Origin of the sequence: uncultured Bacteroides sp., from assembly GCF_905207245.1 — a bacterium.
Lineage (GTDB): Bacteria > Bacteroidota > Bacteroidia > Bacteroidales > Bacteroidaceae > Bacteroides.
This window is the reverse complement of the sequence record NZ_CAJLKP010000004.1, coordinates 57,672-158,145: the sequence shown is the minus strand read 5'-3', so window position 1 is coordinate 158,145 and position 100,474 is coordinate 57,672. Positions and strand designations below refer to the sequence as shown.

The following is a 100,474-nucleotide window of genomic DNA, read 5'->3' as shown; positions in this document are numbered from 1 at the left end:
ATTTCCATAGACAAGGAAACGGCAGCTTTGGTAGAGAAGATATGCAAACGATATTCACTGAAAAAGAGTGAAGTTGTAAAACTAGCGTTCGGATATATAGATAAGGCACATATCAACCCATCCGAAGCTCCTGAATCAGTAAAATCAGAACTGGCGAAAATAAATAAGAGGCAGGATGATATTATCCGGTTCATCCGTCACTATGAGGAAGAACAACTGAATCCGATGATACGAGCAACAAATTCTATCGCTTTGCGTTTCGATGCAATCGGCAAAACTTTAGAAACTCTTATTCTCTCTCAACTGGAAGCCAGTCAGGAGAGACTAGCAGTCGTGCTTAAAAAGTTAAGTGAACAATTCTGCAATCATGCTGATGTGATAAACAACCAATCGAAACAGATTAACGCAATCTATCAAATACACCAACGAGATTATAAAAAGTTGCTTCACCTAATACAACTCTATTCGGAACTTTCTTCTTGTGGTGTGATGGATATCAAAAGGAAAGAGAATCTGAAAGCTGAAATCAGCAATCTGATAAATGCATAGGTTTATGCACATAGATTTTGCCCCGCCATCAAACGGAACATATAATAATTCCGGGAGTTGCCGACAGCTAGCTAATTATTTAGAGCATGAAGATTTGGAACGTATGGAAAAAGGTATCTATACCGAAGGCTTTTTCAATCTGACAGATGATAACATTTATAAATCAGAGATCATAAAAGATATAGATAATAATATCGGGCAACTCCTCAAAACAGATGCTAAGTTTTACGCTATTCACGTCAGCCCATCGGAAAGCGAACTTAGGGCGATGGGGAACACCGAACAGGAGAAAGCTGAAGCGATGAAAAGATATATCAGGGAAATATTCATTCCTAAATATGCCAATAACTTCAACAAAGAACTATCTAGTTCGGATATCAAGTTTTATGGGAAGATTCATTTTGGTCGTAGCCGGTCTGATAATGAAATGAATATGCACTGCCATTTGATTGTGAGTCGGAAAGATCAATTTAACAGGAAAAAGCTATCTCCGCTTACCAATCACAAGAACACCCAAAACGAAGTAATCAAAGGAGGCTTCGACCGTGTAAATCTGTTCCAACAAGCGGAACAAGGTTTTGATAAACTGTTTGAATACGACCGCCAACAAATAGAATCTTTTGACTATCACAATACGATGAAGAACGGTTCTATACTTGAACAACTTGAATCACAGGAACAACAATTTACTAGCAAAAAGAGAAAAGAGGTTCAGCAATCTGGTGAAAAAGAAAACATAATTTCTTGCAATCTTGATAGAAAGGCAGATAATAAACATCGTTACAATCAGCAAAATAACGGTAGTGCTAATTCTCTGTTATCTATCTTCTCATTGGGAGATGATAATAATTGCGATGGAATATCAGCAGAGGAATTACAAACACAGAAATACAAAAAGAAGAAAGGGATTAGACGATAATTGAATATGAAGAACTAAGAGCCGATATAAACCGCTATCTGATGGAGTGTTTTTAAGTATTGTAAATCGCCTGTCAACCTAATGATAGAAATACTACCCGAAGAAACAGTCGTACAGACCTGTATTTGTGTATCAGAAAGTTTGAAAGTTTATTTCCACCTAATTGTCTTATCATTGCCCGATTGAGATTCAGCAAAGAACGAATAGGACACGGTATGCGCTTTCTTCGTTTTTTGATCGAAGTAACCCGAAAATACGGTTTTAATCATATCGACATTGAATGTACCAATGCCAAAAGCGGTGCTTTTGCCAAGAAATTAGGTTTTCGCCCTACAGATGGAGAGAATTTCACAATAGTGGCTAACGACTTAATAAATTATTTTTCAATTGAATAATTTAACAATTCCTTTTTTCTCTGAACACAAAGGTCTATTCCAAGAATAAAAAAAGAGAAAAGTATCGGAAATAAGTTTTTTTTCGTTACTTTTGTAATATATCTATTTAAATGTCAGAAATATGGAAGAATTAGCTGAAATAACAAATAAGGATAAGGTTGCAGAACAAGAAAAAAAGGTTTTATCATCCAAAAGCAACAAAAAGGCAACACCTCGCACTTCTAAAGAAAAAAAGGTTGTAAGTCCAAAGAGAAAAAGCAAAACTACAACTAGTAGTAATAAAGGTGCAAAATTAATTTATCCCAAACAGCCTATATCTAAGATTTTAAGACTACCTCAAGCGATAATCGACCAAAATGCAGGCAAGGAATGTACACCCAAAGAAGCTGCACAGTATTTAGGTATTGGCTTAAACGGTCCATTTCATGTTGAAATTAGTTCAGCTAAAAAATATGGTTTACTCGAAAGCACTGGAACATCTAAAATTAAACCTACTGAATTAGCAAAAAAGATTCTTCGTCCCCAATCTCACGATGACGAGCTAAATGGCATACGTGAAGCAGTAATAAATGCACCTGTAATAGGGGATGTTTATAAGCATTATAGAGGGGAAAATCTACCTGATCATAAATTTTTTGAAAATACTCTAATTGACACATTTAGTATTCCCAAAGATAAAGTTGATGAGTTTTCAAATGTTTTCACAGAGTCCCTTACGTATGCAAAACTTTTCGAAAAAATAGGAGATAAGATCCGTGTCTTAGATGTTTCTTCCCCTAATTTGAATGATATTTCTTCAGAAGGAAAAACAGACATAAAAAAAGGTAGTAGCAAAACTTCGACTGTAAGCACAGGGGACTCATGCTTCGTCATGATGCCCTTTGCCCCTCCTTTAGGAGATTATTATAGTCAAATATTTGAACCTGCAATAAATAAGGCTGGTTTGACTGCAATAAGAGCAGATAATGATATTTTTGGAACAGGAAAGATTATAGATCAGATTTGGTTAGGTATAAACAAAGCAAAAGTGCTTATAGCAGAATTAACCCAAAGGAATCCTAATGTATATTATGAATTAGGGATTGCACATGCCTTGAAGAAACCAGTCGTTCTAGTTTGTTCTAACGAAGAAGATGTACCTTTCGACCTCAAGCACATAAGAGTTATTTATTATAATATCTATGATCCTTTTTGGGGAACAAAACTTATAGATAAAGTAGCCGAAAATATTATCTCCGCAATAAAAAATCCAGACGAAACAATATTATTTAAATAAGCGTTCTTATAGCGAGCAAAATGATAAAACATAATCGTGTGCTAGATTGAGTAGATTTGCAAACAAGCACTAACATTGTGCCTATATACACTTTGGGGCAATCCGTATTGGTTATGTGTAAAATTTAATCAAGTAATCGATAAATGAAATACTGAATGGTTATACCTGAAAACTTACAAACAATACTCGAAAAAGATAAAGTATTATTCTCTTTGGTGCTACAAGTTGAAACATATTTTGAACCTCTTTTAAGAAATAACAAATTGTTCTTTTTTGAAGAATACACAGAGCATGGAATTGACCATGTTGAGACGGTATTGAAAGCCGCAGAATTCTTAATTCCGAAAGAGTCATTTCAATACATACAACCTAAAGAAGTTGCAATACTTATTCTTGCTGTTATGTTGCACGATATTGGTATGCACACAGAATTTTCTACATTTAATGCCATGTTAGACGGGAAATATGACAATATAAGAGTTGATATTTTAGACAAAAAGACATGGAAAGAGTTATGGAAAGAGTATTTATCGGAAGTTCAACATTTTAGCAGTAAAAAGAAAGAAGATATTTTTGGGAATCCAAATGAAATAATTAAAGAACCTGATTTATCAAATAAAGATAAATTGAATGGTACAGACAAAAAGCTAATCGGTGAATTTATAAGGAGACACCATGCAAGAGTAGCGCATGAAATCGCATTAAATGGTTTCATCGGGAATGAAACTATACCATTTGGAAATGAAAGTTTATGTGAACAAGATAAGCAATTTGCTGGTATAGTGGCAAGAAGTCACGGGATGAATATTCGTGATACTTTTATTTATTTGAAAGATATAGCCTATGATGATTGGAAGAATCCTGCAGATATAAATATTATTTACTTAATGGTTCTTTTGCGAATTGCCGACTATTTGCAAATAGATAAAACTCGCACAAATAAAACGTTATTAAAAGTAAAGACATTCAACAGCCCCATATCTTTAAAAGAACACAAGACTCATTTAGCAATTTCATATTTAACTTTTCAAAAAGAAGATCCTGAATTAATCTCTGTTGCTGCCGAACCCCAAAATGCTCAAATGTATGTCAAAATACAAAATCTAATCAACGATATACAACATGAATTTGATTTGTCGTGGGCTATTTTAGGTGAAACTTATGGGTTCTTGCCCGAGAAAAAGCCCCAAATAAAATTTAGACGAATTACCTCAAACCTTGAACATCCTACTTTTTTAAAGAAAATAAATTACGTTCCTCAAAAAATTTCATTCCGCGTAAATAATGAATTGTCGAAATTATTGATAGCTCCTTTGTACGGGAATGATCCGACCTATGGTGTTCGAGAATTGGTTCAGAATGCAACTGACGCGTGCAAAGAAAGGATTAAAATAGAACAAGACAAAGGAAATGTTAGTTATGAGCCATTAATTACTGTTTCAATTGATAAAGTTAATGAAGAAAGCTATCTATTTAAAATAAGAGATAATGGGAAGGGGATGACTTTAGACGAAATACTAAATTACTTTTTATCTGTAGGATCTTCATTTAGAAATAGTTTGCAATGGAAAAAAGAGTTTACGTCGAAAGATGGGGAAAACTTAGTAAGTCGCAATGGAAAGTTTGGGATAGGCGTGTTAGCTGCATTTTTACTAGGTGATGAAATTACAGTAAAAACAAAGAATTACAACTATGATTCTCATGCATATACTTTTACAGCAAATATAAGTAGCGACTTTATTGATGTAAAAACGATGTCGGACTTCAAAGAAGGGACAGATATAGAAATTATTATGTCTAAAAAAACATTTGCTCAATTAGAAAAAAGCGAACATAAAAAAATATCATGGAAAGATTGGTATATTGGATATATACCCAAAGTTCAATATCTCATTAATAACGAAACTAAAAAGCGAAAAATATTTTTTCAACCGACTAAAGAAAGGAAGATTTACTCCAGTGGTTATGGTAAAATTCAGTGGAACTACACAAAAGAAATAAGAAATAATTATGATATGTTTGTTGCCTGTAATGACATTATAATAACACAATCTGGTTATAGCGGCTTTGTATTTAATAATCAAATTATAACATACAAACCTCATTTGTTAATAGAAGATCCGCAAGGAAATCTGCCCTTAAATTTGAATAGGAACAGTTTAGATTCAGTTCTACTTCCATTTGAAGAAGAATTATATGAAGACGTTTCCAAAGACTTCATTGCACAAATACTTGTTGCACCAATATCCCCGAATGTGATAAAAAAACACTCTATTCATCCTCACAATATAGAATTCTTGTATTTTGTAGATGGTTTCTGTTTACTTTCTGACTACTTTATAGATAAAATTCAAAATAAAACTATACTGAGGATTTTGACAAGGAGTGACACCATAATTAAAGATACTTCTCTAATCTTGAATAAATCGGCCAATCTAATACTATATCCTCTATTTGGGCAATTATATAATTTGCGAGGGCAAAAAGATAAAGTAGTGCCAGATACAGAAGCACATATTCTACTTCTAAAGCAACGTTATGAGAATTATTTTGATTATGATCTTCGAATACCCAAATGGCTAAAAAATAGACATGAAATACAGTGGAAAAATGATAAATTTATCTCTTACTCAATGAATGGTTTTAAAAGTCAAACAAGTCTTTTTTTCGAGAATGAATTTGATACCATAATTGATCAAATTGACAGTAATATACAATCAATACAAGAAATACCAACTATATATTTAAATATAAAGAAAGGAGGGACTGTTCTAAATCGATTATTTGAAAAATACATTGGAGATAATGTGGTTATTCCATATGATTTCGAAGAACGTAAAAAAGCCTATCCATTAGCTTTTCAAGAACTTAAAGACTATATAAAAGACTATGAAAATTTACTACCTAAATAGATTATAAAACTAAGGAGTAAGATTGAGAAACAGAGTCTTATATACAGATGTTTGTAAAGGAAAGTAATGCTATGATATAGAAAGTTGAAATTTGATTAGCGCACTCTTATTATTTAGCTAAAAAGTATTGTACATCAAAACATGGTCCCTGTACCGTCACAACAGCCATGTCAGTAAAAAGAGCAATTTCTTCTTGTCTTGTATAAAACAAGAAACACACCATTTAAATTTTGTAAATCAGAAGAAAAGCTTTATCTTTGTTTTCAGTATTCTCCATGAGCAAACTACCGCAAAAGCACGTAGCAAATTAGTGGGATAATTCATGGGATATGCTTGAAGCAAAAAATATAAAGTTTTAAATATCAGCGTGGTAACTCTCTTAGGAGAATCCCAGGCGGATCACTCAAAAACAAAAGAAAGATCAAGCAAATCACTGATAATCAGACATTATCAGTTTTTTTTCTGACAGGTGGCAGAAAATAGCCGTTTCAAGGATTCATCATTCCTATCCCACAAGCATTTGCCTTACAAATAGCATGAGCATAAAGAATGTAGTTCAGATGTTAGGTCATACGGATACGAGCGTAACAAAACATTATACACGGGTACTGAATCAGAATATTTTCAAAAAAATGCAAAGAGTGAATAGCTGTCTTTCAGAATTTGGCTATATAATAAAAGGTAGTAGCTAATATAGAAAAAGGATTGGGAAGAATGAATTTCATTTTCTTAATCCCTTTCTTTTATTGTAAGTTTTTCAAAATTCAATATGAAGCATTGACAAAGTTAAGTTCTGAGAAACAATATTTTCGGGGCTGGAAATGCAGGAAACGTCTTCCATTTGAATAGCGTTTAAACAAGTTTCTCATACAGTTTGAACCAATCCAGCCCATAGTTGCCAAAACCTAAATCTACGGTATCAATGTATTCAAAACCACATTTCTCATAGAGGGAGATTGCCGGATGATTATTTTCGTACACATCCAAACGGATAGATTTTATGCCTGATTGTTGAGCCAGTTCAAACGAATAGTCCATCAAAGCACGACCGATACCCGTTTTCAAGAATAAGGGATGCACTACAAAAGTGCGTATCACAAAAATATGACTGTAGTCAGCTTCTATTTTCCACCTTACATTATTATAGGCTTCATCAGGATGATGGTCTAAGATGATAGAGCCAGTTATCTTTCCGTCATGCCTGACAACAAAAAGAGTATTATTTTCTATGCCAGCAACCGCATCTTCCCTGATAGGATAAATGCCTTTTATCCATCCGGGATAATTGGTAGTAGCTGATAGATAATCATTCAGATCATTATACAACTTTTCTAACTCGTCAATATCGGCTGTCGTACCGGATTCTATTACAAACTTCATAATTTCAACTGTTTGGGATACAAAGGTATAATTTCCACCTTAATAAAAGAGGTTTCCTTATAAGATAGTGGAAATCATACTCTTTTAGATAGTTATTCTTTCCAGCTTTCAAAGTAGTGCTTTTGGAGCAGTTTATCAATATCACTTTGGCGATAGATGATTTTACCTTTTATCTGAATAAAGGGGATTAGGCTTGTATCTCGCCATTCTTGCAGGGTTCACAGACTGACATTCAGTTTCTTGGAAACTTCATGATTAGAAAGAAAACGTTCCCCATTCAGGTGGGGCTTGTAGTGCTTGACAATAGATTCAATGCCATTCAGCATCGAGTCGAGCGAAGAAATAAATTCTTTGACTTGCGGGGTATCTTTATTTATTAGTTCCATGATTGAAAGATTGTTTTATTGAAATATTGATTTCAAGATGGCTAGATAGCTAGTTAGTTACGCAGATAGCCACCCAATGATGAAATGCCAAGTACATCTTTTGCCGAATCATAATCTAAATAGAGCCGTTTGGATGCAGTAGCAATAAAAGACTGATAACCACCTTCTCTCTGTATCTCATAAGTCGCAGGTGAAGCCTGTTTGGTAGTTTCCGATACATATATTTTAGTTCTTTTCATAAGGCATGATTTGTTTAGGTGATTGATTTTGTGTTTCACTGTCCGCAATAACTCTTTCAATATCGGAAGACCTATAATAAATCTTGCTCCCGATTTGGGAATAAGCTAGCCATCCACTACTTCGGTAATATTGTAGCGTTCGCTTGCTAAAGCCCAACAACAGGCACACTTCCTGACTATCCAGCCAGTTTTCTACTTTCTGGGTATGAGTGCTGCACAAACGTTCTATCCGTTTGGTAAACTCAGTGAACCGTTCGCATACATACGAAAAGGTTCTCTTTTCAATGGTTACTACTTCCATACTTTTAATTTTAAATGGTTCATAAAACGTGTTGATTCTATTTTCATTGGCAAATGAAAGAAGAATCAAGAGACGTTTTAAAAACTGTCTGGAAGTGGTAGAATGTGACTATATCTAGCTTCTTCCAAAAATTTAAAAGCCAGATATATAATTGAAATATGCTTTGTTATTAGGAAATACTAGATTAATATCAAAAGCAGAATTTTAAATCTCCACACCTGTGCTATGCTTCGGGTTATATTCTAGTTTAAGACTTGCACAAGCTGGATAACTGATAGAGTTAATGTTATTAATCCGTCTTAGAAAAAATATTTTATTGAATCGAGCTGTTTAATAAACCCAACCTTTGAGCAATATTAACAGCTTCGATAGAATTGTTTGCTTTCAATTTTAATAGTATGTTTTGTCTATGAGTGTTTATTGTATTGATACTGACATTTAAAGAGTGTGCAATTTCTTTGCTTAATAAGCCTTGTTTCATTAATTGTAAAACTCTCAACTCCCTATTGGTCAATGATTCTTCTAAGGTATCTGACAAATCAATAAATATCTGTTCTCCTGTTTCAAAATTATATAGGTGGCTTTTGGCTATTTCTGATTCATGACTTGCATCAACATCTATAACCGAAAGCATAAGCCAAATATTACCAGATTTATCCAATTCTATTGCTTGCTCCTGTTCAATAATACGGATATATTCACCACGTACATTTTTTACTCGCATCTCATGTACCATCTTGTGCTTCATTTTTTCTTCTGCGGAAAGACTACTTAATAAAGAGTAGATTTTCTTTCTAACAAGTAAGCCATAATGTATATCACCCGGATGAATAATTTCTAAGACAGGTTCATGCCCGTTGATAAATAACCTTTCAGAGTCAATTCCGTATAACTGAGGAATATTATTTGATACAAAAACGAATTTTTTAGTACAGCAATCAAAGACCAGCACAATACTATGCGCTAGTTCCGACAATTTGAGCCAATCTGCTTTTTTTCGTTCTATAACAGAGTAATCCAACTCGTTGATAAAAGCACTTGATGTTGGCAGAATATTTTCGACTGCTTTTTCTATTTTATCTATTGATTCATTTTTCATACCTCACATTTTCAGTCCATTAAGTCTTTCCTCATTATAAATGACTATTGTAACAGTTAAGGCTTGCCTATAACTTTGCACAAAGTTAATAAATTAATAATGAATAACATGTGTAGGGTTACATATAGTTATTCATGTCAATAATAAATAATTAAAAACTATCAATTATGATTCAGAAAGTTAAGTTAATAACACGTGAAGGTAAAAAAGTTATGGGCTACCGAGTTACTGTTACTTCGGATTTTCATTCTAATATAGAGAATATATGGGATAAAATTCAAGATATTGATACTTTGAGAGAAATTTGTAAAACTAAAGCTAGTTTTATTGCTTGTGATGATTCTCCTATACAGTGGAAAGAAGGCAAAACTTTTGTTTTCAAAATGTACTTGCATGGCTTTTTGCCAGTAGGTAGGCATACAATTAATGTTGTCAAGATGGATAAAACGTCACGAGAAATAGATACAAAAGAATATGATAATACTGTAGTCATTTGGAATCATTATATTAAGATGGAGGAAATAAGCCAACAGGTAACCCGATATACTGACACTGTGGATTTATATGCAGGTTGTTTAACGTCTATTGCCGCATGGTGGACTTTGAAATTCTATAAGCATAGACAACGTAAATGGCAAAAGATAGCTAAGAGTTTATAAACTCATATAGAGCGTTCACTAGTGGGCACTTTAAATTAAACATCGTTCTTTGAAGTCTTTGATAATCGCATATTTATGTATCTTTTTGGAACGTGACGATTTGAATTGAAAAGTTGTTTTAGCTTTGCCCAAAAGCTCACAACAATGAATCAAGGCAAATATATCTTCGCTCAACTTACAGATTTTCTTCCCCATCGTGTCTTTGACCGTTTGGTAGAAAAGTATTCCAGGAATAAGAAAATCAGCTGGGACTAAGTGCCCAGCAGTGAAAAATTCAAGAAAAACATTGTTCAATGCAAAGAACAACCTATCTTTGTATTTAACCAATGAGATTCTAAGCCTCAAAAGAAATATTCACTGAATATGGCTTAAAGGTATGCCAAACAAAATATTCACTTATAGAATTTAGAAAACATGAGTAAAACTATATACACAATAGATTCGAGAGATAATACCATGCTCGAAGTTATGAAACAATACTTTAAGTTATCTGACTTACAGATGAGTAAAGAGATTAACAATATGCACGATATCTTAGTAGAACAATTAGAGGAAAAAGGCATATCATATTCAGCACTAAAGTCTGTTTTAGTCCCTCAAAAGAAACGTCATGAGATTCTTCTCGTATTTGACACTTCACAGATAGAAAACGGATGGTATGGGATAGCATGCCATAATGCTGTAATCAGGCTCTTAGATAAATCTGAGTCACATAGTTTCTTGTGCGGAGATTATATTTCTAAAATCAATACCTCACAGCAAAATGCGAACGATCTGTTATATCGAAATTTATCAGAGCATATTGATTTATCCAAAATCAAGTATAAATCAAGCGAACAGCTATTCTTTATTTACATTAATAACGTCTCCGACAGATTTATAGACAGGCTCAAAAACGGTTTATTAAAATTCCAAGGATTTGTAGGAGTAGTTGATATGACATTATCTTCTGCACTGAAAATTTACACATCTTCCATTCTCACAAATGGTTTCATTCAGTATCATGACCTTATATTGCAACCTTCATCCGAACATGATGATTCTTTCAATGTTGAAGACAATAATGAACTTGGTTATGACTTTGCTACCAATGGATTTAAAGTTCGTTGCATATATGCAGATTTGTTTGGCCTGTTTTTAACCTACAAAATAGAGCGGTTGTATTTTAATATTGTGGATACTTCTGACCAAGCCATGGCTATCAATTCCATAACCCCTGTTTTTCAACGTCTAAATACGTCCCATATTATTGTTACTCCTGAAAAATTAGAATATCTCAAACAAAGCAAAGGTGATACAATGAAGAGAATAGGTCTTAGCGACATCACTCCTGAATATTTAGCCCTAAAGATAAAGGAGAATATAAATTCTAATTACCTTTTCTGTATGGAGTTTAACGATATATATCAAATTGCCAAGTTCAATATAATCCTTGAAATCAATTCTTACAAGATACAATTGGGACTAAAATATGATTATGCAAATAATACACTATCGCTAATTACTATGTATTAACGATATTCATCAATCCGGCATTTTCTCTATTATCTCAGCTTGAATTTTGCCATCTTTTTTGTGACACATTTCTCAGTCAATTCTTCTATTATCTGAGCCGCATATTGTTTTGATAGTCCTATTTCAGCGGCCAGCGCAATAACATCAGCAAGTGTAGGTTCTCCTTTGCCGTTTATAGTCGTGGTATGGTAACCATTAAAGCCATTACTTGGCAAAAGGGCATAAGCTGGCGAAAGTTTCCACACTCCATTAATCCATTGGAAAGATAAGTTTTGACATAATCATCTCTATTTGAAATCAATACATTGAACACCATCAATCGGAACATATCTGCCACTTGCTCCATATCTTTGGTAAGATTCACTGTTAGTTTAAGTAATATAGAGTAATCAAGACTTAGAATCCGATAATTAGCGTGAAGTAATCCTGCTGCACTTATCGTATCATATTCAAAGCCACATAATCCTTCAGGAGTAAGAGCCATTCGTCCTATACGCCTGCCAGATATAAAAACCTCTATTAGTGAAATATTATCCATTTCTATTCCCCCGTTTTCGTTGTTTCACTTGCCCAGTTTTTAGTATGTCATCAATACTTTGATAGGTCTTACTACTGAAAAGAGTTTCAAATTCATCTGTCATATCCAATGCAAAAGCAAGCATCACAAGTGAACGCAAGGATATTTCTCCTAACGATTCAAAACGCCTATAAGAAGCCAAAGAAACTCCTGATTTCGTGGCAAGCATATTTTGCGTCCATCCTTTTTCCAGCCGCCTCATCTTTACACGTTCAGCAATGCCCAGCATCAGTGAATCCGGAGTTTTACTTATAAGTGACAATATATTATCCTTTCCATACAATAATTACTATTATATGAGCACTTATAAAGCTAATCAAAGTATCTCTATTATCAAACTAATAAGATGAAAATAGTCACTTTAAAATAGTTGGAAGGCTTTTATCCACCTTATTTCATCTTCCCCAAAATCTTAGGAAACTGCCAAAAGAACAATAGCGTACAGCAAATTGCAGCCGTAGCATCAGATATAGCCTCAGCCGCATATACTCCGGTCACTCCCATATAATGCGGCAGTATCAGTGCTAACGGAATCAACAGAATGGCCTTGCGGAGCAAAGCGATAAAAATGGATATCCTGGCCTGCCCCAATGCAACAAACATATTCTGACAGGCACGTTGCAAACCGAAAATGGTCATACCACCCAAAAAGACAGGCATAGTCCAACGGACCGTTTCTATCAACTTTTCATCACTTGTAAAAGCAGATGCAACCGTTGACGGGAACAGGATCATAAGTAACATCAGAATCAGATTAAAAGAGAACATGGTGATCAGTGCAATACGGAAACAATCCTTCACACGCTGTTTATCACCATGCCCATAATTGTAACTTACAACCGGAATAAAGCCTTGCGCAAACCCCGTCAGCGGCACACTGGCAAACTGCATCGAAGTCTGTAATATCGTCAACGCACTAACGTAAATATCTCCAAAATCTTTCAAGCTACTATTCAGCACAAAGCCCACCAAACTCTCTGTACTGGCCATAATGAACGGAGATACTCCCAGCCCCAGCATCGCAATAACAATCCCCCGGTTTAACTTCATATAGCGCCTCTCCAAAGGCAGAGAAGCCTTCCGGGAGAATAGGAAAGACAGTACCCATGCGGCACTGCAAGCCTGAGAAATCACCGTAGCCAAAGCAGCACCTTTCACACCCATATCAAACCAGAAGATAAAAATAGGATCAAGAATGATATTTAATAAAGCTCCGATTAAGACAGAGTACATGGCAATGGCAGGACGCCCCTGCGCATTGATAAAGGAATTGAGTCCGGTGGAAATCTCTACAAAAACAGTTCCCAGCAAATAAATGGAAAGATAATCGACCGCATAGCCCAATGTATGTTCCGAAGCACCTGTAAAGAGCAGGATAGGCTCCATGAAAGTATAGGCAATGAAGGAAGTAATTAAAGTAAATAGAATCAGCAGGGTGAAGCCATTCCCCAATATCTTTCCGGCACGCTGGCGGTCCCCCTGCCCGAGGGCTATGGCAGCCAACGGTGCACCACCACCGCCCACTATTGCTGAAAAAGAAGAAATCAATACCACGAGAGAAATTGTTACCCCTACGCCTGCCAATGCATCCGTCCCGATGCCCGGTATGTGTCCGATATAGATACGGTCGACAATGCTATAAAGCAAATTGACGAATTGTGCCGCTACTGCCGGAAGCGCCATCTTGAAAACCAGTGGCAACATACGCTCGGTTCCCAGACGTTCTTCATATTTATTGATCATCGTGATTCTTCTTTTCTAAAAACGGGTGCAAAGGTACGAGAATTTCCACTCGACCCAAAGGTAATGCGTGCGGCTTTTCCAAGAAACGGAAATAAATCATTTCCGTGTTTATTATTCATAAATCAAATATTCCCAGTCGAACTGTTTTCATGCTCTCATGTTCTTGTACAAATATAAAAGCATAACAATGAATATAGATTCTCTTTTTGATCTAAGCGGAAAAGTAGCCATAGTGACCGGTGGTGGAGATGGCATTGGAAAAGGAAGTTGCGAAACACTCGCGCACTTCGGAGCTTCCATAGTGGTAAGTGATCTGGTACTTGAAAAAGCCCAGGCTGTTGCAAATGAAATCGTTACGAATGGAGGTAAAGCGATTGCTGTAGCCTGCAATGTGCTTAATGACGCAGACTTAGTAAACCTGGTTGATAAAGCTGTCGCAGAGTATGGAACGGTCAACATCCTGGTCAACAATGCCGGTGGAGGAGGTGGCGGACGGGAGAATCCCTTCCAGATAGATATTGCTTACTTCAAGAGGATATTCAACCTCAATTTATTCAGTGCATGGCGTTTATGCCAGCTTGTTGTACCTCACATGGCTGAATCGGGCTATGGAAGCATCATCAACATCACATCGATGGGCAGTATTAATAAAAGTCCGAATATGAGTGCTTATGCCTCTTCCAAAGCAGCCCTGAACCACATGGCAGGTAATCTTGCATTCGACTTCGGTCCGATGGGAGTACGTATCAACAACGTAGGTCCCGGAGCTACCAGAACCCACGCCTTATCTACAGTGCTGACTCCTGAAATAGAAGCAAAGATGCTGGAACATACTCCCATAAAACGTCTGGGTGAGGTAAGTGACATTACCGGAGCAGTACTCTATTTTGCCGCACCCGTCTCGCAATGGGTTAGCGGACAAACGCTGTTTGTAAACGGAGGGGGTATTCAGACACTCGATTGATATTTACAGATAATTCAAATCATAATTGGACATATAAAACAGTGCAGCTATTCCACTAAAAGAATACTGCACTGCCTAAATAGAGATTAGCGATCCGATTTAAGTTTCTTCACCTCCTCCACGAGTTTTGAAAAGGATTTATCCCTTTTACGCTTTTCATGTTCGGAAGTGGAGAAATGCCACGCTTCCCGTCGAAGTTTCTGATAACTCTCATAAACCTTACGGTCCAATATACCACTACTTACCGCCTCTAAAACGGCACATCCAGGTTCGCTGATGTGCTTGCAATCCTTGAAGCGGCACGATGCGGCATAATCGGAAATCTCCAACACCTCTGCAAGAGAATCAGGATCGTCAATGGCCAAGCCAAATTCCCGGACACCCGGAGTATCGATTAATACCCCTGAACCATCCATCAGTACCATCTCCCGACGAGTGGAAGTATGTCTTCCTTTTCCCGTGGACAGGCTGATATCAGACGTTAACAATACCGATTCCCCACAAAGCGCATTCACCAGAGAACTTTTCCCTACCCCCGAAGAACCGACAAACACAACCGTTTCGCCTGCCGATATAGACTCCCGCAATTGGAGAATCGTCTGAGGTTGATGGATACTTGTAAAAAACACCGGTATCTGACGGGCAATGTGCCTGATCTGTTTTTCGACTTTCTGCCTATCAAACCCCAAATCAGCCTTGTTAAACACCAATACAGGACTGATATTCTCTTCCTGCATCTGAATCATGAAACGCTCGGCTCTGCGAACATTGAAATTATCATCAAGACTTTGCACGATAAATGCCTTGTCAACATACGAGGCAATGGCCTGTTTATCAGCAACCGTTCCGTTTTTCTTGCGATATAGCGTCCGTTCACGAGGCAGCATATCCACTATAATCCCTTTATGTTCGTCGAAAGGTTGAAAAAGTACCCAGTCACCGGTACAAGGGAGTTCAAAGTCTGATTTTCCATACATCATATTCCCCGTCAGTTCACACTGAAACAGACCGTTTTCTGAAACAACCTCGTAGCATGTACGGTGTACGATGGATATACGTCCATGTGTGAGGGAATTGTATGTAGACTCTTGTTTTAGTTGGTGTAACTTGTCATTCCAACCGTAATTATTCAAATAAATCATTGTTCTATCTTTTTTGCGATGAAAAATGTATAGCCGTAGAAGGCTTTATACTTGCTGTACAGTTCTTCTTCATCAAACTGAAGCGAACTGAATTCTTCAGCAATCTTATTTCCCGCATATTTATGAAGGAAGATTTTCTGAGCTTCAATCTTTGCAGCAAAGTAATGCTCTGTCCAGCAATTCTCCGGCAAAATAAATGTAGCGACGGGAAGATAACCAGCTTTGTGTATCTTGGCCACTTGATTGGGAATCGTATCTATTTCAGGATACGCATTCACCCAGAAGTCATTGATTTCCGCAGGACGTTCGTCAGTAAACCACGAACTTTCAGAAACGGCAATATATCCTCCCGGCTTCAAATACTTACGCCACTCATTTAATCCCCGTTCAAAACCAATATTATAAATAGCACCTTCCGACCAGATCAGGTCTAATTCCTCATTCTGAAAAGGAAGGTTATCCATAGAACCGACAATGCCTTTCACCCTGTCCTGCAAGCCTGATTGCTTTGCATTACGATTGAGGATATCAATAAAGTCAGGGAAAAGGTCGAGTCCGGTGATCCGCCCGGAAATATGTCCGGCCAATACCATTGTCTGTCCTCCTGTTCCACAGCCGATGTCGGCGATAAGGGATTTGTCGGTGAGGTTATCTATAAAGCTCAGTGCTTTCAGTGTTACATCAGGACTTCCGGGTCCTTGGCGTTCCATATTGGAGAAGAAGTCACAGATTAATTGAAGTTCGAAATCGTGAATTGTTTTATTTTCGTTACTCATTTTCTTAATGTATTTTGCATACAAGGAAAGCATAACAATGCCTTCATCATTGTACGCAGATTAAACTTGAATTATAATAATAGAAAACTACTCTCGAAAGGAGTTATCCGAGAGTAAACGAAGGGACAATCTGTATCAGAAACACAGATTGTTTATTAAACCAAATCCGATTTGAATGTCTTTGTCATGGCGCAAAGATAAATAATATTTTGATTTACAGCAAATTTCATGCATCCTTTCTTTTCACCCCTTCTTCACATAAACCCTGTGTGCACCACGTCCGGCAGTGTCAATGCCGGAATCCGGGAGGGCCGCCCATTCTTTCAGTTCATTCGTAGCAGTGGTGCGCAACAACCCGGTTAATTGCTGATATTCGCTGACAGTAAGAAAAGAATGTGACTCCAGATACTTCACCGCCAGTGCCAAGCGCTGCTCCGGAGCATACTTTTGCGAAGAACGACGGGCTTTCCAAGGTGCCCGCTCCAACAGACAGCGACCGTTAATGCGATATACCAGATTCATGTCTACACGGAAATTGACTTTGCCCACCACGATGCTCTGTGCATTGCGATGCTTCGCTTTTTCACCCGCTTCTTCCCGTTCCTTGCCTGTGCGCAGCATCAAAGCCGGAGTGAAAGTTCCGATGTCATCCAGTTTAACGGAACGTCCCTCTGCCATCTGATGCGACATTTCGATAGCAAGTTGCTTCACGATTCCTATTATATCACCCACATTGAAGCCACTGCTTTCCGACACGTTGCGTGCCAGTTGTTCTGTGGAAACCTGGTCTATCATTGCAAAGCGTGGATAGAGAACACGCTCGCCCGTCTTGTGAATGTCGGGCATTTCTTCCATTACATAGTATGCCATATCCTTTGTTTATCAGACATTAATAAAAAAGTTGTTCGCCATTAAAAGAAAACTTGCTTTACATTGGGAGAAAAGTTGCTTAACTCATACAGCAAACTTTAATCAGAAGTTACGGTTTTATAATCAGAACTTTCGGTTATACAATCAGAAGGTACAGTTTTACAATCAGAAGTTTCGGTTATAGTTTTCTCTACGACAAAGGTAACTTTTACTTTAATGTAAAGCAAGTTTTTGACAGGGATAAAGGAAGTTTATTATTAACGTCCAATACGCGGCACACTATGTTCTGGCTATTTCTCCGGCTTTCCTTTTATGGCAGGAGGAGGCGAGAAAGTCTTTAGCGAACATTATTCTCAGAATCCCATGGCTTCTTTCACTAAAGTCATCTCGCGGAAAGAGGTCAGCTTTTCCAGCAGCAGAAGGGCCACGCCATACGATGTTTGAGGGCAAATTGAAAGAACCCACAACTTTACTGTTCAAACCACAGATAACGGTTTCTATATCACAGTCAAAGTCGGTCTTCGCCCAACCCATAACATCAATAAAAGCACTGAACTCAATGGTTTCAAATCCTTTAGCAAGAAATACCAATAATCCATAATCTTTATAGTTTCATATTGAACGAATGATTAACGTCGCAAAGATAGGCATTAGTTTCAGAAGCAAGCGGGATATTAGCAAGAATGGACAATCGTATCTGATTATTTGGTGCTACTTTTGCTATTCAAATCATATGGCATGAATATACAAGAAAAGAGTAAAATAGAGTATCGTTCCAGAATTAACCGGGTGATGGATTACATAGATATGCACCTCAGCCAGCCACTCGAACTAAAGGGCATTGCCGAAATAGCCAACTTCTCACCTTTTCATTTCCACAGGATATTCACATTCCTGATAGGAGAAACTCCCATCGACTATATACAACGCCTCCGGGTGGAAAAAGCGGCATGGAAATTACAGAACGAACCGTCATTGCCTGTCACGGAAATCGCATATAGCTGTGGTTTCGGAAGCATATCCTTATTCAGCAGGACTTTCAAGAAGTATTTCGGCATCACTCCCACGCAATTCGGTAAAGAGGAAAAGCCTATCTATGCACATCATGGGATGCTGTTTAGCAAGAATGGGCAAATGCTCCGCAAGAATTTGACAAGCAAGACGGATTATGATTCCGACCTTTGCGAAGTAGAACTAAATAACATTTATTTTATGAAAGCAAACATCGAAATCAAAGAAATGCCGGAAATGCAAGCGATTTATTGTCGGCACATCGGCCCGTTCCACCTGGTTGTTCAGGCTTATGAGAAAGTAATTAAATGGGCTGAACCAAGAGGACTGTACACCCAGAATGTAACCAAAACGGCTACGGTGACTCATGATGATCCATCTGTCACGGAGTTGGACAAGATCAGACAAAGTGCCTGTATCATTATGAACGAAGACGTGAAAGTGGAGGGTGAAATCGGAAAAATGGTCATTCCCGGTGGTAAGTATGTGGTGGGACACTTTGAGATTGGAACCGATGAGTTCCAGAAATCATGGAACACTATGTGCAAGTGGTTTACCGAAAGCGGGTATCAACAAGCTGACGGATGTACGTACGAGCTATATCACAATAGTCACCGGACACATCCTGAGAATAAGCACATTGTGGATATCTGCATACCGATAAAGCCTTTGTAAAGAAAGCAGGGAGTGGTAAGTTTCGACATTCCCACTCCCTATTTTTAAAAAGTTCGTCGCAGCCAGGACTCATTTCGTCATAAGCAGTATGAAGTTCGTCTAATAACTCTTTATAGAAGGATATTTTGCTTTACCTTTACCTCCGTAACCGGGCATTTTCAGACAGACTAAGCAGACTAAATTAAACTAAGTAATAGAAAAAACATAAATTACCGCCATGCAAGATAGTATTTTAATTTTCCGAACCTCCATCGCTAAGGAGCAAGACATAACAAGAATAGGGATACTGTTTACACAATATCCCCAGATTCATAAATGGAATGTAGACTTTGAAGATTGGGAAAAAGTATTAAGGATAGAATGTCGGGGAATCACTCCGGCTGATGTTTCGAATGCACTAAAGATAATCAATATTCACGCAACGGAGTTAGAGTAAAACTGTGCAAAAAGGAGTAAAAGTGATTAGCGTTTAGTGATTAGCAGTACTATCCGTCATCCTGAGCGTAGTCGAAGGATCTACTCTCTTGGCATAAGGCTGCGCTATACAGTAGGGGAAGAGATTCTTCGACTACGCTCAGAATGACAGATACTCAGTATATCATTTCATTCAAATCCCTACAGAAATAAACAATAGCAGAAAAATAGTTAGTCTCTAATTCACTCTATTTCGTCATCAAAAACAGGGAGGTTGGTCTACAAACTCCCGATGGCAAACTAATTCAGCTTATCTTCGTTGCCGGAATTAAAAGAGTGAAAATAAAAAGATTAATAACGAAGAAAAACAAAAGGATGAAGAAAATTTTAGTATTCATACTATGCGCACTAGCTTATAGTACATTATCCGCCCAAACAGACGAGAACAAGAAGTCGGCCTTTCAGTTAAGCTTTGTGCCACCTCTGAGCACCAACGGAATGTATGCATCGGAGTATACCAATCAAGTCTCCCTCAATTTATTGATAGGTGTTTCCAAAAACGAGGAATTGCTCACTTGGGGAGGACTCTCGAACATCATTCTCAATGATGCAAAAGGCCTTCAATGGGCAGGACTGTCAAATTATGTAGGGAATGACGGACAAGGATTGCAGGTTGCAGGATTAATCAATATAAATAAGAACAGCTTTAGTGGTTTCCAACTGGGAGGGTTGGCAAATACCGCTTCGGAGATGAAAGGCTTCCAGTTTGCCGGGCTGACTAATATTGCCAAAGATGTGACCGGTGTTCAAATAGCAGGATTAGTCAATATTGCAAAGAACGTAAGAGGGGTTCAGTTCTCAGGGTTGGTGAATATAGCTGAGAATAGTGACTGCCCTATCGGACTGATCAATATCATTAAGAATGGTGAAATGGGAGTTGCCGTTACTTATGATGCCATAGGAAGCACGGTGGCATCATTCCGCTCGGGTGGTAAATATACTTATGGCATCATAGGTGTCGGGTATAATCACAAAACAATCAATAACTCACTGGTAGCCGAAGGCGGTTTCGGTGCACATATTCCGGTTACTTCCTGGTTCAGAATCAATAATGAGCTTAAATTCTCAACTATTGGCAATGATTCGGACGAGCCGGTATTGAATGGAGGCTATTCGTTGATTCCAGCTTTCAGAATCGGAAAACACATTGAGTTATTTGCGGGAGTAGGTATTAATTATATGGAAACAAAGGATATCAATAACCACAAAATATTCCCTAATCATTCATTATGGAAGAAGACGGGCTCCACAAGATTACAACAAATATATGTAGGATACCAATTCGGGGTTCAATATATATTCTGATAGATCACGGCACTTCTCAGATATAAAGTCAGGCAAGGAAAGAAAGAGCAAAAATTAAGAGGTCTGTGATAATAATATATAAAGAAAAGATTTACCTTTGCTCCCCCTAAAAAAGAAAACCAGAACTAAGAAATAATTTAGTGTTTATGAATACGAAGGTCAAAGGATATATATTGGGAGCTGTTGCTGCCGCCACTTATGGTATGAATCCCCTCTTTACCCTTCCGCTATATAAGGAAGGTATGAATCCGGATTCCGTTCTTTTCTTCAGATACCTGTTTGCCATTCCCATCTTGGGGATTATGCTCAAAGCGAGAGGCAGAAGTTTCAGTCTGAAACGGAAAGAAATATTGCCGTTAGTCATACTGGGATGGTTGGTCGCCATATCTTCTCTTACCCTGTTTCAAAGCTACAACTATATGGAAGCCGGTATTGCCTCAACGATACTGTTTGTCTATCCGATTTTGGTAGCACTGATTATGGCTGTCGCCTTCAAGGAGAAAGTCACATTACAAACAGTCTTATGTATCTTTCTGGCTTTAAGTGGTATTGGGTTACTATATAAAGGAGGAGACGGTACAACGCTGAGTTTGGTTGGCGTTGGGTTAGTCATGGCATCGGCCCTCTCCTACGCTATCTATATTGTGGGGGTAAACCGGCCGATATTAAAAGACGTGGCAACACTTAAAGTTACTTTTTATGTATTGCTTTTCGGCCTGTCGCTTTTTTTAGTCCGTGTAGATTTCGGGCAAAGCCTGCATGTTGTCGACAAATGGTATTTATGGGGGAACCTGATTGCATTGGCAATCTTCCCTACAGCCATATCCTTCCTCTGTACGACACAGGCCGTGCAATATATAGGTTCCACTCCTACAGCTATCCTTGGAGCTTTGGAACCTGTAACGGCCGTATTCTTCGGAGTAACGATCTTCGGGGAAAGTCTGACACCGAGATTGTGTTGCGGAATTGTATTGATTATCCTGGCTGTGACGTTTATTATAGCCGGAAGCAATATTACGACACATTTGGTACGGTTCAGGAAGTTGTTCCCACGATTACCGCTGAAGCACCAAAAAAAATAGACAAGACAAGCTATCTGTTAGAATATCCCTCTGAATCTACATTTTGACTGTAGATTCAGAGGATATATAAAAAAAAGAACTATATTTGCCCCGAATTCTAAAAGCAAATATTTTGGGCACAATTCTTAAATTTGTTATCGCTTAATATTAGCCTCATAAACCACAGGCTAATTTCTTTCGTTTGAATAATTCATATTCAGACAGGTTTTTCATTTTATCATTTTTAGTATTAACTACATTGTCTCCGCAAGGCAATTGTAATTTGCTATTCAGACTTTTAGCAGGTTTCGCAACAACCGTCTGAAAGTTATGGATGCGCTGAATGCGAATGGAGAATTTCGTAAAGAACATTAAGCAAGACATAGAAGTAGAAATCCAAAGAATTGAGCAACAAGATATTGATATCCTTGATAAGATAAAACAAATAGTCGGCTTCATACAGACTTCACTCGCCCGGCTAAAAGCAACCATTGAGGACTATCAGTTCATTAATCCCGAGGAAGAGGTTCTTTTCTTTAAAGTCCGGAAACCACAGATATCCGGTCTACTGATATTTTATATCCGCCTGTATCAGATTGAAAAGAATCGGATTGGGAAATCACCGTCAGCTCAATATAAGTATCTGAAGGAGGAATACGAAAGTCTGAAGAACGTCTCTTCGGACAAGAATTTCTATAACTATTATCAAGCCGGTAAAACTGACTCTGATCATCTGTATTTCATGAGAAAGCATTATGATATCCTTGCTGATGTCCACTGCCACTCGTTGGATAGAGATACTTCCTTTTCCACTTTGCATGATTCCAGCGTAGCAGAGATCTTAGCAAATAAGCAACTCACTCATTATCTCTCCACAGAGATTGATGCATTATCGGAAAAACTACATCTTAAGTTTACCTCCATCATAGAAAGCAAACTATTGCAATGGACTGAAAGTAAGGTTTCATTGGTAGAATTCATTTATGCACTATATGCCGGGAAGTGCTTTAACAATGGTAATACGAGCCTGAAAGACATCGCTTTCTGTTGCGAAACTCTCTTTGATATTGAGATTGGTGATTTCTACCGGATATTTCTTGAAATCAGGAACAGGAAGAAGAGCAGGACACAATTTCTGGATAAACTGAAAGAGAAAATAACCCGAATGATGGACGAACTTGACAGGTAAACAAAGAATATTTCACAGCGTCTTGTGACATCTTGTGAATTATGCAAATGGCTAATATCCAACTTTGCCGGAAAATTACTTAACCCGCAAAGAAAGATAATAGCTTATTTATGGAGACAACAATTACATGGGAAGTAAAGGTGAAGAATACCCCTTTATTAATTAAGAAGTGCAGCCACTGCGATAGTGACCGATTTTATTGTAGCGACAAGTTCAGGATGAACGCTCAAAAGAAGAACATAGATGTATGGTTGATTTACAGATGCGTGAAGTGTGACAACACCTGTAACCTCACTTTGTTATCACGCAGTAAACCGGATTTGATTGACAAGACATTATTCCTGAGTTTTTCAATGAATGATAAAGATACGGCTTGGAAGTATGCATTTTCTACTGAAATGGAGAGAAAGAATAATCTGAGACTGGATTATGGTAGCGTAGAATATGAAGTCATTCCTGATACCTCATTGGAAGATTTACTGAATCTATCCAATGAGGTTATCAAAATCTACATCAAGTGCGAGTTTGAGTTTGATCTCAAATTATCATCATTAATCAGAAGATGCTTCTCACTCTCTGCCAATCAGGCGAAACGTATGTTCGAAGATGGTATAATTACGATTTCAGGAAACAAACCACCTCAGAAGCATAAAGTGAAAGATGGAGATATGATTCTGATACAAAGAGAGGGATTAAGTAAGCCTATCAACCATTCTATTCATGATATAGGGTAAAGACTGACGTATCTTCTCAACAGGCCAGTTCCACCATTGTATCTGTTGCAGTCCGGCGATTGTCTCTTCCTCAAATCGCATCCGTATTTTCCTGGCAGGTGTTCCTCCTACTATGGTGTAGGGAGGAACATCTTTAGTTACCACTGCCCGGGCTGCGATGACAGCTCCATCTCCTATATGCACGCCTGCCATAATTACGGCTTCATAACCTATCCAGACGTCATTGCCTATAATGATATCCCCTTTATTATCCCATGCTGAGGCTACATTTTTCTTATCCAATCCCCATTCTTCAAAGAACAAGGGAAATGTGTAGCTGGACAGGGATTTCAATGTATGGTTGGCACTGTTAAAAAGAAACTTTGCCCCACAGGCAATGGAACAGAATTTTCCGATAATCAAGCGGTCTTGATTGATAGGATAATGATAGAGGACATTATTCTTCTCAAATTGAACCGGGTCATTTACAAAATCATTGTATATGGTATAATCACCAACTATAATATTCGGATTGTTGATAATGGTATTCAGATAGATAGTCTGATAATCATTGGTACGTGGAAATGTTTTCGTATTCATTGTAATTACTTCTTTTTGTATGTTTAGTATCTTAATATCTTGTGACGGAAACGGTCACAATTAAATTGGGCAACAGACTTAACTATTGCCCTATCATACTAAACGAAGCTATTTACAAAGTTGCCATTTCATTGTGATTAAAGACTATGGTTTATATCGCACAACAAAGATACGAATTATTTCACTTCAAACTTTCCTTGTAATCTGATATCTTGTGAAGAACTTCCCACCATTACAGCAAACGTACCCGGCTCTACTACGAAGTGATTATCCTTATTCCATAATCCCAACTCTTGCGGGGTGAGTACGAAATCAATCACTTTTTCTTCGCCCGGTTCCAGATGGATACGCTCGAAGCCACGCAGTACTTTTACATATGTAGTTACAGAACTCATCTCATCATGCAGATAAAGCTGAACTATTTCATCTCCGGCTACTTTTCCCGTATTCTTCACTTTACAACTTAGCTTCACACTACCTTGTACACCTATGACCGGATTCTCTATCTTTAAATCACTATAAGCAAAAGTAGTATAACTCAAACCATATCCGAAGGGATAAAGCGTACCGGTAACACGTACAAAACCCTTCGAATCGGAACCCGGTTTAAACGGAAAAGCAAAAGGTATCTGCCCTACCGAACGGGGAAAGGTTACCGCCAATTTACCACCCGGATTGTAATCACCGAAAAGAACCTGTGCTACGGCATCCCCCATAAATTCTCCCGGAAACCAAGCATGTACAATACCCGGAATATAACGTTCAGCCCAGTTGATGGTGGCGGCACGTCCGTCTACCAGTAACAGGATTACAGGTTTGCCCGTTGCGTACACAGCCTGCAACAGTTTCTCCTGGCGTCCGCACAGATCCAGATTGGTACGGGAATATTCCTCACGCACCGTCTTCTCATTTCCTCCCAGCACCATGATGGCTACGTCCGATTCCTTTGCCAAGGCTACAGCCTCATCCATCATAGCCTGTTCTTCCTGATCCAATGGTACTTCGTAAAGCTCACTCTCTGGAAAATATTTATCAATAATGTCTGTTCCTTTTGCATAGCGAACCTCTGTATCAGGCAAATATACTTTTATCCCCTGATATACCGTCTTTATCGGAGCATTAGCCGGACCATAGCGGCAAATCAGATTTTGCACTTCATTCGCATTGGGACCAATCACGGCTACTTTCTTCAAATCTTTGGAGAGTGGCAGGATATTATTCTCATTCTTCAATAAAACGATGGATTCTAATGCAGCCCTCATGGATACTGCCTGATGTTCCTTGCTATGCACCACCTTTTCAGGATGTTTTGCATCTCCTTTATAAGGATTATCAAACAGCCCCATCCCAAACTTCACCCGCAACACATCTGCCACACGGCTATCAATCGTCTGCATGGAAACCTTTCCCTCGCTGATAGCCTGCCGAAGCGGACGAATGAAGTTCTCGGGCAAAGTAAAGTTAGTACGCACATTCAATCCTGCATTTACTACCTGGGCAGCTCCATCTACAGCATCGGCAGCTACGTTATGCTTGGAATAGAGAAACTCCACCGCTTCACTATCAGACACTACATAACCTTTGAAGCCCCATTCATGGCGAAGTATTTCAGTAAGGAAATGATAACTGCCCGTAATCGGTTCGCCGTCATAATCATTATAAGAACTCATCACTCCCAATGCCCCGGCTTCGCAAAAAGCCTTGCGGAAGGGTTCTATATAAAGAGTCCTCATCTCACGCGGAGCTACGTGCGGGTCGGTACGGGTACCGGCATCACGTCCTCCAACAGGAATACTATATACGGCAAAATGCTTGGGAGTGGCAACCAGCCCTTCTTGCTGAAGTCCTTTAATCATCCGCTTTCCAAGTTCTCCCACCAGGAAAGGGTCTTCGCCGTAACACTCCACTACGCGTCCCCAACGGGGATCTTGTGCAATATCCAGAATAGGGGAATAGATATTGGTATAGCCCAGCGCTTTTGCCTCTTCGGCTGTCACCTTGGCTATTTCACTGATCAGTTCTTTATTCCAGGTAGCTCCCTGTCCGCACTGTGCCGGAAACATGGTAGCCCGGTCATGGCAAAGCCCACGAATACCTTCATTGGTAAAGTCAACAGGTATCCCAAGGCGGGTTTGTTCTACGAACCAGCGTTGGATAGCCTGTCGGTTCTCTACACTATTCACATAAGGATAGGACAAAGAAGAACCGAATTTCCCCAAGCCATTGGCCTGTTCGTCTATATTCGCGATACCGTCTTTCCAGATTTCATTTTTCCATTGTTCTGTGGGCAGGGAGTCTTTCAGTACACGGCCTGAGCCATACAACGTAGCCATCTGGCAAGTCTTTTCCTCCATTGTCATCTGCGACAACAAATCCTTGACTCTTGCCTCCAAGGGTGCCGAAGGGTCTTCATAGACATCCATCACCCCGTTCTTATTAAAATCAATCCAGCCTTTCTTATATATACCGGGATTATTGCCCGCATACACACCCGCACAAAGCGATACAGCAATACATAAAGCGATTCTTCTTTTCATAGCATTTCTATTTTTCCATTTCTAATACAAGTTCACCACCTTCCATCAGGTCGAAATGAGAAAATCTCGGTTCCCTCAATTCTTCACCGTTCAGTTTCATGGAGCGAATATACTTATTTTCTACACTATTATTCTTAGTACGGATCACAAAATCTTTTCCGCTACTCAAATGAATGATTACCTTATCAAACAAAGGACGGCCAATTTCATAGACCGGACGTCCCGGACAGAACGAATAGAAGCCCATAGAACTGAGTGCATACCAAGCCGACATTTGCCCTACATCTTCATTTCCGGAGAGTCCGTTAGGATCGTTATGATAAAGGGTACGAAGAATATGGTCTACCAAAGCTTGCGTCTTGCGAGGTGCACCGGCATAATTATAAAGATAAGGAATATGATGGCTCGGTTCGTTGCCATGTGCATATTGCCCGATCATCCCGGTCACATCGGCAGCCGCATTCGGATCACCGGTCAGTTCGGAACTTGTGGTAAACAGCGTATCCAGATGTGCTTCAAATGCCTCTTTGCCGCCTACCAGTTCCATCAGTCCTTCTACGTCCTGTGGCACAAACCATGCCCATTGCCAGGCATTTCCCTCTACATAATTACTGGGACGTTGCACAGAAGAAGGATCAAAAGGAGTAATCCAGCTCCCATCACTCAACTTACCACGCATCAGCTTCGTTTCCGGATCAAAATAAGCACGGTAGGCTTTAGATAAATTCATGTATTTATCATACATGTCTTTACGGTTATATTCCTTCATCATTTGTGCAATCAGCCAGTCATTATAAGCAAACTCCAGACCTTGTGAAACGGAACCGCCCACTTTATCACAAGGAATATATCCCAATTCGTTTTTATACTTAATTGAAATCGGCATAACTTTTCCGTTCAGTATCTGACGATCCATCATAGGCGTAATGCCGGTAGTGTCATATACCGAAGAACGTATGCAGGCTTCCAATGCTTTCTTTACATCAAAATCGCATTGTTTCTTCATCATGGCGTCTGCAATAACAGAAACAGCATGATAACCAATCATCGTTCCGGTTTCATTGGAAGCCAATTCCCACTTAGGCAGAATACCTGACTCATCATATTTGCGAAGCAACGAACGGATAAATGCCTGATTCTGTTCCGGCGTTACAATCGTGTAAAGCGGATGAGCCGCACGGAAAGTATCCCATAGTGAGAACACCGTATAATTGATATAAGAAGTATCTTGCTTTATCTCATGCCCCATGGTACGATAACGACCGTCTACATCCGATGCCAGACTCGGCTGTATGAATGCATGATACAAAGAAGTATAGAAAACAGTACAGTTGTCATTGTCCGAAGTTTCAATATCAATCTTGCCTAAGGCTTCATTCCAGGCAGTATTCGCCTGATGCGCTATTCTTTCAAAATTCCAATCCGGAACTTCCGCTTCCATATTCCGCTTCGCACCTTCTTCATCCACACTCGAAATGCCGACTTTAGCCAACACACGTCCATCCGCAGCAAGATTTCTGAAAGTCATCACTACTTTTGCCGTATTGACGGTGACAGAGATACTATCCGGCTGGTATTCGGTTCCTGAATACAACTTATAGTCAAAGGGCTTTGAAAATACGGCATAGAAATACACATAATGATGTTTAGCCCAGCCTTTCGTATATTTCATTCCGGCTACAGTAGAGTCGTTCACCACACGAATTTGAGTAACGGGGTGCTGATGTCCGTGAATGGTGGGTTCCATGTCAAGAATCAGGCGGGCATCACTTGACTTGGGATAGGTATACCGATGCAGTCCGGCACGCAAAGTAGCCGTTAGTTCCACATTGATGGAATCATCCTGCAACAAAACCTGATAATATCCCGGACGGGCACTCTCTCGTTCATGCGAGAAACGGGAACGATAACCTTCGTCCGGATTTTCTGCCGTTCCGGCAATCAATGGTTTCTCTCCTACTATCGGCATAAAAAGTATATCGCCATAATCGCCGATACCGGTTCCGCTAAGGTGGGTATGACTGAACCCCATGATAGAAGTGTCGTCATAATAATAGCCCGAACAAGCATCCCAGCCAAAGAGACGGGTATCCGGACTTAACTGTACCATTCCATGAGGTAAAGTAGCACCGGGAAAAGTATGTCCATGTCCTCCGGTTCCTATAAATACATTTACGCTATCGGTATATTCTTCCGGAAGTTCCTTTTCTGTACAAGAAAACAATCCGATCCCCGTAGCCAGTAACAGCATGCAGAGTTTGTTCTTCATAAAATTATAAGTTTATATTTTATACGATTCTATTAGTGTATAAGATTCCAATCAGCCTCTACCTTCATCGTCTTACCTTTTGTACGGATAATCAACGGATAGCAAGGCTTTACCGCTACATCTCCTGCCCCCGGTCCGTCTTTTACGGTCGGGTTTGCGGGTATTCCCGAGGCTTCCCCCAACACCACTTCCATTACTTCTCCCTCAGATACATTCAGGCGGACAGTAGCCGACGGAGTCCGGCAAGTGAATCCCGGTTGATAAGGATAAGAATAAGTATTATGAATCCGTTCATGCACTTCACTGCCCGTGAGTGTTGTTGCCACCGGCTGCCCCTCTAAAACAGGTTTTTCATTGAAAAGAATCACATACTCATACAGATGAGAAGAATCGGAAATACAAGTATATACATCTTGCAACTGAGTTCCTTTCAAATCCAGGCTACGCTTCATATCAACTCCCGGATAAGCGGTAACCGTTTCAGCTTCGGCATATCCACCGTCAGGACGAGGTGTGAATTTCAACAGTTTGCCCACACTTCTCTTCTGATCTTTTGCATCCACCGTCACCGTATTATGCGACAGACTGCGTTTATACCATTTCAGATAATCAGGAACTCCATAACCGGAAGTTCCAAAGTCGGAAACCAGTTCATTCTTGCCATCATGAATTGTGATGGAAAGCTTGTCAGGATGTCCATGCCCGATGCCTTCACCACCGAATTTCAGAACTACCGTGCGTGCATCACTGCGCAACAGGCAGAATCCTGATGCATCAAATGAGTAACTTTGCTGAATCATTTCTTCATCTGATGCATTTATAGTCTGGTTGTTCAACAGAGCCTCCGGATCAAGACGTTTCTTCTGTGCATAGGTCAGTTCCAACACCCGTTTCAGCAACGGGTCATTATAACGGGCATCAGCAATCTCGTACAGTGCCGACTGAGAAAGTAGATTAGCTCCATACCATCCGTCGCTATGTGCCGGAAAAGACAAATCGGGATAAGTACCCTTTACCGGTTCCACAAACATATCGTGCAAATCCTTATCAAACAGTTTTATCCCCCGGCATTTTACTGCATTAGCCGTGAACAGCAAAGCTTCCAACGGATAATAATGATAATGGGGAGAACCCTCATTTATCCAGCCATCACTATTCTTATGTTTTCCAATCAGATAATGGTAGCCATACTTATCCTTATTGATTGCTACATCGACAATAGAGTCATTTTCCAAAGCAATGCCTAAGGCAGCCAATCCACTATTATGCCACATCTGCCAGTTAGCCCCCGCCGGACGATGCAACAATAAAGTAGCCGCAGGTTGCAGATATCCTTCTTCTATCGCTTTGACCTCCTCTTTCGACAAAACTGGTTTAATAGCCATATAGGCCATTGCCACTTTAGTAGCCCAGTTGGCTTCATCCAGACTCTGAGCAAATGCTTTTCCACTATGTTGATCCGTAGCTTTCCTGCCGGAATTATGCTCGAACCAACCGGCATACTTACCTGCATAATCCAATAACATGGTACGGATATAATCAGCATATTGTCGTTTTCCGGTGGCCAGATAAAGGTACATACACTGATACATATAATCCCTGTTCAGCATGTGTACTTCATAAATCCACGCCCAGTCATAACGATTGTTTCCAATCCACTCTTTATCGCAAGCCGAGCAATATTGTGCCAAAGGCTTATCCCAACGGAAAGTAAATTGCAGATTATGTACCGGACAGAAGTAATCATGAAAATGTCCTCCTTCTTCTTTAGGTACTTCCAACGGATGCTTGCGCCTTTCTTTCACTTTCTGTTCCAAATCGGCTATGATTTTCTTCCCCCACTGTGTTTTTGCTGATGAGCGAATAGCAACAACGTCTTCATCAGAGAAGAAATAAAAACCTTCGTTGCCTTTCTTGGCTATAATTGACCAATCACCGGAATAATAAGCCTGATTCAACAAACGAAGTTTCGCCGCATCTCCCTGCCGGACAAACAGATTCTCCAAATCCTTATATAAATAGAATTGCAACCAGTAACCACGGTTATATTTCTCGCGAGTAGTGGAGGCTTGCATCCATTTAGCATACCAAAGAGGCTCTACTCCATATTGGCGTGCCACCTGAACGGCTTGTCCGGCATTCTTCCAGATACCTTCCGACATCCGTTTACCTAACGCTACATAATCATTATAGGTAAATTTTGAAATATCAATCACCTCACAGGTGTCGTCAATACCCAGTTCTTTAAAGTCAATCACGGTCTCCATCTTTGTATCACCATCGAGGTCATATTCTATATGATCGAAGAAACCATTGTTGTCACGGTCACTATAAAGTACAGTAGCAAAGCGCTTCGGGTCGCGGAAGTCCATCCACATACGGTCCCATCCCTGGAAGTATTCCGCATTCTGATCAATACGCCAAACTCCGGTTTCCGCCCCATATAGGTGCAGGCGACCGTCAAAACGACTGATATAGAGTTGAGCATTACCCGAATTATCCATGTCCCACTCACCTCGGTCACCGGCAGCATCACTCTGTTTATTATTGTCTATTCCACCTTTATTCCATCCTACTTTAAACGGATCCTTAGGATCATAGAACTCTACACGTTCCCAACGGTTGCAATCGTCATCTTCATCATATACAAAGTTTATACGGTTCCATTTGCCACGCTGGAAGATGAGTTCCTGTGCACTGTCGTGGTCGGGATAAATCAGTTCCGTCAACTGGCGATAGCGGGGGTCCATAAAGAACTTATCAGCCTCCGGCATTCCACGCAGGTTTTTAATGGGGTGAACCTGATCCATATAATCGAATCCTTCCCCCTGGAAACCAATAGTGAAATCAAAGTCAAACTCATTACCGGTAGTATTATCGTTATCAATGTCTACAGCAAGCGAAACCCAGTCTACGCGACCTTCCACCTGACGGTTCACATAACTGTTAGAGGGGGCATTCGGATCATGAATTTTCGGAGAATCCAATAAACGGATAGCCATTTCTGTCCTATTATCCTTATCCGGATCATAGAACAGGAAAGGGTTCTCCCAATTCAAGCGCAAATCCTTCATATCATACGTGGAAGTATGTATCTTCATGAAAGCCGTACGGCCACTGTAATCCTCATAGAAATCGGACAAACCACTGCGATCCCAGCACTGAAGGGTAAAATTATTCCAGTTGATATAATTGAAGACATTGTCATGATCCAAATCGAGCATAATCATGTAATGCCCGTTGGGCCATACTTCTCCCGTACGTTCTTTCGGATACTCTACAACAATCTGCATGTCCGCCTTCCCGTCTCCATCCGTATCCACCCAGTCGATAATCAAGTCGCCCTGACCTCCATAAATGCCATCTTTGTTGCGGTCAATCAACAGGCAATCATTCACCATATCACCTTCCAGGTCCCCTTCTTTCATATTGCCGTCATCATCCAGCCACAAGATGGGTATATCGTTGTGGGTGACAGACTTAATAGCATCCGGTTTCCCGTCTCCATTCAAGTCCAGATACTCCGGTTTATAGCCGGGTGGCGGAGGTGGCAAGCGTAAAGGCATCAATTGAGTACGCAGATTCCAATAACTTTTCTTTGTCTCTTGTGCCCAGCTTTTCCCGGCTACTCCTACCCAAAGGAACAGAACGGCACAAGCTATTTTAAATAAATCGCTTCTGTTTTTCATGATATTCCCTTATTACCAGTTATCTGTTCTGAATGAAGATGCCGGAAGGCCGGACATATTATAAAGGCAACCCTTTACATAATCCTTAAAGGCATAGCGCACCGCGACAGGTTGTTCCACTTCCGGGCTTGAGACAATAACCGTTTGCGCATCTTTACCAAAACGTGCATGGGCGGGATGAAATACTCTATCCTCGCCGGCTACTTCAAAGCCATTCAAGGGTTGCCGATAAGTAGTCAGTCCCTTGCCCATTTCATCAAACGACAAGATAATCTTGTTACCCTCCGTCTGCATAGATTTATACAACGGTCCCGTTACCGGAAAGCCCTTCTTACCATAAGTACGCCCCAAGGCCAGATAAGCAAACCGATTGCCCACCATTTCTTTCTCCATAGGGTGGATAGTGCGGTCATCGCCAACATCCGTCAGCACAACCATACCCGAAGAAGGAATAAGATGAAGGCATTTCATTTGCGCTTCACGCAGGTAAGCCGAATTCTTGCCTTTCCCCTCTCCTTTATTATAATTGAACGGAGCAATCTGGGCATAGTAGAAGGGAAATTCCCCTATTCCCCATTGTTGACGCCAGTCGCTCACCAATGAGGGAAACAACTGCGTATATAAATCAGGTGCATCCACATTTGCTTCCCCCTGATACCATAAACATCCCCGAATGCCATATCCGACCACAGGACTCAACATCCCATTATAGAGAATGGAAGCATTATGCACATCCGGCAAGTCTTTGTAAGGCGCTACACCTTCTTTACTCATCCAGGCTTCCACCCGTGAACCTCCATAACTGGCATGAATAATGCCCACGGGAATACCCAATACCTGATTCAGTTTACGTGCAAAAAAGTATCCCGCAGCCGAAAACTCGGGAACAGTCTCCGATGAGGCTTCCTGCCACTCACCTTTACAATCAGTCAACGGTTCGGAGGTCATTTTGCTTGCTACTGTAAACATACGTATTCCGGGATTTCCTGAAGTCACAATCGCATCCAACGCCCCCATCACCGGATCGCTGTAACGCCCCCCTACACGCATATCCATATTAGACTGACCGGAACAGAGCCAGACCTCACCAATCAATACATCATTAATTCGTACCGTCTCGCCGTCACTCATCTCAATATGGTAGGGACCACCATATACCGGTGTTTCTACTTTTACTTTCCAGCTACCCGATTCATCCGTCGTTACTGTGTATTTTTTGTTATTCCACGAAGTCTTTACAGTAACCTTTTGCTGTTTCCGGTCACTGTTTCCCCAAATAGCAACCGAACTTTGTTGTTGCAACACCATCCCATCCGAGAAAAAGGACGGTAATGTTATTCGTGCCTGTACCCCGCCCGCCCAAAGCAAGAAAGATACAAACAGGACTATTATAAAGCAAGATCGTTTCATTAGTTATTCTCTTACGGGCATCTTAAACGTCAGTGGAATCTCTTTCCTGAGCATGCGGGCAGCCTCGCCTGTCAGCCACAGATAATGGTCGGAAGGCTGTCCGTCCATATCAATAAACTTGGCCACATCACTAACCGGATGGTCTCCCGTACATTTAAAGATGGCGGTTCCCTCGTCCACTTCATCAAACATGGCCACATAAATCATCTCGGCGCCCGCCAACATTGCAGTAGAAAGCTGTTGCCAATAGAAACGTCCTCCCTGACGGGGAATACTGCCAACAGGCTTCACGTCATCCGGGAATTCCAGTTTGCTAAGATTGTGCCAACTGAATCCGGGAGTTACGGCAGGAACATAATCTACGCCATTCTCCTTACACCAACGGATATCTTCAATCACCAAGTCACGGAAGCGGTCCATGTCGTTATGCAACAAAGGAGAAAAACGCTGGACAGTCCATGGCAGAACTATATCCGCTTTCTTAATCACTGTATGCAGATAGGGATCATTGATACAATCAGCCTCCAGATTACGCCAGAAAGTAGGAACACCCAACATCACCGTGCAACCACCATAAACAGGGTCATTCTGCAAGAAGTCAATCAAACGGTCTAAACCGATGTTCCTGATATTATAAGGGCGGTCGGGAAAACCAACTCCCCATATAGCTACCACGGGCTTTCCATTATGATGCAGATAAGTCTTTTTCCCAGCCTGATTCGTTACCTTCTGATTGTCTACCAGCTTTTTCCAGTCTTCCATAATCAGGGAGCAATCTTCACCTGACTTTTTCAACCCGGACAAATCATACATGACAGCTATGGCGCGGTCATACTTTGAAGCCGCTTCCAAGGCATTCGCTAAAATACGGTTCGGTACCGAGTTTTGCTGGTCTCCACGAGTGTAGCTAAAAAAGCGTTGCACAAATACCCCATCTACGCCATACTCCTTCATCCACTTGAAGTGCAGGTCGACAGTAGACTTGTCCGCTGAACTGAATACACGTGCCTTTCTTCCGTCGGCATGCCGGAAAGGCGTCTCATAGGTCTTTTCATATTCACTCACATCGGGCCATGCATCAATAGTGCAATGTTTCTCGTCAAATTGCTTTCCGGTGCCATAATGGCCATAGCCTTGATTGGTTCCATCCTGCGGGCCGCGAAACCAACCTTGGTATCCTGCCATAATCAATCCTTTGTAACTTGGATAAGAAGTCTCCTGAGAGTGTTTGGGACCGGCATAAGCCAACATGCTCATGCCGAGGATGCCCAAAGTAACGAATAACTTATTCTTCATAATGCATTATCTTTATATCTGTTATTAAAAACTTGCTACCTATTCCACCTGATAATCTTTGCTGCAAAAGTAAAATCCAGAGATTAAGCAATCAGCTATATTACGCTTATCTGAGAATTAATTTTCAATTAAAATGAAACATTAATCGCCTTTTTATCAATCCGTAGGACCATCCATCAGCAAATCATGCTAAGGAAGCGTAATCGAAGAATCTACTCTCCTATTATTAGTGCACCTTTGTGCCAAGGGAGTAGATCCTTCGACTACGCTCAGGATGACATTCGATAGTTTACTGATTATCAACAGATAGCATTTACATTCCATTTGCTTCACAATGTAAAAGCATTTACCGCAGGATGTAACGACCTTTACCTCCTATTGTAACGCTCTTTACTTCGGTATGTAACGGCCTTTACCTCGGCATGTAAATGAAGTTACCATTTGGAGTAAACAGAATTTCCACGAAAGGAAACGACCATGTATTCATAAGGCCAAACGCTACAATACCTACTTCTTGTCAGAACCATAAATCAGCCCTTCTCCCGATTTATTGAACTGCAATCCAGAGAGATAATAGTTATTAGTGAGTTCTATTGATTTACCTTGTCCTCCCAGCCTTGCATATCCGCCGTCTCCGGCGGTGGGGCCTGCCACTTTCTGAGCGAAATAAGAAGTGTACACATGCGCTTTGCCACCTCTGACATCTACCCCCTGTGTACCGGAACGCGAGAAATTGGCCTGTTGGAATGACACAACGCCATTATTTATAATCGCCCCGAAAACCGGACTTCCCCAGAATGCACTGTTATACAGGATAAGTTTGGCGTCAGGATGAACCTTACCGGTGTTAACTTCATCTCCCATAAGGACATACGACCTCACCGGCTCATTGGGAATCTTAGTATTAACCAACTCTGAATTAACCGCGACAATCTTCGTATTCTTATCCGCATCTTCCACAAATAAAGAATAGGTGCATCCGTCAGAGCCATGTCCTATAACGGTCATCTTGCCCGGATACTTACCGGTTATCGCATCTTTCAGGAAATGTATTCCATATACCGAACCATAAACGAAATTGTTGAAAATAGTCTGGTTCTTGACATCCGCAAACTTAAGCGCGCTGCAATTAGATTGTACAAACCGCATCATAAATACCTCCGGATAGCCCTGTCCTCCCTTCGGAAGTCTCGACCCATAGTGAGGATTAAACTGCATATTGCGGATGAATCCACCTTCGGCTCCACCGCCAACCCAGATGCCCGCCCTTAAAGGCACACCACCCAGATAATCGACATAGTGGCCACTGGTGTCATATGAAGCCAGATCTATACCTTTGTCGCCTACCGCTATGGTTACATTGATTATATACACCTTGGGGCCTTGTCCCTGTATCAAGAACGGAGTCTTTCGCGGGTTTGATACGCTGTAGCCATCAGAAGCGATATTGAGCTGTGCCAGTGTAATGCCTCTGATGCCGGCACCCGCTTCAAGTTGTATAAGCGAAGCACCTTTTTCTCCGGCAGCTCCGCCATCATAGTTGGTAAATATGGCAGTACCACCACTTTGCGTGTGATGTTGCACATCCCACGAGCCCCTCAATTCAACTCCCGAAGGAACTTTAACAGGATTGTCCACCAGATACCTTCCGGCAGGCAAGTAGAGCGTACCGCCACCGGCAGCTTTCACCGCATCAAGGGCAGATTGCAGTTCAGCCGACACATCTTCTGCAGGACGGTTATTATTAAAGCCCGTTGCCCGTGCCAGGTCCGCTTTCAAGACATTGTCCGATGCCGGCCTCGGGTGTACGTCTATATTTGTTTTTACGTTCTTAGGTATGGGGTCAAAAGAGTACTTCTTCTCCGCAACCACTTCCACTTTAGCCGAAGCGCTGTGATTATCAACTTCCAGATTGCATTTATAGCCCGAATTAACCGACTTCAGCGTATGCATATCAGCACCCAGATATACATGTCCGGCATTCTTCTTGAAATCGCATTGAGACAGCAATACATTGCCGCTGTTTATCTTGAGGGCATAATCTCCGTATTCACTAAATGTGCAGCTTTCAAACGACACTACTCCATCGCTGCCATCGCTTACAACAGGTCCGTTGAAATCCACGCCGTTGAATTGCACCGAAGTGCTGAAATCCTTGTAAAAGTATACTGCATTGCCATCTTTGGCGGCTCCAAAAGAAGAATTGGATATAAGTATGCCATACGGATTCACATCTTCCACATACAATCCATTCCCGCAATTATCTACATGCACCTCATACAACTGAGCGTTCGGGGCATCGGCAAAGCCGGGCTCACGCCCAATCCATACGCCTGTCTTGTAACCTGACACACGCAGGTAAGAAACATATTCCCAGTCCGAACGGTGCATCTGGTATCCCGTGCCGTTCGCTTTCGTATAGGCTGTCACGTCGGCAAGGGAAGGCGATCCCGGAAGACCGGATTCAGCCCAGTACTCAGGGCTTATCCTGACATTCTCAATACGCCCGATATCGGTACATACGTGCACTTCGACCCCCTTGTTTAGTGCTGTGATATAACTATCCAGCACATAGTGCAGCTCACTCGGCGCAGAATTGAAGCCGTTGTAAGAGTTGACGAGAGTGACGTGTTCTATCGTAGCGCAATCTCCCTGGGTCTGGAACAATGTCCACGGATAGGGTTTCACATCATTGATGTCCTGCTCAGGATACCAGATGGAGAGATTGGTAACTCCGGTGCCCGCATTCATCTCGATGAACCTGTCAGCTATGCTTGTATAGGTCGTGCGGAGTGCATTGCCCGCCTGTCCGTCGTTCCACCAGCTCTCCACATTTCCATCATAATTCGGTGCATCCTCGCCTACGCGCACTTCAAGAATGGTTCCGAGGACTTTTCCATTATTGACCTCCGGATTGGCCCAGTCGCCACGGAGTTGCACTCCGGGATGGAGGCGCAAAACATATTCAAAGTGGAAATCTTTCTTGCTTTCCGAGCGGCCTTGGCGAACTCTGACATTCTTAGTGCCGAGTTGTGTACTACGGAATTCATAATTTCCGGCAGGTATATACACTACCCCGCCGCCGCTTTTATAAGCAGCGTCAATAGCCGCCTGGAAAGCAGCCCTGTTGTCAAATCCCGGTTCGGCTTTAGCGCCGAAAGCAGGGTCGGTCACAACAAAGTCGGATATGACCCAGTCCTTTGTCGGATAAGTGGTCTTGATACTCTGCTGGAGCGCTTGCTCTTTTTGTGCCTGCGAACAGGCAATGTTCAGAGGAAGCAACGCCAGCAGCATCAGTATAGTCGCCACTCCCGATTTAGAAATTCTTTTCATGGAAAGAGTATTTGATATAGTTACACAATATTTTCTTGGCCACTTCAGCAGGACCCGACGAATTATCCAGATTGTCTGCAATATCCAGTGAAGAGAAAATAACCTTCCCTTTCCCACAAGGAATGATTCCTACAGCTGTGCCCAACTCAAACGGAGTGCTCCGATAAGAGCCGGCTACCAATTCTTCTCCTTGCATACGGAAGCCAAACCTCTGGTCGCCATTCCTCACCACCGACTGGTAAGGCCAGTCCAAGGCACCGTCCACCGGAAGCCCTGCAAACAAAGGATGATCCCTCACAAAATGGATTCCGCCAATCCAGTTCTTCCCGACGTTGTAATAGCCGTTATATACCGTATTCGTATATTCCGCCACAGCCTTCATCCAAGTTTCGGTAGAGCCAAGCAAGATTAAAGTGGTGCCATCATTCTTCACCCGCTCGAATAACTTTTGCGGGGCAATGGCGGCTGCGCTCGGCCGAGACCATTTTAATTGTATCTGACCGGACTGGCGTGTCTGGCTATATACCACCCGCACCCTCACCGGTTTTCCGGCCTCCATAACCACAGGCCTGTCCTGCTTCATAGGAGAAGAATTATTATACTCATCAATCAACTGCCTGTCGTCAACGTACATACGCACGCCGCAATTGGTTTCAACACCCAGCAGATACTGTCCGGACTCAGGCGGACATATATCCCCTTCCCATATCACCGAGAAAGGCTGATTGGCAGGAACAGACTCATCAGGCTGTGCCCCGCCTACAAAAGTCCGGTTAAGTTCCGTATCCGGCTTAATGGAAGCTACAACATTCATAGCCGGATCACTATACCAAGTGGCCTTCAAAGTAGAATTTCCATTCTTATCCTTGAAAAAGTCTGATGGTATGACAACAGGTTCATCCAACGATGAACGGTTCACAACAAGCCAGTCCAGTTTGCCGGTTTCGGAAGTAAAGGCCGGAAGTTCTTTCCCGGTAGCCTCCTTATAGAAAGCGGCTACTTTATCATTCTCACTCCCATAATAAGCCCCATTGCCGGCCAGGTCATTTGCCTGCCAGCCTACGGCCACAACTTCATCGTGCCCCTGGGCGCATATCTGCTGATTATCAGCTTTTATATCAGCCAGTATGCGATAAGTTCCTTCCTTGCTGTTTACAGGAATCTCCACATTCTCCAACAAAAGCTGGCCGAACGTTTCACCACCTTCTATGTTGACCTTTTCAGTCCGGGTATAAACCACTTTTCCATCGGGGGCAACCACTTTTATCTCCAGAGCATGGTTGCCTTTCAGGTTCTTCTCATTCACAATATAGAAATCTACGATTGCACTGCCCGGAAGTTTTACAACTTGATTGCGCGAAGCAACGGCTACATACAGCGGTTGGTTATAGTACGCCAATATAGAAGCATCCCCTTTGGGATTGCGGTAGATGTCTACAATGCCGGAATGGTTATCATAAGGCATTGCTTCCCAGCCGTTCACCATGTAGGCATCACCCAGATTCTGCATTCTCATCCCCTCAATGCGCCTGCCCTGATGTTCGAATGACACATTAGCCATAGAACGTGTCAGGTCATCAAGAGTGCCGAAGTGGGACGCCAGCCCTTTCTTCTGAAAATAATCAGTGAAAGCCTTATACTGGCTCTTCCAGAAAAGACCATCCCAGCCGGTTTTACCGGTGCGTTCCACTTCGTCATTTATCAACCGGATGCGGGGAGGAGTAGATATCGCTCCTTCTTCACCTCGCAGAAAGACTTCCGTGCGGTTGCCGGTATACATGAGATTATCCTTCGGCCCTTTATAGTATTTTTCCACCCAAGTCTCCGGTCCTCCGGCACGGTGGTTATCGTGCCATCCCTTGCGGTATAACGTCGTGTCAAACGGCATCATGTGTGCTTTGGAATCCTCTTCTTTATCTTCACTGCCTGCCCAACCGGACGTAAACGTCATAATTCTGCTGGGGTCTACGGCATGTGCCTCACGCATATCATTCATACGCTTAGCAACAAGCTCCTTGTCCTGTGACAACCGACCGCCAAATTCATTAATCAGATTAAAGATTACGAGGCTCGGATGACTGCGGTCACGATGAACCATGCGTTTCAGTTTCTCATTCACAATCGTACGGATAAACGGATCATGGTTGGCAGAATGGAATGAACCCGGTTCTTCATAATAGAGTAATCCCAACTCATCTGCTTTTTCAAGAACCACCGGACTACCTATGCAGCGATGAAAATTCAACATGTTCAAGCCTAACTTCTTAGCTGTAAGAACCTGCTTTTCGGCCATCTCGGTCGTTGCTATCAATCCCGTAACCGGGAAGTATCCCCAACTGATTGCGCTTTTCAGCATCACACGGCGACCGTTCAGACGCAGCACCGCGTCCTTTCCCACACCATCTGCAGCGAACCAACGGAAGCCGAAATTCTTCTTATCCTGATCGAGTATCTTTTTCCCCTTCTTTATCTGAATATTGCAGGTATACAACTCTGGAGTAGAGAGGTCCCATAGCTTGGCATCAGGAACATTTACAGGTATTGTCACCTCATGATTTCCCGAAGGAAAAGAAACCTTTTTCAACGTCTGCCGGAACACAACTTTATCCGGATTAGCCTTTTCACTCACTGTAAGTTCAATATCCCGCTCCGCATCAGAAGACGTTTCGTTAGCGAAAGAAACAATGGCATTCACCTTAGTCAACTCAGGAGTATTCTGCATATAGATATCAGAAATAAACACAGGATTCACACTCTCCAGCCTGACCCTGCCGATAATTCCGCTGAAACTTCTTGCAGGGGGGATATTATACTCTCCCCATTTCAGTATATCGAAGTCCTGCCAGTGGAAATTACCTCCGGGATTGGTGACACGTACTGCCAGTAATTGTTCTGTCCCCGGCTTGGCCTCATCGGTAATGTCTACACGAAAAGGAGTCTCACCAATCAGGTCGTAAGCCACAAGTTTACCGTCAAGATAAACTTCTGCACGCATCCTGACTGATTCAAAGTAAATAATAAAGCGTTTATTCTTCTGGTCAGCAGGAATCTTAATCTTACGATACCACCAACTTACTCCCCGGAAATCTTCCGGACGGGGATTATCAGAAACGGTGAGATATTCTTCTACCGTGCCCGGTACTTCAACAGACACAGCCTTAGGGTTGTCATCCAGAACTTGCCAACCACCTGTAGGCTGATTCTCAGGCAGCAAAGACAGGTCAGTTATCTCGTGCGGAAGATAAAGGCGGTCATTCTGCCAGCTCGCTTCCTTATCGAGCCATAGTGACCAGCCACTTCCCGTCAATGGGAGGGTATATCTTCCTTCTCCGGCATTAGCAGAAAAGACAAAAAGGAAAGAGAACATAAAAAGGAAATACTTCTTCATAAATATTAGTGTTAAAAAGTTTACTCTATTACAAATCGTGCGGGATAAGTGATGAAACTACCTATAAGTAGTTACCCAATTACCTATAGGTAGTTTGCCAACTACCACGTAGTAGTCAGTAGATTACCTATAGGTAGTTAAAGATTGTTCAAACAGCGTTTAAGTATCATTACAAAATATCGCGTTTCAGTTCTTCAACGTAACTATTAGTCTCCGTAGCACTTTCTCATCCGAAGTTCCGCCATAGAGCAGTTCATACTTACCGGGAAGAACCTCCATCCGGTTGGTTGCCGGATTAAAGCATTCGAACGTTGAGGCGGGCAATTCAAACAGAACATCTTCCGCCTGACCGGCTTCCAGAGAAATCCTGCGGAAAGCTCTCAATGTTTTAATCGGCCCATTCTTATCACCGGGATTACACAGGTAGACTTGCACTACTTCATCTCCTGACAGTTTACCGATGTTCTTCAATGGTATGGTTAATGTCAGCCCCTCACCTGCCCGAAGTATTGTCTTATCCGCCTTAGCCTTACCATAGTCAAAAGTGGTATAGCTCAATCCATGTCCAAAAGGAAACAGAGGTTTCCCCTTGAAATAGCGGTATGTACGATTACTCATATCGTAGTCCTCAAAATCGGGCAGATCACTGCTCGATGCATAGAAAGTAAGCGGCAAGCGTCCGGCAGGATTATAATCACCAAACAGGACATCTGCAACGGCTGTTCCTCCCTGCTGACCGGGATACCATGCTTCAAGCATTGCATCCAGATTCTCAGCCTCCCAAGGTAATGCCAGCGCACTGCCGGAACACAGTACAAAAACAACCGGTTTACCTGTTTTTTTCAAAGCTTTCAGCATCTCTTCCTGCACCTGAGGCAGATCGATATTGGTGCGGTCACCTTTTCTAAACCCGGGAAGGTCCACCGGCATTTCCTCACCTTCCAGTGAAGAAGAAAGCCCTCCAACAAAGATAATCACGTCAGCTTCAGCCGCTTTATCGGCCACTTCCTTATAATTTATTTCTTTCTTAATACCTATATCAAATTTCAATGAAGCTTCTCCGCCAGCCTGGAAATACTCTAATACAACCTTATAGGCTTTGCCCTTCACTGCATTCAGATTATACATTTTCTCTCTTGTAGCTCCATTATGCCACTCAGAGTAAACCTCTTCCCCATCAATGAACAGCCGGGAACCATCATCCGCAGAAATAATGAAAGAGACTTCGCCGGACTCCTTCGGGGTATATACCGACTCAAAGCGTGCCGAGAAATCGTGCAGATTTACTCCCGGCATAAATACAGTGTTACCCCCATTGCCAAAGTTCAGCGGCTCACTAAAATGACCGACTGCCACCGCTTCACCCTCCAATTCCTTATTATTCCAGAAGGTTGCCTTAAAGCCTTTCTTCCCATCATACGAGCAACAGTCGAAGTAGCTAAAAACAGTCTGTGTATTTACAAAATCACAACCTTTCTCATAATATACAGTTCCTTCGGGAAGTTTACTTTTAATGCCCTCAAGGATGGTGACAGACTTAGTTGGGAAACCATTATAGTTTGCCCAAAGCATCACGGAGTCATTGGCATTAGGCCCCAGCACAGCAACTTTACGAACAGATTTACTCAACGGCAAGATATTATTCTTGTTAGTCAGCAATACCATACTCTTACGTGCCATCTCCAAAGCCTTGGCTACATGTTCTTTCGACTCTACAACCGAATATGGTATTTCAGACCACGAAACAAGTGTATTATCATCAAACATGCCTAACTGGAAACGAGCGCGCAATAAACGGAAAACCGATTCATTGATTTTTTCTTCTGATATCAGTCCTTTCCGTACCGCCTCATTTAAAGAAAAATAACTGCCGCCACATTCCAGGTCTGTCCCTGAAACCACAGCGTCAGCCGAGGCAGCAGCAGCCGTAGGGTGGGTTTCATGGTGATTAGGATAGTAGAAATCTCCGATAGCTCCACAATCTGAAACCACAATATCATCATATCCCCAGTCCTCGCGCAAGATACGAATCAACAATTGCTTGTTAGAGCAACACGGTTCTCCTTCATAGCGGTTATAAGCACACATCACCTCTTTTACTTTCCCTTCCGTCACCAAGGTTTTAAAAGCGGGCAGGTAGGTTTCCCATAAATCGCGCTGGGAAATATTCTTGGCATCAAAGCTATGCCTGTTCCATTCCGGACCACTGTGCACGGCATAGTGCTTGGCGCAAGCATGTGTCTTATCATATTTTCCGGTGCCATCACCCTGCAAGCCTTTCACTACGGCCAATCCCATCAGAGAGGTCAGATACGGGTCTTCTCCATAAGTTTCCATACCTCGTCCCCAACGCGGATCACGGTATATATTGATATTCGGAGTCCAAAACGTTAATCCTTTGTAACCATCCCGTTCACCCTTACGTTGAAAATCATGGTATTTGGCACGGGCTTCATCCGATACGATGCTGAAGGTTTCATGAACCGCCTGATTATCAAAAGTGGCGGCAAGTCCTATCGCCTGAGGAAAAACAGTTGCTTTTCCGGCGCGCGCTACTCCGTGCAGTGCTTCATTCCACCAGTCATATGCCGGTATTCCAAGGCGCTCAATGGCTGGCGAGCCATTTTTCATCTGGCTGATTTTCTCTTCCAGAGTCATACGTTTCAACAAGTCCCATGCCCGTTCGGAAGGTGTCAAATCCGGGTTTTTGTAGGGTTCATTTTGTGCTGTAGCCACCAGGGCTACAGCACTCAAACAAAAGGATATCAGAATTTTCTTGACCATAGTATTTTGATTGTATCAGTAAAATCAGAATCGTATCAAACTATTCGTTGCTTGCTATTTCAATAATTCATTTATCATGTTCACTAACAGCTTTCCAGCTATCGGGTCGGTATCAGCTTTTTCCGTACACATGGTAGAAACTGTAGCCAATCCCTTTCCATCCTTTATCTGCAATAAGGTTAACCCCCGCATCGAATCGATTTTACGAATACGATCTTCCGGCTTTCCACCGTCGATATAAGCATGAATCTTCATCTGCCCTGCCAATTCTATCAGGTTTTCATTCCGGTTTACTTTCAGGGTAGCATTGCAAGCCAAAGGAATTTCTCTCTTATTATTATTGAAATAACGCAGTTCCAATACGTCGATACCATCAAACACCGGTGCATCATTGCATTCCATATTGACGATATCACCCTCTGTCGGGATAATCCAACTTGTGATATGTTCCGGATAAATGGTCTTCGCAACTTCTTTACTATTCAGTAAAAGCAACTTTCCTCCCTTTGACTGATAAGAGCGGAGCATTTCTTTTTCTTCGTCCGTACACTCGGTCAATCCGGAAATAATGCAAAGGTCAGCTTTCTGTTTCGGATTCATCATTTCTTTTATAGTAGAAACCGCCTGATAGTTTATATGAAGGAAATCAAATTTGTTTTTCATACCCTCTTTATCCAGAAGAAGCACTTTTTTACCTTCCGCTACTTGGTTTCTGTTCCAATCTTTACGGGCTAACAGCAGGTTATATTCATTTTCCGATACCGGTAAGCCATTCTCAGTCAACTTCAATACCAATTTAGCTTTCACCTTGTCGGCCGGCAAGTTAACCGGTAATTGGATATTCGGTTCAATATAGTAGCGTCCATAATGCTTCACAGCCGGGAGTTCCTCACTGCCCCAAACCAGTTTCTTTCCGGTTTCATCCTGTACTTCCCAACGCAATAAAGTAGGTTTCAGGGCTGTACCATCCTCGCGGTCATTCACTACATAAATACGTGTCGGCAGCTTATCTCCACCATAAAGATTACGTCCCCACAACTCGGCACTTACCAATACAGGTTGCAAAGCACGCTTCAAAGCGTAATACGTAGGATATGGCTCAATCTTCTGATAATCATAAACCTGACGGAACCAGGTGAGTAGGGCAAAATGCATGATACCCGATGCCTGATCGTTGGAACGGCGGAGCGCTTCAGCCAATTCGCCGGTTATGAACGCCTGCACGTTAAGGAATGACTTAGGATCTGAGAAGTCATAACATTCATAGCCTATCAGGGATTGAGGGTTCTGATGAATCAACTGGTAAGAACGGGTCGGATGTCCGGTTTCATTATTCGGGTATCCGGTTGACATCTCCTGGCTGATAAGCGGACGTTCGGGCATCTTAAACCTCTGCTGGAATTCTCCGTTGAAGAACCGGAAGAGTGAGAAATCATACCAGTTATAATACGCATGCATATCATCGATGTCGCCATCATCTATGCTATTCATAAAGTCAGCACCATACTTTTCTTTTTTACCCTTTGCCTGATAGTTGGAGTCGAAGCAAATGGGGCGTGTAGGATCAATGCGACGCATTTCTTTTACCACATCCGAAATCACACGGTATTTCTCCTTAGCACGTTCCAGGTCATTATCATTATCGTAGAACTTCATTTCATTATTCACCGTCCAGAAAAGCAGTGAAGGATGGTTACGATACTTTTTCAGCAAGGTGAGGAATTCTTCCTTCCACATTTCAATCAGTTTTGCATCAGGAAGCGGGGTGGAATGAATCATCAGCCAAGGCCAAGTGCCTTCAAAGCTAACGCCGATACCATTTTTGTCAGCAGCTCCCATCCAAAGTTTATTCCACGGAGTGGTGTGGGTACGGGTAACATCTATGTTGCCGGCCTTCATCAGTTGCATGAAAGTATTAGCCAGATTCAAGTCGTTTGGAGCAAGGGCAAACGGAATGTGATTGCCACCACGCAGCCAGTAGCGATTACCGTTCAGGAAGAATAAGCCGTCCTTCACTTCAAAAGTACGGAATCCGGAAGTCTCTGACAGACAGTCTAATTCAACACCTTTGGCAGTAACCAGCCTAAAACGGAAATCGTATAGATTAGGATGATGAGGTGTCCAGAGACGAGGTTTTAGTCCATTCACACTGTAAGTGAACATCTTTTCTTCATTAGCATTCAGCACCAGTTTTTGCAAAGAAAGATTACTGTAAAGCACAGAGCCGGTCTCTTTGTCCACGATGTCGGTATAAAGATCAAACTGATTCTTCTTACCGCTATGATTCTTTACCGTCAGGTCAAAAGTAGCTCCCTCCAGAGTAGGTTTAATAAAGACATCTTCCACCTTCACCGGGTTAGTGATAGTAAGTTTTACCGGCTGCCAGATACCTGCAGGCTCATCACCATAAAATCCATGTGCTATATCTTTCAGGATGTTGTTCTTTACAGCAACCTTTCCGCCTTCTTTTTCACTTTCGCGAACAGAAGAATAGAAGAAATCAATAGCAGCGCTACTGTTTTCAGAAGCACTTCCATCCGCCTTACGGGTCACTTTCACTACTACCAAATTTTTGCCGGGCTTCAGTAACTTACTTCCATCAACCTGTATTTCACCATACATGCCAATATGTGAACCTGCCAGCTCTCCATTAATATAAATCTCCGCTACTTTTGAAACAGCATCAAAAGTCAGAGCCATATTTTTGCCTTCAACATCAGCCGGTAGCTCTATCCACTGACGATACCAGGCAGCATTCGTTTTTCTATAATCAAATGTATAACCCTCGCAACGATCGGTTTCCTGCTGGTAATAGGTATCTGAAACACCTTTGGGCTGAGGTCCCGTAGGTGAAGGCATGGTTTCCCCATGTAGCCAGATACGAATCGGGTTCCAGAAATTAGGCACAGACATTACATGCCAATTCTTATCGTCCGTAGCCGTGGATACCGCTTTCTCCTTATCGTCCAACTGATATCCGGGCATAAAGAGCCAATTACCATCCAGTGAAATATCCGTGCGTCCTTCCTCCAGTCTATTCACTTTCACAGGCGCATAATTTGCTCTTTCAAGCTGGCGCTTGCTTTCTTTCTCTTGCGGTGTTGCCACCTTGCGATATTCTGCAACTTTCACATTTTTCAATGCATCTTCTTCCAACGGAGTAACAACGAGGTCGTCAAACTCTGTTTCAATCCAACCGCCTCCCAAAGTCACAGGACCGGAAGGTGCCAAGTTGCTGTTTTTATCTGTGATATCCATCCGTGGTTCCTTCTCATCATTCAAGAAAACGCGAATACGGCTACCACAGACTTCTACCTTTAACTGATACCATTGACCCGGTACCGGATGAAATCCTAACGGACGAACGCCCATAAATTCATCCGTACCCATATATCCCATGCGCATCAGGTATAAATCATCTTGCAATCCGCCTTTTATACCAACTACATAACGATCAAAACGATTATTGGCACGAAATCCTGCCCAGATTTGAACTTGTTCCGCTTCTTGGGGAGCACGAGCTTTAAAGGACATAGTATAGTTCTTCCACGCAGGATCACCGAAACAAGCATAAGAGCCTTTTGAACGGAACACCCCGTCTGCAATGCTACATTCACCCCGTCCCACTGTTTTCAGTATTTCTCCCTGATCGGAGAAATTATTTTTCCATTCAGATTGCGCATATCCGGATAATGAAATCAAAAGGCATGCGACAGTCCAAAAGGCTATATAGAAATTCTTCATGATATTAAAATATAATATTATTTTCTGCAAATGTAGCTTCGACTCATTAACAGAAAGTGAAATAAATAATTAATTAGACATTAAAAAGCAATTAATCGTAGCTGGTACCATTACAAACCATCCAATAAACTTTTAAATTATGTTATGTTGCCATGATAATCAGCTTCGATATAAGATGCATCCCTTAATCAGATTTGTAACCGACAAATAGAACAAAATGAGCCGCTTCGTATCATGTATATCCCCTCCTTGTACTTGCTTCGTACCTGCTTCGCTATTTTTAGTTGCGTATAGAAGCGAAGAAAGTACGAACTGGGTATATCACAAAAGAGCTTCTGACCAAAAGCAGTATTAAAATTTTGTTCAAAAAAGAAGGAGAGCACTTATTACGGAAACAAATACCCTCCTTACTTACCTACCTACTTATTTAATCAATTCAATTTCAGATCGATTTTCTTGATATCAGTAAAGTTATACTTCTTGTAAGTGTCGTTACAGCACGCACCTACTCTTACCCAATAGGTATTGGAATATTTAATAGCAGCTTTAGAAGTTAACTCGATAGTTGTGCCCTCCTGATCATTAGTTATTTTCACAGAACCGGGAGTATAATTTCCGTCAGATTCTGTTCCACAATACTGCGTATGCGAAATATACAATTGTATGTTGTTTACATCAGGCATAGCAATTCCTTCTTTTGCTATTCTCTTAAATTTCACTGCACATTTCAAAAAATTATCAGAAGTCAAGTAAGGTTCTGTAACCCATTCTACTTCCAGATAAGGAGTAACAGTAAAGTTACGTTCTGCCATTTTCCCGTTCTTCAGTTCCACCGTTTCTCCTTCTGCATCATAAGGATAAAATGCGCCTTCCAACGGAATCATACGGTAAGTACCTGCAAACAGTTTAGAATTGGAATATGAACCGTCCTGCCTCATATTGAGGTTCTGATTCGTCACAACAATCGATTCATCACCACCCGCATAACTCAATTCCGTAATCTGTATCTTCATACTTCCCTGTCCCATAGCTGTTTGCAGAGGTTTACCATTATGGTCTACGACCTGCCCGAAGACACCTGCTTCCGGTGCATCATAATTATCCTTTTCACACGATGAAAAGCCTAAAACTAATGCAGTAACTAACAGCAAATTAAATATCTTTTTCATACTATTTTCCTTTTTCTAATTAATACTGATTATTTTGCTCAAGTAACGGATTTACCTTACGTTCACCATCAGGAATCTTATCATAGTAATTTTTAGTAGCAAATGTCAATGAGTTATTAGCTCTTTCACAAACACGGGTGTCAAAAATATACTTACCCACCGGATTGCCAGCTTCATTTACTGTTGCTCCTTTGGCAAACAAGAATGGAGACAGCATTCTGCGGCGATATTGATAAATCTGTGAATCGAAAGTAAACCAACGACGCAGATCCCAATAAATTTTATGCTCGAAAGCCAATTCTTTATAACGTTCTACACGAATGATATGCATACCTTCATTCGGAGCAAATACAAACGAACGGATACCTTGTCCACGTTCAATACCATCACGTGATACATTGGATAATTCTGCAGGGCTGGTCAGCAACTCAGCACCAGCTCTTGAGCGTATCTTATTGATACATTCGTAAGCATCCTGTTGCAGATCTTTTTCATCGATACTAGTAACACCATTCTGGTAAAGTTCCAATGCAGCTTCGGCACGATTCAATAATATTTCGGCATAACGAATATCAATCCAAGATTGTGTGGAACTATGCAACTGTGTTTCGGCAATAGTCCAGTTCAAATTCAACCATTTAGCCCCATGAAAGCCTGTCAATGTATTACTCGTTCCACCATTAGCCGGACCATCCATTCCACTCTTATTAAGTTTCGCACCTGTAGAAGTCTCATAAGGCTTTTGTTCTTTTATATTCTCGGCTGTTGTCAAAACGTTATTCTTGAACCAATCATTACTTGTATAATTGGCGGTAGTCTGTCCATCATCCTTTATAAACTTGGCAATAGGTGTAGACGGATCAATTTCCTCCTTTATTATACCAAAACGAATATCCAGTTCAACTCCTTTATAAGTATGTCCAGGTAATAAGATAGAGCCCCTTAAACGAGGTTCTGCATTGTCTAATAAGTCTTTAACATCATTGTAAACAATATAATTACCATCGTCATCCGTTGTTTTCAAGTATCCTGTTGCAGGATCAATAGGCAGACCATCAAACAGTTCTACCCAATCCAATGTTACATTATAACGGTCACCATAAGTTGCTGTCATACGAGGCGGACAATATACAGCATCAAAACTATGAACAAAGTCATTTTTACTATACTGACGGATAAGAATAGATTCATCACTCTTATCAGCATTCGCAAATATCTCACGGAAGTTGGCTTCTTTATCAGAGTTACCTTCATATAATTTATAACCACCTTCTTCTACAATCTTGGATGCTTTATAAGCCTGCATAAAATAATCATTGGCTCTCCCTGCAGGAATACCAGTAAGCATTTTGCCACTTTCACTTCCTGAATAATTAAATGTTTGTCCATAACGGGCAACAGAGCCAGCATACAAAGCAACACGCGACTTGAAAGCTGCTGCTACATAAGTATTATTTGCACGGCCTGCCACTTTGGTTTTACCTAAATTCTCAATGGCATAATCTAAATCTGAAAGAATAAAGTCTATACACTCTTCATGACTACTACGCGCTACCCACAATGCCTTCTCATCATCAGTCATTTCCTGTGGTGTTTCCAAAATAGGTACACCGCCATAGCGTTTTACCATCGCAAAATAAACATAAGCCCGAATAAACTTTGCTTCAGCAATCCATGATTCAGCACCTTTCAGCTTTCCCACATATGCAGGCAGATTAGCAATCAGATCATTAGCCTGGCGAATCGTTTTGTAACCCATACTCCAATATCCCTTTTGGGGAATATAAATACCTGTATTGTTACGATTTACAGTTTCACCCGTGCTGAGCATATCCCAAATAATGCAATTCCAGTTATAAAAACCATTGTAATCACCATCATTTGACATATTAAAATCTTCCATCGGCAACTGACTATACAAACCTGCCATATAGGCTGTAATACCACCTTCATTATATATATCTTCTCCCGACAGAATATTCTTAGGAGGAATATCCAAATCCTGGCATCCTACAAACAGACCTCCTATAGCAACACACATCAATATATTTCTTAGCTTTTTCATACGATAATCTCCTTTTACTTAAAATGTAACACTTGCACCAAAGTTATATGTTCTATTCAACGGATACATATATCCATAGAGTTCAGCCGGTCTTTCCGGATCGACACCTTTCACACCTGTTATAGTGAACAAGTTATATCCATTCATATAAATTCTCAAATTCTTTATACCTACGAATGACAAACAATTCTTTGGTAAAGTGTAACCTATTTCAGCCGTCTTCAAACGCAAATAAGTACCTTTCTGAATAGAGAATTCAGAATTAACATCCGGAGTTGTACCACCATATGAATAATATCCTGAAATCCATTGGCAAGAAGGATCGTAGGGATCTTGCTTTGTATCAACTGGACGCCATCTGTCCAAGAACATATCCAAAGCATTACCATTAAATTGCAAGGGGGCTGACAACTGTTCACCATAAGATACATAGGACATTGCAGCACCTTGGAAAGTCATATTAACATCAAAACCTTTCCATTGAGCAGAAAGAGTTAAACCAAAGTTCATCAACGGATAATTTTTCTTATCCTGGAAATTAGCAGCAGTAGAATTAGTAGTTGTAGCAATAGGATATCTATCCATATCATCAATTGTACCATCACCATTCCAGTCTTCATAAATATAATCACCAGGAAGAGTTGCATTACCAGCAAATATATGAGAGTTAGCAATTTGTTCCCATGAGGTATAGCGACCGTCTGCCCCATAACCAAACCAAATGTCATTATAACGATTAGTTAAGTTATTTCTCCAGTTATCATATGAGTTACCTGACGGGGTGCGTTCTTTGTAACGCCACATGGAACGAGTAATAGCAATGTTTCCAGAAACACTATAATTAACCTGCCCCACACGATTGCGATGTCTTAGTTCAACTTCAAAACCTTTTGTACGGTCACTCTCCAAATTCTCTTTAGGCATTGCAGCACCGAATGTTCCTGGAATAGTAGCAATACGATTAGCCATCAGGTTATCACGGTCACGCTGAAATAAATCAAAAGAAACACCTAATAGGCCATTCCACAAATCAGCATCAATTCCCACATTCAGAGTCTTAACAGTGTACCACGTAATATTAGGATTGGCTACCGCACGGAAACCTAATGAATTCATGAATGAGCCATTGAAAAAATATCCTTTCGGAGTTTTATTAAATTTATCACCACTGGTATTCGGGTAATCATATCCGGAAATAAATTGATAATCAGCAACAGAATCATCACCCATCTTACCATAAGAACCGCGAAGTTTCAGGTTGTTAACAAACGGCAATTTATCTTTTATGAAAGTTTCTTCACTCATACGCCACCCCACAGAAGCACTGGGGAAAAAGCCCCAACGGCTATGTGACGGGAATTTGGAAGAACCGTCATAACGAAAGGCGAATTCTAACAAATAACGTCCTTTATAATCATAATTAAATCTACCAACCAACGCCTGAGAAGCACTTTCTGTCAATCCATTTGCATTAGCTGTACCAACTTGATTAGCTGAATTACCTGCAAATAAATAAGGCAAAGGAATAGAGAAATCACGAGCTGCACGAATGTTATCACCTACACTGTGTGCTTCTTCAAACAGCAACAATCCAGATACATTATGATTTGATGCAAAAGTATTCTCATAGCTTACAGAAGCTTGCCACAAAGTAGTCCATGAATTACCATAATAGCGTTCCAGATTAGTCGGTGACTGCATAGCATAAGCAGTATACGTATTAGTTGCTTCACTATAAGTATACTCATTATACTCTTTCTTATATATGGTATTATCAGCTATAGAAGTATCATAGCTGAACATGCCTTTCACCTTCAGACCTTTTACAAATGGCACAGCATATTCAAGTTCCATCGTAGACTGGAAGATTTTATTTGTTGTCTTATTATAACCGGAAACATCAGGATCTGTTGCTGCCAGAAGATTCAACTGGTCGGATGACATCTTTTGGAAATATTCCGGATTATCATTAGCATACAATTTCTCATTAGGACTTGCACGCCACAAAGCTTTATAAACCTCCCAAGTTGATAAGTACTGACGTTGTTTACTATCAATTATACCATTTATTTTAATTGAAGCCTTCAAATTCTTAGCTACTTCTGCATTCAAATTTGCACGAAGATTATAACGATTATAATCCATTGCTTTTGACTTGAAGAAACCTTCCTGATCTGTATAACCGAAGTTTACATAATAATCAGTTTTTTCACTTCCACCACTCAATGAAACATTGTGTTGCTGCTGGGGAGCTGAATTACGAATTACCGCATCATACCAATCAGTAGATTTCAATGTTCTATTCAGATACTCTTCAATCTGCTCATCTGAATAAGTAAGCTGCGGATTTGTCAGATTACGCATTGACTTTTCATTAAATAGTCTCATACGGTCTACAGCACCTACAGGCTCCAACATTTCTGCCGGAGTTTGAATACCATAATACATATTGTATTCAATCTTTGGCTTATTCTTTTCACCTTTCTTTGTAGTAATCAAGACAACGCCATTAGCCGCACGTACACCATATATAGCAGCCGAAGCATCTTTCAAAACAGAAATTGATTCAATTTCATTCGGGTCCATACGTTGTAAATTGCCACGAGGAACACCATCAACTACGATTAGTGGAGAACCAAAACCACGGATATCAAACTGGTTAGTAAATTCACCCGGTTCAGATGTTTTTTGAATTACACGAACGCCAGGAACCTTACCAGTCAACATATTCTGAGCATTTTGACTTTTGGTAGCAACTAACTCTTCATTAGTAATAGCAGACACAGCACCCGTCAAATTCACTTTCTTCTGAGTACCATATCCTACTACCACTACTTCATCCAATTGTTCAGAGTCTTCCTTTAAAGTAATTTTATAGCTGGTTTTGTTATCCACTGCCACTTTTTTATTCACATAACCAATATAAGAAACTTCCAATGTTGTTCCTTGAGGAACCGTTAGAGTAAAATTTCCATCAATATCAGTTATAGTACCTAATGACTTATTTCCAACTACAGTCACATTAGCACCAATAATTGCTTCACCCAATTCGTCAACAACCTGCCCGGATATACTTCGGGAAGTTTGTGCACGCATCGGAGTAAGCACCATCAAGAACATCATTAGCACACACCAATAAGTGTATTTGCTAACTTTCACAAAATTAGATTTGTTTTTCATGTGTTTCATAATCTCACTTTTAAAATTGTTTTTCATAAAAAATAACGTATCCTTTAGATCAAATAAGTAGGAAGGATGTGTCTTTGGTTAACTTGTATCTTTCATATGCATTTCTTTTAAAGTTATGTATTCTTTCAATTTACTTATCTTTTTTAAATTGTTATCCTAAATACAATCTTGTATTTTATTCTTAAAAAAAGAACTTATTATCGAACCTATTATTATCGTTTTGATATGGCAAAATTACATGCCTAAGATTAAAAATTGAGTGATATCACGCTTATCTGGTGCTTAATTTTGAATTAAATTAAAAGATTAATCGCTTCTTTGTTAATACATAGAACGATTGGGGAACAAACTTATGATCCAACTTTATCCATTGGAGGAATTTATTCATTTTGGAGCGATTTTGAATTCAACATCTTCAGAACTCTACTCCTGCATCTTAAAGCAATCTTTACATCATTCAACCAGTCATATTGACCGACAGGATATGTATTCACCAATAAATTCATATCCTCCGAAACTTGTTCTATTTTTTTTAGTGATAAAAAAATACGTTCCTTCAAACCTGCAGGATGAAATTGCTTAGCTCTGACATATATTCTGGAACCATAATACGCCGTACATACAGCTTCATGCAAACATGCAGTCAAATAAGTACGATAAAATAGTTGGTATAAATCATTATATGCCGCAGAATCTAATAAAGGCTTTACCTTTTCTATTTCAGATACTGCTGCGGAAGCAAGTTTAACTCCATACTGTTTTTCAGTTAGAATATAATTATAATATACACTATCCATTTTTTCATCAGGTTCTATCCATTGATTATCAAAAACGGTCTTCACTTCAACAGCTAACGGAGATGATAATGACTTAAAGTGTACAGGAGCAATATGATTTATAATATCTTTCCAATAATGAAATGTTTTATTTATATCATGCTTAACAAGAACCATAGGCGGATCAATCCATCTTCCAGACACATGCCTGCTATATCCCCATTTATTGTTTTCATAATTTAGAGAAGAATGATCTGTTAGATTTGTTCCTAAGGTATAAAAAACAGATGTGACTATATCATATGCATTTTGAAACGCTTTTCTAATGGGCAACAAAGCATCCTCACCATACCTCGACGTAATAAATTCATTATAGATTTGCATTGGAGATACAGTTTGTTCTTCCGTCATCCGCTTCAGTGCATACAACTGAATTTCATTAGCTGTTCCTACTATGCTGGTATCTCCATAACGATCCGTCCTTGCAACATATCCGGTAACATTGGGACAGTTAATATAACTACCCCATCTTTTCATTGTATATTCAGGCCATGTGTTAGCAACAACACCTTGCCCACTGTATTCATTACCAGAATCAAACTCTACAATTGTAGGTCTATTCATCTTTCTGATATAGGAGTTATCCGGATGTGTCAGAAAGAAATCATGAGGGGTTTCTTTCATCATTAAAATGACCTTATCACTCTTTATATGCTCTATACATCCAACAGTACTCTTATACTCTTCTTCCGAATAAGCAAAAGTACGAATACAGAGTTTCTTTCCTCTTTCACCAATAACAACATCGGAAATAGCATTTACAACAGCTGCCAGTTTTTCCTCAGGGGTTTTCATATTCATTGAGTACTGCTTTTCCGCATAAGCTCCAGTTTCAATAAATGTTAGCACAAGTCCATCTGCTTCAGGAGCCCTGTTGAGCATCCGGCGATAGTCATCTTTAAACCATTCCCAGAATTTAGGATTATCCAGATTTATTGTACCATTAGGTCCTGTTCTAAAACACGATGGATAATAATCCAGAGAATATAAGCTATGATCCCAAAGCAACACTTCATCAATACCTTCTAAATGTGCAAGACGAATGAGTTTATTAACCTGTTCACATACCTTTTCTTCTTTAATGGCCTTTAAATCATGGATGATCTCATGGGACAACTGAAGCTGATTGATATTATACTCTTTTGCTGTTTTTATTGTCCGGATAGCACGTTCCATATTGTCAGACAGAATAATCCACCCCCTAACACTTCCATCCGCAAAAAGATTTGCAAAGAAAGATAAGAAAAAGAAACTAACTATTATAAATTTCCTAAAGCTCATTTCAATATAACTTTTATTTCTTTACCACTATATTTTATCCTCTTTATCACATCTTTACCTTTGAGTTTAATAATAAGGTCCCTGTCCTTTACAGCATAATCGCCAGTGCGTTCTCCAACTATAAATTCCTTTGTACGATCATTCCACTTAAACGGAATAGTACTATAATTGCCATTTTTATATTTCAACGTCTCACCATCATCTTCGTATAAATTGAAACTTGCGTTTTCCCCACCAAAGACATGAATCTCAAGCGGAACATCAACATTAATATTTTTCTCAACAGAAGTATAATAGGGGATGATAGAACCAGACTTCACAAACAAAGGCATTTTATCCAGAGGTGCTTCTGCAGTAATTGTAGTTCCTCCTTGGTAGATTGCACCGGTCCAGAAATCTACCCAGGTACATCCTTGTGGCAGATATACAGAGCGGGAAGTTGCTCCTGCCTCCAAAACGGGGCAAACCAGGAGAGCAGGTCCATACATAAACTGATCTTTACAGTCTAATACATTTTGATCATAAGCAAAATCAAAAGCCAGTAAGCGCATTGGTGTATAATGCTCGTGAGTAACTTTACCTGATAGGGTATAAATATAAGGCAAAAGCCGGTATCGCAACTTTATAAGGTCAGTACAGATACGTTGTACTTCTGGTCCGTATGCCCATAACTCATTCGGTGCTTTCGTATCTCCCGGATAACGACGTCCATGGCAGCGAAAAACGGGACAGAATGTTCCATACTGAAACCAACGTACAAACAATTCCTGATAATCTTTTTTAGAAGGGTCTCCTCCTGAATAACCACCAATATCTGTAGTCCAGTAGGGGATTCCCGTTGCTGTAAAGTTTAATCCTGCTGCGACCTGCGTTTGTAATTCGGCAAATGTCGTTGGAATATCACCAGACCACACAGCCGTTCCCCACTTTTGTTGGGAAGCCCACGCGCAACGGGTCAACATATAAGGACGGATACCGGGACGAGCTTTGGTTATTCCTTCATAAAAATGTGATGCATGAACCAAAGGGTATACATTTCGCACCTTCTGAGCTGGTCCGGCATAAGTATTAAGTGGCAAGTATGAGGCTACATGGTCAGGTTCCGGTCCATCTAAAAACCAGCCATCGATATTCAAGTCCACTAAAGAAGATACCTTATCCCAATACATTTTGGCTGCATTCGGATTAAAAGTATCATATATATAGCCGTCAATAGCTTTGGCTCCTTCCAATATATACCCTTTTTGTGACATTTCATTATAATTAGGGATACCCGGTTTGAAGCAGGGCCACATTGTCAAAACTACCTTCATATCATAAATGTTATGGAGACTGTCCAACATTGAAGGAACATCAGGGAATAAAGTTTCATCAAACCTATGTGAACCTGTTCCGTACTTACCCCAATAATGATAATCTATAAAGATAGTACTTGCAGGAATATCCTCTTCCTTCATCTTTTTAGCTATCTCCATCACCTCTTTTTGCGTAGCATAACGGTTACGGCTTTGGTGATAACCTAAAGCCCAATCGGGCAACATCGGAGCCCCTCCCGTCAAAGAACGATATGCAGCTACCAAATTATCCATTTTATCACCTACAAAAAGATAATAGTTAACGATCTTACCGTAATCAGAAGCCAAACTCATACCGGTACTATTGTCTGTATAAATAGTCCGGGAAGGATTATCCCAAAACAATCCCCAACCACCAGTAGAATAAATAACCGGTACCGCAGCTTGCGTATTAAACTGAACCAGTTCCCGTTTGGCATTCCGCAAGTTCATTAAGTTATCTCTGAACTGCCCCAAACCATATAAAGCTTCTTCATCTCGTAACTGGAACTTACAATATGCATTGACAGAATCTCCACACATATTCATTCTCGCTTTTTCCGGAAACTCTTTCAGTAAAATTTTTCCAGACTCATCAAGTAGACTGATATACCCTTTATTCTTATTCACAGTAACAACTAAACGGGAAGAACGTAATACAATATCTTCCTGAGTATCCTCCACTTTAAACTCTGCCACTTTTGCCTGTTGCGTTACGGCAAAACTCTTATATTCTTTTATTTCATTCTCAGAGCCGAACATCACATGTACACTTCCTATATTATAAGGTTGCAAATACAAAGTTCCACCTGAAGTATGAATCCACAAAGCCTGCTGTTTCTTTTCCCAGGAAAGAACTGTTTGTGGTTGTCCTTCCTTCGCTACAACTTGTAAGACATTAGGATGTACTACATCCTGATAATTCTCACCCAAAGAGACATCGCTAAAAATCCCTTTGCTCCCTTTTTCTGCTATGATTCTAATGCGGTCAAAATCAAATTTACCCGATAAAGTATACTCGGCATTTTCCAAATCAGGAACAGAAGCTGCGGTAGGGCTATAAAAAACATATGCCTTATCAGCCTTTTCAGAAAAATCGATACGTACTACAACCAACTGAGGCTCCTGCGTCTGTTTGACTTCAACAAATAGTTTTTCACTATTACCTTTCTCAAATGAAAAGCCCAAACGCGAGTTTCCTTTTTCTTTCAACGCCAGAAAACTACACCAAACAGTTCTATTCACATCGTTCAATTGCACATTTCTATACATACTCACCTTTTTAGAAAAAGCATCTAAATGCCAACATATTTCGGGTACAGCAACAGATGCTATCTTCAACCTTCCTTTCTCTTGTTTTACAGAGGTCATATCCCCTTTCCAGGAATCCTTTAAAAAAGGCTGTTTCTGGGCATATACAATAGAAACTGTACAAAACAAAAAACTGATAATCAAAATTATATTTTTCATGATCGATTATTATTAATTACATTTACTTACAACTCCATTCTCTATAAGAGCGATATATCCCAGCAATGCCCCCCAATGATAGAACTTATCGCTTCGCACAACATCATCGCCTTCACCAGTGAGAGCATTGTAATTCTCAAAGACATATCCATGTGATAACCAGGATTTCAATAATAATTTTTGGGATTTTTCGGCAAAGGCATGTCTCACTTCCGGAAATTCATAGTTATTCAATCCTAAGTATACCAGAAAATTCAATGGAGCCCAAATGCGTCCCCGCCAATATTCATTATCTTTAAATGCAGGATCATTTTTAGGTACAGAAGGAATTACGTACTCCCCCCAGAATTCATCAGTGTTCAGCAAATGCTCTTTTATCATCCTCTCAGCCTGATTCTTTGTAGGTACTTTTGCCAGCAGTGGATAAAAGCAAGTGGGTGAAGTACGGTAATTAAATTTCAGATCTCTGGTAGAACGATTATAGTAAAATCCAGTCTTATCATCCCACAACCCTGCCAAATTATTGCGATAATATTCCGCGCGTTTTCTAAGTTCGGTTACATCTTTTTTATAGCCAAGTTCTTCCGCTATTAAAGCCAGATAATCACAATCCATGATATATAAAGAAGACATACCTACATCATGCTGCTCCAGCAAATGTTTTTGTTTATTAAAAGGTACTCCATCATACATTGGAGAATTATCCAATCCTGATTCCAAAACAGCGCCATAGTGACAATCCGTATCAAACTCAGACCTGAAATAAGTAACCTTTTCATAAGGATTACTACCTAAGCATAATAACCCTCCATCCTCCCTATTCTGGCTCCACCAGCGATTCCAGGTTAGTAATTCTTTATATAATAACTCCAAGAACCATTTTTCTTGATATTGCTTATATATTGTCCAGACAGCCAAAGAACCAACAGGTGGCTGAGAACGATCTCTTGACTTAAAATTATTGCTATAAAAACAGTTGGGTACAAATCCACGCTCTGTTATCGCTTTAGTTATCTCTACAGCATTTGCATAAGCCAATTCTTTATTGCCAACAGCAAGCATCATCGATGCAAAATAAGTATCCCAACAGAACAGTGTAAAACCACCAAAATCTTCACTGGCAAACCATTCAGAACTCCAAATCCGACTTACAGGAGTAATCACCCTCCTAATGCCAGGATCATATATATTATCCCAAGCCAAAACACTTTGCATGGCATTATAGCAATCATAATTTTCACCAAATTGTTTCTGATTAGAATTAATAAAATCCCGGGCACGATCATTAATGAAAGCAATTGCATCATCCAATTCCATATTTTCTCCGCAACAGATAGCAACCGGAGTATCTAAAGACAGAATAAACTCCTTTCCTTTTTTTTCCAGAAGTTCACCCTCTATATAAGTTTTGATTTCAACAACTTTATCACGTGATGCCAATGTAAATCCTAAACTATCCACGCTAAGTGTATTGCCCCGTTTCCAAAGACTTTCAGGGATAACCACCAATCGTCCTCCTTTCTTCGTCTCAGCCAGTGGTCTGATTAGAATTACGTTTTTAAGTCCCATAGCAGCACTTTCTACCTGCAACTTATATCCTCTCCAATCTATGGTCATTTTGGTATAAGCTCCATCAAATGAATGAGGTCCCGGCTGCAATAATGGCGCTCCTTTAGCCCTATCTCCGATTCTGAATTTCCTTACACGACTTCCATCTGCATCCATCATATTCAGGTCGACAGCAAAACCATAAGGAAGAAATACATGAGTCAGCACACTACGGGTATCCCAGGTATTCCAACCGGAAGCCAACCGTTTTTGCAAACTCTCATATAATTCTTCAGGAGTGTTACCTGAAATGGCCTTAATAGGATAGATAAACAAACCTAATAAAAACAATCCGATCAACAAGTACTTTTTCATAGTTTAAAGACTAAATTAGACATCAGTTTAACTTTTCATTGGAAGATTTTAAGAATACTTCCACGAATGCAAAATAAAAGCCTTAGTCTTAAAAAACAGAGCCATCCTTTATTAATTGGACATTAAAAAAGCGCTTAATTGTTATGATTAAGCGCTTTTTCTTATTCTTATAAATTATCATTTATATAAATTACATAAGGGGACCTTATATTCCTCTCCTAATGAATCTTTATACTCCTTGCAGAAACGGTCATATACACTCTTTGCAATACCCTTTTTACCTTGTATAAAAAGAATAGAGCATTTAGCAGCCAAAGCTTCTTCATTCAGAGGATCATGCAAGAACAGGATATCAGCAATACGCAGTACTGTATCATAATTATTGCGCTGTACATCCAACAAATTCCTCAGCAAATCAATAGAAAGACTGGAATAAGAATCTTTAAATTCATCCAACCAATCAACAATGGTATTTGACAGCAACGGACCATATAATAAGATTTCCAATATCTGATTCAGGAGCTTGTCATCTCCATGATCACCATTTTCCTTAAATTGACGAATACAATCCAACGCCATCCGATAATCACAAAATACTCCCTCATGCCATCTGATACACAGAAATCCCGCATCACTGACAACTTCCACATCACCTACTTTTTCTAACAATATACGCAACTTACGCAAAGTCACATTACGGTTATTGCGAGCAGATTCTTCTTCTTTGTCTGACCACAGAATATCTGTAGCTTTTTTAGTCAAGATGCCTTGCTTGCTTTTTTCCGTATAAAGCACCAACAATATAAGCAAGCTTTTCAATCGTGGTGTAAAAGCTCCTGTTATGTCATTACCGTCTTTATCACGAACATTAAATGTGCCCAACAAAGAGATTGCCGAACGACTGCGATCAAAATACTTTTCTGCCGCTGCAACCTCCTCTACCGTTTCATTAACAGGAAGAACCTCCACCTGAGTATTATCTTCTTTTGTATCTTCAAATTCAACTTTCTTTCTGCTGCATTTTATCCGGTATAAAAGGAATACTGCTCCTCCCAACAACAGGATACCACATGACCACCATAACCACACCGAAGCAAAGTCCTTATTCACCGCCTGCGCAATTTCATTATCATTCAGTAAAGGAGTATTGATAGAATAAATAGCCACATCATGTGTACGGTCACTCAAAATCTTATCCATCACCAGATACAGTTTATGATAGGCAGGCGACGAATAAAAACTAAAATCGCAATCCTGATGAACCAAATCATTACGAATAGGCTTCGATATCTCTACCCAAGCAGAATCATTCATGAAAACCTTCCAAAGGCTGCCTCCGTCTTTCAAACTAACAGCATAAAAAGAACTGTCCGAAGGTTCAAAGTACATGGAAGATGCCATCAACAACATATCTGTAGATTGTTTTTTCTTCCATACACTACGAGACTTTCCCGTTTTCAGATTAATGGCACACAACTCATAATAAAAATGAGCATTGAATTCTTGCTTTCCCTGTTTATTTCCACGACCACCAAAAATATACAGTTCATCGCCTACTATAGCTGCTGCAGATGAGTAACGAGGAGAAATAACAGGGGTATATGCAACTTCTTCAACCTGTTTCATACCCACTTTCAACCGATATAGGTTATTCCTATATTGGTAGAATCCATATCCTCCCCAAAAATAAAATGAAGAATCAGACGGACTAAACGTACGTGCATGGTTGTAGTAACGAGGCTCATCCAAATGTCTTTCATTCAGACTCCATTTCCCTTCGTCGACAGACAAAGCTGAAACCAACTTTTCGTGTAAAGAATAAGACAATAACTGATTAGTCAGTGTATCATAAACCATGTGATCTGTGTACTCCATAGCCGGATACCCCTCCACAATAGAGACCTCGTTCTGGTTACCGGAAATACCATTTAATATTTCTATTTTATTTTGTCGCACAAGATAAAACAAGGCATCACGGGCATTAAAAGCGACATCCAAACGACCTGATGTTTTCTCTGTATATATTTTCCGCCATTCAATATGATTATCAATGAGCCATGAAGGATAAGAAGCTAATGCCACAGCCCCTTCAACTTCATCAAGACAAACATCGCCATTATGCTTCCACAACTTCCAATATCTTATCAGTTCCCCATCCCGGGTAATTTTTATATCCCTAATATTCATAGGAACTACATCTGCCGAGAAATATGGAGATTTTCCAAACGAAACTGTAATATCTTTGGTACCACGCAATGGCACTACCATCGTAGTGTCCCTACTATCATATTTCAAATCAATTTGATTCTCCTTTATATTAAGGTGTAAAGACACAGGAACCCATTTACCTTTTTCAATATTGGTATTAATAGCAAACATTCCCTCATTGAAAACGAGAGCTGGAAAATTCCTGTTATTATCACCTGCAGCAAAAACAAAATGAAGAAATTGATTTTCATTCGTACATAAATGAAGAATAGCCCCGAAATCAGGCTCATTACGAACCCACATTTGAAAATCAATAATAAACTCCTTCTCCACATGAAAAGGAGAGTTCTCATCAAGAGACAAAGAGGTGCGTTCATTGCCTGGCACAGAATGAGATTTGAAATGAAGGCCATAATCTGTAGAAGCCAACACCTTCAAATTTCCCAATGAGAAGAAACATAATATCCAAATTAGCAATTTACTTTTCATAGTATCTCGTTAAAGAACACTCTGCAAAGGTATAAAAAAATCCCCCATAACAAATAAAGGACACGAGAATTTGGAATCTGAATTCAATTAAACCGATATTATGCGCAAATTAATAACAAATTAATCAGAGAAGTAATATCTCTGGTTTACTTTTGTTGCAAAGGACAAAAAACTTGTTCTATCATCAAATTGAAACAGTATTATGGAAAAACTTTTTTTTAGTCACATGAAAGTAAAATCGTTGATTACTTTTTTACTATTAACACACTTTTTATCTGTCTCCACATTCGTAGAAGCCAAAGTACAATTACCCTCCGTACTTAGTAGCAACATGGTATTGCAACAACAAGCAAATGTAAAGCTATGGGGAAAAGCCAAAGAAAACTCGTCTGTTACCATAAAAACATCATGGGATAACAGAACCTATAAAACAACTGCAGACAAGCAAGGAAAATGGTTATTAAATGTCTCCACACCAACAGCCGGAGGCCCCTATGAAATTACATTCAGCGATGGAGAGGCTTTAACATTGAAAAATATATTAATAGGCGAAGTCTGGTTCTGCTCCGGACAATCGAACATGGAAATGCCCATGAGTGGTTTCGACCGCCAACCCACTCAGGGCACAAACGATATCATAGCCAAAGCGAAAGCCTCTACCCCAATCCGCATCTACAACACCGATTCTAAAGATGGAAGATGGGTACGGCAATATAGCAAAACCCCACAGGAAGATTGTAAAGGTGAGTGGTTAGAGAATACTCCAGTCAACGTATCCCACACAAGTGCAGCAGCCTACTTTTTCGCCCGATATATTCAGGAAGTACTGGAAGTACCAGTCGGTATTATTGTATCTTCTCTTGGAGGATCAAAAGTAGAAGCATGGATGAGCCGGGAAGCCATAAGCCCATTTAAAAGTATTGATTTAGCCATACTCGACAATGATGAACCTGTAAAAAACATCACAGCTACTCCATGTGTACTCTATAATGGGAAAATAGCTCCTTTCACGAATTTCACCATTAAAGGCTTCCTTTGGTATCAAGGCGAAAGTAATCGTGACAATGCTGATTTATACCAAAGTCTGATGCCTGCTTTTGTCAAAGACTTACGCAGTAAATGGAATATAGGAGAATTCCCTTTTTACTTCGTAGAGATTGCCCCCTTCAATTATGAAGGGGCCGATGGCACCTCAGCCGCCCGCATGCGTGAAGTCCAACAACAAAATATGAAGGATATTCCTAATAGTGGAATGGTTACCACTCTGGATGTAGGTCATCCGGTCTTTATCCATCCTACAGATAAAGAAACGGTAGGTAATCGCCTGGCTCTTTGGGCACTTGCCCAAACTTATGGACGAAAAGGATTCGGTTACGCCACTCCTGTTTATAAATCCATGGAAATATCAGGTAACAAAATATACATCAATGTGGACAACGCACAACGTGGTCTTTGTCCTATGTGGACCCCGCTCGAAGGATTTGAAATTGCCGGTGAAGACAAAGTTTTCTACCCGGCCCATGCTGAAATAGAAACCAAAACTACCCGTCTTGCCGTATCATGCGATAAAGTACAGCATCCGGTAGCCGTCCGATATGCTTATAAGAATTATACCCAAGCAAGCGTATTCAACATCTATGGTATCCCCGTAGCTCCCTTCAGAACAGACAATTGGTAGAACACTGATTAACAAAACAAAAGGAATGGACATGAGAAAAAGAATACTCTTATTAATATGCATACTGTGTACCTTAGTACACAGTATAGCAGCCCAACCGGAAAAGAGCTCTAACCCAGAGTTTCTAACCAAGGCTTTCGTGCATCCGGGCATGGCTCAAAACAAACAGGACCTTGACTATATGCGCGAAATGGTAGTAAAAGGCATACAACCCTGGAAAACCGCTTTTGAGAATTTAAAGAAAAACACTTCTTTAGATTTTATCCCCAAACCATTTGCTGAAATATCAGTAGGTCCCTATGGAGCAAACAGCATAGGCGGACGTGAGTTTTCCGAAAGTGCAGAAACAGCCTATAACCATGCATTAATGTGGTATATAACCAAAGACAAAGCCTATGCGCGTAAAGCCATTGAAATCCTGAATGCGTGGAGTTATGTTCTCCGGGGATTCGATGCAAACAATGCCAAGCTGAATGTAGGTTTATTCGGATATTACTACCTCAATGTTGCTGAAATTCTGAAACATACTGATTCCGGCTGGGCACCCAAAGACCTGCAACAATTCACGCAAATGGTCCTTACAGTCCTTTATCCCACTATTAAAGACTTCTTTACCGAAGCTAACGGTAACTGGGATGCATCCATGATTAGTACCATCATGTGTATCGGTGTTTTTACTGATAATCACGAAATTTTCAACCGGGCAGTAGAAAGATTCTACCGGGGAGAAGGTAACTCCGGCATCACCCGCTATCTCTATCCGGGTGGACAATGCCAAGAGACAACTCGCGACTGGGGACATGTACAATTAGGTATAGGTGAATTTGCCAAAGCTGCACAAACCGCCGACACGCAGGGATTAGATTTTTATAGTGTAGCTGATGACAGACTGGCACAAGGTTTCGAATATACAGCACGTTTCATGTTAGGAGAACATATTGATTTATTCGGAGTCTTTACAGACAGAGATAACGACAAATTCAGAGATATCTATGAATCCATATACCAGCATTACAAAAATACCAAAGGCCTATTACTGCCATATACCGAGAAAGCAATACAACAACATACACGCCCGAAGTCATCAGTAGGTTTTCTGACGGCTGCCAAAGCTCCGCTTCCCAATGCTCCGGCAAAAACATCTCTTTATACAGGTTTCGATAAATTCCTGAAACCAACAGTAATCGGAGCTTTAAAAGGCAAACCAAAAAAACTTCCTGCCAACAGTATTTTTGTAAAACCGGGAGAGTCCATACAAGAAGCCATAGACTCCAATCAAAAGAGTGGCAAATGGATTATTTTGGAAGCAGGAATACATACATTGAAAGCTCCTCTAAAGATATATAGTGGCACCCTCCTTGCTGGTCAGGGACGCGAAACTATAATCTTTCCGGCTCCACAAACAGAAACTGCAATCATTAATGGAGAAGATATTCTCTCTGACGTCACTATTCGCGATCTTCTGATAGAAGGTGCCACTAAAGTAATCGAAAATGCCGATCCTAATCACGACCGTCGTAGCCGCTCATATATGAACGCTCCCAGCCGGGAAGGCGTCATTTTCAAATCAAAAGAGAAAGATGGCATACAGAACATTACATTTGAAAATATTACCATACAGAATTTCACCAAAAACGGTGTAGCCATAGTTGGTGGAAAGAATATTCGTATTAACCAATGTGATTTCAGTGATAATGGTGCCAGCGTAGTGCCAGGTGCCGGTTTCCATCATAATCTTCATTTGTCATACATCACAAATTGTGATATAACAAATAGTCGTTTCGATACCTCCCCCTACGGAAACGGCATAAATGCTACTTTCTGCCAGAATGTGAAAGTTATCAACTCAGAGATGGCCCGTAACGGACTCTCAGGCATACGATGTGCAGAAAGTAACCGGATAAGCATCAACAATAGTCTTGCTGAAGGTAACAATGAGCACGGAATATTCATCGAGAAGCAAATGAACCCTTGTAAAGACATTACAATCCATCAGAACACCGTACAAAATAACAGATATCGCGGTATTGATGCCCAAACAGCCATCCAACTAAATACCAAAGATAACAGAGGTCTCCATAACGGTAGAGAATAGAAAATAGTGAATAAAAAAACAATCCAGTGTCACGCCAATAATACGCATGCACTGGATTGTAACACTGAACTTATCGAAAAAGAACCTATTTAAAACTATACTTTATCCCCAATCTATTTACCTATCATTTTCTATTTTACTTCAGGATTCACAAACAACACTTTCAACGAAGGAAGGAATTCATTTCTGTTATCACATCTGAAGTGGCCACTGAATTCATTCTTATCTCTTTCTCCGATTTTGATGCTTACCTTATTCCAACCTTGTAATAAAGGCAATTCTTTATAAGTAGCCTCGTGTCTGTTTTGTCCGGCAGCAGCATATGTCTTATCATTAATGGCAAGCTGGCATTCTTTGGCTTTCACTACCAAAGTCAGTTTAGGCATGTTAGGCTCAATCAACAAGTCATCCAGTGGGCGAGGACTAAACACATAGATATCTAATGCCCATCCGTCAGTCGTTTTCACCAACTTATCTTTTACAGCAGCCGGGAATACCAGTTGATTATCACGCAAGAAGAATACTTCATTGGATTTTACTTCAATCTCCCGGCAGTCAATTCCGGCATTCTTCAAGATTACTCCCAATGTATTATATCCCTTTTCAGAATTAGTAAACTCCTTCAACGTACTGATATAGAAGCAGGAAACACTATTCTGATATTTCACAAATACGGGAGTAGCGGCTGTACATTCGTATTCGCTTCGTACCGTACCGGCAGTCTTAATTTCTTCCGGACGCTTGTTCCAAGCTCTCCAATCAGTCTTACAAGCATTCAATAATATATCTCCTTCTTCCACTAAAACACCCTTCAAAGAATATTCCGACGCATCTGCCCGCTGAAGTTCACAGAAATAGAAATCAGAGTTATTCAATCCACGAATCCATGACTTCTGAACCGGCAGGTAAGAAGAACGTTTCAGGTTATCCAGTGCCACCGGAAGAGGCAGTATCTCATTATATGCATTTACAGTTTCAGGAGTCAAGCCCCATATCCATACGTCAGCACCTTTGGCAATGTTAGCCAGCATACTCTTCTTTTCAGCAGCAGACAAAGTGTAAGTACCGTCCACGATATAAATCATCCGTGCAGGAGCAGTCACTTTAGTAGCAAACTTCACGCCCTGTGCATCCATTATGCTCTTCAACTTACTATCCTCTCCTCCTATGAAAACGACTTCCTTATATTTTTCAGCAGGAGCCGCCTCAGGAGCTTCATATTGCTTTTTGTCGACCTCAGCATAAGCCGACCAAGCCGGATGTCCCGGTGCATTAGCCGCACGCATGGCATCATACATAGGCCACGGATCATACAAAGGCAGGTTAGGATCATATCCCGGGTTGAACGTAGTGCAATAAGGACCTACACGTTCCGGCTGTACGCCCGGTACACCTTCTTTATATTCTGTGAAGAAAATACCATCCTTGTTGATATCCGGCTCTGTAGTCAAATCTTTCTTACCTAACGGCAAAGGTTTCAGAGAATACCATGCCATATTGAAGACCGTACTGTAAGAAGCATTCATAGAACGCTGGTTGGCAAGCAGATGATAACATTCATTTGCCAATCCTTCCATACGGCCCAGTTGTGATTCATAAGCTCTTTCACCATTATATTTGGCTACTTGCTCCGGGGTACCATAGTAAGCCATACTATGTTCGCCAATACCCCAAGGTTTGCCGATTTCCACCCAATGCTTCATTGAGCCCATATCACCATAGTGACCTACCGTAACCGGCAAAATGCCGTCTCCATCATCTTCGCCATCAGCAGATATCCAAGGACGGGTAGGGTCGTTGGCACGAACAATATCCCTCCAATCTTCCCAAGCCTTTTTCTGAAGAGGCATCAATTCCGGTCTGTTATATACATGCAATATTACAGGCTTATTTTCATTACTGATGCTCCAGCCGAATACAGAAGCATGATTGCGGTCTCTGAGCACAAAGCGTCTCAGATGTTCTTTGGATGCTTCCCAGAAAAGGTCAGAGTCCAGTTTCGGACCACCGTCACTTGCCCAGTTGGCAGTTTCATTCAGCACGCAAATACCCATTTCGTCAGCTACATCCAGATAAAAACGGGGGTAGATTTGTGCATGAGGACGAACTGCATTTCCATTCATACCCTTAATGGCAGTAAACCAAGCCCATGCATATCTGCGCGTCATCTGCGGAATTCCCATGAAGTGCCAGGAGTCGCCTCTCAACTGATAAGGTTTGCCGTTCAGATATTGTGTAGTACCTTGCAAAGTCCATTCACGCCATCCGAAACGTTCATATTTAACATCCAGCGTTTGTTTCTTTGCCTGCAATGAAAGCAATACGGCATAAAGATTAGGTTGTTCGGGTGTCCAGAAGTTCAATTCACCGGATACCGGAATCTGCAATACTACCTTCGTTGAAGCATTGGCAGGGACAGTTACTTTCACAGGAGCCACTTTCAGCACTTCCTGTCCCAGTTCCCAGGCAGGCACCGGAGCAGAATTTACGTCTGTTCCCGCTAAATTCAGCCATTCATTAATATTACCCTGAATCTGCAAGTCAGTCTTCTTCTCCGTATTATTCTGTACGGTAACTTCCAGTTCGAGCATATTCTTCGAAACAAGCGGTTTCACATATACATCTTCCACATATACTTTGGGCAAAGCCAGCATATATACATCCTGCCAGATACCAACAATGTGATATCCCCACATAGAGCCTGCGGGAATAATGCGGCGACCGATAGTAGAATTATTCTCAAATAGCGACTGGCTACGAACACCCACCCATACTTCGGCAGTTTCACCGGCAGCCACCTTATCCGTAATGTCTACGCTAAACGGAAGGAAGATATCAAAATTCTCACCTACTTTCTCTTTATTCACATATACTTCCGTATATCCGGATACAGCTTCAAAATAAAGTTTTATCTGTTGTCCGTCCCAATCAGCAGGAACGGTTATCTTCTTCTTCATCCATGCCATTTTCACTTGTTCCCATTCTTTCGGGTAAGATGGATAGTTACGATGGTCGGGACCTTCCAGGTCTCTGTTAGCAAAAGAGTTGATATTCCATGGAGAAGGAATTTTAATGCGCGTTTGGCTCCATGCATTTTCTTGTGGAAGCGGCAATTCCGGTGCAACACCTTTACCTTGCACATATCCCTGCGGCAAAGCCACAGGTTGGAAATCCCAGAACCCATTCAGGCAAATCTCTTTCCTATACTCTTTTTCTGTCCTATTCACAAGGCCCTCACTTGGTGCAAATGCGAAATCATACACCAATTTTCCGTCGCTTGACGCACTCTGCCCCACCACCTTTCCGGGTAGTGTAAACAGGGCCGACAGCAAGCATACTAAAATTGCATTTCGTTTCATTAAGAATACTATTAATTAGGTATTAGACATATTAATGTTCTATCTGCAAAGTAAACGGCAGGACATTAAAAAGGTGGTCGAAACAGAATTAATATAGACTTAAAAACACATTAATCATCCATATTTCAGGTAATTTACACGATAAGATGTTTTTTTCTTTGAATTTCGTACCTTTGTCCTATGTACTAACAACCATGAGCGCGGACAAATTTAATATAAATCTTCAAGCATATGGCAACTTACACACATTTCGGAAAGCAGGCAGATGTATTCAAACATTTGATATTTTGTGAGGTTCTTCAAAACGAAAAACCTTCAGTCTATGTGGAGACAAATTCAGCCTCCGCCATTTACCGGATGGAACATACACCGGAACAACAATACGGTATTTATCACTTTTTGGACAATGTAGCTAGAGAAGAATTACTAAAGAATTCCACTTATTATAAATTAGAAAGCCCGGAGATGGCAAAAGGGAATTATTTAGGCTCTCCTGCTTTAGCCATGAACATATTAGGAGAGCAAACCCGACAATATCAATTCTTTGATATAGAAAAGGAGGCTTTAGAAAACGTGAGTCGCTATGCTGATAGAATGAAGCTAAATACTGCTGTCCAGACCTGCAATTCTGATTCACTGACAGGAGTAATGGAGCTCTTACCCTCACTCCCTGCATCTTCTTTCGTCCACATCGACCCTTATGAGATTGATAGAAAAGGAATGTCCGGAACAACGTATCTCGATATATTAGTAAAAGCTACACAAGCAGGCATGAGGTGCCTGTTGTGGTATGGTTTTATGACCGGAGATGACAAAACTCATCTAAATCAATATATCGCCGGCAAACTGAAAGAGGCAGGCATCCATAAATACACTTGCGTGGAACTGACAATGAATTTGCTCAGAAAAGATACAATAATCTGTAATCCGGGTATAGTAGGCAGTGGCATTTTAGCTACCAATTTATCACAGAAATCAAATACATTGATTCTTGAATCTAGCAAAAAATTAGTCAATCTCTACCAACATGCCGAATATAAAAGTTATGATGGAAGTTTATATAGAGAAGTATTGCGGGAAGTCTAAACATAGTAGCAAAAAAAAAAGGCTATCTATCCCAGACAGCCAATCTTTGTTAACCTTAAATCTAATACTATGAAAAACACATTGCAAAGATACGGACTTTAGGGATATCTCCAAATTTTCAGGGTCAAACGGAGAGTTTTATAACATGGTTTAATAGAATTAAGGAAGTCGTTAACTACCCAATACTCTAATGTTAACAATTAACATAACATAGGCTACATATTTAAGAAATATACCAGCTTCATTCATCTTTCTCACTTTCTATCTCTAACTCCTTAATTTCTTTATTCAGGAAGACAGAGAGAATCGTTCTCAAAACAACTATCCCTCCTAAAATGCCCAATTCGTTCAGAGTAGGTTCCAATACAGTCTTTAGTATATCCGATGCTATGAGGAATTCAAGTCCCAACAATAAGTAAGTCCCGAAGGTAGCACGCAACCTCCGGATATTGGTCGTTGAATATTTACCTGTAAATCTCTTGAATTCATTGCTAAGAAAGGATATGATACCGATTAGTGCTCCATAGGTGACAATGAGAACAGTCTTCCCCTTCAAAAGAATAAAAACACCCAATTCGCAAATTTATTTCCTGTTTTACTTGTATGTTTCCAACCGGTAACATACCTTTGTTCCCGATTAGTAACATACAATTATATGACAGCAAAGAACACCACTTCGGAAAGGGACAGAGAAACAACAGAAAGGCGCATACTGGACACCATCGGCCAAATGATAAGCGAAAACGGATTTGAGAAAATAGGAATCAATGCCGTTGCCACCCAGTCCGGTGTATCCAAGATATTGATATACCGCTATTTTGGTTCGGTAGAAGGGCTTATGGCTACCTATATCCGCCAGCATGATTTCTGGATTAACTTTCCGCAAGAACTCCCGGAACGCGACAAACTGCCGGAGTACCTGAAGCAGATGTTCAGAAGCCAGATAGAGCAACTACGCAGTAACCCCACGCTGCGGAGGCTGCACCGTTGGGAACTCTCTTCCGACAACGAAATAATCGTGAAGCTAAGGGAGCAACGCGAAAATGCCGGCATGCAGCGTATAAAAAGAATCAGCGAACTGACAAGCTATCCATTAAAAGAACTCGAAGTGCTGGCCTCCGTCCTAACAGCATCCATCACCTACCTTGTGATGCTGGAAGAATTCTGTCCGGTTTACAACGGAATCTCCCTGAACAATAACTCAGGATGGGAACAAATCACCCAAGGAATAGACTCGCTTATCGATAAGGTTTTCCAAGTGTAATGCATAAAAGGCAAATATAAGTATCCGGATCACTTATGCCCAGCATGTTCCCACTTGGTAACAAACTCATTTTATAGTAACAATCAAATGAATTAAAGATGAAGAAAATGATTATGACCTGGATTTATTTATCGCTTTTCTCTCTCTGTTCCTGTCAGAAAGAGCTGATTGAATATGAAGCAGGAGATGTAAAAATATGCATCGAAGAAGGTGAAGAATGGCTGCACGACTTCCCGCTATTCCTGGGAATCAAGAAAAAGAATCCGCCCCAGATTGCCATCTGGATGGAAGATATGAAAGGGAATTACCTGTCCACCATCTATGCCAGCCATAAAATAGCAACCCAGTCCTGGCAAAGTTCAGGAGGCAACAGAAGAAAAGAGGCCCTGCCCCACTGGTGCCATGCACGGGGCATACAGTATAAGGACGGACTTTACCTGCCAACCAAAGAGGAGCCGCTCACGGATGGGATTTCCGGGGCAACTCCCCGTGGTAGTTTCGACGTAAAGCTACATCCATCCGACAAGCTGAAACTGTTCAGGATTAAAGTGGAAATCAACCATTCGACGGATTTCAATGACTACTATACCAAGGCAGCCAAAGAGGGCGAACCGGGTTATTCGGGTGGTAAAGAAGGGAGCGGACAGCCGGCGATGGTTTATTCTGCAGATGTGGACTTATTCTCCGGTCAGAAAGCATTTGAAGCCGTTCTGCTCGGGCATAGCAGTCCCGACGGTAGTTCCGGTGACTTGGAAACCGATACCTCCGCACTGACCACGGCTCTCCATATTGTGAAACGCATAACTGTAAATGTACAATGAAAAAAATAATCTTTATACTCTTATTATTTCTGGCAAATCCCATTGTGAAGGGCCAGATTGCAGACCGTTTCACCTGCATGACCACCATCGGAACGGGAATTTCTATGAATACTCCTTCTACCACTCCATTCGCCTGGCAAGTGACAGGGCACTACAAGCTATCGGAACGCTTCTCTGCGGGCATCGGCACCGGATTATCTGTCTATGAGAAAGCACTGATACCCCTCTTCGCCGACGCCAGATTTCAACTGACTAAACCAAGAAGAGTTGTCCCCTATCTGCAATGCGGCATCGGATATGCTTTCGCCCCCGATGAAGACGCTAATGGTGGTTTTTTCTTTCATCCATCCGCAGGTGTACAGTATAAAATGCATGGTAAAACGACGCTTCTGTTAAGCATAGGATATGAAATCCAAAACCTGGAACGGTTGAAAAAATACGAGAGCAGTCACTATGCAGCAGAATTCCGGGAGAAGCTACACCACAACCTGATTTCAATCAAATTAGGGGTTATGCTTTAGAAAAGTTCTCCCTATGGGACAAAAAGACATCAATCTGAATAATATTCCATTCGGAGAAAGTAAGATTTCGCCTACTTTTGCACAAAACATAGCATAAAGTAATAGGAAAATGAATAGACACACATTTTGCAGCTACTTGATTTTGGGAGTTGCATTCGCATTCTGTCTGCCGATGCAAGCCCAAAACAAGGTGGCTGCACCCATGAAGGACGTCAACCAGGTAATTGACAATACACTGGATAGTTTAAACAAAGCACGGACAGCACGTCCAATAGCCGGTTCCAGCCGCAAAGGCAATAATCCGGTTTTGTTTTTAGTAGGCAATTCCACCATGCGCACCGGTACCCTGGGCAACGGTAATAATGGTCAATGGGGTTGGGGATATTACGCCGGAGACCACTTTGACCAGAGCCGGATAACGGTAGAAAACCATGCATTAGGCGGAACAAGCAGCCGCACATTCTACAAGCATCTATGGCCGGATGTCATCAAAGGAGTGCGCCCGGGCGACTGGGTGATTATCGAATTGGGACACAACGACAATGGTCCTTACGATAGCGGACGTGCACGCGCCTCCATTCCCGGAATTGGCAAAGACAGCCTGAACATAACCATCCAGGAAACCGGAGTAAAAGAAACGGTATACAGCTATGGCGAATACATGCGCCGTTTTGTACAGGAAGTGAAAGCGAAAGGCGCCCATCCCATCCTGTTCTCACTGACGCCCCGCAATGCCTGGAAAGATAAAGACAGCACGATTGTGACACGTGTCAACAAGACATTCGGGCTATGGGCAAAGCAAATAGCCGAAGAACAACAGGTGCCCTTTATCGACTTGAACGACATCACCGCCCGTAAGTTCGAGAAATTCGGCAAAGAGAAAGTGAAATATATGTTCTATCTGGACCGCATTCACACCAGTGCTTTCGGAGCTAAAGTGAACGCAGCTTCTGCCGCCGAAGGCATTCGGGAGTGCACAGGTCTGGAACTGGCAAACTATCTGAAACCGGTGGAGAAAGACACGGTTACCGGTGCCAGCCGGAAAGAAGGTTGCCCGGTGGTGTTCACTATCGGAGACAGCACGGTGAAGAATAAAGATAATGATAAAGACGGCATGTGGGGCTGGGGCAGCGTGATAGCCGATGAGTTCAACCTGAAAAAGGTGACTGTTGAGAACCATGCCATGGCAGGACGCAGTGCACGCACATTCTTGGACGAAGGCCGTTGGGACAAAGTTTATGACGCCCTGCAACCGGGTGATTTTGTACTTATCCAGTTTGGGCATAACGACGGAGGAGACATCAACGTAGGCAAAGCGCGCGGCGAACTGCACGGTTCGGGAAATGAAAGCAAAGTTTTCCTGATGGAAAAGACTGGAAAATATCAGGTGGTTTACAGCTTCGGTTGGTATCTGCGCAAGTTCATTATGGATGCACAGGAAAAAGGTGCCATCCCCATCGTACTGAGCCACACCCCTCGCAACAAGTGGAAAGACGGGGAAATTGAACGCAATACGAACAGTTATGGCAAGTGGACGCGTGAGGCAGCAGAAATGACCGGTGCTTACTTCATTGATTTGAATAAACTATCGGCAGATAAGCTACAGAAGATGGGGCCCAAGAAGACACCCGCTTTCTACAATACCGACCACACGCACACCTCGTTAAAAGGTGCACGCATGAATGCCCGGAGTATTGCAGAAGGCATAAAGGCTATTGATTGCCCGTTGAAGAAGTACTTGAAGTAAGCAAGGCCTCCACCACCGAGGCGTCGACCTTGAAAGCCGTTCCATGACGTGTTCCCTTCGGGAAAGAAACCCGGTCGGACACGTCTTCCCACGTCTTCCCATTATCTAATGAACGGACCGCCCCGTAACGATGGTCGCGATATTTATCGAAGTAAACGTAAAGCGCATCATCCACATAGAGCGGAGCGGGGCCTTCCGCCCAGTAATCACCGGTGATGGGAGCAGATACTTCAACCGGAAAACCATCCCTGATATTCTTCGTACGCGTAATCCGCAGGTTCTTCTCCGGCGGATTGGAGTTTTCATTCTTCACTACCATAATCAACTCGTCGCTCTTGGGCACCTTCACAATAGCAGCGTCGATGACGCTGAAATCAGGGTCAAAGAACATCTTAGTTTCGGAGAAAGTACGGAAATCTTTTGTTGTCACATAGTACATGCGATGATTCAAGCCCTTCTCGCTCTCACTGGTAGCCACTTCTTTGTGGCGGCCGGGGATGGTGGTGGCCCAAAAGATATAATAGGTTTGCGACGGTTCATCGTAGAAAAGTTCGGGTGCCCAGCAATTATGTGCCGTAGGCTCATGCATCATGACGGGAATGGCTTGTTGCTCACTCCAGTGAATCAGGTCGCGGGAGGAGGCGTAGCCGATGATGCGGTCCGTCCAACTGGAAGTCCACACCATGTGGAAGGTTCCGTCGGGAGACTGGCAGATGCTGGGGTCGCGCATCAGTTTGTCTTTCCCCACTGCGGGAGTCAGGAAAGAGCGTCCTTCGTTCAGTGGCGTCCAGGTCAGGCCGTCATAACTATAAGCCAGATGCAGGCCGTCTTCACTGTTACCGATAAAGTAGGAAAAAAGATAAGCGGGTTTTCCGGCAAAGGCGGATAGCACCAGGCAAAGAGTCAGTGCCAGACAGGTGATTATTCTTTTCATGGGTTCATCAAGATTAAAAAGTTTACTTTGCAAATATACCATATCTTCGGGACATACCCAAGCCCCGGAGAAATGCTAAAATAGAAAGGACATGGTTAATAATTCGAAAAGGGGGACTTCATAAGATAAATAATCACTTCTTTTGTTCCCACCAAAAATAAAAACAGCCCCCTACATGAGTAATAAGATAGATATGAAAACGCTTGAAGCCTTGCAACAGGGATGTCACGAGGCATTTGAGGTTGTTTTCCTGGCTTCTTACGGTAAAGTAAAGGCGTTTATATACGGATACGTCAAGTCCGAACCGGATGCCGAGGAGTTGGCAGAAGATTTATTTGTAAATCTTTGGGTGAAACACCGGGATATAGACAATGCCAAATCGTTCGATGCTTTTCTGCATACGATGGCAAGGAATTCGGCAATCAACTTTTTGAAGCGTAAATATGTGCAGGAGGCTTATCTGAGTACAGTTCAGGGGCAGGAATACGGTTCTACTTCCGAGGAGGAACTGATAGCGAAAGAGCTGGGGTTACTGATTGACGAGACAGTGGAAAACATGCCGGAGCAACGACGGAAGATTTATGCATTGAGCCGGAACGAGGGATTGAGCAATGAAGAAATAGCCGAACGGCTGCACACTACCAAAAGAAATGTGGAAAGCCAGTTGAGCCTTGCCCTGAAGGAGATACGGAAAACAATCTCGTGTTTCTTTGTCGTATTTTTATAAATTCCTGACAGTATTCCATTCGAGAACGGATGCAAGTAGGACATTGATAGGGTATGTCCGGAACAGAGACGAGGTGAGTGTAGGAGTGAGTATAGAATCAATGCCAATGATGGGTACAATCAATGCCAATGATTCCTACCATCAATGCCAATGATGATAGGCATCAATGGCATTGATGATAGGTTCAGTTCTAATGACATCATAGATGACAGTCAGACATTGTATAGCTGAGTTCATTATCATGTACTTATGAACAAAACCTTCATGAATAACCTCTCTTGAAAAAAATATCAGTTTTCTTATTGAGTTTTCCCCATCTCAACTGTATATATACCAAAAGGCAGTAAAAATGGAAGCAAACTCTATTGTTAGAATCATACGAAAATATTTGTCGGGACGTTTCTCGCCCGAAACAGAGGAAAAGGTTCAGAGATGGATTATCAAAGACAAGTACCCGGAGGAAAAAGAGAAAGCCTCACTCGCTTATTGGAATGAAGTAGAAGCGAAATCCGATACGGACACTTACCTCGCCTTGGAACGGGTAAATAAAAGAATCGGTCATCAGAAGATGCGCCCCCTCCCCTTGCGTCAAAAAATCGGCCGCATCGCAGCGGTACTCATCCCGCTATTTATCATAGCAGGAGGCTATCTTTACCATACCTCCACCCGGAATCATCTGATTGAGATTTCAGCAGCATATGGAGAAAAGAAACACATCCTACTACCCGACAGCTCCGAAATATGGCTGAATGCCGGAACCGTTATCAAATACCCCAAACGGTTTTCAGGCTCCCAACGCACCGTGCACCTCAACGGCGAAGCCTACTTCTCTGTCAAAAAAGATGCCGCCCATCCATTCATCGTAAAGACTCCGCAACTCTCCGTCAAAGTATTGGGAACCAAATTCAACGTAAAGGCTTATGCGGACGACAAGTCAGTAACCACCACCCTGACAAGCGGCAAGGTAGAAGTCACCTCCCCCGCCCAGACTTCCCGGATATTGAAGCCCAACGAACAACTGACCTATGACAAGCGCACCTCCGGCATCAGCATTACGGAAATACCCGCCAATGACACCGATAGCTGGCTCACCGGAAAGCTAATATTCACCAACGCATCTTTCACCGAAATCATCCGGACACTGGAAAGGCGGTACAACGTAACGTTCACCACCTCCGTCAATATCCCCGCCTCCAAGCGCTACACCGTCAGATTCCTAAAAAACGAGACTCTGGATGAAATACTAACCGTACTGAAAGAAATGATTGGCTTCCGCTACCGGCAGGAGGGCAACGAAATAGAATTAAGTAATAACCCATAAAACCCAGCAGCCTATGAAGAAAAAAGGAACCGGATTGTAGCTTGAGACCCTCAACCCGGTTCTGAGATGTTAATCCTTCATCAATTATCAAACTTAAAATAAAGTATTAACCATACAAAGATAATGCAAATTGAATGCAGAACTTTCATGCTTGCATGAAAAAGTTATACCGAAATGCAGCTTATCTTATAAAAATGTACAATAATGAATCGAAGAACCATTAATAAGCAAATAAATAAAAACATTATTTTCCTGCTCTTCACCCTTCTCTCCCTTACCGCCAGCGCACAGGATGAAGGGAAGAAAATCACCATACAGAATAAAAACTGTTCGCTGAAAGAAGCCTTTGCCCAGATAGAACTGCAAACCGGCTACAGCGTAGCTTACGAACTATCCGCCTTAGATGTAAAAAAACAACTCTCCCTTTCTTTCAAGAACCTGAACATAGACAAAGCATTATCCCAAATCCTGAAAGGTACCCGCTATACCTACAAAATAACAGGCTACCACATCGTCATCACCCCGGCGGATGGACAACAACCGTCCGCCAAAGAAAAGACACAGAAGCTAACCCAAACCATAAGAGGCGTTGTCATCGACTCCAAAACCAACATGCCGATAGAATTTGTCACCGTAAGAATCATGGGTAACGGTTCGCTGGGAACCACCACCGATAGTTTAGGCAGATTCCGGATAGACCATGTCCCGGTGGGACGCTGCAACCTGCAAGCCTCTTTTGTGGGCTACAACGCAAGCATCCTCAACGAAATCCCCGTGACTTCCTCCAAAGAAGTCTACCTTGAAATCCCACTCGACGAGAATGTTCACTCACTGGACGAGGTCGTCATACACCCGGAAGTACGGAAAGACAAGCCCCTGAACACCATGGCCATCACCGGCGGACGCATGATTAGCATGGAAGAAGCCGGCAGGTTTGCCAACGGCTTCGACGACCCCGCCCGACTGACCACTGCATTTGCAGGCGTGGCAGGCAGCATCGGGACAAACGCGATAGCCATCAGAGGAAACTCCCCCCAGTTCACGCAGTGGAGGCTGGAAGGTGTAGAAATACCCAATCCCACCCACTTTGCCGATGTCTCCGGTCTGGGCGGCGGCTTCCTGTCCGCCCTGAGCACACAGGTCGTGGGCAACTCCGATTTCTACAACGGCGCTTTTCCTGCCGAATACAGCAATGCCTTATCGGGCGTTTTCGACATGCACATCCGCAACGGAAACAATCAGAAGTATGAGCATACCTTCCAGTTAGGAATTATGGGTATCGACCTTGCATCCGAAGGTCCCCTCAGCAAGAAGCAAGGCAGTTCCTACATCTTCAATTACCGCTTCTCCACCACTTCCTTAGCCACCGGAAACGATATAAACATGAAATACCAGGACCTTGCCTTCAAGCTGAATTTCCCGACCAAGAGAGCCGGCACTTTCTCCCTATGGGGAATCGGTCTGATAGACCGCAACAAGCCCGAAGCCGAGAAACGGGAGGAATGGGAAACACAAGCCGACCGCCAGTCGGGCGAAACCAATCTGGACAAAGCCGCCGCAGGCATGACTCACAAATATCTCATCAATGAAGATACTTATATCCGTTCGTCACTTGCCGCCACCTATTCACAAGACCACACGATAGCCAATCAGCAGACGGAAGATGACCGGATAATCCCCGTAGGAGACATCCGGAATTCCAAATGGGACGTTGTTTTCAACTCTTATCTGAACAAGAAATTCAGTCCCAACCACGTGAACAGGACGGGCATCACCCTCACAGGACTGAAATATGACTTGGACTATAAAGTCAGCCCCAACTTCGGGCTCGACATCCCCATGGAACAAATTTCAAAAGGCAACGGAGAAAGTGCCGTACTCTCGGCATACAGCAGTTCCGTCATCAACTTAAGCAATCATCTCACCGCCAGTCTGGGCCTCACTGCCCAATACTTCACCCTCAACAAGAACTGGTCCGTAGAGCCCCGGGCAGCCATCAAATGGTCTTTCCTTCCGAAGCACTCCCTGGCAGCAGCCTACGGACTGCACAGCCGCCGGGAGAAACTGGATTATTACTTCGTGGAACGCACCGTCAACAGCAAAACCGAATCCAACAAATATCTGAACTTTGCCAAGGCCCATCACTTAGGGCTCACATATGACTGGAACATCAACCCGTACATGCACCTGAAGATAGAGCCCTATTATCAATATCTGTTTCGCATCCCCGTCGAAGAGAACTCTTCCTTTTCCATCATCAACCACCAGGACTTCTATCTGGAAAGGATACTCAAGAACAAAGGTTCCGGCAGAAACTATGGCATCGACATCACCCTGGAGCAATACATGAAAAACGGCTTCTATTATATGATAACAGCTTCCCTATTCAAATCCCGCTATAAAGGCGGAGACAACATCTGGCGCAATACGCGGCTGGACAAGAATTACCTGCTGAACGTCCTTGCCGGAAAAGAATGGATGATGGGCCGACTGAAACAAAATGTACTCAGCCTCAACGGACGCATCTACTTCCAGGGAGGTGACCGCTATACCCCGGTGGACAGAAAACAAAGCATGATAGAGCATGACATCGTATTCGACGAAACGAAGGCATACAGCGAAAAGTTCTCCCCAACCATCAACGGGGATATTTCTTTCAGCTACCGGATTAACAAGAAAAAGGTGTCGCACGAGTTTGCCATCAAGCTGCTGAACGTGGGCATGCGCACCGGAATGCATTTCTATGAATATAATGAGAAGACCAACAAAATCAAGAAAGTTGACGGCACAGGTTTAATCCCCAATATAAGTTATAAAATATATTTTTAATGTATGAACTAACCGTCACAGCAAATGTTATATCAATAAGAACTTTAAAACACAACTATCATGGAAAAGTATCTGATTCATAGTAACGAATTGCATTTCATTAATAAGGAACGCATTCACCAGGCGGTAGAAAAAATGGTAGAGTCACTGGATATGGCGGCAGGTTCCACCCGAGGCTTTGACTTGTACACTGTAGTAGAAAGCTACTTCACCGATCTTGAGAAACGAAGGGAAATCAACCATTTACTACATATTGAGAAGAATGAATGTGAAGAAATAGAAGAAGAACTCGGAGTATATGAGATGTAAAAGAAATGCCAATAGACAATAAATGAGAAGGAGCATTACATTAGTTGTAATGCTCCTTCTCATTATATAGCAATCAGTCCTTCGCCTGATGTACCGTCAGTTGTGGGAAAGGGAAGCCGATGCCCTCCTTATTAAATACGGAGTAAATGTTTTTGTTCATATCAAAATAAACTCCCCAGTAGTCCTCACTCTTCACCCACGCACGGATGATGACATTCACACTGCTTGCATCGAGTGCATGAAGGGCAACAAAAGGTGCAGGGTCACCAAGTATCCGTTTATCCTCAGCAATGATGCGGCGGGTGGTTTCTTCTACTTTATCAAAGTTTTCGCCATACTCTACGCCAATCACCCACTCTACGCGACGGGTATTTTCACGGCTGTAGTTGGTCACTGTACCACTGCTTAATGCACCGTTCGGGATATAAATGACTTTGTTGTCGCCGGTAAGCAGAATAGTGTGGAATATCTGGATTTCGCGTACTGTGCCCGTCACGCCTTGGCTTTCAATCAAGTCACCCACTTTATAAGGACGGAGCAACAAAACGATCAGACCGCCTGCAAAGTTCTGCAAGTTTCCGGACAATGCCATACCGATAGCCACACCGGCAGATGCCAGCAGGGCAGCAAACGAAGTTGTTTCCACTCCTAACTTACCGATAACAGCAATAATCAACAGGATAGTCAGCATAATATTCACCAGACTCTTCACAAAGCTCTGGATACTGGCGTCCACATGACGTTTAGCCAACACTCTGGCCAACATTTTATTAAGGAAGGAAATCAGGAAACGCCCTACAATAAAGATTAATACGGCACCGATAATATGGCCGCCTGCGTTCACTCCCCAATCTATCAGTTGCTGAAGGAAGATTTGTAATTTACTGAAACTGTCTTCCACCACAGTTTCGGCGGCAGGAGCCGCTGCTTGTAATAATAATAACATAATAGTGTTCGTTTGATGTTAATAAATACATTTTCCCAGCAAAGCTATCAGATGCTTGCTCAGTTACAAAATTAACAAATATCTCCGATTATCGTTCACTCCATTTGCTGGTTTCAATGAAAACGGCTACTTTTGCCCCCGATTTCAACTAAGGGGTGCCCTAATACGACGGGCTGAGATCACACCCACTGACCTGATCCGGGTAATGCCGGCGGAGGGAAAAAGAAGAAAAGTTCCCCTTTTCTGTATTAATCTTTAATAGTTAAAATTGTAATGAGAAAACATGCTATGGCGGCCTGCCTGTTGACGGCGACGCTGAGTGTCTGTGCGCAGACGCATGAAAAGGACAGCTTGCGGGTGATAAGCCTGCAGGAAGTAGAAATTATCTCCACCCGTGCCACGGGAACCACTCCGGTGGCATTTACCAATGTAAGTAAAGAACAACTTAAGAAGCAGAACTTCGGGCAAGACATTCCCTATCTGTTGTCGTTCACGCCGTCTGTACTGACAACGAGTGATGCAGGTGCAGGTATCGGCTACACCAGTATCCGGGTGCGCGGAACAGATGCTACACGCATTAACGTAACCACCAACGGCATACCGATGAACGATGCGGAAAGCCATTCCATATTTTGGGTAAATACTCCCGACCTTGCTTCCTCACTTCAGGACTTGCAGATTCAACGCGGTGCAGGAACTTCCACAAATGGCGCAGGAGCATTCGGAGCCAGCATCAATATGAAGACACAAGGCATTCTGCCCACACCGTATGCAGAGTTCTCAGGCTCTTACGGGTCATTCAACACCCATAAGGAAACGGTAAAGGTAGGCACTGGCCTCATCAATGGGCGATGGGGGTTCGATGCACGCTTGTCCAATATCCACAGTGACGGCTACCGTGACCGTGCCAGTGCCGACCTGAAATCTTATTTCGTGCAAGGCGGATATTATGGCGACAAAACTACCGTCAAATTCATCACCTTCGGCGGAAAAGAAGAAACATATCATGCCTGGGATGGTCTGGATAAAAAGACACTGGAAAACGACCGTAAGTACAATCCCAACGGCACCATAGAAGATGCCCAAGGAAATGTAACCGGATTCTATGACAATCAGATAGATTACTACCGCCAGACGCATTACCAATTATTACTAAACCAGATATTGTCTTCTTCATGGAAACTGAACATAGCATTGCACTATACTGACGGTTACGGTTATTATGAGGAATATAAAAATCGGCGTACACTGGTGGAGTATGGATTGACACCATTTGAAACAAACGGCACCACTATAGAGAAGTCGGACCTTGTACGTCGCAAGCTGGTAGACAGTGGTTTCGGTGGCGGTATATTCTCTTTCGATTATAAAGGAGACAAGTTAGATGCCTCCATCGGTGGCGGACTGAATTATTATAAGAATACCCATAACGGCAAAGTGGTATGGGTGAAGAATTATCTGGGTGAACTTGCCCCCGATCATGAATATTACCGCAACATCGGCCGAAAAACAGATGGCAACATTTACGCAAAGATAAATTATGAGCTACTGGATGGAGTTAGTTTATACGCCGATATGCAATATCGCTACCTGCGCTACAAAATAAACGGCAATAATGACAAGTGGGATTGGACAGCCAATCCGGCACACCTGCAACCATTAAATATTGATGAAGATTTCAGTTTCTTCAATCCTAAAGCCGGTATCTTCTGGAAAATAAATCCCTATAACAATCTTTATGCCTCCTTCAGCGTGGCAAACAAAGAGCCGACACGTAACAACTACACCGACAACCTGTTTGCCGCACAACCCAAATCAGAACGGATGTTCGACTATGAACTGGGCTACACCTTCCGCAAAGATTGGTTTAATGCAGGTGTCAACCTGTACTATATGGATTATAAGAATCAATTGGTGCTGAACGGACAATTGAACGAAATCGGAGAACCCGTAGCAGAAAACGTGAAGGACAGTTATCGCATGGGTATCGAGTTGATGGCAGGCGCCCGCATCACCAACTGGCTGCGCTGGGATGTCAATGCAACCTGGAGCCGCAACCGCATCAAGAATTACACTGAATATCTGAGTGATGTGAATGAAGACTGGGAAGATATGTATAGCGAAAGCTGGGGCATCTCGCAGACCACCCGCTATATCGGAACCACTCCCATCTCTTTCTCACCGGACTTCATGGCAAACAGCCTCATCTCTTTGGATTATAAAGGTTTTAATGCATCTTTGCAGACGCAATACGTCAGCAAGCAATATCTAAATAATGCCCATCAGGAAGATTGTACGCTGGATGCCTACTGTGTAAGCAACCTAAACCTCGGATATACTTTCAAACTGAAAGGGCTGAAATCTGTTAATGTAGGTGTGACAGTCTACAACCTGTTTGACGAAACCTACGAAAGTAACGGATATGCATCAGGAAGTGCTGTGTACGAAGGTCACGGTAAGAATCAGATAAAGGATAAAGACAGCAAATTTCTCCACACCTCCAATTATGCAGCCTATTATCCCAATGCAGGTATTAACGCGCTGGCACATATTACGCTGAGTTTTTAGTATATGGAGCAAACTCTTGAAATAATCGGAACAATCGTCGGGCTTGTCTACCTTTGGCTGGAATACCGGGCGAGTATCTATCTTTGGATAGCGGGTATCATCATGCCCGCTATCTACATCTTCGTTTATTACGATGCCGGGCTATATGCCGATTTCGGAATAAACATCTACTATCTCGGTGCGGCAGTGTATGGCTGGATGATGTGGAAATACGGCAGCTTTGTCAGAAGAAAACTACATCTCCGCACGGAAGAAGGTAAGCAAGAACTCCCCATCACCCGTATGCCCTTGCGCTATTATCTTCCCCTCGGCATTGTATTTGCTGTTACCTTCATCGGTATTGCCTGGATACTGATAGAATTTACCAACAGTAATGTTCCCTGGCTGGATTCATTCACCACCGCCCTCAGCATCGTCGGCATGTGGATGTTGGCACGCAAATACGTGGAACAATGGTGGGCGTGGATTGTAGTAGACGTCGTCAGCGCCGGACTCTATGTTTATAAAGAACTTGATTTTACCGCCGGGCTATATGCCCTTTATACAATAATCGCTATCTTTGGCTACTTCAAATGGAAGAAGATGATGGAAGAAGTGATTAATGATTAGTGATAAGTGATTAACAATGAAAGAAGACAATGATAAGAATCCGGCCCTCTGTGTCCTCTGTGGTGAACCGGAAGCAGTGATCCTTGCAAATGGCGATTACCCTACCCACCCCATCCCTTCGCAAATATTAGCGAACGCTCCCTATGTGGTTTGTTGTGATGGTGGTGCGGATGCTTATATAGCACAAGGTCATGTGCCGGACGTAATTATCGGTGACGGCGACTCACTGAGCGAAGAAAACCGCCGGAAGCACAGTCACATCCTTCATCATATCTCCGACCAGGAAACAAACGACCAAACGAAAGCCGTCAACTTCCTCATGGAGCAGGGAAAGAAAAACATTATCATCGTTGGAGCCACCGGCAAGCGGGAAGATCATACATTAGGAAATATCAGCCTCCTCATCAACTATATGCGTGCCGGAGCCAACATCCGCACATTTACTGACTACAGCGTTTTTATCCCTTGCCGCCATACACATACCTTTTCCTGCCAGCCAGGAAAGCAAGTCTCCATCATCAACTTCGGTGCCCATGGCCTGCGCGGTGAAGGTCTTGCCTATCCCCTCAGCGACTTCACCAACTGGTGGCAAGGCACATTGAACGAATGTACAGGAACGGAATTCACTGTTTATGCAGAAGGAGAGTATTTGGTAATTATTAATTATTAATTGCCATGCGGCATGACAGCACAGCAATTAATATTTAATAATTAATAGTTACTACTTAGCTTTCCTCTCCGCCACCTCTACAAAATACACACTCAAGCATATCATTCCGATAGCCACTCCCTGTTCCCAAGTGAAGCGGTCTTGTCCGGCAATATAAGAAACGACGCTGGTCACAATCAGTATCAGATAGCCGTACATAGCTACTACGGTTGTTTTCAGATATTTCAGCCCGATAGGCATCAGCCAGTAGCTGAGATAGGTGGGAAAAATGAGGATGAAGGTCAATATCAACCACGGCATCCAGTGCCATGTGCCATGAGTAGCGTCGGTGAACAACGGCGCGTCCCATCCGAAGATAGTAGATATCACCAGACCGGACAGCGCCGCGCCCCCAAACACATATTTCATTACGGTCACCAAACCAATCTCTTCCAGCAACTTTTTACTCAGTATCAGGTAAATGGCAAAAACAAACGAACTGAGCAAGCAAAGCATATTACCCGTCAGTGCATCGTGTGCCAGGTCATCGCTTCCCTGCGTCAATATACAGAGCAGCGCACCGCCAAAGCCGAGGGAGATACCAATGATTTTCATCAGCGTAGCCCGCTCGTGCAGGAAGAAAACAGAGATAAGAAACACCCAGATAGGTTGCAGGGAATTGAAGATGGCACTACTGACAGGTGTCGTCTTACTGATGCCCAGCAGATAGCAAAACATAAAACCATACATGCCGAATGCCCCCAGGCAAAGTAGCCCGATACGCTGCCGCCGTGTGATGGGCGCTTCTTTCACAAACCAGCCTGTCACCCAGAACGCCACGGCAGCAAAAGTACAACGCACCGTAACGCCCGTCAACGCGCCCATCCACACAGGCAGCAGGTATTTCAGGGCGTTCATATTCAATCCCGCCAATATACGCGAGCCTACTAAGCTTAAGTTAGCTTCCAGTTTCTTATCTTTCATTCGGATATCGCAATTTTGGTTTCAAGGACAGAGAACGCAGGGAGAAGAAAAATGTTCAGACCGCATGGATATTCCGAAACTATTCGTATCTTTAGGGTGTTCTATGAAAAACAAAGGAGGATAACCCTATGACAAACAATGAAGAAAAATTGACACCGCGTACTCAAACGCCGGATGAACCCCAGAGCAAAGAACAAGTGCTCGTATTCTCGCATCAACTGCGTCGGGACATTGAAGCAGCCTGCCGCCAGTTGGATAACAATGAAGGACAGGATAATCTAACAATCATCAAGGAGATAAAAGAATGGACAAAGAAGTGATATGGTCGCCACTCGCCAAAAAAGAGTTGAAAGAAGCATTCCGCATTCTTAATCTGAAAAAGGAGGACAGACCAAAGAGCAAAGCATTCTACATACAGTTGCAGAACACTTTGTACCGTATCAGTCTCAACCCGTTCTTCGGACAACCTACGGAAGTAGCAAACATACGCTACATTATTCCCCACCCCAGTTATACACTTTTCTACAGGCATAGCATGAAGAAGATAGAAATACTCGTGCTATGGGATAACAATCAGAAGCTGGGAGAACTGAAAGTGATACAGCGAAAAAAATAAAGACGGGAATATGTCTGCCCCATTCAGATGGTCTGTTTTCCTGATTTCAGGATTGATTATCCCTGATAGTATGCTCTATTTGAGCCAACTTGCCGTATATGCACAAAAAAAGAGGAGAAGCGCTTGCTTCTCCCCTCAGCCGAAGTCAGGCATCCGGGCATTTATCTTTCAACTTTCTAAAAGAAAACTACCGTTTACAACGACATCAGATATTTCTTAAAGTCTTCAAACTCCTTCGTCAGTGGCAGACTTTTCTTTTCTCCTTGCATAAATGCTTGCAGCTTTGCCGGAATTTCCACCGTCTCACCGATAATACCCTCTACGGTATCCAGGAATTTTGCCGGATGTGCCGTTTCCAGGAAGACACCCGTTTCACCGGGTTTCAATCCCTCTTTCAAAGCACGGAAACCGCAGGCACCATGCGGATCGAGCAGGTAATGACACTCTTTCCACGTCTCACGCATCGTCTCGGCAATCTGTTCATTGGTATAAGTGGTACCGCTGATCTCGGCAGTGATGGCTTTGTGGTTACCCCCGTAAAGATCGAGTACACGGGCAAAGTTACTCGGATCGCCCACATCCATAGCATTGGCAATGGTGGCGATAGAGGGGCGTGGACTATAAACACCGGTCTGTAAGTATTGATAGAAGATATCATTGCGGTTATTGGCAGCAATGAAACGCTTCACAGGTAGCCCCATGCGTTTACCGAACAAGCCGGCAGTAATGTTTCCGAAGTTACCACTAGGCACACAGATAACTGGTGACAAGCTACCAGCTACCGGTGACGAGTGAGCTGCACTGCCAATCTGCATAGCACTTGTAGCCCGTAGCTTGTCACTCGCAGCTTTCTTCAATTGCGCATAAGCATAGAAGTAATAGAAAGCCTGTGGTAGAAAACGGGCCACATTGATAGAATTGGCACTTGTCAGTTGCAGGTGTTCATTCAGTTCTTTGTCCATGAAAGCGAATTTTACCAATGCCTGACAATCGTCAAAAGTGCCGTCTACTTCAAGGGCAGTGATGTTCTGTCCAAGGGTAGTGAATTGCTTTTCCTGTATTTCACTGACCTTTCCTTTAGGATAAAGCACATATACATGAATACCTTCCACACCGAGGAAACCATTTGCAACGGCACTTCCCGTATCACCGGAAGTAGCTACAAGTACATTCACCTGTTTCTTACCTTCTTTCTTAATGAAATATCCCAAAAGACGGGCCATGAAGCGTCCGCCTACATCTTTAAAGGCAAGCGTCGGGCCGTGGAAAAGTTCGAGGGAGTAAATATTTTCCGTCACTTTCACCAGAGGAACATCAAAATTCAATGTATCATATACGATTTGCTTCAACGTATCGGCCGGAACATCTTCTCCGAAGAAAGCATCGGCTACGCGATAGGCAATCTCCTGAAAAGAAAGGGTATCAATGCTATCATAAAAATCCTGCGGCAAAGGCTTGATGGTATAGGGCATGAATAATCCCTTGTCGGCTGCAAGTCCGCGCACTACGGCTTCTTCCAAAGTTGCGTCGGAGGCTTGTTTATTGGTGCTATAATATTTCATATTAAATTAAAAATTAAAGAATTAAAAATTAAAGGCAACACAATGATTATGATGAAATCCGAGTTATTTTGTGGGGGGATTCATAAATTCATTAATAAACTCATCTTCTTTCAATAACCCGTAGCTTCCTTCGCAGACTGATGCCTCATCGAAAGCCTGCACGCTATCCGGCTCAATACCCGGATACCAGATGAGGAAAGGAACCGGTTCATTGGTATGCGTACGAAGTTCGCATGGAGTAGGGTGATCGGGCAATACGGCAATAGCTACCGGCTCGTCCCAATCTTTCACTGCTTCGTAAATAGGACCTACGGCACGGCTATCCAGATTCTCGATAGTCAGAAGTTTCAATTCCACATTTCCTTCATGTCCCGCCTCATCACTAGCTTCGATATGCAGATAGACAAAATCGTCCGTCTTCAGGGCTTCCAGTGCGGCAGCCACTTTGTTCTCATAATTGGTATCGTACAATCCGGTAGCACCTTCCACTGTCAAGCGACGCAAGTCCGCATAATATCCGATACCATTGATCAAGTCTACAGCAGAAATTACTGCCCCCCGTTTCACTTGTGGGAACTTATCAGACAAACGTTCCATTTTAGGACGATAGCCGGGACTCCAGGGCCAAATACTATTAGCCGGATCTTTCCCTTCCACCATTCGCTTCTGATTCAACGGATGATTTTTCAAAAGCTCCTGCGAACGCAGGATAAGGTCATTAATCAAATCAGCAGTTTGTTGCGGAGTCAGTTCTGCACCGCCTTCGGGAACTGTTATATTCTCCGTACCCGGCATCGGTTTCACCAGTAACGGTCGGAAAGGTTTCAACGGCACATCGTGCGGTGGCGTACAATCGATACGCTTATCTCCACCTTTGATCACCAATAAATGACGATATTGCACGCCTGTATAGAAACACACCCGCTCATTGCCCAGATGTTCCTGCAAGTACTTCACCAATACATCGGCTTCTTCCGTTGTGATGTGTCCGGCAGAATGGTTTTTAATATGATCACCTTCAATGCAAATGATGTTACAACGCATTGCCATCTCGCCCGGCTTCAAATCTACACCGATGCTGGCAGCTTCCAAAGGTCCTCGTCCTTCATAAACTTTCGGCAGGTCGTAGCCCAGAACGGACATATTCGCCACCTCACTACCGGGATGGAAACCATCGGCAACAGTCTTCAACCGTCCCGTACGCCCCATGCTCGCCAGTTTATCCATATAAGGCGTCTTGGCATATTGCATCAGCGTCTTACCGCCCAATGACTCCACAGGCCAATCCGCCATTCCATCGCCTAATATGATTATATGTTTCATTTTATTAAACATTTGCAATACTCATGATATCCGCAAATACACCTGCCGCCGTTACTCCGGCACCGGCACCGTATCCCTGTATCATCATTGGATATTCTTTATAACGTTCTGTAGTCAGCAGAATAATATTGTTACTACCTTCCAGACCATAGAACGGATGATTTACACCCACTTCCTGCAAACCGACAGATGCCTTACCATTTTCCAGTTTGGCAACGAAACGCCAATGTTTGTTCTCTGCTTCCAACACCTTACGGCGGGCTTCGAAATCAGCATCCAGACTCGGCACTTTCTTCCAAAAGTCATCCAGCGTACCTTCAAAGAAATCATCGGGCACAAACAGGTTCTTTTCCACATCCGACTGTTCCAGTCTGTAACCCGCCTCACGTGCCAGAATCACCAGTTTGCGAATCACGTCTTTGCCACTAAGGTCGATACGCGGGTCCGGTTCGGAATAGCGTTCTTCCTGCGCCATCTTGATGGTCTTGCTGAAAGGAATATCCGCACTGATCTTGTTGAAGATATAGTTCAGCGTACCGCTCAGCACAGCTTCAATCTTCAATATCTTGTCACCACTATGAATAAGGTCATTGATTGTATTGATAATAGGAAGTCCTGCGCCTACGTTCGTCTCAAAGAGATACTTCACACCACGCTGGCGGGCAATCTGTTTCAACTCACGATAATTCTCGTATTCAGAAGAAGCGGCAATCTTGTTGGCAGCCACTACGGAAACGTTGTGCAACAACAGGTCTTTGTATAAAGAAGCCACTGCCGCGCTTGCCGTACAATCCACAAATACGGAGTTGAAGATATTCATACCGATAATCTCGTCGCGCAAAGTTTCCAGCGTACTCGGTTTTCCCTTTTCTGCCAGTTCCTTACGGAAGTCAGTCAGATCAAAACCTTCGCGGCTGAACATGGCACGATCCGCATCAGCAATCCCTACAATGTGCAACTTCAATCCGTTCTCTACCATTAGCTTCTGTTGCTGGCAACGAATTTGCTCTACCAGGCTACCGCCTACCGTACCTACACCACAGATAAACAGATTCAGTACCTGATATTCCGACAGGAAGAACGAGTCGTGGATAACGTTCAGTGACTTGCGCAATGATTTAGAATCCACAACGAATGAGATATTCGTCTCCGAAGCACCCTGCGCACAAGCAATCACATTGATACCGTTACGTCCCAGCGTGCCAAACAACTTTCCGGCAATACCCGGCGTATGCTTCATATTCTCACCCACGATAGCCACCGTAGCCAGGTTCTTTTCCGCCTGTATCGGAGAAATTTCTCCCATCTCGATTTCCTTGGCAAACTCTTCATTCAACACTTCACAAGCCAGGTCGGCATCCGCATTGCGCACACCGATAGACGTAGAGTTCTCCGAAGATGCCTGAGACACAAGGAACACGCTGATGCCATTCTTCGCCAACGCCTTGAAGATGCGGTAGTTCACACCAATCACACCTACCATACCAAGCCCCTGCACAGTAATCAAGCTCGTGTCGTTAATAGAAGAAATACCCTTAATCGCTTTGGTTTGCGGGTCGGAAACTTCTTGTTTGATAATCGTTCCCGTTCCTTCGGGATTGAATGTATTCTTTATTAATATGGGAATATTCTTGTGACAAACCGGGTAAATAGTCGGCGGATATACCACCTTGGCACCGAAATTACAAAGCTCCGTTGCCTCCACATAACTCAGTTCGTTGATAGTGTAAGCCGTAGAAATCACACGCGGGTCGGCAGTCATGAAGCCATCCACATCCGTCCAGATTTCCAGTTGGTCGGCATCCAGTGCAGCCGCAATCACCGCAGCCGTATAATCGGAACCACCACGACCCAGGTTCGTTACGTCTCCCGTCACCTTATCGGTAGAGATGAACCCCGGCACTAATGAACGTTTCGGCAGTTCGCTGAACGTTTCACGGATCAGGTCATTCGTCAGATCCGTATCCAGCACATACTTGGAATGTTTCTTCTCCGTCTTGATGAACTTGCGGGAATCGAACCATTTCGCTCCCGTCAGTTCTGCCACAATGATGGACGACAGGCGCTCACCATAACTGACAATCGTGTCAGATGTCTTTTGCGAAAGGTCTTTTATCAGATAAATACCCTGAAAAATATCTTTCAGTTCATTGAGTAATTCACCTATCTGGCGTTGCAGTTCCACTTGCGCCGCACCAGCAGGAATCACTTCCTTAATCATTTCTACATGGCGGTAAACGATTTCACGGAACTCATTTTCATAGGCAGCGTCGCCGGTGGCAGCCATTTTCGACGTGTTTATCAGCTTGTCTGTGATGCCGCCCAGCGCGGATACCACCACAATAACCGGTTCTTCTACTGCTTCTACAATTCTCTTGACGCTCAAAATACTGTTCGCGGAACCTACGGACGTTCCACCGAATTTAATTACTTTCATTATATAACTATTTAAATATTCTAATTTATACTATCGGCAATCCCATGCTATCTGTCATGCTGAGCCTGTCGAAGCATCTCTTCTTCTATCGTAGCCAATTGCTTAGAGAGGAGATCCTTCGGCTACGCTCAGGATGACAGATACTCTCGCCAACACGGTACGAATAAAACATTGAAAATAAAAAAAACTGCTGAAAATAGTGTAACACGTAGAAACACAAATACTATCCATTAACCCCTAAGGGTCATGGTCATGCACATGGATGTGACTGTATGTTGATAGTACTTGTTCATACTCTCTGTTTCTTTCTTTATTGATAAGTGTCGCAAAAGTAATAATAAAAACATTCAATCTATCACATTTTGTGGTTTTTTTGTAATAAAAATATAGAAAGCCGCAAAAAGAGGCAGAAATATGCAAAAAGACAAAGTGACATTTTCACACATTTCAGCACGAAATTCATATAACACAGGCAGACTTTTCTTACATTTTGTTATTCAATTCAAGATATATCATTATATTTGCACTAAATTACCGTAAGAGAATGCGTATGAGCCCAAATATAACTTCCATTTTGCTAATCTATACCGGTGGAACCATCGGAATGATAGAAAACCCCGAAACAGGTGCTTTAGAGAATTTCAATCTCGAGCAACTGAAAAAGCACGTACCGGAGCTGCAAAACTTCACATTCCATATCGATACTTACCAGTTCGATCCTCCGATGGACTCCTCGGATATGGACCCGGAAGCCTGGCGCAAACTGGTACACATCATCAGTGACCATTATGACAAATATACCGGCTTTGTGATTCTGCATGGTACTGATACGATGGCTTACACCGCATCGGCCCTCAGCTTTATGCTGGAAGGTTTGAGTAAGCCCGTCATTCTCACCGGCTCACAATTGCCCATCGGCGTGCTCCGCACGGACGGCAAAGAAAATCTGCTGACTAGTCTTGAAATAGCCAGTGCACGTGATGCAAAAGGCAATCCGCTTGTACCCGAGGTCTGCATTTTCTTTGAGAATCACCTGATGCGCGGCAATCGTACTATCAAGATGAATGCAGAGAACTTCAATGCATTCCGTTCATTCAATTATCCTGTATTGGCAGAAGCAGGTATCCATATTAAATACAACAATGTGCAAATCCGCTTTAAGGAAGTTGAACGGGAACTGAAGCCACATTATTTATTAGATACCAATGTAGCTATATTGAAACTCTTTCCGGGTATTCAGGAAAATGTAGTGTCAAGTATATTGGGTATTGAGGGATTGAAAGCTGTTGTGCTCGAAACGTACGGTTCGGGAAATGCTCCTCGCAAAGAGTGGTTCATCCGCCGTTTGCGAAATGCTTGCGAGCAAGGGATAGTTATTGTCAACGTCACCCAGTGCAGTGCCGGAACCGTAGAGATGGAACGTTATGAAACGGGCTATCAGTTAATGCAGGCGGGAGTGCTTTGCGGATATGACAGCACGACGGAGTCAGCCGTTACAAAACTCATGTTTCTACTGGGGCATGGCTACACGCCTAATGAGGTACGAAAGAGAATGCGTACTCCGATGGCAGGAGAAATCACCATCTAAATACGTCTCATAATTAGTTTGTCTAAATAACACATAAGGGTCGTCTATCAGTATTCCCGATAAGCGGCCCTTATACTACCATGTATCAAATCAGGTACTATTACCCCTCCGTCAACTTATACTCTATAACTGTTATTGAATACTTTTTCAAAGTTATATCTTTATCTTTCACATCTCTTTGTTGCCACACAGGAGCCAAATCCTTATCATCCTTACCAAAATACTCCCAGCATTGAACTACTTTAGCATCAACTTTACCAGGAATAACAATATTCACATTCTCCTTCCTGTCACCTTTATTAATAAGGTACACAAACAATTGATCCATTTGAGGAGAATAACTCGCATAAGATATAATATATCCTTTTGATTCGGACTTTATCATTTTATCGCCCATAAACTGATTCCAGATCAGCAACGAATACCCCGTAGGGTTGATATTCCCATTTGAATCAATAGCGTCGTGATCTGCCTGAGGCTGTTCTTCATTATTCAGCCAACGGGTATTCCAGAAACACGAAAACTCTATCTGCGGCTCTAACAGTAATTGACCGGTCATATCAAAATTCACAATTGCATGCCCCATATCATTAGTTCCATGCCAAAGTCCGGCCCAATCAATTGTTCCATATTCAGCAACTATCAATTTCCACTTACCGAGTTGTTCCGGTGTGGCATACTTATTCATAGCATTGAGTGCTGTTTGTGCAGGCCATATCAGACAACGAGTAGTATCTTTATAGCTTTCATATCCGGCATTGAAATTAAAAACACCATAGTTACTCACACATAAACGATCAATATAATCCCCAGCCTTGGTTATAACCGCTTTAAAGAACGCATCACTATCGCCATTAGGAATAACTAAGATGGAGGAATCTACTGCCTTCATGGTTTTTGAAAAGTCTATGACATCTTGAGCATAGATATCAACAGTGGAGTTCTCATTATTCTTATTCCAACTCTCATTACCTATCATCCAATAACGCACATTGTACTTTTTCTTAATGTTAGCATACCTCACCCATTCAGCAGCATGTTTAATTAATGCCTCCCGACTGGAGACCCTTTCTCCTTTTTCAGGTTTACGTAAATAATTATCAGCAGCAATTACCAATACAGGTTCAGCTCCAGCATCCCGGCAAACTTTCATGAATTCATCGAAATCCAAAGGGTCATAAACAAACTCTCCATCTTTAAAAACTCCGGGATAATCATCCAACCCAATTGTTCTCGCCAATGAAGTATGCGATTCTTCATAAGGCGGTATGCTGAAAAGATATAAATCCGATTTCTCACCACCCGGATATCGCAAATATTTTGTTCCTAGTTTTTTTACTGCTTCTGTTACGTTCTTCTTTGCCTCAGGAAAACGCCCGCCATCCATTATAAAATTCAGATTAATTCCTACCGGATGCTTTGACACATCACTGACAATACTATCCGTATATACTGTAATAGCTATTGCATCACTCACTCTATGGCCACAAGAGTTAAATAAAAACAGAACTAAAGTTGCCGTTATCAGCAGATTCTTTTTCATGGTTTTATAGCTTAATTAATAGAATTGATTATTCAAATTCCCGATATGCTCCAAAACGCGCCAAGCGGTCTTCACCTAAATTATCCGGAATTATATATGAAGATTCTCCTAAAGCCTTGCATATTTGACGCCACATATCCGTACGATTATAAGTTTGATGTACTTTCTGAAATTTAATAGACAACAACAAGTCTTTAGCAGCTTTATATTGTTTTTTATCAATAAGTAGTTGTACCCGCCTTTCGGCAATCCATTCATCTGCAGAAGCATCAACTTTACTCAGCCATTCCTCGCGTTTAGCAAGAGTCCTACTCCCCAACTGACGCAACAATTTATCACGAGCTACAACCACCTGCGGATGCAGTGCCACCCATTCTTCGCTTATGGCATCATAAGTAGCTTCCGCTTTGGTATATTCTTTATTTATCTCATACAATCTTGCCAATAAAGCCTGCGCTAATCCCAAATTCACACTACTTAGACAAACAATAGCTTCTTTACTTCTTTCGCGTCCGGCCAACCATGCACCGTAATAGTACTTCCAATAGTCTTGCTGATCTTTATTGCATTTTATAATAGCCCACTGAAATGCATCATCTAGATTTTCCATTCCGGAAGGTGCCCAAAAAGTGGTTGTCGGATCTATTTGAGGAATATCCGTTCCATACTCAAAAGCATTGAGCAATGCAATCCAGGGAGCGATCTCATTCTCTCTTGCCCAGCCGAATAACGGCACTTCCGTTATCGGACGCAATGCAACTTCCGGCACAGAAAGTTTATAAATATCCATTCGCTTATCAGCAGGTATCCAGAACTCAGTATGCTCCCTGTATTCACCCGGCTGCAATTCCAGTTTTATAGACTGGTCGCTGATAGGTCCCCCTTGTAGTTCTGCATAAGTCTGCCTATTATTTGTACTGAGCAATGACCATTCTTTATCTTCCTTCACTCCATAACTCCATAACTTTATTCCCGGTGCACTTTGTTCGTCCGCAATATGATAAAGGCCATACCCCAATGAAGGAGTATAAGCGCCAAAAGCGTTTACATCTTTCGTCTTCCAGAAATACCCGGTCATTTCTGATATATCTTTTTCTTTTTTAGGTCCCTGTTTTTTCCAGTTTATTGTATCTAATGCAGAAGCATGTACCAATACTTCTCCTTGCGGAAAACTATATTCAGTATCAGGCATGCAAGGAATAGCAGCATTTGTCCACGACATCCAGGGATAGGCATTCGTACCCGGATTATGCATTCTGACACGTTGTGTCAGAAAGTGTTCTCCTGTCCCCAAAGAATATTCAACAGAAAATTGCATACCGTAATGCATCTCCCGCTCACCACAAGTAACATAAATCCGGTCAGTAGTCCGATCTATCTTATAACAAACCGACTCATTCTGAGTAGGGGTATGTGAAATAGGGAAGCTGACCTCTATACCGCCCGCCACAAAATAGAAACGTGGCAAAATACGTGTGTGGCGTACAAGATGTGGATTATACAAGACTTCTTTACCACTCCCTTTATGTATCATCGACATCACCTTACCACATAAGTCCGGACAAATTACAACTTTAATAAGTTCATTTTCAAGTGAAATCATTCGATAAGTTTTAGGAACCGGCCGATTGGAAGTTTCACTATAACTAACATACGGATAAACACCATCAGCATCCATAGCAGTCGGGACAGGTCCTACAGGAGTTAGCACATGAGTCAGAATTATTTCATTATATTCCTTGCATGTCACGGGAAATACCTCTTGAGCTAAGCAGACAATAGAAGAAGTGCTTATGCCCAATATTAGAATTACA

At 41.9% G+C, this 100,474-nt stretch carries 66 protein-coding genes, 5 pseudogenes and 1 riboswitch (1 of these 72 running past the window's edge); of the genes and pseudogenes, 32 read left to right on the top strand and 39 right to left on the bottom strand.

Going from position 1 to position 100,474, the window contains the following annotated elements:
* The 5 genes and pseudogenes from QZ135_RS02660 to QZ135_RS02640 all read left to right on the top strand — a co-directional run.
* A partial coding sequence (locus QZ135_RS02660; protein ID WP_294605702.1) for a BfmA/BtgA family mobilization protein occupies positions 1-549 on the top strand: 549 nt, incomplete at its 5' end.
* A gap of 4 nt (positions 550-553) precedes the next feature.
* Entirely contained in the window at positions 554-1,468 is a 915-nt protein-coding gene (locus QZ135_RS02655; protein WP_294605700.1) for a DUF5712 family protein, read from the top strand.
* A 516-nt stretch (positions 1,469-1,984) separates the two neighbouring features.
* Complete coding sequence (locus QZ135_RS02650) at positions 1,985-3,139, top strand: hypothetical protein (protein ID WP_294605698.1); 1,155 nt, start codon at positions 1,985-1,987, stop codon at positions 3,137-3,139.
* 155 nt (positions 3,140-3,294) lie between these two features.
* Positions 3,295-6,051: an ATP-binding protein gene (locus QZ135_RS02645; protein WP_294605696.1), complete on the top strand. Its 2,757-nt coding sequence runs from the start codon at positions 3,295-3,297 to the stop codon at positions 6,049-6,051.
* Positions 6,052-6,551: 500 nt separating this feature from the next.
* Positions 6,552-6,743 (top strand): annotated as a pseudogene (locus QZ135_RS02640) (hypothetical protein); the annotation flags it as partial.
* Positions 6,744-6,903: 160 nt separating this feature from the next.
* Here the strand turns inward: QZ135_RS02640 and QZ135_RS02635 are convergent.
* From QZ135_RS02635 to QZ135_RS02615, 5 genes and pseudogenes are all read right to left on the bottom strand, one after another.
* Positions 6,904-7,431: a GNAT family N-acetyltransferase gene (locus QZ135_RS02635; RefSeq protein ID WP_294605694.1), complete on the bottom strand. Its 528-nt coding sequence runs from the start codon at positions 7,429-7,431 to the stop codon at positions 6,904-6,906.
* A gap of 92 nt (positions 7,432-7,523) precedes the next feature.
* A pseudogene (locus QZ135_RS02630) lies at positions 7,524-7,817 on the bottom strand (helix-turn-helix domain-containing protein).
* Between the two features lie 53 nt (positions 7,818-7,870).
* Positions 7,871-8,071 (bottom strand): annotated as a pseudogene (locus tag QZ135_RS02625) (DUF3876 domain-containing protein); the annotation flags it as partial.
* Positions 8,043-8,357, bottom strand: a complete 315-nt coding sequence (locus QZ135_RS02620; protein ID WP_294605693.1) for a helix-turn-helix domain-containing protein — start codon at positions 8,355-8,357, stop codon at positions 8,043-8,045. The pseudogene QZ135_RS02625 and the gene QZ135_RS02620, both read right to left, overlap by 29 nt.
* Positions 8,358-8,670: 313 nt before the next feature.
* Positions 8,671-9,456, bottom strand: a complete 786-nt coding sequence (locus QZ135_RS02615) for a LuxR C-terminal-related transcriptional regulator (protein WP_294605691.1) — start codon at positions 9,454-9,456, stop codon at positions 8,671-8,673.
* Positions 9,457-9,623: 167 nt separating this feature from the next.
* Here QZ135_RS02615 and QZ135_RS02610 point away from each other — a divergent pair, with 167 nt between their 5' ends.
* The 3 genes from QZ135_RS02610 to QZ135_RS02600 all read left to right on the top strand — a co-directional run bounded on the left by QZ135_RS02610 (position 9,624) and on the right by QZ135_RS02600 (position 11,630).
* A complete protein-coding gene (locus QZ135_RS02610) occupies positions 9,624-10,115 on the top strand; it encodes a hypothetical protein (RefSeq protein WP_294605689.1) in 492 nt (163 codons plus the stop codon).
* 144 nt (positions 10,116-10,259) lie between these two features.
* Positions 10,260-10,370, top strand: a complete 111-nt coding sequence (locus QZ135_RS02605; protein ID WP_294605688.1) for a DUF4372 domain-containing protein — start codon at positions 10,260-10,262, stop codon at positions 10,368-10,370.
* A 246-nt stretch (positions 10,371-10,616) separates the two neighbouring features.
* Positions 10,617-11,630 (top strand): hypothetical protein, encoded by a 1,014-nt coding sequence (locus tag QZ135_RS02600; protein ID WP_294605686.1) that lies wholly within the window; start codon positions 10,617-10,619, stop codon positions 11,628-11,630.
* A 172-nt stretch (positions 11,631-11,802) separates the two neighbouring features.
* Here the strand turns inward: QZ135_RS02600 and QZ135_RS02595 are convergent, their stop codons facing one another.
* The 3 genes from QZ135_RS02595 to QZ135_RS02585 all read right to left on the bottom strand — a co-directional run bounded on the left by QZ135_RS02595 (position 11,803) and on the right by QZ135_RS02585 (position 13,950).
* Positions 11,803-12,168 (bottom strand): hypothetical protein, encoded by a 366-nt coding sequence (locus QZ135_RS02595; RefSeq protein WP_294605684.1) that lies wholly within the window; start codon positions 12,166-12,168, stop codon positions 11,803-11,805.
* The gene (locus tag QZ135_RS02590) at positions 12,161-12,469 is read right to left on the bottom strand and encodes a helix-turn-helix transcriptional regulator (RefSeq protein WP_294605681.1); all 309 of its coding nucleotides are present in this window, start codon (positions 12,467-12,469) and stop codon (positions 12,161-12,163) included. Before QZ135_RS02590 ends, QZ135_RS02595 begins: the two co-directional genes overlap by 8 nt.
* Before the next feature lie 128 nt (positions 12,470-12,597).
* On the bottom strand, positions 12,598-13,950 hold the full coding sequence (locus QZ135_RS02585; RefSeq protein ID WP_294605679.1) for an MATE family efflux transporter: 1,353 nt from the start codon (positions 13,948-13,950) through the stop codon (positions 12,598-12,600).
* A 187-nt stretch (positions 13,951-14,137) separates the two neighbouring features.
* On the opposite strand from QZ135_RS02585, the gene QZ135_RS02580 reads away from it, so the two are divergent.
* A complete protein-coding gene (locus QZ135_RS02580) occupies positions 14,138-14,914 on the top strand; it encodes a glucose 1-dehydrogenase (RefSeq protein WP_115501989.1) in 777 nt (258 codons plus the stop codon).
* Positions 14,915-15,000: 86 nt separating this feature from the next.
* Here the strand turns inward: QZ135_RS02580 and rsgA are convergent, their stop codons facing one another.
* From rsgA to QZ135_RS02560, 4 genes and pseudogenes are all read right to left on the bottom strand, one after another.
* Positions 15,001-16,056 (bottom strand): ribosome small subunit-dependent GTPase A, encoded by a 1,056-nt coding sequence (gene rsgA / locus QZ135_RS02575; protein ID WP_291551393.1) that lies wholly within the window; start codon positions 16,054-16,056, stop codon positions 15,001-15,003.
* Complete coding sequence (locus tag QZ135_RS02570; RefSeq protein WP_294605675.1) at positions 16,053-16,865, bottom strand: class I SAM-dependent methyltransferase; 813 nt, start codon at positions 16,863-16,865, stop codon at positions 16,053-16,055. The genes rsgA and QZ135_RS02570 overlap by 4 nt, the downstream gene beginning before the upstream one ends.
* A gap of 210 nt (positions 16,866-17,075) precedes the next feature.
* Positions 17,076-17,702: an HU family DNA-binding protein gene (locus QZ135_RS02565; protein WP_044266018.1), complete on the bottom strand. Its 627-nt coding sequence runs from the start codon at positions 17,700-17,702 to the stop codon at positions 17,076-17,078.
* A 353-nt stretch (positions 17,703-18,055) separates the two neighbouring features.
* Positions 18,056-18,293, bottom strand: a pseudogene (locus QZ135_RS02560) (hypothetical protein).
* A gap of 147 nt (positions 18,294-18,440) precedes the next feature.
* Here QZ135_RS02560 and QZ135_RS02555 point away from each other — a divergent pair.
* The 6 genes from QZ135_RS02555 to QZ135_RS02530 all read left to right on the top strand — a co-directional run bounded on the left by QZ135_RS02555 (position 18,441) and on the right by QZ135_RS02530 (position 24,151).
* The gene (locus QZ135_RS02555) at positions 18,441-19,388 is read left to right on the top strand and encodes an AraC family transcriptional regulator (protein ID WP_294605668.1); all 948 of its coding nucleotides are present in this window, start codon (positions 18,441-18,443) and stop codon (positions 19,386-19,388) included.
* A 217-nt stretch (positions 19,389-19,605) separates the two neighbouring features.
* A complete protein-coding gene (locus QZ135_RS02550) occupies positions 19,606-19,824 on the top strand; it encodes a hypothetical protein (protein ID WP_294605666.1) in 219 nt (72 codons plus the stop codon).
* Between the two features lie 353 nt (positions 19,825-20,177).
* The gene (locus tag QZ135_RS02545) at positions 20,178-21,167 is read left to right on the top strand and encodes a hypothetical protein (RefSeq protein WP_294605664.1); all 990 of its coding nucleotides are present in this window, start codon (positions 20,178-20,180) and stop codon (positions 21,165-21,167) included.
* A gap of 146 nt (positions 21,168-21,313) precedes the next feature.
* The gene (locus QZ135_RS02540; RefSeq protein ID WP_294605663.1) at positions 21,314-22,249 is read left to right on the top strand and encodes a DMT family transporter; all 936 of its coding nucleotides are present in this window, start codon (positions 21,314-21,316) and stop codon (positions 22,247-22,249) included.
* 328 nt (positions 22,250-22,577) lie between these two features.
* Positions 22,578-23,417 (top strand): RteC domain-containing protein, encoded by an 840-nt coding sequence (locus tag QZ135_RS02535; RefSeq protein WP_291551380.1) that lies wholly within the window; start codon positions 22,578-22,580, stop codon positions 23,415-23,417.
* A 110-nt stretch (positions 23,418-23,527) separates the two neighbouring features.
* Complete coding sequence (locus QZ135_RS02530; protein ID WP_294605661.1) at positions 23,528-24,151, top strand: DUF1062 domain-containing protein; 624 nt, start codon at positions 23,528-23,530, stop codon at positions 24,149-24,151.
* Here QZ135_RS02530 and QZ135_RS02525 read toward each other — a convergent pair.
* The 17 genes from QZ135_RS02525 to QZ135_RS02445 all read right to left on the bottom strand — a co-directional run bounded on the left by QZ135_RS02525 (position 24,110) and on the right by QZ135_RS02445 (position 65,144).
* Positions 24,110-24,730 carry a CatB-related O-acetyltransferase gene (locus QZ135_RS02525; RefSeq protein WP_294605660.1) on the bottom strand — a complete coding sequence of 207 codons (621 nt, stop codon included), beginning with the start codon at positions 24,728-24,730 and terminating at the stop codon, positions 24,110-24,112. The genes QZ135_RS02530 and QZ135_RS02525 overlap by 42 nt on opposite strands.
* 176 nt (positions 24,731-24,906) lie before the next feature.
* Positions 24,907-27,267 carry a glycoside hydrolase family 3 N-terminal domain-containing protein gene (locus QZ135_RS02520; RefSeq protein ID WP_294605659.1) on the bottom strand — a complete coding sequence of 787 codons (2,361 nt, stop codon included), beginning with the start codon at positions 27,265-27,267 and terminating at the stop codon, positions 24,907-24,909.
* Positions 27,268-27,274: 7 nt separating this feature from the next.
* Entirely contained in the window at positions 27,275-29,536 is a 2,262-nt protein-coding gene (locus QZ135_RS02515) for a GH92 family glycosyl hydrolase (protein WP_294605657.1), read from the bottom strand.
* A gap of 32 nt (positions 29,537-29,568) precedes the next feature.
* A complete protein-coding gene (locus QZ135_RS02510) occupies positions 29,569-33,225 on the bottom strand; it encodes a heparinase II/III family protein (RefSeq protein WP_294605656.1) in 3,657 nt (1,218 codons plus the stop codon).
* A gap of 12 nt (positions 33,226-33,237) precedes the next feature.
* Positions 33,238-34,635 carry a sialate O-acetylesterase gene (locus tag QZ135_RS02505; protein ID WP_294605654.1) on the bottom strand — a complete coding sequence of 466 codons (1,398 nt, stop codon included), beginning with the start codon at positions 34,633-34,635 and terminating at the stop codon, positions 33,238-33,240.
* Between the two features lie 3 nt (positions 34,636-34,638).
* On the bottom strand, positions 34,639-35,931 hold the full coding sequence (locus tag QZ135_RS02500; RefSeq protein ID WP_294605653.1) for a glycoside hydrolase family 71/99-like protein: 1,293 nt from the start codon (positions 35,929-35,931) through the stop codon (positions 34,639-34,641).
* Between the two features lie 507 nt (positions 35,932-36,438).
* Positions 36,439-39,264 (bottom strand): glycosyl hydrolase family 28-related protein, encoded by a 2,826-nt coding sequence (locus QZ135_RS02495; RefSeq protein ID WP_294605650.1) that lies wholly within the window; start codon positions 39,262-39,264, stop codon positions 36,439-36,441.
* The gene (locus QZ135_RS02490) at positions 39,248-42,652 is read right to left on the bottom strand and encodes a PA14 domain-containing protein (RefSeq protein WP_294605648.1); all 3,405 of its coding nucleotides are present in this window, start codon (positions 42,650-42,652) and stop codon (positions 39,248-39,250) included. Before QZ135_RS02490 ends, QZ135_RS02495 begins: the two co-directional genes overlap by 17 nt.
* Positions 42,653-42,838: 186 nt before the next feature.
* The gene (gene xyl3A, locus QZ135_RS02485; protein WP_294605647.1) at positions 42,839-45,436 is read right to left on the bottom strand and encodes a xylan 1,4-beta-xylosidase; all 2,598 of its coding nucleotides are present in this window, start codon (positions 45,434-45,436) and stop codon (positions 42,839-42,841) included.
* 54 nt (positions 45,437-45,490) lie between these two features.
* Positions 45,491-49,180 carry a sugar-binding domain-containing protein gene (locus QZ135_RS02480; RefSeq protein ID WP_294605645.1) on the bottom strand — a complete coding sequence of 1,230 codons (3,690 nt, stop codon included), beginning with the start codon at positions 49,178-49,180 and terminating at the stop codon, positions 45,491-45,493.
* Positions 49,181-49,611: 431 nt separating this feature from the next.
* Positions 49,612-50,349 (bottom strand): DUF3823 domain-containing protein, encoded by a 738-nt coding sequence (locus tag QZ135_RS02475; RefSeq protein ID WP_044265978.1) that lies wholly within the window; start codon positions 50,347-50,349, stop codon positions 49,612-49,614.
* A 19-nt stretch (positions 50,350-50,368) separates the two neighbouring features.
* On the bottom strand, positions 50,369-52,414 hold the full coding sequence (locus QZ135_RS02470; protein WP_044265975.1) for a RagB/SusD family nutrient uptake outer membrane protein: 2,046 nt from the start codon (positions 52,412-52,414) through the stop codon (positions 50,369-50,371).
* A gap of 18 nt (positions 52,415-52,432) precedes the next feature.
* The gene (locus QZ135_RS02465) at positions 52,433-55,594 is read right to left on the bottom strand and encodes a TonB-dependent receptor (protein ID WP_294605642.1); all 3,162 of its coding nucleotides are present in this window, start codon (positions 55,592-55,594) and stop codon (positions 52,433-52,435) included.
* A gap of 389 nt (positions 55,595-55,983) precedes the next feature.
* Positions 55,984-57,720, bottom strand: a complete 1,737-nt coding sequence (locus QZ135_RS02460) for a hypothetical protein (protein WP_294605640.1) — start codon at positions 57,718-57,720, stop codon at positions 55,984-55,986.
* Positions 57,717-60,524, bottom strand: coding sequence for a TIM-barrel domain-containing protein (locus QZ135_RS02455; RefSeq protein WP_294605638.1), 2,808 nt, complete (start codon positions 60,522-60,524; stop codon positions 57,717-57,719). The genes QZ135_RS02460 and QZ135_RS02455 overlap by 4 nt, the downstream gene beginning before the upstream one ends.
* Before the next feature lie 12 nt (positions 60,525-60,536).
* On the bottom strand, positions 60,537-62,447 hold the full coding sequence (locus tag QZ135_RS02450; protein WP_294605636.1) for a trehalase family glycosidase: 1,911 nt from the start codon (positions 62,445-62,447) through the stop codon (positions 60,537-60,539).
* A 177-nt stretch (positions 62,448-62,624) separates the two neighbouring features.
* Positions 62,625-65,144, bottom strand: coding sequence for a hypothetical protein (locus tag QZ135_RS02445; protein ID WP_294605634.1), 2,520 nt, complete (start codon positions 65,142-65,144; stop codon positions 62,625-62,627).
* A gap of 202 nt (positions 65,145-65,346) precedes the next feature.
* On the opposite strand from QZ135_RS02445, the gene QZ135_RS02440 reads away from it, so the two are divergent.
* Together QZ135_RS02440 and QZ135_RS02435 are read left to right on the top strand one after the other, a co-directional pair.
* Complete coding sequence (locus QZ135_RS02440) at positions 65,347-66,822, top strand: sialate O-acetylesterase (protein ID WP_294605633.1); 1,476 nt, start codon at positions 65,347-65,349, stop codon at positions 66,820-66,822.
* 31 nt (positions 66,823-66,853) lie between these two features.
* Complete coding sequence (locus QZ135_RS02435) at positions 66,854-68,917, top strand: alginate lyase family protein (RefSeq protein ID WP_294605631.1); 2,064 nt, start codon at positions 66,854-66,856, stop codon at positions 68,915-68,917.
* 131 nt (positions 68,918-69,048) lie between these two features.
* Here QZ135_RS02435 and QZ135_RS02430 read toward each other — a convergent pair whose 3' ends face one another.
* Positions 69,049-72,276, bottom strand: coding sequence for a sugar-binding domain-containing protein (locus QZ135_RS02430; protein ID WP_294605629.1), 3,228 nt, complete (start codon positions 72,274-72,276; stop codon positions 69,049-69,051).
* 231 nt (positions 72,277-72,507) lie between these two features.
* On the opposite strand from QZ135_RS02430, the gene QZ135_RS02425 reads away from it, so the two are divergent.
* Positions 72,508-73,362, top strand: a complete 855-nt coding sequence (locus tag QZ135_RS02425; protein ID WP_294605627.1) for a hypothetical protein — start codon at positions 72,508-72,510, stop codon at positions 73,360-73,362.
* Positions 73,363-73,603: 241 nt separating this feature from the next.
* Here the strand turns inward: QZ135_RS02425 and QZ135_RS02420 are convergent, their stop codons facing one another.
* Positions 73,604-73,936, bottom strand: coding sequence for a DUF1622 domain-containing protein (locus QZ135_RS02420; RefSeq protein WP_294605625.1), 333 nt, complete (start codon positions 73,934-73,936; stop codon positions 73,604-73,606).
* Positions 73,937-74,017: 81 nt separating this feature from the next.
* On the opposite strand from QZ135_RS02420, the gene QZ135_RS02415 reads away from it, so the two are divergent.
* From QZ135_RS02415 to QZ135_RS02400, 4 genes are all read left to right on the top strand, one after another.
* A complete protein-coding gene (locus QZ135_RS02415; RefSeq protein ID WP_294605623.1) occupies positions 74,018-74,626 on the top strand; it encodes a TetR/AcrR family transcriptional regulator in 609 nt (202 codons plus the stop codon).
* A gap of 98 nt (positions 74,627-74,724) precedes the next feature.
* A complete protein-coding gene (locus QZ135_RS02410; protein ID WP_294605621.1) occupies positions 74,725-75,447 on the top strand; it encodes a hypothetical protein in 723 nt (240 codons plus the stop codon).
* Positions 75,444-75,968, top strand: a complete 525-nt coding sequence (locus tag QZ135_RS02405; protein ID WP_294605619.1) for a hypothetical protein — start codon at positions 75,444-75,446, stop codon at positions 75,966-75,968. The genes QZ135_RS02410 and QZ135_RS02405 overlap by 4 nt, the downstream gene beginning before the upstream one ends.
* Before the next feature lie 172 nt (positions 75,969-76,140).
* Positions 76,141-77,715: a rhamnogalacturonan acetylesterase gene (locus tag QZ135_RS02400; protein ID WP_294605704.1), complete on the top strand. Its 1,575-nt coding sequence runs from the start codon at positions 76,141-76,143 to the stop codon at positions 77,713-77,715.
* On the opposite strand, the pseudogene QZ135_RS02395 reads toward QZ135_RS02400, so the two are convergent.
* A pseudogene (locus tag QZ135_RS02395) lies at positions 77,714-78,649 on the bottom strand (glycoside hydrolase family 43 protein); the annotation flags it as partial. The gene QZ135_RS02400 and the pseudogene QZ135_RS02395 overlap by 2 nt on opposite strands.
* Positions 78,650-78,824: 175 nt before the next feature.
* Between QZ135_RS02395 and QZ135_RS02390 the strand changes: the two are divergent.
* The 4 genes from QZ135_RS02390 to QZ135_RS02375 all read left to right on the top strand — a co-directional run bounded on the left by QZ135_RS02390 (position 78,825) and on the right by QZ135_RS02375 (position 83,835).
* On the top strand, positions 78,825-79,376 hold the full coding sequence (locus tag QZ135_RS02390) for an RNA polymerase sigma-70 factor (protein ID WP_294605617.1): 552 nt from the start codon (positions 78,825-78,827) through the stop codon (positions 79,374-79,376).
* A gap of 349 nt (positions 79,377-79,725) precedes the next feature.
* The gene (locus QZ135_RS02385; protein WP_294605615.1) at positions 79,726-80,697 is read left to right on the top strand and encodes a FecR domain-containing protein; all 972 of its coding nucleotides are present in this window, start codon (positions 79,726-79,728) and stop codon (positions 80,695-80,697) included.
* A gap of 204 nt (positions 80,698-80,901) precedes the next feature.
* A complete protein-coding gene (locus QZ135_RS02380) occupies positions 80,902-83,526 on the top strand; it encodes a carboxypeptidase-like regulatory domain-containing protein (RefSeq protein WP_294605613.1) in 2,625 nt (874 codons plus the stop codon).
* Between the two features lie 60 nt (positions 83,527-83,586).
* The gene (locus QZ135_RS02375) at positions 83,587-83,835 is read left to right on the top strand and encodes a hypothetical protein (RefSeq protein ID WP_009131988.1); all 249 of its coding nucleotides are present in this window, start codon (positions 83,587-83,589) and stop codon (positions 83,833-83,835) included.
* Between the two features lie 73 nt (positions 83,836-83,908).
* On the opposite strand, the gene QZ135_RS02370 is transcribed toward QZ135_RS02375, so the two are convergent.
* Positions 83,909-84,781 (bottom strand): mechanosensitive ion channel domain-containing protein, encoded by an 873-nt coding sequence (locus QZ135_RS02370; protein ID WP_294605610.1) that lies wholly within the window; start codon positions 84,779-84,781, stop codon positions 83,909-83,911.
* A 141-nt stretch (positions 84,782-84,922) separates the two neighbouring features.
* Positions 84,923-85,018, top strand: a riboswitch (TPP riboswitch).
* Between the two features lie 36 nt (positions 85,019-85,054).
* Here QZ135_RS02370 and QZ135_RS02365 point away from each other — a divergent pair.
* Genes QZ135_RS02365 through QZ135_RS02355 form a run of 3 tightly spaced genes read left to right on the top strand, consistent with a single transcriptional unit; the run spans position 85,055 to position 88,628 of the window.
* Positions 85,055-87,349, top strand: coding sequence for a TonB-dependent receptor (locus QZ135_RS02365; protein ID WP_294605608.1), 2,295 nt, complete (start codon positions 85,055-85,057; stop codon positions 87,347-87,349).
* 3 nt (positions 87,350-87,352) lie between these two features.
* A complete protein-coding gene (gene pnuC / locus QZ135_RS02360; protein ID WP_294605606.1) occupies positions 87,353-87,958 on the top strand; it encodes a nicotinamide riboside transporter PnuC in 606 nt (201 codons plus the stop codon).
* 16 nt (positions 87,959-87,974) lie between these two features.
* Positions 87,975-88,628 (top strand): thiamine diphosphokinase, encoded by a 654-nt coding sequence (locus QZ135_RS02355; RefSeq protein ID WP_294605604.1) that lies wholly within the window; start codon positions 87,975-87,977, stop codon positions 88,626-88,628.
* Between the two features lie 51 nt (positions 88,629-88,679).
* Here the strand turns inward: QZ135_RS02355 and QZ135_RS02350 are convergent, their stop codons facing one another.
* Positions 88,680-89,591, bottom strand: coding sequence for a DMT family transporter (locus tag QZ135_RS02350; protein ID WP_294605602.1), 912 nt, complete (start codon positions 89,589-89,591; stop codon positions 88,680-88,682).
* A gap of 128 nt (positions 89,592-89,719) precedes the next feature.
* Between QZ135_RS02350 and QZ135_RS02345 the strand changes: the two genes are divergently transcribed.
* Positions 89,720-89,911 (top strand): hypothetical protein, encoded by a 192-nt coding sequence (locus QZ135_RS02345; protein ID WP_294605600.1) that lies wholly within the window; start codon positions 89,720-89,722, stop codon positions 89,909-89,911.
* Positions 89,896-90,207: a type II toxin-antitoxin system RelE/ParE family toxin gene (locus QZ135_RS02340; RefSeq protein ID WP_294605598.1), complete on the top strand. Its 312-nt coding sequence runs from the start codon at positions 89,896-89,898 to the stop codon at positions 90,205-90,207. Before QZ135_RS02345 ends, QZ135_RS02340 begins: the two co-directional genes overlap by 16 nt.
* Before the next feature lie 194 nt (positions 90,208-90,401).
* Here QZ135_RS02340 and thrC read toward each other — a convergent pair whose 3' ends face one another.
* The 3 genes from thrC to thrA all read right to left on the bottom strand — a co-directional run bounded on the left by thrC (position 90,402) and on the right by thrA (position 95,529).
* Entirely contained in the window at positions 90,402-91,769 is a 1,368-nt protein-coding gene (gene thrC, locus QZ135_RS02335; RefSeq protein ID WP_294605596.1) for a threonine synthase, read from the bottom strand.
* 63 nt (positions 91,770-91,832) lie between these two features.
* Positions 91,833-93,092, bottom strand: a complete 1,260-nt coding sequence (locus QZ135_RS02330) for a cofactor-independent phosphoglycerate mutase (RefSeq protein ID WP_294605593.1) — start codon at positions 93,090-93,092, stop codon at positions 91,833-91,835.
* Between the two features lie 4 nt (positions 93,093-93,096).
* The gene (gene thrA / locus QZ135_RS02325; protein WP_025832693.1) at positions 93,097-95,529 is read right to left on the bottom strand and encodes a bifunctional aspartate kinase/homoserine dehydrogenase I; all 2,433 of its coding nucleotides are present in this window, start codon (positions 95,527-95,529) and stop codon (positions 93,097-93,099) included.
* Between the two features lie 550 nt (positions 95,530-96,079).
* Here thrA and QZ135_RS02320 point away from each other — a divergent pair.
* Positions 96,080-97,117, top strand: coding sequence for a type I asparaginase (locus QZ135_RS02320; RefSeq protein WP_294605590.1), 1,038 nt, complete (start codon positions 96,080-96,082; stop codon positions 97,115-97,117).
* A 100-nt stretch (positions 97,118-97,217) separates the two neighbouring features.
* On the opposite strand, the gene QZ135_RS02315 is transcribed toward QZ135_RS02320, so the two are convergent.
* The gene (locus QZ135_RS02315) at positions 97,218-98,660 is read right to left on the bottom strand and encodes a hypothetical protein (protein WP_294605588.1); all 1,443 of its coding nucleotides are present in this window, start codon (positions 98,658-98,660) and stop codon (positions 97,218-97,220) included.
* Between the two features lie 28 nt (positions 98,661-98,688).
* Positions 98,689-100,474, bottom strand: the 3' portion of a protein-coding gene (locus QZ135_RS02310; protein ID WP_009132002.1) for a DUF5107 domain-containing protein. 29 nt of this gene lie beyond the right edge of the window; only the last 1,786 of its 1,815 coding nucleotides appear in the window; the start codon falls outside the window, past its right edge; its stop codon occupies positions 98,689-98,691.

Bases quoted from the DNA above. Each gene is read 5' to 3' on its own strand.
- QZ135_RS02655 (WP_294605700.1), top strand. From the start codon at position 554: ATGCACATAGATTTTGCCCCGCCATCAAACGGAACATATAATAATTCC.
- QZ135_RS02650 (WP_294605698.1), top strand. From the start codon at position 1,985: ATGGAAGAATTAGCTGAAATAACAAATAAGGATAAGGTTGCAGAACAA.
- QZ135_RS02645 (WP_294605696.1), top strand. From the start codon at position 3,295: ATGGTTATACCTGAAAACTTACAAACAATACTCGAAAAAGATAAAGTA.
- QZ135_RS02635 (WP_294605694.1), bottom strand. From the start codon at position 7,431: ATGAAGTTTGTAATAGAATCCGGTACGACAGCCGATATTGACGAGTTA.
- QZ135_RS02620 (WP_294605693.1), bottom strand. From the start codon at position 8,357: ATGGAAGTAGTAACCATTGAAAAGAGAACCTTTTCGTATGTATGCGAA.
- QZ135_RS02615 (WP_294605691.1), bottom strand. From the start codon at position 9,456: ATGAAAAATGAATCAATAGATAAAATAGAAAAAGCAGTCGAAAATATT.
- QZ135_RS02610 (WP_294605689.1), top strand. From the start codon at position 9,624: ATGATTCAGAAAGTTAAGTTAATAACACGTGAAGGTAAAAAAGTTATG.
- QZ135_RS02605 (WP_294605688.1), top strand. From the start codon at position 10,260: ATGAATCAAGGCAAATATATCTTCGCTCAACTTACAGATTTTCTTCCC.
- QZ135_RS02600 (WP_294605686.1), top strand. From the start codon at position 10,617: ATGAGTAAAGAGATTAACAATATGCACGATATCTTAGTAGAACAATTA.
- QZ135_RS02595 (WP_294605684.1), bottom strand. From the start codon at position 12,168: ATGGATAATATTTCACTAATAGAGGTTTTTATATCTGGCAGGCGTATA.
- QZ135_RS02585 (WP_294605679.1), bottom strand. From the start codon at position 13,950: ATGATCAATAAATATGAAGAACGTCTGGGAACCGAGCGTATGTTGCCA.
- QZ135_RS02580 (WP_115501989.1), top strand. From the start codon at position 14,138: ATGAATATAGATTCTCTTTTTGATCTAAGCGGAAAAGTAGCCATAGTG.
- rsgA (WP_291551393.1), bottom strand. From the start codon at position 16,056: ATGATTTATTTGAATAATTACGGTTGGAATGACAAGTTACACCAACTA.
- QZ135_RS02570 (WP_294605675.1), bottom strand. From the start codon at position 16,865: ATGCTTTCCTTGTATGCAAAATACATTAAGAAAATGAGTAACGAAAAT.
- QZ135_RS02565 (WP_044266018.1), bottom strand. From the start codon at position 17,702: ATGGCATACTATGTAATGGAAGAAATGCCCGACATTCACAAGACGGGC.
- QZ135_RS02555 (WP_294605668.1), top strand. From the start codon at position 18,441: ATGAATATACAAGAAAAGAGTAAAATAGAGTATCGTTCCAGAATTAAC.
- QZ135_RS02550 (WP_294605666.1), top strand. From the start codon at position 19,606: ATGCAAGATAGTATTTTAATTTTCCGAACCTCCATCGCTAAGGAGCAA.
- QZ135_RS02545 (WP_294605664.1), top strand. From the start codon at position 20,178: ATGAAGAAAATTTTAGTATTCATACTATGCGCACTAGCTTATAGTACA.
- QZ135_RS02540 (WP_294605663.1), top strand. From the start codon at position 21,314: ATGAATACGAAGGTCAAAGGATATATATTGGGAGCTGTTGCTGCCGCC.
- QZ135_RS02535 (WP_291551380.1), top strand. From the start codon at position 22,578: ATGGAGAATTTCGTAAAGAACATTAAGCAAGACATAGAAGTAGAAATC.
- QZ135_RS02530 (WP_294605661.1), top strand. From the start codon at position 23,528: ATGGAGACAACAATTACATGGGAAGTAAAGGTGAAGAATACCCCTTTA.
- QZ135_RS02525 (WP_294605660.1), bottom strand. From the start codon at position 24,730: ATGAATACGAAAACATTTCCACGTACCAATGATTATCAGACTATCTAT.
- QZ135_RS02520 (WP_294605659.1), bottom strand. From the start codon at position 27,267: ATGAAAAGAAGAATCGCTTTATGTATTGCTGTATCGCTTTGTGCGGGT.
- QZ135_RS02515 (WP_294605657.1), bottom strand. From the start codon at position 29,536: ATGAAGAACAAACTCTGCATGCTGTTACTGGCTACGGGGATCGGATTG.
- QZ135_RS02510 (WP_294605656.1), bottom strand. From the start codon at position 33,225: ATGAAAAACAGAAGCGATTTATTTAAAATAGCTTGTGCCGTTCTGTTC.
- QZ135_RS02505 (WP_294605654.1), bottom strand. From the start codon at position 34,635: ATGAAACGATCTTGCTTTATAATAGTCCTGTTTGTATCTTTCTTGCTT.
- QZ135_RS02500 (WP_294605653.1), bottom strand. From the start codon at position 35,931: ATGAAGAATAAGTTATTCGTTACTTTGGGCATCCTCGGCATGAGCATG.
- QZ135_RS02495 (WP_294605650.1), bottom strand. From the start codon at position 39,264: ATGAAAAGAATTTCTAAATCGGGAGTGGCGACTATACTGATGCTGCTG.
- QZ135_RS02490 (WP_294605648.1), bottom strand. From the start codon at position 42,652: ATGAAGAAGTATTTCCTTTTTATGTTCTCTTTCCTTTTTGTCTTTTCT.
- xyl3A (WP_294605647.1), bottom strand. From the start codon at position 45,436: ATGGTCAAGAAAATTCTGATATCCTTTTGTTTGAGTGCTGTAGCCCTG.
- QZ135_RS02480 (WP_294605645.1), bottom strand. From the start codon at position 49,180: ATGAAGAATTTCTATATAGCCTTTTGGACTGTCGCATGCCTTTTGATT.
- QZ135_RS02475 (WP_044265978.1), bottom strand. From the start codon at position 50,349: ATGAAAAAGATATTTAATTTGCTGTTAGTTACTGCATTAGTTTTAGGC.
- QZ135_RS02470 (WP_044265975.1), bottom strand. From the start codon at position 52,414: ATGAAAAAGCTAAGAAATATATTGATGTGTGTTGCTATAGGAGGTCTG.
- QZ135_RS02465 (WP_294605642.1), bottom strand. From the start codon at position 55,594: ATGAAAAACAAATCTAATTTTGTGAAAGTTAGCAAATACACTTATTGG.
- QZ135_RS02460 (WP_294605640.1), bottom strand. From the start codon at position 57,720: ATGAGCTTTAGGAAATTTATAATAGTTAGTTTCTTTTTCTTATCTTTC.
- QZ135_RS02455 (WP_294605638.1), bottom strand. From the start codon at position 60,524: ATGAAAAATATAATTTTGATTATCAGTTTTTTGTTTTGTACAGTTTCT.
- QZ135_RS02450 (WP_294605636.1), bottom strand. From the start codon at position 62,447: ATGAAAAAGTACTTGTTGATCGGATTGTTTTTATTAGGTTTGTTTATC.
- QZ135_RS02445 (WP_294605634.1), bottom strand. From the start codon at position 65,144: ATGAAAAGTAAATTGCTAATTTGGATATTATGTTTCTTCTCATTGGGA.
- QZ135_RS02440 (WP_294605633.1), top strand. From the start codon at position 65,347: ATGGAAAAACTTTTTTTTAGTCACATGAAAGTAAAATCGTTGATTACT.
- QZ135_RS02435 (WP_294605631.1), top strand. From the start codon at position 66,854: ATGAGAAAAAGAATACTCTTATTAATATGCATACTGTGTACCTTAGTA.
- QZ135_RS02430 (WP_294605629.1), bottom strand. From the start codon at position 72,276: ATGAAACGAAATGCAATTTTAGTATGCTTGCTGTCGGCCCTGTTTACA.
- QZ135_RS02425 (WP_294605627.1), top strand. From the start codon at position 72,508: ATGGCAACTTACACACATTTCGGAAAGCAGGCAGATGTATTCAAACAT.
- QZ135_RS02415 (WP_294605623.1), top strand. From the start codon at position 74,018: ATGACAGCAAAGAACACCACTTCGGAAAGGGACAGAGAAACAACAGAA.
- QZ135_RS02410 (WP_294605621.1), top strand. From the start codon at position 74,725: ATGAAGAAAATGATTATGACCTGGATTTATTTATCGCTTTTCTCTCTC.
- QZ135_RS02405 (WP_294605619.1), top strand. From the start codon at position 75,444: ATGAAAAAAATAATCTTTATACTCTTATTATTTCTGGCAAATCCCATT.
- QZ135_RS02400 (WP_294605704.1), top strand. From the start codon at position 76,141: ATGCAAGCCCAAAACAAGGTGGCTGCACCCATGAAGGACGTCAACCAG.
- QZ135_RS02390 (WP_294605617.1), top strand. From the start codon at position 78,825: ATGAGTAATAAGATAGATATGAAAACGCTTGAAGCCTTGCAACAGGGA.
- QZ135_RS02385 (WP_294605615.1), top strand. From the start codon at position 79,726: ATGGAAGCAAACTCTATTGTTAGAATCATACGAAAATATTTGTCGGGA.
- QZ135_RS02380 (WP_294605613.1), top strand. From the start codon at position 80,902: ATGAATCGAAGAACCATTAATAAGCAAATAAATAAAAACATTATTTTC.
- QZ135_RS02375 (WP_009131988.1), top strand. From the start codon at position 83,587: ATGGAAAAGTATCTGATTCATAGTAACGAATTGCATTTCATTAATAAG.
- QZ135_RS02370 (WP_294605610.1), bottom strand. From the start codon at position 84,781: ATGTTATTATTATTACAAGCAGCGGCTCCTGCCGCCGAAACTGTGGTG.
- QZ135_RS02365 (WP_294605608.1), top strand. From the start codon at position 85,055: ATGAGAAAACATGCTATGGCGGCCTGCCTGTTGACGGCGACGCTGAGT.
- pnuC (WP_294605606.1), top strand. From the start codon at position 87,353: ATGGAGCAAACTCTTGAAATAATCGGAACAATCGTCGGGCTTGTCTAC.
- QZ135_RS02355 (WP_294605604.1), top strand. From the start codon at position 87,975: ATGAAAGAAGACAATGATAAGAATCCGGCCCTCTGTGTCCTCTGTGGT.
- QZ135_RS02350 (WP_294605602.1), bottom strand. From the start codon at position 89,591: ATGAAAGATAAGAAACTGGAAGCTAACTTAAGCTTAGTAGGCTCGCGT.
- QZ135_RS02345 (WP_294605600.1), top strand. From the start codon at position 89,720: ATGACAAACAATGAAGAAAAATTGACACCGCGTACTCAAACGCCGGAT.
- QZ135_RS02340 (WP_294605598.1), top strand. From the start codon at position 89,896: ATGGACAAAGAAGTGATATGGTCGCCACTCGCCAAAAAAGAGTTGAAA.
- thrC (WP_294605596.1), bottom strand. From the start codon at position 91,769: ATGAAATATTATAGCACCAATAAACAAGCCTCCGACGCAACTTTGGAA.
- QZ135_RS02330 (WP_294605593.1), bottom strand. From the start codon at position 93,092: ATGAAACATATAATCATATTAGGCGATGGAATGGCGGATTGGCCTGTG.
- thrA (WP_025832693.1), bottom strand. From the start codon at position 95,529: ATGAAAGTAATTAAATTCGGTGGAACGTCCGTAGGTTCCGCGAACAGT.
- QZ135_RS02320 (WP_294605590.1), top strand. From the start codon at position 96,080: ATGAGCCCAAATATAACTTCCATTTTGCTAATCTATACCGGTGGAACC.
- QZ135_RS02315 (WP_294605588.1), bottom strand. From the start codon at position 98,660: ATGAAAAAGAATCTGCTGATAACGGCAACTTTAGTTCTGTTTTTATTT.